60 protein-coding genes, 1 tRNA gene and 1 pseudogene (1 of these 62 only partly in view) are annotated in these 87,613 nt (G+C 47.4%); 37 read left to right on the forward strand and 25 right to left on the reverse strand.

The window, feature by feature from the left end:
• Positions 1 to 1,450, forward strand: the 3' portion of a protein-coding gene (locus JIN82_RS11895) for a M16 family metallopeptidase (protein ID WP_200311867.1). Its footprint begins 1,013 nt before the window's first position; the window shows 1,450 of its 2,463 coding nt (coding positions 1,014–2,463); its start codon lies beyond the left edge, outside the window; the stop codon is at positions 1,448 to 1,450.
• A 108-nt stretch (positions 1,451 to 1,558) separates the two neighbouring features.
• On the opposite strand, the gene JIN82_RS11900 is transcribed toward JIN82_RS11895, so the two are convergent.
• Positions 1,559 to 2,146: a YdcF family protein gene (locus tag JIN82_RS11900; RefSeq protein ID WP_200311868.1), complete on the reverse strand. Its 588-nt coding sequence runs from the start codon at positions 2,144 to 2,146 to the stop codon at positions 1,559 to 1,561.
• Positions 2,147 to 2,656: 510 nt separating this feature from the next.
• Between JIN82_RS11900 and JIN82_RS11905 the strand changes: the two genes are divergently transcribed.
• The 4 genes from JIN82_RS11905 to JIN82_RS17255 all read left to right on the forward strand — a co-directional run bounded on the left by JIN82_RS11905 (position 2,657) and on the right by JIN82_RS17255 (position 6,700).
• Positions 2,657 to 4,681, forward strand: a complete 2,025-nt coding sequence (locus JIN82_RS11905) for an ABC-F family ATP-binding cassette domain-containing protein (RefSeq protein WP_234041968.1) — start codon at positions 2,657 to 2,659, stop codon at positions 4,679 to 4,681.
• 50 nt (positions 4,682 to 4,731) lie between these two features.
• Positions 4,732 to 5,049, forward strand: a complete 318-nt coding sequence (locus tag JIN82_RS11910) for a hypothetical protein (RefSeq protein WP_200311869.1) — start codon at positions 4,732 to 4,734, stop codon at positions 5,047 to 5,049.
• A 93-nt stretch (positions 5,050 to 5,142) separates the two neighbouring features.
• Positions 5,143 to 6,156 carry a ligand-gated ion channel gene (locus JIN82_RS11915; RefSeq protein WP_200311870.1) on the forward strand — a complete coding sequence of 338 codons (1,014 nt, stop codon included), beginning with the start codon at positions 5,143 to 5,145 and terminating at the stop codon, positions 6,154 to 6,156.
• Positions 6,157 to 6,472: 316 nt separating this feature from the next.
• Entirely contained in the window at positions 6,473 to 6,700 is a 228-nt protein-coding gene (locus tag JIN82_RS17255; RefSeq protein WP_234041969.1) for a hypothetical protein, read from the forward strand.
• Positions 6,701 to 6,819: 119 nt separating this feature from the next.
• Here the strand turns inward: JIN82_RS17255 and JIN82_RS11920 are convergent, their stop codons facing one another.
• Positions 6,820 to 7,158 (reverse strand): hypothetical protein, encoded by a 339-nt coding sequence (locus JIN82_RS11920; protein WP_200311871.1) that lies wholly within the window; start codon positions 7,156 to 7,158, stop codon positions 6,820 to 6,822.
• 164 nt (positions 7,159 to 7,322) lie between these two features.
• Between JIN82_RS11920 and JIN82_RS11925 the strand changes: the two genes are divergently transcribed.
• Positions 7,323 to 9,350 carry an ATP-dependent helicase gene (locus JIN82_RS11925; RefSeq protein ID WP_200311872.1) on the forward strand — a complete coding sequence of 676 codons (2,028 nt, stop codon included), beginning with the start codon at positions 7,323 to 7,325 and terminating at the stop codon, positions 9,348 to 9,350.
• 72 nt (positions 9,351 to 9,422) lie between these two features.
• A complete protein-coding gene (locus JIN82_RS11930; protein ID WP_200311873.1) occupies positions 9,423 to 9,617 on the forward strand; it encodes a hypothetical protein in 195 nt (64 codons plus the stop codon).
• A 60-nt stretch (positions 9,618 to 9,677) separates the two neighbouring features.
• Here the strand turns inward: JIN82_RS11930 and JIN82_RS11935 are convergent, their stop codons facing one another.
• From JIN82_RS11935 to JIN82_RS11945, 3 genes are all read right to left on the reverse strand, one after another.
• A complete protein-coding gene (locus JIN82_RS11935) occupies positions 9,678 to 10,757 on the reverse strand; it encodes a hypothetical protein (RefSeq protein ID WP_200311874.1) in 1,080 nt (359 codons plus the stop codon).
• Between the two features lie 137 nt (positions 10,758 to 10,894).
• Positions 10,895 to 13,294 carry an MMPL family transporter gene (locus JIN82_RS11940; RefSeq protein ID WP_200311875.1) on the reverse strand — a complete coding sequence of 800 codons (2,400 nt, stop codon included), beginning with the start codon at positions 13,292 to 13,294 and terminating at the stop codon, positions 10,895 to 10,897.
• A 25-nt stretch (positions 13,295 to 13,319) separates the two neighbouring features.
• Positions 13,320 to 13,532 carry a hypothetical protein gene (locus JIN82_RS11945; protein WP_234041970.1) on the reverse strand — a complete coding sequence of 71 codons (213 nt, stop codon included), beginning with the start codon at positions 13,530 to 13,532 and terminating at the stop codon, positions 13,320 to 13,322.
• A 160-nt stretch (positions 13,533 to 13,692) separates the two neighbouring features.
• Between JIN82_RS11945 and crtI the strand changes: the two genes are divergently transcribed.
• Genes crtI through JIN82_RS11975 form a run of 6 tightly spaced genes read left to right on the forward strand, consistent with a single transcriptional unit; the run spans position 13,693 to position 20,859 of the window.
• Positions 13,693 to 15,270 (forward strand): phytoene desaturase family protein, encoded by a 1,578-nt coding sequence (gene crtI, locus JIN82_RS11950; RefSeq protein WP_200311877.1) that lies wholly within the window; start codon positions 13,693 to 13,695, stop codon positions 15,268 to 15,270.
• 18 nt (positions 15,271 to 15,288) lie between these two features.
• Positions 15,289 to 16,731 carry an aldehyde dehydrogenase family protein gene (locus JIN82_RS11955; RefSeq protein ID WP_200311878.1) on the forward strand — a complete coding sequence of 481 codons (1,443 nt, stop codon included), beginning with the start codon at positions 15,289 to 15,291 and terminating at the stop codon, positions 16,729 to 16,731.
• A 7-nt stretch (positions 16,732 to 16,738) separates the two neighbouring features.
• Complete coding sequence (locus tag JIN82_RS11960) at positions 16,739 to 18,271, forward strand: phytoene desaturase family protein (protein WP_200311879.1); 1,533 nt, start codon at positions 16,739 to 16,741, stop codon at positions 18,269 to 18,271.
• Positions 18,272 to 18,295: 24 nt separating this feature from the next.
• Positions 18,296 to 19,078, forward strand: coding sequence for a lysophospholipid acyltransferase family protein (locus JIN82_RS11965; RefSeq protein ID WP_200311880.1), 783 nt, complete (start codon positions 18,296 to 18,298; stop codon positions 19,076 to 19,078).
• Positions 19,075 to 20,199, forward strand: a complete 1,125-nt coding sequence (locus JIN82_RS11970; RefSeq protein ID WP_200311881.1) for a glycosyltransferase family 2 protein — start codon at positions 19,075 to 19,077, stop codon at positions 20,197 to 20,199. The genes JIN82_RS11965 and JIN82_RS11970 overlap by 4 nt, the downstream gene beginning before the upstream one ends.
• Before the next feature lie 6 nt (positions 20,200 to 20,205).
• Positions 20,206 to 20,859 carry a LolA family protein gene (locus tag JIN82_RS11975; protein WP_200311882.1) on the forward strand — a complete coding sequence of 218 codons (654 nt, stop codon included), beginning with the start codon at positions 20,206 to 20,208 and terminating at the stop codon, positions 20,857 to 20,859.
• Positions 20,860 to 20,863: 4 nt separating this feature from the next.
• Here JIN82_RS11975 and JIN82_RS11980 read toward each other — a convergent pair whose 3' ends face one another.
• The 5 genes from JIN82_RS11980 to JIN82_RS12000 form a co-directional block, all read right to left on the reverse strand.
• Positions 20,864 to 21,142 (reverse strand): hypothetical protein, encoded by a 279-nt coding sequence (locus tag JIN82_RS11980; RefSeq protein WP_200311883.1) that lies wholly within the window; start codon positions 21,140 to 21,142, stop codon positions 20,864 to 20,866.
• A gap of 12 nt (positions 21,143 to 21,154) precedes the next feature.
• Entirely contained in the window at positions 21,155 to 22,138 is a 984-nt protein-coding gene (locus JIN82_RS11985) for an AAA family ATPase (RefSeq protein ID WP_200311884.1), read from the reverse strand.
• 37 nt (positions 22,139 to 22,175) lie between these two features.
• The gene (locus JIN82_RS11990; protein WP_200311885.1) at positions 22,176 to 23,177 is read right to left on the reverse strand and encodes a beta-ketoacyl-ACP synthase III; all 1,002 of its coding nucleotides are present in this window, start codon (positions 23,175 to 23,177) and stop codon (positions 22,176 to 22,178) included.
• Positions 23,178 to 23,398: 221 nt separating this feature from the next.
• Positions 23,399 to 24,145, reverse strand: coding sequence for a hypothetical protein (locus JIN82_RS11995; protein ID WP_200311886.1), 747 nt, complete (start codon positions 24,143 to 24,145; stop codon positions 23,399 to 23,401).
• A gap of 38 nt (positions 24,146 to 24,183) precedes the next feature.
• Entirely contained in the window at positions 24,184 to 27,765 is a 3,582-nt protein-coding gene (locus tag JIN82_RS12000; protein WP_200311887.1) for a hypothetical protein, read from the reverse strand.
• Positions 27,766 to 28,308: 543 nt separating this feature from the next.
• Between JIN82_RS12000 and JIN82_RS17605 the strand changes: the two genes are divergently transcribed.
• Both JIN82_RS17605 and JIN82_RS12010 read left to right on the forward strand, forming a co-directional pair.
• Positions 28,309 to 30,120: a DUF389 domain-containing protein gene (locus tag JIN82_RS17605; RefSeq protein WP_200311888.1), complete on the forward strand. Its 1,812-nt coding sequence runs from the start codon at positions 28,309 to 28,311 to the stop codon at positions 30,118 to 30,120.
• Positions 30,121 to 30,356: 236 nt separating this feature from the next.
• Positions 30,357 to 33,893: an SUMF1/EgtB/PvdO family nonheme iron enzyme gene (locus tag JIN82_RS12010; RefSeq protein ID WP_234041971.1), complete on the forward strand. Its 3,537-nt coding sequence runs from the start codon at positions 30,357 to 30,359 to the stop codon at positions 33,891 to 33,893.
• A gap of 104 nt (positions 33,894 to 33,997) precedes the next feature.
• Here JIN82_RS12010 and JIN82_RS12015 read toward each other — a convergent pair whose 3' ends face one another.
• Positions 33,998 to 34,483: a hypothetical protein gene (locus JIN82_RS12015; RefSeq protein WP_200311890.1), complete on the reverse strand. Its 486-nt coding sequence runs from the start codon at positions 34,481 to 34,483 to the stop codon at positions 33,998 to 34,000.
• A 275-nt stretch (positions 34,484 to 34,758) separates the two neighbouring features.
• Between JIN82_RS12015 and JIN82_RS12020 the strand changes: the two genes are divergently transcribed.
• Positions 34,759 to 38,241, forward strand: coding sequence for an SUMF1/EgtB/PvdO family nonheme iron enzyme (locus JIN82_RS12020; RefSeq protein ID WP_234041972.1), 3,483 nt, complete (start codon positions 34,759 to 34,761; stop codon positions 38,239 to 38,241).
• Between the two features lie 1,202 nt (positions 38,242 to 39,443).
• Here the strand turns inward: JIN82_RS12020 and rho are convergent.
• Positions 39,444 to 41,306, reverse strand: a complete 1,863-nt coding sequence (rho, locus tag JIN82_RS17515) for a transcription termination factor Rho (RefSeq protein WP_325099507.1) — start codon at positions 41,304 to 41,306, stop codon at positions 39,444 to 39,446.
• Between the two features lie 775 nt (positions 41,307 to 42,081).
• Here rho and JIN82_RS12030 point away from each other — a divergent pair.
• From JIN82_RS12030 to JIN82_RS12045, 4 genes are all read left to right on the forward strand, one after another.
• Positions 42,082 to 43,206 (forward strand): DNA-directed RNA polymerase subunit alpha, encoded by a 1,125-nt coding sequence (locus tag JIN82_RS12030; protein ID WP_200311893.1) that lies wholly within the window; start codon positions 42,082 to 42,084, stop codon positions 43,204 to 43,206.
• 32 nt (positions 43,207 to 43,238) lie between these two features.
• On the forward strand, positions 43,239 to 43,664 hold the full coding sequence (gene rplQ, locus JIN82_RS12035; RefSeq protein ID WP_200311894.1) for a 50S ribosomal protein L17: 426 nt from the start codon (positions 43,239 to 43,241) through the stop codon (positions 43,662 to 43,664).
• A 321-nt stretch (positions 43,665 to 43,985) separates the two neighbouring features.
• On the forward strand, positions 43,986 to 45,749 hold the full coding sequence (locus JIN82_RS12040) for an alanine/glycine:cation symporter family protein (RefSeq protein WP_200311895.1): 1,764 nt from the start codon (positions 43,986 to 43,988) through the stop codon (positions 45,747 to 45,749).
• Between the two features lie 130 nt (positions 45,750 to 45,879).
• A complete protein-coding gene (locus tag JIN82_RS12045) occupies positions 45,880 to 47,727 on the forward strand; it encodes a DNA topoisomerase IV subunit B (RefSeq protein ID WP_200311896.1) in 1,848 nt (615 codons plus the stop codon).
• A 577-nt stretch (positions 47,728 to 48,304) separates the two neighbouring features.
• Here JIN82_RS12045 and JIN82_RS12050 read toward each other — a convergent pair.
• From JIN82_RS12050 to JIN82_RS12060, 3 genes are all read right to left on the reverse strand, one after another.
• Positions 48,305 to 49,396, reverse strand: a complete 1,092-nt coding sequence (locus JIN82_RS12050; RefSeq protein ID WP_200311897.1) for an endonuclease/exonuclease/phosphatase family protein — start codon at positions 49,394 to 49,396, stop codon at positions 48,305 to 48,307.
• 24 nt (positions 49,397 to 49,420) lie between these two features.
• Positions 49,421 to 49,672 carry a Sec-independent protein translocase subunit TatA/TatB gene (locus JIN82_RS12055; protein ID WP_200311898.1) on the reverse strand — a complete coding sequence of 84 codons (252 nt, stop codon included), beginning with the start codon at positions 49,670 to 49,672 and terminating at the stop codon, positions 49,421 to 49,423.
• Positions 49,673 to 49,833: 161 nt separating this feature from the next.
• Entirely contained in the window at positions 49,834 to 50,151 is a 318-nt protein-coding gene (locus JIN82_RS12060; RefSeq protein WP_234041973.1) for a Sec-independent protein translocase subunit TatA/TatB, read from the reverse strand.
• Positions 50,152 to 50,275: 124 nt separating this feature from the next.
• Between JIN82_RS12060 and JIN82_RS17665 the strand changes: the two are divergent.
• The 4 genes and pseudogenes from JIN82_RS17665 to JIN82_RS12085 form a co-directional block, all read left to right on the forward strand.
• Positions 50,276 to 50,694: pseudogene (locus JIN82_RS17665) on the forward strand (permease); the annotation flags it as partial.
• A 283-nt stretch (positions 50,695 to 50,977) separates the two neighbouring features.
• Positions 50,978 to 52,366 (forward strand): hypothetical protein, encoded by a 1,389-nt coding sequence (locus JIN82_RS12075; protein ID WP_200311902.1) that lies wholly within the window; start codon positions 50,978 to 50,980, stop codon positions 52,364 to 52,366.
• Between the two features lie 8 nt (positions 52,367 to 52,374).
• A complete protein-coding gene (locus JIN82_RS17610) occupies positions 52,375 to 53,880 on the forward strand; it encodes a sensor histidine kinase (RefSeq protein WP_325099508.1) in 1,506 nt (501 codons plus the stop codon).
• An 11-nt stretch (positions 53,881 to 53,891) separates the two neighbouring features.
• Positions 53,892 to 54,560 carry a response regulator transcription factor gene (locus JIN82_RS12085; protein WP_234041974.1) on the forward strand — a complete coding sequence of 223 codons (669 nt, stop codon included), beginning with the start codon at positions 53,892 to 53,894 and terminating at the stop codon, positions 54,558 to 54,560.
• 96 nt (positions 54,561 to 54,656) lie between these two features.
• On the opposite strand, the gene JIN82_RS12090 is transcribed toward JIN82_RS12085, so the two are convergent.
• From JIN82_RS12090 to JIN82_RS12100, 3 genes are all read right to left on the reverse strand, one after another.
• Positions 54,657 to 54,938, reverse strand: a complete 282-nt coding sequence (locus tag JIN82_RS12090; RefSeq protein ID WP_200311904.1) for a hypothetical protein — start codon at positions 54,936 to 54,938, stop codon at positions 54,657 to 54,659.
• A gap of 213 nt (positions 54,939 to 55,151) precedes the next feature.
• Entirely contained in the window at positions 55,152 to 55,661 is a 510-nt protein-coding gene (locus JIN82_RS12095) for a DUF3592 domain-containing protein (protein ID WP_200311905.1), read from the reverse strand.
• A gap of 720 nt (positions 55,662 to 56,381) precedes the next feature.
• Complete coding sequence (locus JIN82_RS12100) at positions 56,382 to 61,151, reverse strand: right-handed parallel beta-helix repeat-containing protein (protein ID WP_200311906.1); 4,770 nt, start codon at positions 61,149 to 61,151, stop codon at positions 56,382 to 56,384.
• 682 nt (positions 61,152 to 61,833) lie between these two features.
• Between JIN82_RS12100 and JIN82_RS12105 the strand changes: the two genes are divergently transcribed.
• Both JIN82_RS12105 and JIN82_RS12110 read left to right on the forward strand, forming a co-directional pair.
• Positions 61,834 to 62,532 (forward strand): PEP-CTERM sorting domain-containing protein, encoded by a 699-nt coding sequence (locus JIN82_RS12105; RefSeq protein ID WP_200311907.1) that lies wholly within the window; start codon positions 61,834 to 61,836, stop codon positions 62,530 to 62,532.
• Between the two features lie 389 nt (positions 62,533 to 62,921).
• Positions 62,922 to 63,326, forward strand: coding sequence for a hypothetical protein (locus JIN82_RS12110; RefSeq protein ID WP_200311908.1), 405 nt, complete (start codon positions 62,922 to 62,924; stop codon positions 63,324 to 63,326).
• A gap of 129 nt (positions 63,327 to 63,455) precedes the next feature.
• Here the strand turns inward: JIN82_RS12110 and JIN82_RS12115 are convergent, their stop codons facing one another.
• The 4 genes from JIN82_RS12115 to JIN82_RS12130 all read right to left on the reverse strand — a co-directional run bounded on the left by JIN82_RS12115 (position 63,456) and on the right by JIN82_RS12130 (position 70,728).
• Complete coding sequence (locus tag JIN82_RS12115) at positions 63,456 to 64,907, reverse strand: hypothetical protein (RefSeq protein WP_200311909.1); 1,452 nt, start codon at positions 64,905 to 64,907, stop codon at positions 63,456 to 63,458.
• A gap of 342 nt (positions 64,908 to 65,249) precedes the next feature.
• A complete protein-coding gene (cysS, locus tag JIN82_RS12120) occupies positions 65,250 to 66,644 on the reverse strand; it encodes a cysteine--tRNA ligase (protein WP_200311910.1) in 1,395 nt (464 codons plus the stop codon).
• 169 nt (positions 66,645 to 66,813) lie between these two features.
• Positions 66,814 to 69,285: an alpha-N-acetylglucosaminidase gene (locus JIN82_RS12125; RefSeq protein ID WP_200311911.1), complete on the reverse strand. Its 2,472-nt coding sequence runs from the start codon at positions 69,283 to 69,285 to the stop codon at positions 66,814 to 66,816.
• Between the two features lie 147 nt (positions 69,286 to 69,432).
• Complete coding sequence (locus JIN82_RS12130) at positions 69,433 to 70,728, reverse strand: mechanosensitive ion channel family protein (protein WP_200311912.1); 1,296 nt, start codon at positions 70,726 to 70,728, stop codon at positions 69,433 to 69,435.
• Positions 70,729 to 70,808: 80 nt separating this feature from the next.
• On the opposite strand from JIN82_RS12130, the gene JIN82_RS12135 reads away from it, so the two are divergent.
• The 6 genes from JIN82_RS12135 (at position 70,809) to dgt (ending at position 78,997) form a co-directional block, all read left to right on the forward strand.
• A complete protein-coding gene (locus JIN82_RS12135) occupies positions 70,809 to 71,543 on the forward strand; it encodes a hypothetical protein (protein WP_200311913.1) in 735 nt (244 codons plus the stop codon).
• A gap of 94 nt (positions 71,544 to 71,637) precedes the next feature.
• Positions 71,638 to 73,767 carry a RecQ family ATP-dependent DNA helicase gene (locus JIN82_RS12140; protein WP_200311949.1) on the forward strand — a complete coding sequence of 710 codons (2,130 nt, stop codon included), beginning with the start codon at positions 71,638 to 71,640 and terminating at the stop codon, positions 73,765 to 73,767.
• Positions 73,768 to 73,834: 67 nt separating this feature from the next.
• Positions 73,835 to 74,908 carry an anthranilate phosphoribosyltransferase gene (gene trpD / locus JIN82_RS12145; RefSeq protein WP_234041975.1) on the forward strand — a complete coding sequence of 358 codons (1,074 nt, stop codon included), beginning with the start codon at positions 73,835 to 73,837 and terminating at the stop codon, positions 74,906 to 74,908.
• A 104-nt stretch (positions 74,909 to 75,012) separates the two neighbouring features.
• Complete coding sequence (locus JIN82_RS12150) at positions 75,013 to 76,128, forward strand: LOG family protein (protein WP_200311914.1); 1,116 nt, start codon at positions 75,013 to 75,015, stop codon at positions 76,126 to 76,128.
• 155 nt (positions 76,129 to 76,283) lie between these two features.
• Positions 76,284 to 77,705 carry a dihydrolipoyl dehydrogenase family protein gene (locus tag JIN82_RS12155; RefSeq protein WP_200311915.1) on the forward strand — a complete coding sequence of 474 codons (1,422 nt, stop codon included), beginning with the start codon at positions 76,284 to 76,286 and terminating at the stop codon, positions 77,703 to 77,705.
• 8 nt (positions 77,706 to 77,713) lie between these two features.
• Positions 77,714 to 78,997 (forward strand): dGTP triphosphohydrolase, encoded by a 1,284-nt coding sequence (dgt, locus tag JIN82_RS12160; RefSeq protein WP_200311916.1) that lies wholly within the window; start codon positions 77,714 to 77,716, stop codon positions 78,995 to 78,997.
• Between the two features lie 5 nt (positions 78,998 to 79,002).
• Here the strand turns inward: dgt and JIN82_RS12165 are convergent, their stop codons facing one another.
• Positions 79,003 to 79,992 (reverse strand): hypothetical protein, encoded by a 990-nt coding sequence (locus tag JIN82_RS12165; RefSeq protein WP_200311917.1) that lies wholly within the window; start codon positions 79,990 to 79,992, stop codon positions 79,003 to 79,005.
• 441 nt (positions 79,993 to 80,433) lie between these two features.
• On the opposite strand from JIN82_RS12165, the gene JIN82_RS12170 reads away from it, so the two are divergent.
• The 5 genes from JIN82_RS12170 (at position 80,434) to JIN82_RS12190 (ending at position 85,901) form a co-directional block, all read left to right on the forward strand.
• Positions 80,434 to 80,523: transfer RNA gene (locus JIN82_RS12170), tRNA-Ser, on the forward strand.
• Between the two features lie 554 nt (positions 80,524 to 81,077).
• Positions 81,078 to 82,217, forward strand: coding sequence for a transposase (locus JIN82_RS12175; protein ID WP_200311918.1), 1,140 nt, complete (start codon positions 81,078 to 81,080; stop codon positions 82,215 to 82,217).
• Positions 82,218 to 82,598: 381 nt separating this feature from the next.
• Positions 82,599 to 83,738 (forward strand): transposase, encoded by a 1,140-nt coding sequence (locus JIN82_RS12180; RefSeq protein ID WP_200311919.1) that lies wholly within the window; start codon positions 82,599 to 82,601, stop codon positions 83,736 to 83,738.
• Between the two features lie 762 nt (positions 83,739 to 84,500).
• Positions 84,501 to 85,148 (forward strand): hypothetical protein, encoded by a 648-nt coding sequence (locus tag JIN82_RS12185; protein WP_234041976.1) that lies wholly within the window; start codon positions 84,501 to 84,503, stop codon positions 85,146 to 85,148.
• 48 nt (positions 85,149 to 85,196) lie between these two features.
• Positions 85,197 to 85,901 carry a hypothetical protein gene (locus JIN82_RS12190; RefSeq protein ID WP_200311921.1) on the forward strand — a complete coding sequence of 235 codons (705 nt, stop codon included), beginning with the start codon at positions 85,197 to 85,199 and terminating at the stop codon, positions 85,899 to 85,901.
• A gap of 149 nt (positions 85,902 to 86,050) precedes the next feature.
• Here JIN82_RS12190 and thiD read toward each other — a convergent pair whose 3' ends face one another.
• Together thiD and JIN82_RS17270 are read right to left on the reverse strand one after the other, a co-directional pair.
• Positions 86,051 to 86,869: a bifunctional hydroxymethylpyrimidine kinase/phosphomethylpyrimidine kinase gene (gene thiD / locus JIN82_RS12195; RefSeq protein WP_234041977.1), complete on the reverse strand. Its 819-nt coding sequence runs from the start codon at positions 86,867 to 86,869 to the stop codon at positions 86,051 to 86,053.
• A gap of 563 nt (positions 86,870 to 87,432) precedes the next feature.
• On the reverse strand, positions 87,433 to 87,613 hold a 181-nt coding region (locus JIN82_RS17270), incomplete at its 5' end, for a hypothetical protein (RefSeq protein WP_234041978.1).

An 87,613-nucleotide genomic window follows, 5' to 3' on the forward strand; every position in this document is an offset into this window, starting at 1 on the left:
TAGCACACTAACCACAGCTTCGGGTCGCTCTTCAGATCTAGCATCTAACTGGCATGAGGCTCGCAGCCTAGATTTCACTCGTGATTATGTAAAATCTCTATCCGAGGTGACGGCTGGTGACCTGCGCAGAGTCGCTGAGAAATATTTAGTAGCTAGCAATTGCACAGAGGTTTCATTGGATCCACTTGGAGCAGAAGAAAACCTAGGTGCTGATAAAAAAGTGGTCGAACGAGGAGCTATTGAGACAGTTAGCTTAGACAATGGTTTACGTCTCATTTTGTGTCAGGATGCTAGAGTGCCACAAGTTTACATGACCTATGCATGCCAGGCTGGTTTGCTTACCGAGATAGAAGCAAATGCAGGGATCAATGCATTGTTAGCTACAGTGATGACTAAGGGAACGGTAAGCCGATCTGCTGAAGAAATCGCCCTAACGATGGATTCTATGGGAGCGAGCTACAGCATTAGTGCGGGTAATAATACGACAATGGCCTCGGCAAAGTGTCTCAGCCCGGACCTAGGTAAAACTCTAGGTTTGTTAGCTGATATGATAATCAATCCAGCCTTGCCTAGTGCGGCAATCGAGCGGGAAAAAGAAACTCAGTTAGCAGCGCTACGTGAGCAGGCTAACGATCCTATGAGCTCAGCTTTCCGCGAGGCCAGAGCGAAGCTCTTTGGGGCAACTGGTTACGGACTACATAGTTTGGGCACTGAATCATCAATTATTGATTTGGATCGTATGTCTTTAAGCGCTCATCACAGCCTTTATTTCCGCGCAGAGAATTCAGTGATCTCTATTTTTGGAGATATTGATAGAGATGAGGCGATTGCTCAGGTGGTAGAGCATTTTGCAGCGATGCCTAGCGGGAAAATGCCAGAACTCGACCTGCAACCTGTACGCGAAGGTGGCGAAGTTGGTATTACGCTAGATAAACAGCAAGCTGTGTTAGTGATCGCTTATCCTGGCGTAGGCGTAGGCTCTACGCATGCTGATGCTCTTGAGCTGATTCATGAATATTGCAGTGATATGGCTGGGCCATTGTTCACTCGTATTCGTGAGGAGTTAGGTTTGGCCTATTACGTTTCTGCTACTCAATTTCATGGTGTTCACGCTGGTATGTTTGCATTCTATATGGGCACGTCACCAGATCAAATCGAGCTGGCTAGGACTGAGCTTTGTGAGCAAATCAACTTGATTGCAGAGCAGGGGATTCCTGACGATGAGTTGGAAAATGTGAAGACAACATGGTTGGCTTCTAACGCTCTAGCAAATCAGAAAAACTCTAGCATTGGCAGAGGCTGTGCGATTGATTCACTGCTCGGGCTCGGTGTGGATTACCACCAAGAAAAGCCAGCTAGAATCAAGGCGATCACTGCTGAACAAATTCGTCAAACGGCGCAGCATATCTTTGCTGAAACAACTCCAGTAAGTGTCACTGTAATGCCGTAATCACACTTTAATCATCGGCTCCTGCCTGTCGGGAGCCGGTTGGGTTTCTTACTTTTCTAAGGTAAGTGTCTAGCTGGTGCAGCTCTTCTGCGTCAGCTGGAAAACTTCTTACTCAGTTGTTGCTAGGGCAGTTTGAGTTTCAGTGTGATTTGTCAGCCAGCATTTTAAGTAAGCTGGAATTTCACGTAAGATGGCAATGATGTCATTCCAGCCAAAGCAGTGAGCGTGGGCTGATGAAGGTGAATCTATACCGCCTTGTCTGAGAGCAAGTTTACAGCGCGGGACGTGGTAGTACTGGCTAATAACAAAGATGCCGTTGAGGCCAGTATCGTCTAGAATAGCGATAGCATTTTTAATACTAGTCTGGGTGTCTGCGCTACTGTTATCCACGAGGATGACGTGGTTAGGGATACCATTGCTAATGAGGTAGTCCCGCATAATATCGCCTTGTAGCTCGTTATCACCTGTTGATGTCCCACTAACTAGAATGTATTTATAGAGACGCTTTTCATAACCATCAATCGCGCGGTCCAGTCTAGCAGTTAGCCTTTTCTGAGGATGCCCCTCGGTGAAGTGTTTGCTACCAATGACAAGGGCCACATCAGCTGGTTTGAGCTGATCTTTAAGTCCGGAGCGGATGAGAATGACGGAGCCAACAGTTAAAAGTACTAGGCTGATAGCAGTTAATATTAACATGTATCTGATTCCTAGTTTGAGATGTTTACTGGTTGGCATGGATTGTATGGGCGTCGCTGGTAGCGAGTGATAGATGATAGGTGTCGGTTCTGATGAATGATTTTGCAGCTGAGCGATTACAGTTCAGCAGCTATTACCTGAGCTTGAATCAGGTATTCACCATGCTAGCGATCTCAGTGTGAGGTTTTATTCACAAATCGAGAGCATTGGGGAATCACCAGTGTTTATAGAACCCTGACACTAATTACATACGCTTCTGAAGGGGGAAAATATGATGCTGCAGCAATAGTTCGTGGACTTAGAGATGAACGATTGTGCCAGCTAGGATATTTTTCCAATGAGTCGTTTGGTTGATAACTTGTTTATAATCAGTGATCGTGATTCGGTGGAGAATTTTCCAGCTTGTGAAGTCATGGCGACGCAGCACGAAAATTTCTGAGTTATGCTAGCTGGCCAGAAATGCGCAACTGTACGTGTATTGACTCTTGAATAAATCGCGACTTTCTGGGCATGTTTCCGCGCATGCTGTCTGTGCAAAACCTGCGAGTTGAATTTGGCCCACGTGTTCTGTTTAAGGATCTATCTTTTACGGTCCTAGAAAAGGAGCGCATTGCATTTGCTGGCCACAATGGCGCCGGCAAGTCTACGCTGATGAAATGTGTAGCTGGTATTATTGAGCAAAGCGCTGGTAACATCGTCAAACCTAAGCATTGTCAGGTTGGTTATCTGCCGCAGGAAGGAATCCATATCTCAGGCATCACATTGTGGGATGAAACTGAGGGGGCATTTGCCGAGGCCAAGGAGATGCAGAAGCAGATCGATGAATTGTCTGAATCCCTCTACGAGCTAGACCCTCGCTCGGCGCCATACTCTGATTGTTTAGATAAAATTGGTGAGCTGGAATTGCAGATGGATCATTTTGACATTGGCCGCATCAAACCACGTATTGAGTCTGTGCTCACTGGTCTTGGTTTTAAACGCAGTGATTTCGAGCGTGATTGTAGTGAATTTTCAGGTGGCTGGCAGATGCGAATTGCGCTAGCGAAGTTGCTTCTCCAACAGCCAGACGTATTATTGCTCGATGAGCCAACTAACCACCTAGATATCACCTCGCAGCGGTGGATGGAGCAGTATCTAATCAACTATCCAGGCGCGATCTTGATCATTTCCCACGATCTATCATTACTTGATGTGCTGACGACTCGCACCATCGCCTTCCACCACGGACGCGCTGAAGAATACGCTGGAAACTACAGCTTCTACATGAAGGAATCTGTGCTGCGTAAGGAAATTCTAGCTAAGCAATACAAGGCGCAACAGCGTGAGATCGAAAAAGCCGAACAGTTTATTAACCGTTTCCGCGCCACCGCATCTAAGGCGACCCTCGTGCAGTCAAAGATCAAGCAGTTAGCTAAGATTGAGCGCATCGAGCTAGAAGAAGAAGACTCGGTGATGAATTTCAAATTCCCAGAACCTCCACTATCCGGTCATATGGTAGCTCAACTAGAGAAAGTGGATAAATCGTACGGGAAGTTAGAAATTTTCAATGGCTTCGATTTTGAAGTTTGTCGCGGTGAACATATCGCTATCGTTGGCCCTAACGGGGCAGGTAAATCAACTTTCTGTAGAATGATCACTGGGCAAGAAGAGCCAGATGCTGGTGTGCATCAGTTGGGGCATAAGGTCGCGGCGTCATTCTTCTCGCAAAACCACGCAGACGAGTTAGATCCAGATAAGACAGTTGAAGAGACTGTAGCTGAGGTGGCTTCTCGTGAGAATGCTCCTTTTGTCAGAAACCTGCTAGGTTGCTTCCTATTCCGTGGTGATGATGTTTTCAAGCGCGTTGGCGTGCTCTCTGGTGGTGAACGTTCACGAGTTGCTCTAGTGCGCATGTTAGTTCGCCCAGCTAACTTTCTTATTCTCGATGAGCCGACTAACCACTTGGACGTACAGAGTCAGGAAGTTCTGCAAAATGCGCTGAAAGACTATCCAGGAGCAGTATTGATTGTTTCGCACAACCGCGCATTCCTAGATCCTATTTGTAATAAAACACTGGAGTTCAGCCCTGGCCGTGAGCCGCGCTGGTATCCTGGTAATGTGTCTTATTACATCGAAAAGCTTGAGCTGGAAATGGCCCAAGCAAAAGCTGCCGCAGCGGGCGGAACGACGCAGCCAGTAGCCCAACTCAGTGGCATAACAGCAAAAGCCAAAGCGGAGAAAACTGCTACAGCTGCCAATACTGGCTCACGCAAAGAGCAGCGACGCTTGGAAGCGGAGAAACGTCAGAAGCGCAATAAAGTGCTTAAGCCATTACAGAGTGAGTTAGAGTCAGTCGAAGCTAGCATTGCTGAGTTCGAGGCAGCTCAGGCAAAGCTCACTGAGCATATGTCTAGCCCGCAGGTAGCTAATGATTCAGATAAAATGATGGAGGCAACACATGCCTACCAAAACCTTAGTGAGAAGTTAGAAAATGCATTTTCTAGCTGGGGTGAGCTCAGTGATAAGATCGAGCAGCTGGAAGCAGAATTGGATTAGCTAGCGGAATAGTTAGTTGACGCCTGTAAGCTTCTATCCATAATTTAGTTATGGATGAATACCCTGTAAGCCCATTTGTTGATGCCCTTCAATCAGTATTTGGGCGGGTCTTCTTATTGTTTGTATTAGTAGCGGGAGGCTGCGGTATTGGTTCTGCCTATGCTGATGCTAGCTGGGAGATGCTTGGTTACGGCGTGGCCAGTTTTCCATTTATTTTGCTAGGTTCAGTTTTCACCGCAGATGCTTTTTTTGCTCTGCCCGTGATTGTAGTTTTTAGTTTTTTCTTTGTCCGCTTTGAGTGGCATTTGCTCAGTTTGCTAGTGCCATTTTTCCTCGCTACGTATGCCGGTGCGGCGGTGCTGCTGTAGCTTTATTCTGATAGTTCCTCAGCTTCTTGCTGAGGAAACTTGCCAAATAGCCCAAATGGGTGTTAGCTGGTAGTTGGTTTCAATGTATTCATCATGAAGAAATTACCAACTATTCATCGATTGTGGATCGGGCTGTTATTTCTAGCTGTAGCGGCTTCCTTGCCGGCAGCTGTGGAGAGTAATACTAGCCGACCTAACCCAGACGCTGGACCTACGGAGGTAGAAATGCAGTTCCTGTTGCTAGATATTGATAATGTTGATAGTGCCAACCAGACCTTCACAATTAACTTTTTTTATGCCGCAAAGTGGCATGACCCTCGATTAGTTCACGATAACAAAGAGGCCTTGTTAGTCCAGCTGAAGGATATCTGGCATCCTTCATTACAAATCACAAACCAACAGCGCTTGATTAGAACATTGCCTGAGATGGCAGAAGTTCATCCGGATGGCACTGTGAGCATGCGCCAGCGCGTATGGGGAAAGCTAGCTCAGCCATTTGATCTAGAGGACTTTCCTTTTGATCACCAGATTTTCACGATCACGATGATTGCGGTAGGTGAGAAAAAGGGCAGTGTGAAGTTAGTGAAAACCAAAGATGGAATAGCATCGATGTCGAATAAGTTTTCTCTGCCCGATTGGAAAATCATTTCATTAGATTCACAGGTTGAATACCGCTCTTTGTTTGAAGGATTTCCCGAGGCTGACCTGTTTGTCGTGCGCATCGAAGCAAGCCGCTATTATGAATACTATTTAGTGAAGGTGATTTTGCCACTAGTACTGATTGTGATGATGTCGTGGATTGTTTTCTGGATAGACCCTTCTCAGGCTGGTCCACAGATTGGTGTGGCCACAACCTCGATGTTAACATTGATCGCCTATCGATTCGCCATAGCTAAAGATATGCCAGTGGTGCCCTACCTAACTAGAATTGATATTTTCATTCTGGGCTCAACTCTGGCAGTTTTTGTCACCCTTAATGAAGCGGTAATTACAGCCGCGTTGACACATAACAAAAAGTCTCAGCTGGCCCACCGGATTGACTATATTTTCCGCTTCATTATGCCGCCAGTGTTTGTCACTATCATGTATATTGCTCTTGTTAGGTAGTCATCTTGAGTTGACCGTAATCAGCCTCAGCTAGGAAAATAATATTTTTCTTATGTATTTTTAGAAGTTGGCGCGGCCTTTGCTGTAGTGGAGATGATTACACGATCTGAGCAGCAATTGGCAATGTCCCAGCTGAACAATGAGTGGCATCTTGTTGATGGCGAATCTGTCACGCGAGTATGCTGTGTTTTGTTCTCAGCCAATGCTTAGCTCTAAGTGTGTATGAACTTAGTTAGTTGCCCCTTTTGTCGATGCCTATCGACTGAGTTACTAACTAGGGTAAGCACTCAATTTACAACCACTAACAAATATAGCGATGCTCTCTAAAACAGCCAAACTAGCACTTAGGGTAAACGAAGCGAATCCTAATCACCATTTATGGAACAACCGTGGCATCTGGTGGTGTCACATCACTGTACATAAGGCGGATTCTACCTCAGAGAGATTACGTTTCTCTCTGAAGACGAGAGCTTTGGAAAAAGCTCGTGACCGTCGAGACAGAATCATCCGCGATATCTCCATGCATTATAGCGTAGCTGCCTAGCCAGTTAGGTCGCTTAGTGCGATCCAATAAATTCAATTTTTCATAGCTGATAGAATAGCATTCATGCACCCAAGGGTGCATGGATGATGGCTCCTTCTATCTAAAATGAGAGGTGTCTATCAGGGTTCTACTCTGAACACCTTACGGTGAACGGCTCGCAGCCATTCATCACTGCCATAGTCAGGTCCGTGGCCACCTGCATTGACGTAGGATTTCTCACCTACGGCTTTCATCCACTCTGGTGATGCTGGTGCTGGCCCTGTGCCGATAGATGGATTTACACCTGTGAGCAGGCCTACTTGTTGGAACCATTCAGTGGAGCTTAGGCTCGGGATAGCTGGTTTTACTTCGACGACTGGCGGCTGGCTGATTGGTTCAGATGGTGGCTCAACGCAGGCGGTTATCAGGCTACACAGTACAGCTGTGCTAGTGAGTATGGAAAGGCTCGTCGTTTTCATATCATGTGTGGAATAATTTCCATGTTATACTACGAATCTAGATCTACGTTCCTTTCTAGCAATAAAGAAATGCAGGTTAAGTTAGATTCTGCCGCATGCGGGTGAATGTGTCTCGCAAAAAAGCTGCGGCTTGACGAATTGCCCTAGGCAGATGAGTCTACGGCATGGCGCGTGACTACCAAATGAACCGATCCACTCCGCTGGCAAATGCCTCAGGTATCAACTATGCCGCGGAGCTCAACGAGCAACAATTACTGGCTGTGACTTCTCGTCCTGGACCAGCATTGGTCATTGCTGGAGCTGGCTCGGGAAAAACGCGCACGCTGACTCACCGCGTGGCGTATCTGCTCGATCAAGGTGCTCAGCCAGGCAGTATTTTGCTGCTAACATTCACCAATAAAGCCGCCCGCGAGATGATGGAGCGCGTCAGCCAACTGGTTCCACAAGACTTGTCAGCCCTGTGGACGGGCACCTTCCACTCGATAGGTAGTCGTATTCTGCGCCGTCATGCAGATGAGCTTGGGTTTACGCGTTCGTTTTCCATCCTCGATCGCGATGATCAAAAGGCGATGCTGAAAACAGTATTGGCGGATCTAAAGATTGAGGTCAAAGGTAAGGGGTTTCCTAAACCTGATTTGTTGGCGACGATGTTTAGCATGGTGGTGAATACCGAGGTCTCGCTCGATGATATCATTGAGGAGAGTTATGAATACTTTGCCCACAAGCTGGAGGATATTCGGCAGGTGCAGCTTGGCTATGAGGCTAAAAAATTGGCCACCAATTCGATGGATTTTGATGATCTATTGGTGCGAACTTTGAACTTACTTCAGGATAATGAAGAACTTCGTGGTCTCTATCAGCGAAAGTTTAAGCATGTGCTAGTGGATGAGTATCAGGATACCAATAGTGTGCAGAGCAAGTTAATTAACTTGTTAGTTTCTAAGCATAAGAGCCTGATGGTGGTCGGTGATGATGCTCAATCTATCTATTCGTGGCGCGGGGCGGATATGCGCAACATCCTCGCTTTTGAGGAGCATTATCCAGATGCTAAAGTGTACAAAATTGAAACTAATTACCGCTCAGTTCCAGAAATTCTAGAAATATCTAACGCCGCGATTAGAGCGAACACAGAACAGTACGAAAAAGAGCTGCGTGCCGTTCGTGAAGGCGGACAAATGACACCAGCTCTTGTGCCGATTGAGAATACTTCGATGCAGGCGCAGTTTGTTTGCGAGCGCATTCAAGATCTAATCGATGGTGATGGAATTAAACCGAACGAGATTGCCGTTCTTTATCGTGCACACTATCAGAGCATGGAGTTACAGATGGAGCTGGCCCACCGTGGGTTCCAATTTGAAATCACTAGCGGCTTGAGGTTCTTTGAACAAGCGCACGTCAAAGATGTAGCTGCCTATATTCGTTTTGTTTGTAACCTCAAAGATGAAGTTAGTTTTCAGCGCATGGTTCTCATGTTGCCTGGTGTCGGCGCTAAAACTGCTGAGCGGCTATGGCGCGACTGGGCGGCTACCGAATTCGCCGTTCGTGATAAATTACCAGCCTCATTCTCCGAGCTTTTGCTGAAGTTTAAAGTTCCAGCAAAAGCCAAATCTGACTGGGAGCAGATGGCTTACATTTTGGATGAACTCGCACCTGCTGGAAAGTTAGCTAGCCCAAGTCAGATGATCTATGCTGTTTTCGAAGGGAGCTACGACGAATATCTTAAGGCGACATTTGATAATTACGATAGTCGCCGCAAAGACATTGAGACATTGATGGAGTATAGCGAGAAGTTCGAAGACGTTGTCGACTTCCTCTCACAGCTATCTCTGATGTCATCGGTGGATGGTGACCCGGCTCAGCAGAAACAACAAAATCAAAAAGATGAACCAGCGATCTTGCTTTCATCTATCCATCAGGCCAAAGGGCTCGAATGGAAAGTCGTTTTCCTCATTGGGCTAGCTGATGGCATGTTCCCAACTGGGCGCGTGCTCGATGCTGGGGATAATGAAAGTTTTGAAGAGGAAAGGCGGCTATTTTATGTCGCTCTAACGCGTGCTAAAGATCAAATTTACATGGTCTATCCAATGACAAACCCGCGCAGCTACACTGGTGATTACGTGCTTAGTCCTTCACGATTTATTGATGACATTCCCGAAGAGATGTTGGAGGAATGGAATGTCTCGGTTTGGTAAAGATCATCTGCCTAGCTGGATATCACGATGATGATTGCCCTAGCTGGCGGAATTTGCTTTGATGGTATAGTTATGAATGAATTACAAAAGAAGTTAGTCGATCTAGGCCTGAGTGAAGAAATGAGCCAGCAGGCGATTGATACCGTGCTTGGTTATATCAAAACCAAAGTACCTGATAATTTAGAGCCGCTGCTTGATGCCGCAGCTAAAGGGGAAATGCCTGAAGGGGACGACCTGCTAGGCGCTGTGAAAAACCTTTTTGGTTAGCACATAAATACAAGATTCTAAAGATGGGCGGATGATATTCTCATCCGCCCATTTTCTTAGTTAGAATGTGAAGTTAGCACTGAAGCCCACAAATGGATTGACCATGTAGGTTTGCTTTAGTTTGGCTGAGTTACCTGGATAACTGCTCGTATCATATATATTTTGTCCGTCACTTGAAGTCGGGTTATTAAATTCATACATGTCATTTCGAACTCGAATACCTGCTTGGGCTCCGAGCTCAAATCGTTCATTGACCGCGTAGACCACACTCACTTTGTATTCTGCTAGAAATGCAAAATCATAAGTGCTGTCAGTAGTTGTGAAATTTTGCATGGTTCCAGCATCTTCATAACTATTCTGAGACGCCTTCATATCAGCACTGGTATACAAGGCAGCTAGGTTGATCGCCGAGTCAACAGCCCACTTATCATTGATCTCATAGTAATGTTTCCAGTTTAAACTCGGGCCAATTGAGTAACCGTCTAATGACTCATCTAAGGAGCTGCCATAGCCTTGAATTAATTCATGAGAGCCATTGATATTACTAGATAGCTTACTGTCGTAGCTTGATAAATATAGAGATAAGCCCCATTGGTGGTTATTTTCCGCTCTAGCAGATAGGCCAATCTCTCCGTAGAATCGTGAATAATCGGTTGTATATTTATGTGAAATTTCCTGACTTTCTTGATAGAGAATATCAACTGCGTAGCTTGGTGAGGAGCCATCAATAGGTTGAACGGCCACAAATCCCATATAGCCATTTAGTGTACTGTTATCAATTGTCTTTCTTGCACTACCCTTACTTGAAAATGATTGGTAACCAGCATTTACGGTGAGCCAAGCAGGTGTTGTGAAGTAGCTATTATTTAGATTTACGGTCGCGTTGTGAAACTCCATATACACATTACCGTCAAATCCCCATCCTTCGGCTTCGCCTCCATCGTTAGTTGAGCCTAAATAGTTGCCGAGAGAATCGGTTATAGTTGTGCCAAAGTTGTTAGTTATGTTGTAATTGAAATAGCCGCCGCCAATACCCGCCATAATAACGACATCTGGCTTTTCTGCTTGGTTAGTCTTTTCTTGAGCTTGCGCGGCACTGCACGCAGCTATGAGCCCTAGGGTGAAGAGTGTTTTTTGCATTGTGAAATAATGGTTTGCTAGTAACGCAGGCAACACTTAGGAAAGGCAAGACTCCTGATCAAGGTGTCATTTGATAGATGTAGCTAGTTTTTTTAAACGGTTGATTTGTTATCCGTGCAACCTATCAGTTTTGTGATTCATAATTGCTTATGCAAAGATCTCCAAATACCTGGCAGGAAAAAAACAGCAAAGGCCATGCAAATGAGAATGCCAGCGGCACAGATGATACCCATGCTTTTTAGTGCTTCATTAGAAGCTAGGGATAAAGCACCGAACCCAATTGATGTTGTTAGGCTGCAGTAGATTAATGCTTTGCAGGTTCCATGCCACACTTTTTCTGGCTGGTGGCGGTAGCGGCGCAGCGAGAAAATCATGTGAATACTGTAGTCCATGCCCATCCCTAGCAGTAGGGGAACGGCGATAACATTGAGAAAATTCCAGCTGAATGGTGTCAGTTGCATGAATACATTGAGCAGTAAGGGGGGCAGGCATAGGCAGAGCAAAGCTGCTAATACATCGCGCCAATCTCTAAACACAAAAACTAACATTGATATGAGTAATATTCCCATTGGGATGAAGACACGAAGGATGTCACGTTCTATCAAAGGTAGAATTACTGGCCGCAGAACCGTCCATCCAGTTACAGTGCTGTGCTCTGTATTGATGCTTTTCAGTGGAGTTAGATGATGTGGTTGAGCAACTAAAGGGAAATCATTTGGGCTGATTTGAGAAATGGCGGTGAAGGCGCCAGCTGTATCTCTACTGATTTGGTGATTAAGCATCGTTAGCGTTTCAGCCTGGCTCGGGTAATAGGGAGTTTTGCTGTTTGCTAGATTACTGAACTTACTTAGCTGAGAGAAAAATGATCGTGTCAAAACCAGAGCTTGATTGGTAAATCCTATTTCAAGCGCTTCCTCTTCGAGTCGCTTCTGGTTAGTTAGTAGCCACTTAATACTTTGTTGGTTTGTTTGCTGGTTCTCACGGTTGGGCCAAAATGCTAGAGGTGTTGACGATCGGTCAATCAGCCCATTTTCCTCCGCATTGTGTAGTTTTTTCTCGAGCATCTGCAGCTCGCTAACCATGGCCTCGTCGTCTAGACTCTGACTAACAATATTGACGGTTTTGTTGTCCCAATTAGGAAATGATTCACGGATTAAATCCAGCTGGGTTTTGGCTTCACTTTGTGATGGATGTAAGCTGTCTAGGTCGAAGTTGAGTTTTGGAACGCCAAATTGCACTAGTGGCCAGCTAGCTAGAACGAGTAGGATCGCCATGCTACATGTCGCCATACGCGCTGGTAGGAATCTAGATTTTTTCTTGAGCTGAGCAGATTCTTTGGTGGATTTAACCACGATGGGCAAAAACCAACTAAGCATAACTGCTGCTCCGACGAGGATGCCAATGGCTACGAGTATGCCTAACTGGCGGATGCCAGGGAGACTGCTCAAGCTAAGCGCTCCAAAAACAGTAGCTGTTGTGAGAGCCGCCCAGATAATGGCTTTGCGCACGGCTATTTCTAGCTGCTTTCGGTTAGCTCCGGTAACTTGCACTTCTTGGCAAATGACCATGCCGTAGTCTACCGCGAGCCCAATTAGAATGGAGGCGAAACCTACGCTCATCATGCTGATTTCACCGAGCACGAGGCCGCCAATACCAAGGGTTAGAAAAAAGGTGATAGCTAGCATGGCGCCCAACCACATGAGTAGCCGCTTGCGGCGAAGCAAGATCCAAAAAAGGACAGTACATGCAATAATAGTTAGGCCAACCGTACCTCGCATATCGCGCTGGATACCTGCGCCAATTTCTGACGCGAACACTGGTCCGCCAGTCATGCCAATCTCTATCCAGCTTCGGTTGTCTAGCCGCCATAGCTCAGTTTGCTGGCGCACATTTTGTAGCCATTGGTCAGCTTCACGAAAACCTGAAAACTCTACCGCTGGCTTTAGAATTAACAGATGCATCTGACCGTCGGCGCTTTCATAGCCATTGTCGCTAGTATTAGCTGATGCAAAGTATTGCGTGAATGCACTGTGGTTGAATAGGTCAAATGGATCTCGAGAGGTAATCGCGATGTCATAGGCATCCATGTTAGTCGCTAAAGTTTCTAGCGATTTGCTAAGCTGCTTGCTGCTATTTGATGTCGATAATTTCTCCTCTAGCTGCTGGAACTCACCTGCACTTCCATTGACCCAAGCGTAGGCAACTAGCTCGCCAAGGGCTCCGGCTGATTGCTCCCATGCGGGACGATAACGGACTTCGCTAGCTAGCTTTTCGGTTTGATATAGCTCGGCTAGCAGTTCAGCTTGTTCGGCTAGTAACCCAGCATCTTCAGCTGAGCACCTTAGGGTAACAATGAGTTCACCACCGTCTTCTATCACGTCCTGATAGGATCTGAGGGCTTTGATCTCGGGTTCGCTGCTAGGAAAGACACCCAAGATATCAGTATCTAGCTTCAGCTGAGTAATGCCCCAGCTAGCTAGCAGAATAACAAGAATCCAACTAGCTGTGCTAGACAGTGTTTTGCGTGAGTTGGGCATGAGCTCAGAAGATGACTAGCTTAGGCTACCAAGGTGTTTTAATTTTCAGGGCGCGCAGTAGACACCATTTTCTAGCGGCTTCGATAAGGCAGAAGATGCCAGCGAGAAATAATGGTGTGCTAACTGGGTAGAATTCAAAAAAATGATGAACTAAGCCAGCTGAAAGCAGGCAGAGGGTGCCTATAAAGGCGCGGATTTTTTGTCCTCTACGGTCGATGTTGCAGGAAAAGAATGGCATTGTCATTGATTATTAAAAATGTTGGTCGACTTGTCTAGGTTTTGTGGGATAAATTATAAACTGAAGCTGAGTGGATTATTGTATCTATTGAGCTAAAATCAATCTTTATATTGACAAAATATAGACAAGTTGTAGACGTGTTGTAGTATTTCGCAAAACCATGAGTGCTCTAATGACAAGGAATAAGAAGAAAGCCGCCATCGTTGGTGCTGGTCCAGGCGGCTTAGCTACGGCTATGCTGCTGGCTCAGCGCGGTGTAAAAGTTGATGTATTTGAGCGGGCTGATGTAGTGGGGGGGCGAACTTCCATTCACAGTGGGGCGGGATTCAAATTCGACCTTGGACCAACTTTTTTTATGTATCCACGCGTTCTGCGTGAAATTTTTGATACCTGTGGATTTGATTTAGACAAAGAGCTAGACATGGTCCGGTTAGATCCACAATACCGGATTATCTTTGGAGCCGGTGGTCAGATAGACGCGACATCTAACCTTGAGAAAATGAAGGAAGAAGTCGCTCGTATTAGCCCAACAGATGCAGATGCATTAGAGCATTTCTTCAATGATAATCGCGAAAAGTTAAAGGCGTTTGAGCCAATTCTCCAGCGCCCATTTCACGGCTGGAAAGATCTAATGGATCCGGGTTTGCTTAAGCTGTTGCCACTGCTACGCCCGCAGCTCAGCTTGGATGGTGATCTGGGTCGATTTTTCAAAGATGAACGCATTCGTTTGGCTTTCAGTTTTCAGTCAAAATACCTTGGCATGTCGCCATTTAGATGTCCTAGCTTATTTTCAATCTTGTCATTCTTGGAATATGAATACGGCGTCTATCATCCCATTGGTGGCTGCGGCCAAGTAACTAAGGTGATGGCAAAACTGGCTGAGAAAATGGGGGTTAACATACACCTCAACGACGAAGTTAAGGGGTTTGATTTTGATGGGAAACGCGTAACGAAAGTACGCAGTGCCAGCGGCATGCATGCTACTGATGCTACCGTGTTGAATGCTGACTTTGCACGTAGCATGACACGCTTGGTTCCTGATAGTTTACGCAACCGTTGGTCAGACAAACAGATAGATAAGAAGCAGTTTTCTTGTTCTACCTTCATGCTCTATTTGGGGATTAAGGGGAAATATGATGATCTCAAACATCATACGATTTATATTTCTAAAGACTATAGTGATAACTTGGATCAGATAGAAAATAAGATGACTCTATCAGATGACCCGTCATTTTATGTGCAGAATGCCTGTGTCACGGATCCGAGCTTGTCGCCTGAGGGGATGAGCACTCTCTACATTCTATTGCCTGTTCCTCACCAAACTGAAAAAATCAACTGGGATGAAGAACAAGCTCGTTATCGTGAAATTGCGCTAGATCAACTTAAGAAAATTGGACTCGATGATGTGCGCGAGCGTATCGAGTACGAGTATATGGTGACGCCAAAAAACTGGGACGAAGACTACCAGATTCACCTGGGAGCCACCTTTAATCTGGCGCACACATTCAAGCAGATGTTGCATCTACGTCCACGAAACCGTTTTGAAGACCTCGATGGTGTCTACCTAACTGGAGGAGGAACCCATCCCGGTAGCGGCTTGCCGGTCATCTTTGAATCTGCGCGTATGAGTTCTAAATTAGCCTTAGATGACCTCGGCCTGAGTGAACACTCAGCTGGCTCGAGGATTAAGAATTTGTTGAAGTCTGGCCCAGTGAGAGCATCCGCGCGAACAGCTTAAATTTTCTATTGAATGACGATGTCTAGCGAATTACAACATCAATGTGTTAGTGTGCACCGGCGTGCTATGATGGCTGCTCGATCGTGGCGTAATAACTCGGTGGGCGACCGCCTTGTATTGCTGAAAAAGTTGCGACGTGAAATGGCGTTACGGGCCAGTGATATTGCTGAGTTGATCCAGCGAGAGGACCTAGCTCTCAGTCTCAGTGCTGAGCTACTGCCGACTTTAGATGCAATGAAATTTCTCGAGAATGAAGGTGAGAAATTGCTGCGTCCTCGTAGACTTGGCGTTAGGGGGCGACCACTGTGGATGGGCACGGTGGACTCTGAAGTTCACTATGAACCGCATGGTACGATTCTAATCATTGCTCCTTCTAACTACCCGTTTCTATTGTCAGCCGCATTGGCATTTCAGGCTCTGGTCGCCGGCAATGCGGTGGTGATTAAACCTGCTGAAAATGAATCTGCTAGTCTGGAGCTACTTCTGGAAATTATGGACGAGGTCGGTTTCCCGCCTGATATCATCCAGCTGCTAGCGACTAGTGTTGAGTCTAGCAAAGTGGCTGTTGAGCATGGTTTTGACAAAGTGATATTCACAGGTTCAGCTGAGACGGGGAGGAAGGTGTTAGCCTCGCAGGCGGCAAAGCTGAAACCTAGCGTGGTAGAACTTTCTGGAAATGATGCCGCGGTTATTCTTGAGGGCGCTGACATTGAACGAGTAGCTAAACTCATTGCTTACGGGCTGTGCCTGAATGATGGCTGTACCTGCATTTCTCCTCGTCGTCTTTTTGTCGCTAATTCTGTGCTGCATGATTTTGTCCATGCCCTGTCAGCTGAGCTGATAGGTGCGGAGGAAGTCATGCTGGGCGAGGCTGCAAAGCAGCGAGTTAACTTGACTATCAATCAATCTCTATCAGCTGGAGCAAGTCTAGCTGTTGGAGGTTTCTCTGAAACTGGGGCTTTTTCGCCATGTGTGCTCACTGACATAGAAGTGGCAATGCCATTTTGTTCCGAGGATCTATTTGCTCCAGTATGTGGAGTGATTGGCTACGATGATGTTAGCCAGCTAGCTGAGCTGGTTAATGCGTCACCATATGCATTGGGAGCTAGCGTTTATGGCCCAAATGAGCAAGCTATCAGATTAGCCGGAAAGTTAGATGTTGGCTGCATTACGGTCAACGACCTGATAGTGCCCACAGCTGATCCACGGGTGCCATTTGGTGGTTACAAGCAGAGTGGATTTGGCACTACTCGTGGACGAGAGGGCCTGATGGAAATGGTGCGAGCTAAGACTGTATTGATTCGTCGGGGTAAGTTTTTAGGTCAGCTAGATACACCTATCACCTCACACACTTCACTGATTGGTAATTACATTAAAATGAGCCATTGCTCCAGCTGGGCAGACCGTGTGCGCGCTAGTATGGAATTTATGAAGGCTTGGAAAAATCAAACTAAGAAATAACAAAACGATGAAATCAGAGACTAAAAATGTAGCTGTTATCGGCTCAGGGTTAGGAGGACTAACGGCGGCATGTACAGCTGCTGCGCGTGGCCACAAAGTAGTTGTCTATGACAAGAATTCCTGGGCGGGTGGTAAAGCTGCCGTATTAAATCAAGACGGCTACAGGTTTGATATGGGGCCAACCATCCTTACTTTACCTAAAGTGCTGAAGCGCGTTTTTGATGAAGCTAACAAAGAGATGAGCGACTATCTAGAGATGGTGCCGCTAGACCCTCAGTGGCGATGTTTCTATGAAGACGGCGAAGTTCTCGACCTCGTTAGTGATGTGGCGGCGATGAAAAAAGAGCTGGACCGTTTCTCTAATGAGGCTGGTGAAGCCGAGCGATACGAGGAGTTCATCAAGATTAGTGAGCAACTGCACGAGATCTCGAAGAAATTCTATTTCTGGAAGAGCGTTGGTGGTGTTGGCGATACCATGAACTTGAAAAAAATGGTCGAGGTGAAAGTACTCAAAGATCTGTTTGCCCTACGCATGGGTAAGAGTATGGCTGGTACCGTTAGAAAGTATGCCCACGATGAACGTGTGGCGCAGATGCTAGATCATTTCACCCAGTATGTTGGATCTAGCCCAATGGGCTCGCCAGCTGTGCTCTGCGGTATTGCGCACATGCAAGTAGAGGAAGGCATCTGGTACCCAATGGGGGGAACCAGAGCTGTGCCAGAGGCATTGGTTAAGCTAGCTGGTGATTTAGGTGTAGAATTTAAGCTGAATGCTGAAGTCACCAAAATCAAAGCTAAAAACGGACGCGCTTACGCAGTCGTTAGTGAGGAGCACGGTGAGGAAGCCTACGACTCTATCATATCAAATAGCGATAGTGTGCGTACTTTCAACGAGCTAGTAGATGGTGGATTGAAGAAGCCGTTTGTTGCTGATAGATACGAGCCAGCTTGTAGCGGAGTCGTGCTCTATCTAGGCCTCAATAAACGCTACGAGCACATCCAACATCATAACTTTGTTTTCTCTAGAAATGCTGAGGAAGAATTTGATGCTATCTACAAACAGGGAATTCCTGCGCCTGATCCTACTTGTTATCTTTGTGCTCCAGCAATGACTGAGCCAGCGGTGGCTCCTGATGGTGGAGAGGCGCTGTATGTGCTTGTGCACACTCCTTACTTACACGAGGGGCAAGACTGGAACGAAATGTTACCAGGCTACCGTCAGGTGATCTTGGATAAACTCAAGCGCTGTGCAGGCATGGAGGATATTGAAGAGCGCATTGTTACGGAGGCGCACCTAACTCCTCAAGATATTCACGATCGTTACCGTGTGCTTAATGGCGCGATTTATGGCCTTGCTAGTCATGGCCTGTTTGGCGGCGCATTTAAGCCAGCTAACCAATGTCCGTGGTTAGACGGTCTCTACCTATGTGGTGGAGCTGCTCACCCTGGACCAGGCATGCCAATGGTAATGATGTCAGGATGGATTGCGGCTGATTGCCTCGACAAAGATGCGGCTCCTGCGGTAGCTGCTGTAGTCTAACTCTAATTGTTTGGATTGTTAACAATGGTTCCTTCATCGACAGACTTACCTAGCATCTCTGCATGGAAATGGCGTTTTTTTCAGGTGTATATTCATCGTTACCTGAAAAAAAACTTCCATGCCGTGCGGCTGAGTAAAAAGTCGATGAAGGATTTTATTGATCAACCAGTGGTGATTTTTGCAAACCACCCGTCATGGTGGGATCCACTAGCATCCTTATTTCTAGCGAATAAATTGATGCCAAATCGTGGCCACTATACGCCAATGGATGGCGAAATGCTAGAGCGCTACAGCATCTTCAAAGGCTTGGGGTATTTTGGTCTGACTCATGGTAATCGTCAATCAGCACGCAAATTTCTAAAGATTTCTCATGCGGTGATAGAATCTGGTGGTGTCTTGTGGATGACTCCGCAAGGGCGATTTAGTGATGTGCGCGAGCGTCCAGCAGCTTTTATGTCGGGCATGGCTCATTTAGTAAAGTTACCCCAGGTGATTCGTTTCCAGCCACTGGCGATAGAATACGTTTATTGGAATGAAAAACACGCTGAAGTTTTACTGCATTTTGGCGAGGCAGTCGAACTCGCTGAAGCTCATGAGCTAGCTGAGAATCATGCGCGCATGGAAGCGGCACTCACCAAAGCGCAAGATGAGCTTGCTGTGTTAGCCAAGCAACGGTCAGCTGATCAGTTCGAGAATTTACTGTCGGGGCAAGCTGGCATGGGCGGACTTTATGGACGCTGGATGAAGTGGCGCGGCTATCAAGATGATCATATGATAGACGGCCAAACTGAGGGGAGTCGGTCATGAGTTGGGATACCATAGCTTACGTCTGTCTGGCCTGTGCGGCTTTACCTGCTGTGCAGTGTTTGATTAATAGCTTTGTTTTTCTTCCTCCTCGCGGCGCGGAAAAACCTTTACCCGCTGTTTCAGTATTGATTCCAGCTAGAAATGAGGAGGCTAATATTGCGAAATTGATAGATTCTCTACTTTCTAGCAAACATGATGATTTTGAGCTGATTGTTGGAGATGATGACTCGAGTGATCGTACGGCTGAGATAGTGACACAGTTAGCAGCTGGAGATAGTCGAGTCAGCTTACTGCCTATCGAAGGGAAGCCAGCTGGCTGGGGTGGGAAAATGTATGCCTGTGAACAGTTAGCCAAAAACGCCAGCCACGAATACCTATTGTTTCTGGATGCAGATGTGGTTGTCACAGAAGATGCCTTGGGTGATATGTTAGCGTTTTTGCTACAAGGGAAAGAGCTTGGCATGATTTCTGGAATTCCCAAACAGATCACGGGAAGCTGGCTAGAGCGTCTGCTGATTCCGTTGGTCTATTTTATATTGTTAGGATTTTTATCTATCATGCGCATGCGTTGGTTCAAGACACCAGCTTATGCTGCAGCTTGTGGGCAGGTGATATTTTGCCGCCGCAATGCCTACTTTGAAATTGGCGGGCATGAGGCGATCAAGAGTTCAGTACACGACGGCTTAGATTTACCTCGTCTTATGCGCAGAGCTGGCTGGCGCACGGATCTATGTGATATTTCAAAGTTGTGCAGCTGCCGAATGTACCACAATGCCCGTGAGACTTGGAACGGCTTGGAGAAAAATGCTCATAGGGGAATAGGCAGCCCGATGTTGATAGGTTTCTTTACCGTTCTGCTACTTACTGGGCAGGTTCTACCAGTTTTGCTGCTACCATTTACTGAGCTATTTAGTTTTTACAGCTGGCTGGCGTTGTTCGTATCAGTAGTCATTTCCTATGCTCAGCGGATCTATCAAGTGGTGGCGTTTGGCAATTGTTTAGCTGGAGCCATGCTGCATCCCTTAGGCATCGTGATATTTCTAGCTGTGCAGTGGACGTCTTTAGTTAGACGACTTCTCGGGGTGAAGTCGACTTGGAAGGGTCGTGTCATTGAAGCCTAATTACTTATGAAAGATAAAATCAAAATCTATCTAGCGTTAATTTTGCTAGTATCGTTGGTGCCAGCACGAGCGAGTGATCTAGCGCCATTAGAATCCTGGCTGGCAGCGCAGGCAAATTATAGATCTGTACAGGCTGAGTTTATTCAGACTCGCCAGCTAGCAAGTGTGCGGGATCCGCTGACAGCAAAGGGTGAAATGTGGGCGAAACACCCAGGCTATTTTCTCTGGGATATAGGTAGGCCTAGCAAAGTGCGGGTTGTACGAAATCCAGCGGGTTATACCTATTTTAATCTAGCTGAAATGAAGGCAGTTGTGATGGCCCCTGATAGTCGATATGCCAAACAGTTCGCCTTTCTCAATGCTGAGATGCCAGCTAGCCTAGCAGAGTTGCAGAAGCGCTTTAAGATTGAGAAGACCTCAATGGATGCTCAGAAGATCTTTTCGGTGACGATGTCACCAGTAGCTCGCAGGATGCGCAGCGAGCTACCGTGGGTGATGTTCCAAATTGACAGTCAAAAGAACCAGCTAGTGGCTTTTGAAATTCACCTCAAAGACAAAACAAAAATCCGCACGGTATTTACCAAATACCAATGGAATGTGAAGATTCCGGATAGTCGCTTCCAGCTGTCTACCGCAGGCTTTGAGGTGATTAGAAAATAACAGCTTAGTTTTCGAGCTTAATCAAGTGGCCTTTGGTAAGCCTACAGGTGATATCAGGACCTTTAACTGTTGGGTCCCAGCCCATTTCTGGGCCGTGCTCGATGATGTCTAATACCATGACTTCCTTGAAGAGGCGTGGCACTTTGGCGATGAGCATTTGGCCATCTGGAATTTCGTTGAGTTGGACGTGTACTTCCGAGCCTTGTTTGGTGGTACGAGTCATCCAGCGGTACTGGTGATCTAGATAGCAGACAACGTTGCCTTTGTTTGTTGGAATTGGCATGGTTAGGATAGGTTAGGGGACGACAACGCCTGAGAGAATTTTTTCTACAATAGCGTCTGTAGTGATGTCTTCAGCCTCAGCTTCGTAGCTAGGCAGAATGCGGTGGCGTAGGATGTCTGGCGCAAGGTCCTTGATATCTTGCGGGGTGACGTAGGCTCGACCGAGAGTGAAGGCACGCGCTCTAGCAGCTAGAGCCATGTTGATGGTAGCACGCGGTGAGGCACCTGCACGGACGAGGTTAGCGAGCGCTGGGTCAATCGTCTCTGGCTGGCGAGTGGCCTGCACGATGTCGACGATGTACTTACGCACTGCTGGGTCGATGTAGATTTGGTTTACCAGCTCGATACTACGGATCACTGATTTTGGATCCGCGACTTGTTTGGTTTTGTAGACTGGCGCCGAGGTGGCCATGCGGTCGAGGATGACGAGTTCTTGTTCCGCTGTTGGGTAGTCGAGTGTTACCTTGAACAAGAATCTATCTAGCTGAGCTTCTGGCAGCTGGTAGGTTCCTTCTTGGTCAATTGGGTTCTGGGTAGCGAGAACGAGAAATGGATCTGGCAGTTTGTAGGTTTTTTCGCCGAGTGTAACTTGGCGTTCCTGCATGGCTTCTAGCAGTGCTGATTGAACCTTAGCTGGCGCACGGTTAATTTCGTCAGCTAGGATGATATTGGAAAATACTGGGCCTAGCTTGGATGAGAAATTACCTTCCTGCGGGTTGTAGATCATTGTGCCTATCAGGTCACTTGGCAGTAGATCTGGAGTGAACTGAATACGGGAGAAGTCGACGTGTAGACAGCCAGCCAGCGCATTGATTGTTAGCGTTTTGGCTAGGCCTGGCACACCTTCTAGCAAGATGTGGTGCTTGCACAAGAGGCCGATAATCAGCCTGTCTACAAGTTGAGCTTGGCCGACGAGGACCTTGCCCATTTCTTCCTTAACCGCTGGGATCCAGTTGCTCAGCGCGGTGATTTCTTTTTGCAGTTGCTCCGAGTCCATAATCGTTGTGCAGAATTAGTGAGTGATAGAAATTAATTTACCAACGAATAGCAGTGGCCGCCCAAGTAAATCCAGCTCCAAATACAACTAAGATGATATTGTCGCCACGCTTGAAGGCTCCTTCACGGTGAGCTTCATCCAGAGCAATCGCTACAGCCGCAGCTGAGGTATTGCCGTATTTTTGCAGGTTCACGTAAACGCGATCGTTAGGTACTGAAAGTCGGTTAGCAATGGCATCGATGATGCGTAAGTTAGCTTGGTGTGGGATGATGAGCTGGATGTCATCGGTGTCTAAACCAGCGCGCTCGATGACTTTCTCAGCGGCATTTTTCATGGCATTGACGGCGACTTTGAAAACTTCACGTCCTTGCATTTCCATGCCGTGGAGGTTTTGGTCGACATTTTCAGGAGTGATAGGCAGAGCTGAACCGCCACCAGGAATGCGCAGCAGGCCTGTGTGAGCGCCATCGGATCCCATTTCCGTGGCGAGGATTTCGCCATCATTTTCGCCAGAACGCTTGAGTACGGCGGCTCCGGCGCCATCGCCAAAGAGGATGCAAGTATTACGATCTTTCCAGTTCACAGCGCTGGAAAGTTTTTCGGCGCCGACGATGAGAGCATTTTTATAGGCGCCATCCGAGATCAGTCGTTTGGCTACTTTCATGGCGTAGAGGAAGCCAGAGCATGCGGCTGAGATATCAAAGGCCACGGCGCCTTTTGCCCCGAGCATTTCCTGCACGTAGCAGGCTGTCGCTGGAGTTGGCGTGTCTGGGGTGATAGTGGCGACAATGATGAGCTCGATGTCTTGAGCGGCGATGCCAGATTGTTCTAACGCTTTGAGTGATGCCTTGTAAGCGAGGTGAGAGGTGAACTCGTCTTCAGCCGCGATGCGGCGCTCTTTGATGCCAGTGCGCGAGGCAATCCACTCGTCAGAGGTGTCTACGATCTTTTCCAGATCCGCATTGGTCATGACTCTTTCTGGCACGTAACTACCTGTGCCAGCAATGCATACGGGAGATTCAGTCTTATACTCACTCATGATCTTATCAGAAATTTTCACCCATCGCTGCGACGGGCGAGCACAGACTAGTCATAAAATCAGATTCTGCAACCGCGAAACTCCCGATATCATCAAGCGGCTAAATCAAGTTGGCGGGGGCGAAACATACGCTGTAATTAGCCTAGCTGTAGTTGTTGAGGCTGCCGAGCACGAGCAGCCAACTAGCAGCCTGAATAGGTGCTCTAACTATGGCTAAATATCTATCTAGAAGCGGGCTTTTGTTTTGGGCTCGCCTGCATGTCTTGGGGCATCGCTTTGTCGCGAAGGGCAGTTGTTCGTAGTTTGTTGCCACGTTTGACATCTTGGCGTGGCCAGATGAAGCAGAGCTCACGACATTTTTTGTTTGGGAATAGGCGTGAGTTGAATATCAGCTCTAATTGCTTTTTGTTTTTGACCGCAGCTTTAATTGGTAGGTTGCCTTTGAAATCAGGGGCCATTTTATAGGCCACTGGCTGAGTTGGGTTCGCCGTGATCTTCTTGGTTTTGCCTTCTTGGCCAACAATGAGGAATAGTTTGTCTGAGGTTAGGTTGATGAACTGTACAGTTCCGTTAGGGAACTTGTTGGTTGAATCGTCCAGAGTAATAACGCGGAAGCTTGGGTCGCTATCTTTGGTCTGCTTGATAGGCACAAAGACAAAGAGAAGCTGCGAACTCTTTTGCGGGATTTTTACTGATGCAATTGGGCGAGCATCTGCTGATTTGAGGTCTGTGCCCAGAGCGTAGAAATCTATTTTTTGGGTAGCACGCAGAGCATAGTTTTCAGAGCGATTGTGGCAAGAGGCTTTGATGACCACGCTTTTCTTTAGATCTGAGTTAGCGATGGCTTCGATAGAGCCAGTAACGGTAACGCATTTGAAGTTGAGCTTCTGTGCTGGGGGAGCTGCTAGGGCAAAGCCTAGCTGGGCTAGTATGAGTAGGGGAACGATTAAGAGTTTGATGGGTGACATAATCTATGTGTTCGTTGTGAAGTGAGTGATGTAGCTAGTTAAATCTCGTTTTTATTTAACCAGCGGAAGCTGACCATTTCGAAACGTCTGCCCCATTGGGTTGCCTTTGTATTAGTTAGTTCGTTAGGATCTACTTCCCATGGTTCCTGTGGGTCTGGGTTGATTGGCTGGGTAGTGCGTTGAACTACGGCCTCACACCAAGCGGTAGCGAGTATTTTGCCCTTGCTATCAACCGAGTCGCCATAGGCGCGGATGACAAAGGTATCTGAACGTGCGCTGATAGATGATCCAATGTTCTGCAGGACATCACTCTGCAGGATAAAGCTAGGCGATGAAGCCGCTATGGGAACCTCGAGGTCTGTTGGGCTGGCATCTGCTGAAGCCTCAGTATTGATTTTAATATTTTCATCTAGGCCGTTAAAGTCAGCGATTGTGAATGTGCCATAGCTTTCCAGAGCTTGGTTGATTTCTGATTTGTTAAGCGCGTGCTGGATGGTGCCAGCTAGCTGCATTTCTTTGTCGCCAGCTGGGTCACGGTTTACAAATTCGCCTAAGCCTAAGAATGGGGTGACTTCACCTTTTTTATTCAGTGATTGGGCTCGGCGTCGTTTGATTTCTGTGACGATTTCTTCAGCTAATTTTTCTACCTGTGCGTCGTCGAGTTGGGCGAAGCCGCTCCATGAACTATCAGATGATTCTGACGGTTCTTCGTAGCCTTCTCCAGCTGGGCGCGATGATCTCGAGAGTGTTGATAGGTCTTCGTTGTCAATTTCGGAGCCGGTATTATCTAGCAGTGTTTTGTTGCGGTTTCCAGCTAGCATGGCTTTCCAAGCTTCAACTGACGTTGAGTTAATATTAAAGCCTCCCTTGATAGCCAGATGGGCGGCACTAGTTTTAAAGTCTAGCAGTTCATCTGCTATTGTCTCATTATCCTGTGAAGTAGTTCGTAGGGTGACTCTAGAATTCAATAATGGAACTTCACCTTCCATGAAGTCGCTGACGACCTCATCTAATGAGCTGATAGTCTGACTTTTTGATGAGCTATAGTCACTCTCTTTGGGTGAGATTGAGGAGAAATAATATCGATCCCATAGCTCTGCGTTAGCGTAGTATGAGAGGTCATAGAATGTTTGTTTATTAGGTTTGTGGAAGGTTTTGGAGAAATCGTCTAGATCAAGGCTGGGGAAGGAATTGCCTATAGCGAGAGCTGGCTGAGCTCCAGTCATTGTGATGTTGGCGTGTTGAAATGCACCAATGGAGCTCATTGGTGCTGTTGGCACCTCGACGATACAGGTGAACTCTTCGCCTTCTGAGCCATTATCCCACCCCCAGGTGGAATGATCACCTCCGTTAGCATAAGATGATTCTAATACTGGGAATGAATCGAAGGCGAAATTATAATGGCCGTGCATCATTGGTGACATTAGTGAACGGCCAGCTGTGCCGTTATTTTCACCGTATGCGCGGTTTGAATCTGATGGAGCTAATGGGTTACCTAAAACAAAGGATGGGAAACCTACAGTAGGAGAACCTTCACTGTAGGAGTAATCTGAACTACTATGACGCCGGTGCTTAGAGGGTTTGACATAGAGATCCAATACGGAAATTGGCGTTGGTTCATCATAATAGGAGGGTGGGTGAATATTATCTGGCATGGAATCGAAGGGAGAGCTGCTACCGTGGCCTTCTATCAGCCCTGTTGTTCTTTGGTGTAACTGGCTGATGTCACCAGACCAGAGGAATGACCAATCGGAGTCAGCGGACTCTTTGATGTCTACACAGATTTTAGAGTCATCGTTCCATGTCGTGAAAAACTTAACATTCTCGGAAGCCTCGGTTACGCCAACATCGAATTTATGATCAACCTCGATGCCGAACTCGTTAGGATCAGTCATGTCGGTGATCTGACTCATCGGCATTTGATGGCCCCATGTCAAATTACGCTCAGGAGCGAATACTTTAATTTGTCCTGGTGAGTAGGAAGTTGTATCGACGACAAATTGGGTAAATAAATATTTGTTCTCGGAATATAATTGATCTTTCTCTTCAACATCTTTTAGGTGGTTTATAAGCTTTTCGTCATCCGTTTCGTCATCTACTTCATAATGAAGCATAGCGTTTTTCACAAATAGGGTAACTCGCATTTGTGGAATTTCCATCGCTACATTATATGGGTTATGTATGTGGATAATGGGCAGAATACGCAATTTGAACTTGATGGGGATTGGGCTCTCTGGATCATCTACCTCTTCTGCTGAACCTTTGACTCCTTCGATAATAGAATAGATAGTGATTCTGTTCAGGTAGGGACTGATGTTGTTTCGCAAAGCCCTTGTTGTTGGCCCCATGTGGATGGATTTGCCATTTCTAATTCGCATGGTCTCAGAGGTGGCAATATCAACTCTTCGATATTGGCTAAATGTGAGAGCTGATGGGCAACGGATCCAAGCTCCTTCTGGGTTGTCGATGAACTCCTGAAAGTTTGGTTTATTAGCTAGAGCTGTGAATTTTGGTGAGTCGAGTGAACCGATGTTATTTTTATACATTCGGTAATGATTTCTCAGAACATCGATGGTTGGGCCGTGGATATTATCTTGATGAAATAACAGCCCTTTAGGCTCTGTGGCTTCAGTGCTGACCGGTGTATCTAGATTCACATAAGCTGCGTAATCGGCAGGGGCGATGGCTTCGAACTCAGCGTCGTTCATTTCAAATAACAAGCTGAGGTCGGTTTTTAGCCCGCCGTTTTTTGTATCAGTAGCTAGCGCATACGAGTGGCTAGTGACACTGTGGAAATTCTTTTTGAAGGCATCTTTAGCCACCCCTGGGATGAGTCTGAGCGAGTTGGTGGTGATGGCGGTGTCGAGATTTTCTTCATCTTTGGCGACCTCTTCGAAGCCAGCCATGACTTCGATGGCTGCGCGTTCAGTTTGCTGGCCAGCTAGAGCGAGGTTTTCTTGAGTATTTTCTAGGTTAACGCGCGCTTTGACACCTTCATCGCCGACCCACCATGCGTAGTGACCGCTCGCTTCGTTAGTGGAAAATTCATCAGATTTATCGTAAAGAGGGACTTTTTCTGCGAGTACCGCATTTTTCGGTTCGCTAGTCGTGTCGGCAGATCCAGCACCCACCATGCTAGCCCATGCGGGATCGCTTTCTTCAGGGGCGGGGGTAGAAATTTCGCTATAAAGTAGATTTTTACTCACCGTAGCTGAAGAGGCGAGCCAGCCGAGGAAGTCGCCATCAGCGAGACCGTCGTTATCATTGTCTTGGCTAGACCATACGCCCACCCAGTGGTGTTTGCCGTAGCCTGCTGCCCCTGTGATGTCGGCTTCAGCGGTGACGCGCTGGTCTGCTCCAGCTGATTTTTGCAGCTCACCTAGAGCGATTGCTAGTGCCAAGCGCGCATTGGCTTGGGCTTCTAGTCGGGCATTGTTATGTTTAGCTGCTCTGGTTTCTACTGTGCCGAGGCTAAGCATGGCCAAGGCAACCAGAGCGAGTATTGCCATGATGGTGATGGTGGCTACCAAAGCAAAGCCCTTTTGCTTGCTAGATGGCTGGCGCATGAATGGTGCCGCTTTTCTAAGCAGCGTGTGAGGTGTCATTGGCTGTGGCTTCATAGCGAGAGATCGGGTGAGTGGCTTATTGCAAGCTATCGTACTTAAGCATCCGTTGATATCAATGTGTCGTTTGCTTGATGATTTAGCAGGAGTGATTTAGATTTGTTATTTCAAGGAACTTGTTTCAAATGTGCTATATTCGGGCGCCCGATTTGGATAATTGGACAGTCCCTACATGGGTTTACGTGGCTTGTGGATGACTATTTGCAAGCATAATAATAACAGATAAATAACTCTGTTTTCCCTTCATAGCGTGGATGTCGGTAGTATCTAATTGAGTCTGAATTATTTTAAGCATGTGCTGTGCCTAGTTAATAATATTTCATATTTTTATGTTTAGCGTGTATCAGTCCGCGGCTAAAGTTAAATGCTATCATGCCATTGTTTTTGTGGTGTCGATTAACTTTGTTAATGGTATTTTCTATAAATTTTGCACGGCTAATAAGTTTGCTTGGATGCGTTGAAATCTGAGTGATTTATGTATTTTTTTAGGTGAGAAATTCTGGGCTTTTCATTTGATGATAAAATGTTTCATTAACTGGCGTGTTAGTCATTATTCGTAGAGAATCTGAAGCGGCGGCGATGGTGCGCTGGGGAGTGAGGTTTGCCGTTGGTCGTGGCAGCCGCTTGGATATTTTGTGGATAGAGGAAGGCAAGGGGCAGGCTGATGTAGAATGGCAGTCTTGGGGCAGTGAGCTATTGGAAGCTGAACCGTATTGGAATGTTATCGCCGATGCGCTGGCTGAAGCTGGCTCTACGCAGATTCGTCTGGCGCGCCACAGTGTGGTGCGGCGTAGCAAGGCGGTCTTGCAGACAGTGAAAAAAATCCAGCCGAGTTTGTTAATTGTTGGTCGCCACGACTCAGCTAAGGACGGCAGCCCTTATGGTAAGTTAGCTAGAGATCTGCTGGAGGATGCTGACTGCGCAGTTTTGGTTTTGCGTCTTGGCTCGGAGAGCATGGAAAACCAGAAAATTCTGGTTCCATGTGCAGGTGGTCAGCATTCTAAGTTAGGTTTGAGTTTGGCATCTAGCATAGCTGGTGCTGACGCGGTGGCGCTTTTTATCGAGCCTAACGTGGATGAAGTTTCTCATGATGTTGGGTACGGCCACTTGATACGTTATGTAAATCGCGCTGGATTAAAGACGGAGGATGTTAGCAGCAAAGTGGTAGTTAGTGATTCAGTGAGCGAAGGCATTGCTGGGGAGATTAATTCTGGCGAGTACGGATTGTTATTAATTGGCGCGACTGGAGCAGGGACTATGCGCAAGAGCCTGTTTGGCACCGTGCAAGGGCGCTTGATGACTGGCGAGAGGGCAATGAGCATCGGAGTCGTTAGAGCGGCGCGCCCAGTGGGTCAGCGTGTGCGTTATTACTTTGAAGATTTTCTTAAACTGAGGATTCCTCAGCTGGGGCGAACTGAGAGGATTTCTTTGTTCAACGAAATGGAGAGCAAGTCGCGTTGGTCATTTGATTTTGCGGTATTGATGATCTTGGCGACTTCTATTGCTTCGTTAGGTTTGTTAGCTGATAGTGGCGCGGTGGTAATTGGGGCGATGTTAGTAGCGCCGCTAATGACGCCACTGCTCGGTGGTGGTCTGGCCTTGGTGCAGGGAAATATGCCGCTGTGGCAGAGGTGTCAGAAGGCTGTGGGCTTAGGATTTTTGAGCGCTTTGATCGTTGGTTTTATCTCGGGGTTATTTGCCCGCTTTGTGCAGATTGGTATCACTGGTGAGCTGGAAGCTCGCGGGGCACCAACATTGCTAGATCTTGGTGTCGCATTTATTTCAGGCATTGCGGCATCTTATTGCATGGCGCGACCGAAGCTCACTGGTGCTCTGGCAGGGGTGGCGATAGCCGCGGCTCTTGTACCGCCGATTAGCACGACTGGAATTGGGCTCGCGATGGGTGAGTTTGAGCTGGCTAAGGGGGCGGCGCTGTTATTTGGCACAAACGTGGTGGCGATTGTTTTGGGTTCAGCGTGTAATTTCTATTCAGCTGGTGTGCGCGGTCGTTCAGCTACAGACCATCTATTAAGTCGGCGGATCTTCATTGGCTTCACATTAATTGGTATTGGTTTGATGGTGCCGCTGACATCGATTTTAGCCAGCAAGGTAGCGCAGCCGCTGTCATCATCAACGATGCTGCACGATGTGCTTGATGATCACGGTTATCATTTGGTTTCTGCCCGGCGCACACGTGAAAATGGTGATTTGATGGTGGTCATTGTGGTTGAGGGCGCACAGCCCGTCGATGCCACGGTGCTCAGCCAGCTGAAAGTGATTGCTCAGGAGTATTACAAGCAAGAGGTGAGGCTGAAAGTTTCCACACGTTTGGTTCTTGAGAGTGACGTTTGAATAGCTGGTGCCGGCTGGTCGTTTGTTTTACGGGTATTTTCCCAGCATCAAAGCCCCCTAGCGCCTGTGGCTAGGGGATTTGGTGTCTCTTGAATTATTGATATCTGTCTGTTTGAAGTGATTCGTTTGTGTGACGAGTAAATCAATTTACTGTCTGGTGATAAAAAGTACTATAAATGTAGTATTTAATAAAGGCATCCAGTTTGAGACTGCTTGCCATTGAGTGACCTTGCAAAATGATGACGTTGAAAAAGAACACGGTGAAATGCTTTCTGGTATTGATGAGCATTTGTTTATGGAATTCCAGCTGGGGGCGTGGCCAGTGCGAACTGAGTGATTGGTACGTTGGCGCTGAGGGGAAAGTCACTGATTGGCTGGGTGATTTTGACAAAGCGTCTGAAAATCCTGATTGCTGGCTGGAAACTAAAGGGCAGTTCAACCGGAGCCTACGTTTTACCAATAGAAAACATCCGCAGTTTCTCATCGCCAAGCTCACCGCTGACTCAGATTACCTTCAGGGGCTGAGTGTTCCTACGTACAATACTGAAGTTCGCGTAAATGGTCAGATCATTCCTAAATACCGTGATTCAGGTTTGTTCTATCAGCTGCCGCTAAAAAAGGGCGAGAATACTTTTGAAATCAAAGTGCTGCCGATTCCGAAAAATCAAAAGCGTCCTGCTCATCAGCTGCATATGACGCGCATCGAGCTGGAATTTGTTTATCCAGAATATGAAAAATCATTAGAAGATCTGCAATTATCGATTGTCAATTTGGCCAAAGAATTCCCAAGCTACGATGCTAGCAAGTATAGCGCGCGGTTTAAAAAACTATCCAAAGGTGAAGATTGGGACGCGCTCAAGGCGCTTCGCCACGAGGCCTTAGTAGCGGATAACCCAATGGTGGACTTTGAAGAAATCATCTTCCGCCGCAGTAAGTCGACTCGTATGCCAGCTAACTGGCGTGGCAACTCAGAGTTTCTACACCGTGCGAAGCAGAAGTTTAGCTTCAACTTTAGCGACAGCATTGAAGCGATGAACGTTCGCTCAGGTGATTTGCGTGAGATCTATAAACCTAGCGATACCAAGGAAGCGTTGATGGACATCAACTTGCACTTTGACGCGGGCAAGTTCCTCTACTCAGGCATCAATACGGAGACGCAGACGTCTGAAGTTTATGAAATGAACGTCGACGGATCTGGGAAGCGCCAAATCACTACTCACCGCGATGAAATTGATAACTACAACGCGGTTTATCTACCAAATGGCAAGCTCATCTACTGCTCAACAGCTAGTTTGAACTCCGTGCCATGTGTGGGCGGTAGTGATTATGTAGGCACACTTTTCGAAATGAATGCCGATGGCTCAGGCAAACGCCAGCTGACATTTGACCAAGAAAATGCCTGGTACCCGTGGGTTAAGGAAAATGGTAAAGTGCAATATTCTCGCTGGGAATATACTGACAACTCACACTATTTCACACGCATCTTGATGGAAATGAACCCAGACGGCACCGACAACCGCTCGGTTTATGGTTCTAACTCATACTGGCCAAATACCTTATTCTACGCCAAACAAATCCCGGGCAATAGCTCGCAGTTTAGCGCAATTGTCTCTGGCCACCACGGGCCATCCCGTCAGGGTGAGCTGTGGGTCTTCGATCAATCAAAAGGATCTTTTGAGGGTGACGGCGCGATGTACCGCATCCCTGGCCGCGGTCGTACTTATGAGCCAGAAATTATCGACCAATACGTGGTAGGTAAGTGGCCAATGTTTGTGCACCCTTATCCGCTTGGAGATGGCTATTTCCTCGTCGCTGGTAAAATGACACCTGAAACTCCATGGGCTCTCTACATGGTAGATAAGTTTGATAACATGGTGCAGTTAGGCGAGAGCCGTGACCAGATGTTTGAGCCGATTCCGCTGAAGGCGCGGCCCACACCACGTGTGATTCCTGAACGTCGGAACCTCGAGGCCGATGACGCGAACCTTTACATTCAAAACATCTACGCAGGCCCAGGCCTAGAAGGAATTCCGCAAGGAGAAATCGGTGGACTGAGACTCTTCACTTACGGTTACGCATACCGCGATACTGGTAACCACGATGCGCTCGCTATCGAAGGTGGCTGGGACATGAAGCGTGTATTAGGCACCGTGCCAGTTGAGGAAGACGGCTCTGTGATGGTGAAAATTCCCCACAGCCAACCAATTTCTATCCAGCCATTAGATAAAGATGGCAATGCCATGCAGGTGATGCGTAGCTGGCTAGCAGCTCAGCCGGGCGAGACGGTTTCTTGTGTCGGCTGTCACGAACCTAGCAATACCGCACCGCTGCCAAATGTCACTTTGGCATCCAAAAAATCACCGCAGGAACTCAAGCCGTGGAGCGAGCATCCGATTCATGGATTTGGCTTCAAACGTGAAATCCAGCCAGTGCTCGACCAATACTGCGCAGGCTGTCACGACGGCTCAGACGATAAACCTAACTTTGCTGATATCACTGAGCACAAATTCCGCCGCGCCAGCTTCAGTACTTCTTACATGGCGCTGCATCCATACGTTAGACGTCCGGGGCCCGAGAGTGATTTGCACATCCTCACGCCAATGGACTTCCACGTTTCTACCAGTGAGCTCTTCCAAATCCTTGATAAAGGTCACCACGGTGTGGAACTCAGTGATGAAGCGCGTGAGAAGTTAGTTACTTGGGTAGACCTCAACGTGCCATACCACGCTACGTGGACAGAGTTTGATAGTGATCCACTAACACTGAAGTGGGCCAAGCGTACCGTTGAGTACAAGAAGAAGTTTGTTGGTATCGACGACGACATCGAGTGGATGCCACCACTTCCTACCGAGCGCCCAGAATTTATCAAACCAGCAAAACTAGAGCGCCCAGAGGCAGTGACTCATTCCAGCTGGCCGATTGATTTTAGCAATCACAAGGTGGAGAAGAAAATGATCAAGTTTGGTGAGTCTGTGCTCGAGTTTGTACGCATTCCAGCTGGCGAGTTTGTTATGGGCTCCGTCGACGGCGAGCGCGATGAATTCCCGCAGTCAGTAGTGAAAATCGACCGTCCATTCTGGATGTCTACCACTGAGGTGACCAATGCTCAGATGCGTGAATTTAAGCCAGAGCACCACAGCCGCTTTATCAACCAACAGTGGAAAGATCACATTTTCCCTGGATACCCAGCCAATGATCCACAGATGCCAGCCATCCGTGTGAACTGGAATGATGCGATGGCATTTGCTAGCTGGCTCGGTGAGCAGAGCGGTCAGACCATTAACCTCCCAACTGAAGCACAGTGGGAGTGGGCTGCTAGAGCGGGTAGTGATCAACCATTCTTCTTTGGTACAACTGGTTTCGAAAACTATGCTAACCTAGCTGACACTAACATTGGTGATCTCGCTGTTCGCGGTGTCGATCCTCAGCCAGTGCCAAAACAACATCGCACACCATTGATCGACTTTGTGCCACGCGATGAATCATTCGACGACGGTAGAATGCTGCCAGATGGTACCGGACAATATAAGGCTAACGCATTTGGTCTTCACGACATGATTGGTAACGTGGCCGAGTGGACTCGCACCAGCTACAAACCTTATCCATACAACGAGACTGACGGACGCAATGATCTATCAACAGATGATGCCAAAGTTGTTCGTGGTGGATCATGGCGCGATCGCCCGCATCGTGCGACTTCATCTTACCGCCTCAAATACGCACCATTCCAGCAGGTCTACAATGTTGGTTTCCGCGTGATTATCGAAGATTAAGCGACAGCTCTAAAACAACTGGCCGGTTTGGGTGATTAATTCCCAACCGGCCATTTTTTTGCCCAAGAAAAAATCAGCTAGAACTAACGAGCTGGCTAGATTGATTAGTTAGCCAGCGGGCTAATGATAGCTTGGCCACCTTGTGCGCCCTGTACTTGCCAGGTTCCGTAATAGCTGCCATTGCGGTAATCAGCTTTGACGGATAAGCCGTTAGGAAAGTAAAAGGTGCCACGCGGGCGGCTTTCTGGCTCGGGTGGTAGATAGGAAAAACCGCCGCTGGAATCTTTGCCGGTGGAGGTGAGTAGCCTTTGTCCTTCGAAATAAGGTAGGGCTGCCTGCATATCGATACTGGTGGTAAAACTGCCAGTGATAGGTCGCTCCGGCGACGGGGACTTTTCTCTGAAATGCATGCTGCCTGTGGCGAGCAAACTACCGCGCTCGCCAGCTTGATCGGCGGCGCTGAAAAATTGTGTTGAATATCTAGGGCCTTTGATGGGGGCGTCTGCTAGTTTTTCAGCTGGAGTTCTGGTATCCTCCTTCGGGGTACACGCGAGTAGTAGGCAGCTGGTTAGAAATAGGGTGGTTCGCATAACCTTGTTTATCAGTTTAGTATCTATGATGGCAAGCCTGCAGCATTGTTTGTCCTAGTTGCTAGCTGGATGATATAATATGTGAATTATGATATTTTCATAAATGAATAGATAATTTGGCAGGCTTGTTGGCGCAAATTTTGTCAACTTTGATAAAAAAAGTTTTCAGTACAGTACTAGTCAGCGGGATACACCCAAGCAGTCAAACAATGATTGATAAGATGAAGAGTAATTACGGAAATAAATGTATTAGATTCCTATTCCTGTTGCTGGGAATGTGTCTATTTGAGCCCTGTTGGGGGGATCAAGGGAAATGCGAGCTGAGTGATTGGTATGTTGGAAAAGAAGGGGTGATCACTGATTGGCCTGGGGATTTTGACAAAGCATCCAAATCCTCTAACTACTATTTAGAGCAAAATGGTCAATTTAACCGTGCTTTAAAGATTAAGAACCCAAAAGCGAATCAGTATCTAGTAGCCACATTAACAGCTGATAGAGATTATGATCAAGGCCTGAGCGTACCACAAGGTAATGTCAAACTGCGCCTTAACGGTAAAGTACTAACAAAGTACCAGGGATCAAAGATCTTCTACAAGATGCCTCTTAAGAAAGGTGTTAACACCTTTGAAATGATGGTGCCAGCGATGAAAACCGCGCGTAAGCATCAAGGGGTTTTCATGACTCTGGTAGATCTGGAGTTTATTTATCCAGAATATGAAAAATCATTAGAAGACCTGCGTTTGTCTGTAGCGAATCTAGCGAAAGAGTATCCAGACTATAAGACCAGCAAGTACAGCGCTCGCATGAAGAAGCTGGAGCAAGGTGAAGATTGGGATGGACTTAAAGCTCTTCGTTATGAGGCATTGGTGACAGATAACCCAATGGTTGACTTCGACGAAATCATCTTCCGTCGCAGCCAATCAGATAGACTGCCAGCTAACTGGAGGGGGAACTCAGAGTTCACTCGCCGTGACAAGCAAGTCTATAGCTTTGATTTTGGTGATAGCATTGAGCGCCTGAATCTACGCACTGGTAAGACTAAAGAAGTTTACAAACCTAAGAGCAAAAAAGAATCTCTGATGGACATCAACCTCGATTATGAGGCTGGTAAATTCTTGTATTCTGCAATCAATACGGAGACGACTACTTCTGAGATTTATGAAATGAATATCGACGGGTCAGGTAAGCGCCAGCTCACCACATTCCTCGACGAGGTCGATAACTACAATGCGGTGTATTTGCCGAGCGGCAAAATCATCTATTGCTCCACAGCCAGCTTGAACTCAGTACCATGTGTTCGCGGCAAAGATTATGTGGGCACACTCTTTGAAATGGAAGGCGACGGGTCTAAGCCGCGCATGCTAACATTTGACCAAGAAAACGTCTGGTACCCTTGGGTGAAGGAGAATGGTAAAGTGCAGTATTCTCGCTGGGAGTACACTGATAACTCTCACTACTTCACTCGTATCCTCATGGAAATGAACCCTGACGGTACTGATAACCGCTCAGTTTACGGGTCTAACTCATACTGGCCAAATACTTTATTCTACGCCAAACAGATCCCAGGTAAGACATCACAGTTTAGTGCGATTGTTTCTGGCCACCACGGTGCTGCGCGCCAAGGTGAGCTATGGGTATTTGACCAATCATTAGGTTCATTTGAAGCTGAAGGTGCGATGTACCGTATCCCTGGCCGTGGACGTACCTACGAGCCAAGAATCATCGACAAATACGTTGTTGGTAAGTGGCCAATGTTCCTGCACCCATATCCGCTAGGTGATGGTTACTTTGTGGTATCAGGAAAAATGAACCCAAATGCTAAATGGTCACTCTACTTGGTGGATAAGTTTGATAACATCATTCAGTTAGGCGAGAGCCGCGATCAGATGTTTGAGCCAATTCCTCTGAAGAAGCGCAACAAACCACCAGTGATTCCTAGCAGACGCGATCCAAATGCGGATGATGCTAACTTATACATTCAAAATATCTACGCAGGTCCAGGTCTGGAAGGTATTCCAGAAGGTGAAATCGGTGGACTGAGACTCTTTACTTACGGTTACGCCTACCGCGACACTGGTAATCACGATGCGCTGGCTATCGAAGGTGGCTGGGATATGAAGCGTGTATTAGGTACCGTTCCTGTTGAGAAAGATGGTTCTGTGATGGTGAAAATTCCTCACAGCATGCCAATTTCTATCCAGCCATTAGATAAAGATGGCAATGCTATGCAGGTGATGCGTAGCTGGCTAACTGCTCAACCAGGCGAGACAGTTTCTTGTGTCGGCTGTCACGAGCCAAGCAACACTGCGCCGCAGCCACACGCTACACTGGCATCTAAAAAAGCACCAGTATCGCTCAAACCATGGAGCGATCAGCCAATTCACGGATTTGGCTTCAAACGTGAAATCCAGCCAGTGCTCGACCAATACTGTGTCGGCTGTCACGATGGCTCAAGTGATACTCCTAACTTTGCGGACAATGTAGACCAGAAATTTGGTCGCGCATCATTCAGTGGAGCTTACATGGCGCTGCATCCATACGTTAGACGTCCAGGACCAGAGAGTGATCTGCATATCCTCACTCCAATGGATGTACACACTTCTACCAGTGAGCTCTTCCAGATTCTGGAGAAAGGTCACCACGGTGTGGAACTCAGCGATGAAGCGCTTGAGAAGTTAGTCACATGGGCTGACCTCAACGTGCCATACCACGCTACTTGGACAGAGTTTGATAGTGATCCACTAACACTGAAGTGGGCTAAGCGTACTGTTGAGTATAAGAAGCGATTCGCTAACATTGACGATGACATCGAGTGGGTGCCTGCGCTTCCTACTGAGCGTCCATCATTTGTTAAACCACCAAAACAAGAGCGTCCTGAGGCTTTGACTCATACTAACTGGCCAATCGACTTTGCTAATCACAAGGTTGAGAAGAAGACTATCAAGTTTGGTGACTCAGAGCTCGAGTTAGTTCGTGTACCAGCTGGTGAGTTTGTTATGGGATCCGTTGACGGTGAGCGTGATGAATTCCCGCAGTCTGTAGTGAAAGTGGACCGCGCATTCTGGATGTCTACTACTGAGGTAACTAACGCACAGCTGCGTGAGTTTAACCCAGAGCACAATAGCCGCCATATCAACCAGCAGTGGAAAGATCATATCTTCCCTGGCTATCCAGCTAATGATCCACAGATGCCAGCCATCCGTGTGACTTGGAATGATGCGATGGGATTTGCTAGCTGGCTCGGTGAGCAGAGCGGTCAGACAATCAACCTGCCAACAGAAGCACAGTGGGAGTGGGCTGCTAGAGCTGGTAATGATCAACCATTCTTCTTCGGTACGACTGGTTTTGAAAATTATGCCAACCTAGCTGATACTAACATTGGTGATCTAGCAGTATATGGTATTGATCCACAGCCGCTGCCAAAAGAAAGACGCACACCACTCAATGACTTCGTTCCTCGCGACGAGTCATTTGATGACGGCAGAATGATACCTGACGGTACAGGCCAGTATAAGGCTAACGCCTTTGGTCTCTACGACATGATTGGTAACGTTGCTGAGTGGACACGTACTAGTTACAAGTCGTATCCATACAACGAGGCTGACGGCCGCAACGATCTATCAAAGGGTGACGCTAAAGTTGTTCGTGGTGGTTCATGGCGTGATCGTCCGCACCGCGCGACTTCATCTTACCGTCTGAAATACGCACCATACCAAAAAGTTTATAACGTTGGTTTCCGCGTAATCATCGAAGATTAATTGTCGATTCTATATCGATAGACCAGCGGGGCGCATCGCGCGCCCGCTGGTCACTATCAGCCGCAGGGGTTTCCTGCAGCTGATTTTTTTGTTTGTTAGTTGAGGTTTTTTTTCAGCTAGCTGGCTGGAATGTGGCGCTAGGACCGTTAGTTCCAGCTGAGTTGTGTGGTTTCAGGTACACGGTGGTCCATTCTGCCTTCGGCAGATGATTGTCTGCTGGGGGTGACCACGGGTTGCACTCGCTGGGCTCGTTGACCCGCGGCTAAAGTCTTTAAACCCTTCGGGTTTGGGTCGGCAGGTTTTGTAGCCGGTCTGAATTTGTGCCGGTGTGAATTTGTCTGTCTTGCTATTTACTATTTGTTGCTCTAGCGCCGTTAGTTCCAGCTGAGTTGTGTGGTTTCAGACGTACGGTGGTCCATTCTGCCTTCGGCAGATGGTTGTCTGCTTGGCTTGACCACGGGTTGCACTCGCTGGGCTCGTTGACCCGCGGCTAAAGTCTTTAAACCCTTCGGGTTTGGGTCGGCAGGTTTTGTAGCGGGTGTGAATTTGTCTGTCTGGCTGGGATGTTTAAACCCTTCGGGTTTGGCTCGGCAGGTTTTGTAGCCGGTGTGAATTTGTCTCTGTAGCCGGTGTGAATTTTTCGGTGTTAATTTGTCTGTCTTGCTATTTATTATTTGTTGCTCTAGCGTCGTTAGTTCCAGCTGAGTTGTGTGGTTTCAGACGCACGGTGGTCCATTCTGCCTTCGGCAGATGATTGTCTGCTTGGCTTGACCACGGGTTGCACTCGCTGGGCTCGTTGACCCGCGGCTAAAGTCTTTAAACCCTTCGGGTTTGGCTCGGCAGGTTTTGTAGCCGGTCTGAATTTGTCTGTCTTGCTATTCGGCTAAAGGGGAGAGAGCTAAACGTGACTGCGCTGAAATGTTCTGTCGCAAGTTGTCTGTCTAGCTGGCTGGGATGTTTTTAGCTGGCTGGAATGTTGTCTGTCTAGCTGGCTGTCTCTAGCTGGCTGGGATGTGGTGCGGTGAGGGCGCAAAAAAGCCGACTTATGAATAAGTCGGCTTGGTAATGTGAAATGGTTTGATTGTCGTGGCTGGCTGTTTTGAGCTAGCTGGCAAAGCTTGTGAGTTAGTGGTTGGTGTCGTTAGGGTTTCATCGTATAGGAATTCACTCTTCTCTCTTCACCATTCACTCTTCCCTCCCCGTTAGCCTTTGATTTCCATGAGCATTTGCGCGTTGTTGTTGAAGCGCTTGAGGAAGAAGATCAGGCGCTCCATGGCCTCCTCAGGACGGTGACCTGATAGGCCGCGGCGGATGAGGTGGATTTTGTGCAGCAGGTGCTCGGGAAGAAGTAGCTCTTCGCGGCGGGTACCGGATTTGAAGATATCTACAGCTGGGTAGATGTATTGCTCGGCGATGCGGCGGTCGAGCACGATTTCCATGTTGCCGGTGCCTTTGAATTCTTGGAAAATGGCTTCGTCTGCGCGTGAGTTGGTCTGCACGAGGGCGGTGGCTAGAATTGTTAGCGAGCCAGCACCACGAGTATTACGCGCGGCGGCAAATAGGCGGCGTGGCATTTCTAGCGCGCCGGCGACGATGCCTCCGCTTTGATATCCACGGTTTTGCTGTTGTTGGCGTCCGCGCTGGAATTTCCCTTTGCCTTGTTGTGGTTTGTTGCCTGAGCTGAGGTTATTATTATATGCGCGGGCTAGGCGGGTGATGGAGTCCATCAGCACGAGTACGTCTTTATTTCCTTCAACGAGGCGCTTGGCGCGTTCGATGCAGAGTTCGGCTAGGCGGCAGTGGCTGCGTGCGCCGTCGTCATTGGAGCTGGCGTAGATTTCGGCATTTGGCAAGACACGGCGAAACTCGGTGACCTCTTCTGGGCGCTCGTCGATGAGCAGGATGATGAGGTGAATGGATTCGTCGTATTTTTCGCGAATCGCTTCTGCCATGTGTAAAAGCATGGTGGTTTTGCCTGAGCGAGGTGGCGAGACGATGAGTCCGCGCTGGCCTTTGCCGACGGGTGAGACGATGTCTAAGACGCGGGTGGTGAAGCGCTCAGCGGTGGTCTCAAATGGGATGCGTTTGTCTGGGTTGATTGCTTTGAGTTCATCAAAGTGAGGCAGCTTGAATGCGTCAGCTGGCTCGATGTCGTTGATGGAGTAGATCTCAGTGAGCTGAGGTCCGCGGTTGCCTTCTTGTGAGGCCCCCTTGATCCATGCGCCGAGACGTAGCCCGTGTTTGCGAATGGTTTCTGGAGTGACAAAGACGTCACCGCGATCTTGTGAGAAGTTCTTTTCTGGAACGCGCAGGAATCCAAATCCTTTAGGCGCAATTTCTAGCATGCCTTCGACATCGGTCTTTGGGCCGTCGAGTACTGGCTGTTTGCGTTCTCTGCGCTCGTGGTTGCGCTCGTTTCTGTCGTGGCGGCCTTTGCCGTCGCGTTTGTTGTGGCGCTGGTTTTTCTGCTGGCGGCCACCGCGGTTACCATCTTGGCGGTCGTTGCCTTGCTGGCGGTCGTTGCCTTGCTGGTTGTTTTGGTTGCGGCGGTTTTGCACACGTCCACCACCTGGTACACGTCCTTTGCGTTGTTGTTGATTGGAGTCGCGTTGCGGTTGTTGATTTGAATCTGACGGTTTGCGGTTTTGCTCGCGTCTTGGTGATTCTTTTTGCGCCTGGCGATTCTCTTTTGCTGGCTCAGCTGGTTGAGCGGGTGATTCCTGTTGAGCTGGAGCTGGTTGGGCAGCTTGTTGCGCTGGCGCTGGTGCTTGAGCTGGCTCGTCGATGACGGCTGTTTGTTTGGCCGCTGCGAGTGGGAGCTCAGTTTGTTCAGCTGGCGCTGGCTCGTTGGCGACTGGCGCTGGGCTAGCTGGCTGGACATCCTCTTTTACGGCGGCTTTTTTGGCAGCTTTTTTAGCGGTGGTCTTTTTAGCAGCTTTTTTCGCGGTCTTTTTGGCTGCCTTTTTCGCGGTTGCTTTTTTGGCAGTTTTTTTCGCGGTTGCCTTTTTAGCGGCTTTTTTGGCCGATTTCTTGGCAGCTTTTTTGGCCGTTTTTTTACTGGTCACTTTGGAAGTGGCAGGTTTTTCGGATTCAGCTGGCTGATCACTCTCTAAACTAGTTGAGGAGTCTGTGCTCATAAAATATCAATTTTAGGAAAAATGGGAAAATTGTTGTGCGCTGGGTTTTTAGTCAGTCGCGGCCACGTCGATCTATATGTCTCTATAGTGTGAGTGGGTGATTTTTGTTTTTATTATAAATCGGTATGGGCGGTCTCGGCATCGCTGGCGCGGAGCGGCTGGCTCGGGCTGGATTGGTAAAGCTGACTATGGTCGGGCAATAGTGGCGCTGGGAGTACTGGCTGGATAGCAGGCATACGATGAGAGCGTGATTTGATCGAACGGGCACTAGGTTGTGTGCATATCGCAAATAAAATAACCACTCAATGGTCATGAGAGTCGCGATCGAAGTAGCCAAATTGCTCGATGCAGCTGAGCTGGTCGCAGCGAACCACTAGTTCTTTATTCACTAAGAATGTAATGAGAGGGTAGTGGTGGATACGAATGGGGCTAATTCCCGATGGCTGCAGCAAATTTGCTTGTGCAAAATCTGGCGGCCATGTCGTTCAGATAGGTTAAATATGCAGAGTGTGGAGCTCTCTGGCAATCACTTTTTTACATTAGTATGAATGAAAGCAATAATTGCCGCAAAAAAACGGTTGCAAACTGATGACAATTCGACTTAATTCGCCGCCCGCGAGTCCCGAAACCAGCCGTTGGTCCTCCTTATTTGACTTTGTCAAAGAGTGCTCGCAGGAGGGAAACCCGGCAAACAGAACATATTATGTCTGAAGAAATCGAAAATAACGTAGAATCACAAGACGATTCAAAGTCATTCAAGCTTGACCGCTTTGAGCTGCCAAACCGCCTCACTAAGGTAGAGGAAACTGAAACCGACCTATTTACTCAGTTCATCGCTGAGCCATTTGAAGGCGGATACGGCCACACTATTGGTAACTCACTGCGCCGCGTTCTGCTGTCATCTCTCGAAGGTGCAGCCATCACATCTGTACGCATTGCTGGCGTACAACACGAATTTTCTAGTCTTCCAGGAGTTGTGGAAGACGTTACTGACATCATCCTCAACCTCAAGAAGGTAAAGTTTAAGCACCACGGCAAAGAGTCACGTGTACTTACTATCAAGGTTGAAAAAGAAGGTGCTGTCACAGCTGGCGACATTAACGAAGATAACCTCTACGAGGTCGTTAATAAGGACCAGATCATTTGCCACCTCGACCGCAAGGTTAAGTTCGATTGCGAACTTGAAATCAAAGTTGGTCGTGGATTTTCTACCGGTGACGAGAACAAGCGCCCTGACATGCCAATTGGTGTGATCGCGATTGATTCTATCTACTCACCAGTAGTTCGCGTAAAGTACGCGGTTGAGAATACCCGTGTGGGTCAGATGACTGATTACGACAAGCTCGTACTCGACATCAACACAGACGGCCGTGTTTCTCCATCAGACGCTCTTCTACAAGCCTCAGCTATCCTTCGTCACCACCTCGACGTATTCGTTAACTACGACGAAAACCTCGTGGACTTTGAAGAAGCACCAGCTGAGCAAAGCGAAGAAAATGCTGCGCTTAAGAAGCTGCTCAACATGAGCGTTAACGAAATCGAGCTTTCCGTGCGTGCGGCAAACTGCCTCAACAACGCCAACATCACTACTGTTGGCCAGTTGGCAACAAAAACTGAAGCAGAAATGCTTAAGTATCGTAACTTCGGTAAGAAGTCACTCAATGAGATTAAGGATAAGCTCGTCGAGCTTGGCCTTGGCCTCGGCATGAATATCGATCCTTCACTTCTTACTGGTGCAATGCCGACCGTTGGTCGCCAAGGCATGATGGCAGAAGAGGAAGCACCAGTTGGCCTTGCTGACTTGATCGCACAGAACCTCAACGACTAATCCTTTATTAACTCTTAAGAAAATTATTTCCCATGAGACACAGAAGTAAAACTGCTAAGCTCCAGCGTGACGCTGCACACCGTCGCTCACTTTTGGCAAACCTTACATGCAGCCTCATCGAGCATGGCCGCATCCGCACTACTCTCGCAAAAGCTAAGGCACTTCGCCCAGTTGCAGAGAAGATGGTAACATTTGGTAAGCGTGGTGATCTTCACGCACGCCGTCAAGCAATCGCATTCCTTCGTCAGAAGGAGCACGTGAAGCACCTTTTTGGCGCTATCGCTGCTGCTAATGCTGACCGTCCAGGTGGCTACTGCCGCATCACTAAGCTTGGCGCACGTACTAGCGACGCTGCACCTATGGCCTACATCGAGTGGGTTGAAGCTGAAGCGATTGCTGCTGCATCTGCTCCTCAGTCTGAAGAGCCAGTTGCTGAAGCTGCTGCTAGCGAAGAGTAATCTAAGCAATATTATCTTTCAAAAGCACGTCCCGTCACGGAGCGTGCTTTTTTTTGTTCCTAGATATTAGCCAGCCCGCATTTGCAGAGCTGGTAGCTAGCTGGCTGGAATCGTGTGCCTGAGCACGCTGGCAGCTTGTAGATGGGCGGTTAACTGGCGCGCTGACGTAACTTGCGAGGGTTTGTATTAGCCTATTCACGAGTGGGTTGAGTACAAAGGATTGGCTGAAACGGTCGATTGACGCTCTTTATACTTGAGCTGGCGGCTTGCTTTGCTCAGCTTTTGATTTGTCGTTTCCAGAAAACGGCAAGATCCTTGATTATGAATGCCATTGCCTCTCTACGCCGACTCTTTGCCTACTTAATGATATTCCCGATGATGATAGGGGTGGCGACAGCTGGGGAGGAGCAGCCAGTTGGGTTTGCCGATAAGCTGGATGCACATCTAAGTACCTTTGTAACTTACTTGTACGATGTGGTATTTGTTAAAGTACCTATCTGGGGTGAGCATAAGGTGCCTGTGGTTTTGATCTTTTTGGTCGTCACGGGTGTGTTTATGACGATCTATTTCAAGTTTCTCAACGTGAGAGCTTTTGGTTTGGCCATCCGTACGGCGCGTGGAAAATACACACCAAAAGATGCTCCCGGTCAGATTACCCATTTCCAAGCGCTCACTGCAGCGCTCTCGGCTACTGTTGGTTTAGGTAATATTTCAGGTGTTGCGATTGCGGTCGGCATTGGTGGCCCCGGCGCTACTTTCTGGATGATCATGATGGCTTTGTGCGGCATGACGACTAAGTTCTGTGAGTGTACGTTGGGTGTGAAATATCGCAAAATCGACGCGCAAGGAAAAGTACACGGTGGTGGTATGTACTACCTCAGCCAAGGACTTAAAGAGCGCGGATTAGGCAAGCTAGGTGCTGTTCTGGCTGTGTTCTTTGCCATCATGTGCATTGGTTCAGCAATTGGTGCCGGCAACATGTATCAAGTCAACCAGGCAACTACGCAGATGTCGCAAGAGTTTGGTTTGTTTATCGAAGATATTCACTTCTTGGGCATGGATCTGCCTGGTTCCTTGGTTTTTGGTACCATCATCGCAGTGATTGCAGGTAGCGTGATTATTGGTGGTATTGTTTGGATTGCACGCGTGACTTCTATTCTGGTACCGTTGATGTGTGGTGCTTACGTGATTGGCGCATTAATTATTATTTTCGGTAACCTAGAGATGGTGCCTGGCGCATTTAAGTCAATCTTAGTAGGCGCATTCAGTTCGGCAGCTTTGGGCGGTGGATTTATTGGTGCCTTAATTCAAGGGGTAACTCGTGGAGCCTTCTCCAACGAAGCTGGATTTGGTTCCGCTCCAATTGCTCACTCAGCAGTGAAAACTAAAAAACCAGCTAGTGAGGGGCTGGTAGCTTTGATTGAGCCATTTACCGATACGGTGGTTGTTTGTACCATGACGGCATTGGTATTGGTGATCACTGGTGCGTGGAATGTAGACGCATTAACCAATAAAGATGAAGTCGCCTTATTTAAAGGTCCCGAAGCCAAGGTTATGGTTATCGATGACCTTGAGCAGGGCTCTGAGCTGTCGTTTGTGAAAGCAAAGGTGAATGCCGATGGTAACTATTCGGAAGTCTATAAAGATAGTAATCCTGAAGAGACCTACTGGGTGGCCAACGCTGACATTGACGTTGTTGAAGGCATTCGCCGTACATCATATGCGTTCCAGCAGGAGCTTCCTTGGTTCCCTGGCCTACTTGGTGTTGCCGTTCTATTGTTTGCGTTCTCCACTATGATTTCGTGGTCGTACTACGGTGAACAGGCGGTGATTTACCTATGTGGCCGTCGTATTCCTGGGGTAGTTCTCGCTTATAAGCTTATGTTCTGTGTCTTCTCCGTCATTGGTGCGGTGGCTTCACTGACGAATGTTCTAGCCATTTCAGATGCCATGTTCTTTGCCATGATGGTGCCAAACGTCTTTGCCTTATTCATTCTGCTGCCAGTAGTGAAGCGTGAACTGAAAGATTTCCAACAGCATGCAGCTGATATCGATTCCGGCGCTAAGTCAGTGGAAGACGATTAATCGATTCTAGCTGAAACTTGGCATTGTCAGTTAGGTATATTTAAGCCAAGTTAATTATCTCTCTCGACCTGTTCGCGTCACCCACGGTGAACAGGGCGAGATTTTTGTACCAAAATTTTTCACACTATCTATGGCCGCAAAGTATACCGAAGACGACATTAAGAGCTTAGATTGGAAACAGCACATCCGCATGCGCCCTGGCATGTACATTGGCAAGCTGGGTGACGGGTCACACGCTGAAGATGGCATCTACATTTTGCTCAAAGAGGCGATGGACAACTCGGTTGACGAGTTTGTCATGGGCCACGGCGTTCGCATTGAGGTCAATATCGATGAAGCTGGGCGCGTGGAAGTCCGTGACTACGGTCGTGGTATTCCGCTGGGCAAGCTGATGGACTGTGCCGCCAAGATCAATACCGGTGCCAAATACGATAGTGAAGCATTCAAAAAGTCAGTTGGCCTCAATGGGGTTGGTATCAAGGCGGTGAATGCGCTTTCACAGTTTTTTGAAATCCAAGCGTGGCGCGAAGGTAAAACCAAAGCCATCGAGTTTAGCAAAGGTGAAGTGGTCACTGAGATGAAACGCGCTCGCGCTGACGACGGCCCAGATGGCACGCGTCTCGCTTTCGACGTGGATACGTCAATTTTCCCTGAGCAGACACGCTTCCGTGCTGGGTTTGTGGAGAAAATGTGCCGTTATTATTCCTACCTGAATCCAGGATTGGAAATCGTCTTCAACGGTCGCAAGTTCAAATCAAAAAATGGCCTGCTCGACCTTCTCAAAGAAGAGATGGACGGCGGTGCGCTCTACGATCCTATCCACCTATCAGGCAAGGACATCGAGATTGCTTTCACCCACACAGCTGATAGCAGCGAAGATTATTATTCATTTGTTAATGGCCAGAATACTCACCAAGGCGGTACGCATTTGGCGGCATTTCGTGAGGCCATTGTGCAAGCAGTACGTGGGTTTTATAAAAAACAATATAACCCGTCGGACATCCGCTCAGGCATCGCTTCGGCAATTCTAGTGCGCATCGAGGAACCAGTTTTTGAGAGCCAGACAAAAACCAAGCTGGGCAGCATGACGGTATCGCCTGAGGGCGAAACCATTCGCACATTTGTGGTCAATTTCCTCAAAGAACACCTCGATAACTACCTGCACAAAAACCCTAAAACGGCGGAAGCTCTGCAAAAGAGAATCCTTGCCGCTGAGCGCGAACGCAAAGAACTCACTGGCGTCAAAAAGCTGGCTAGAGAACGCGCCCGCAAAGCTAAAGTTCACAATAAAAAACTTCGAGATTGCCGCGTCCACTTCAGCTCGAAGAAAAAGCGCCGCGAGGAAACTACAGTTTTCATTACCGAGGGGAACTCAGCCAGTGGCTCAATCACCAAGAGCCGCGATGTAGAAACCCAAGCGGTATTCTCGCTGCGCGGAAAACCGCTCAATTCGTATGCCATGAAACGTAAAGTGGTTTATGAAAATGAGGAATTTAACCTGCTTCAGCACGCGCTCGACATCGAAGAAGGATTGGAAAACCTGCGCTACAACAAAGTAGTGATCGCGACCGATGCCGACGTTGATGGCATGCACATCCGCCTGCTTCTGCTAACATTTTTCCTGCAGTTCTTCCCTGAGCTGATCCGCAATGGCCACCTGTATATCCTACAGACGCCATTGTTCCGTGTGCGTAATAAAAAGCAGACAATTTATTGTTACAGCGAAGACGAGCGTGTAGCTGCCATGAAAAAAATTGGCAAAAACCCAGAGATTACCCGATTCAAAGGTCTCGGTGAAATCTCAGCTGACGAGTTTGCTTTCATGATCGGGCCAGACATGCGTCTCGACCCAGTTCTCATGGAAGAAGGCAAAGGTGTCAAAGAAATGCTCGCCTTCTACATGGGCCGCAATACGCCAGAACGCCAACAATACATCATCGAAAACCTACGCGTCGACATCGACGACGCCGAGGTTTAGGGGGGCGAGTGATCAGTGATCAGTGATCAGTGTTCAGTGTTCAGTGTTCAGTGTTCGGGCTTCGCTATCAGTTAAGCCTTCATAGGCATAAGGCACTGACGGCGATGATTCTAGCTGGGCTTCATACGCTGGAGCACTGATGGTGGCAATTCTAGCTGGGCTTCATACGCTGGAGCACTGATGGTGGCAATTCTAGCTGGGCTTCATAGGCGCGGGGCTTTGACGGCGATAATCTAGCTGGGCTTCATAGGCACGGGGCACTGAAGGCGATAATTCTAGCTGGTCTTCATAGGTATGGGGCGCTGAAGGCGGCAAAGAACAAAGCCCAGGGCTTCAGCCCTGGGGAAGGCAGGTGTCAGCCACGCGCCCTGAAAGGGCGCTAGAAAACTTCATTTGGCGTGTGGCAACATTTTCAGTTTTAACCACTAGCAAGCATTATTTTTTAGCTGGCTTTGGTTCCTAACTGGCTGTGCTTTCATCTGGCTCTGTTATGACAATTTCCAGCTGAAAATATATCTTGTTAGAAATTGCCTCACGCTGGCACCATATCATGCTAACCATCTAATCACCTGACCGGCTACTTGTTTTTCATGACTAACAAAAGCGGCCGGTGATCGCTGGCAAAATACCAACTCTTAGGAGAGAGAATCTGACTATGCTTACAGCTGAAATGTTTCTGCAGCTTGGCGCTGAGCAGGAAATAATCCAGCCGCGAGTAGTGGTCCTGTAGTTTCCAATAATGTGTCCACCTCTGGCCGTCGGCATCGCTGATAGATAATGGTGTGAGCTGGCTGGATTTCTCCCCCGAACTGCACAAGGCATGCACGGCGGCTGAGTTTCTATGGTCGTTGAGGTCACCGTGAACGACTAACTGAATGTCTGGGTTTTGCTTAAATTGTGCGTCAATATAGGTTCTAGCGAGCTCGGCTTCATGGCGGCGCAGCGCAGCTTGATCTGCATAATCAACTGGGCGCATCGACTTCAGATGTAGGCCAAGAAAGTGCACCGGCCCGCTCTCAAAATGAATGGAGGCATGCAGTAGTCCACGCGACATTTCAAACCGTCGACCATCTAGCTGGAAACTGGTTTTCTGATCGTAATGGTGCGGGTGGATGGGAAATCTTGACAACATGGCGAGGTGGCGCACGGGATCGCGCCCGCAGTGCATGTGGCTAAATGGCATCGGCTGGCCACGTTTGGCTAGCTCCAGCTGCAGACGTTTGAGATCTTTCTCGCTCCCCATTTCACACACACTGAGAACATGCGGCTGGGCGCCGGCAATGATATCGGCAATCAGCTCAATCTGTGCAGCGGATTTCACCGGAATCTCTTGCTCGCGGCTGGCATCACTTTCCTCGCACAGAAAGTGGCGCAAGTTGTAGCTGAGCACCCGTAGGCCATCGGCGGGAAATATTTCCTCACCGGCTATCTCAGCTGATTGCTGGGCATCATTTGTAGACGCTGGACCAGCTGGCGCGGGAGTTTCCTGCTCGGCGCTTGGCCAGCTCGGTGTGGATTTCTCCTCGCATGACGACTGGCTCAGGGTGAGCAAAAGCACTGCCAGTGGCCAAAAAAAGACCCCGAGCTGCAAATGCATGACTCGAGGTATAATGGCGCCGCAATTACTGCGGCGGTTGGTGATGTTGAGCTTGGCGTGGGGAACTGCCATTGGCCAATTTATTTCAGCTGGTGATTAAGCGTCTTCGCTATCAGATTTCTTAGCTGCAGGCTGCGCAGGTTTGGCAACCGGTGTTTTTTTTGTCTCAGTTTCAGCACTGGTGATTTCGTGCTCAAATTCTTCTTTAGCACGCTTGAATTCGCCCATGCTTTTGCCGATTCCGCGGGCAAGCTCAGGCAGCTTCTTCGCGCCAAAGAGAAGAAGAATGAGGATGAACAAGATGACCATTTCTTGTCCGCCGAGAGGTCCGAATGCGAGAGTGTTCATAGCTTTGACCGCAAACTAAGGGCGCAAGGCGACTAATGCAAACGTTATCTTTGCGAAATAAACCGCAATTTATGCAGAGATTCAGCCCTGCTTAGCTGGCTGGAGGTCTCATTTTAGCAATGAAACTCCAGCTAGAAGTCTCTTACTCAGCAGCTAAGGAGCTACGCTTTGTCCTCAGTTTCCACTGATGGATTAGCTGATGTAGTTTCCGCTGGAGCATCGGCGGATTTGGCTACCGGGCGGTGCGCAGGTTTTGCTGGCGCAGCTAGCTCAGCATCCTGAGAGCGTGTCATTTCGTGCTCAAATTCCTCCTTCGCACGGCGAAATTCGCCCATGCTCTTGCCAATGCTGCGCGCGAGGCTAGGCAGCTTTTTAGGCCCAAAAAAGAGCAAAACGATGAGAAAAATGACGACCATTTCTTGGGCGCCAAGTGAGCCGATAAATGCGAGTGAGTTCATGATAATAAAAAAAAGATTCATAAGGCCTACGTGGCCTTATAAGTTTAAACGTTACGACGAGATGGAATTGTTCCAGAATTCTTGAATTCACCTTCTTTTTTTTGCTCACGATTAACTCTCCATCTGTCAGCACACTATAGCTGAGTTTGCTAGCCCATTGTTAAACACAACTATTATTGGCCTGTTTGCCATTACCTTTGGTCTCAAAGTGACCGTATTTTATATAGCCATCTCCATGGGCTCATTGATCTACGGATTTATGCCAATCGGATTTGTTTCGCAGGTAGCCAATGAAGATAACCTTTTTGCCATTCCGGTAGCGGCTGGATTGTCATCCCACTCTATATCCACGCTGAAGCGGTCAATCCATTGAGCTCAGCTCTAGCAGCTAAAGGCATGGGCTTAGGAGCGGTCATGGCATTGATTATTGGCAGCGCGGGAGCCAGCTTGACGGAAGTGATTCTGCTGCGCTCTATTTTCAAAAATACCATGATCATTGCCTTCCTTGTAGTGATACTTGGCATGGCTGTTAGTGCGGGCTACCTCTACTCCCTGTTATTTTAGGACAAAGCCTACAGCCATCGGCAAGGCCGCTAGTAGGGGACTGCGCAAAATATAGCAGCTGGAGAATCACGAAATAGCCAGCTGGGAATCGTAGCTTTCCAGCTGGCTTGTTATTTATTTTAAGTTGGTTACATGGAAGGTTTTCCTCGTGTAGTGTGATTCTTTTATATTCTGTTTTTTTATATTAGTCAGAGTCATTTGTTTCAGTGTAAAAATAATTTTACAAACATTGGTGGGTCATTTGACATCTGACTGCTAGTTTTGAGCTAGATTTCGATCAGCTATGAAAATGACCTATTTAATAAGCCTTGTTCTCTTCACTGCCTCAGCAGCTGGGGCGTTCGCTCAAAATGAGAAAAATCCATTCAAAGAGAGGAACGCAAAAACCGCTGAGGAAGCAAAAAGTCGGCCAGTGAATATCATTAGTTTGTTTGAGTATATAGAGGTTCCCAAGCAGAAGTTAGATCATCTGTTGATCAACTCAGGAGAGCTTGAAATCACTAGAGAGCAGGCGCAAAAGTGGGTAGATGCAGGGGAATCCAAAGTGATTCGGTCGTCGTTGACGATCTCTTTAAACACAGAGAAGGGGCGTAACGAAAGTTTGGTAGAGGTGTATAGGCCCACTAAATACAACTCGGTGGGTGTCGGTGCATGGCCAGTACCAGCCTCGTTTGTGAAGCAGAATTTGGGATTCAGTGAGGATTTTGAGTTACATATCAATGAGGACGGCAAAGGGATCGAGTCACGTATTGTGGTGGACTATTCAGTTCTTAAAGAAGGGCCAGCCATTCACCCTTTGGTCACAAAGACGAGAGAACCAGAGGATGTATTGATGGCTTCATTGAGTCACTCATCGTTCACCTTCGCCAATCTATCGATGAAATTTGGGGAGAGCTATTTGATTGGTCGACTGGAGGATGTCCACTCAGAAGGAATGTCGTGCCTCGTGTTTTACAAAGCTGCAAAGTGGCAGGTTCCCTTGCTCGATAGTGAATTAAGAAAAGGGGGGAGTGATGTTCAGCAATATACGATGCATGCCCATTTTGTTACCGTTAATCAATATGGTTGGAGTGAGATTGTCAGCGATACTCCTCTGAGTGAATTAGCTGAAAGTAGCTGGGAGAAAGTATTGAGATTGGCTAAGGTAGGAGAGGCTGAATTTGATGGTTCTCTGGTCATGCGTAGTGCCCACAATCATCGGGCTAAGGCGACGAATGTGACGCAAATACCTTTTTCTCTACAGTTTGCACAGTCGATTAATAAAGGGGGGGCGAGCATACCGCCTTTGAGTGTGGAATCTGCTCTGGTGACAGTTGGCCCAGGTGGTGAAATGAATAATAAAGAGCTCACCTTGATGGCTAATCACCAGCAGGAGGAGGGGCTGAGTTTAGAGTTTTACTGTGATTTTGAGCAGGATGGGGCGTATCTTAAATACTTTTCAGCTCCAAAAAAATCATCACTGGCTGGATATAGTGTGCACCATCGTGTTCGTGATGGAGAGACGTGGATCCCTGACGCTGAGACACCCCGTATTAAAAGCTCAACGATTCATTCTGCATTTATGCTCACTCCAAACCAGATGACGCTTGCTGGGGTACTGGGGGGAACAGATAAGGACGGTAAGCCGGATCCTAAAAAACTGACTCTGTTATTCGTTGAGGCGAAGTTATAATGGGTGGAGTGATTCAACAGAAGGCAGCCTCGCGACGAGTCTTGATCGTTGCGGTGGTTCTAGCGGGTATTGTGATTACTGTTGGTTTTGGTTTGGCTCGGAGGGTCGATCTAGTGAGCACTGATCAAGGTGAACAATGGCTTGAAGATGAGCACCGTTATTTGATTGCTCAGATCGACCTATTGGAAATCCAGTGGGAGCAGGCGCTTGAGGAGGCGGCTGACTTTGAGCTTGAAGCGAGTAAACGCGAGAGAGGTGAGGCGGCTAGAGAGGTGCTCGGTCTCAGGCAGGTGAGTTATTTTGGAAAAAGGGGGGAAGCTCACGAGTTGGTTGAGTTTCCGCTACAAGGCCCCGCACCTTTGGAGCCGTCGTTGTTGTCTGGTGAGTTGGTTTTAACAAACGAAGAAGTGTTTTCTTCACATAACCCTATCTGGATAGATGACGCTGGACGTCCCTTGATGTATCGAAAGGCGGATGCTCACGGCTCTGCTGTGGTTTTTATTTTGAATAAAAAGATCGCACGGGGTGTTGTGTTAGGAGAGTTGAAGTCCTTGATGAGAACCGTGCCGCGGGTGGTACCTGCTGGTGGTTTACTGGAGTTTTCTGGTGATTCAGGGAAGGTGTGGTTGTCGAGAGGTGATGCTGATTGCAAGTCTCGCCCAGCTGATGAGACCTTGCGTCATTACTCTCGTTTTGGCGAATGGCCGATTCGCTATTGGCGGCCACGTAAGGAGGTCGTTAGCTATGAAGCCAGCGTGCTAGGAGGCATGAGTTTGGTCGCGTTATTGATTCTAGTTGGCGGCTACTGGGCCGACCGAGAGCAGGCACGAGCACTGAAGCTAGCCGCTCAGCGGGTGAGCTTTGTTAATTCGGTCTCACATGAGTTCCGAACGCCATTGACCAATATCTTGCTCACGACTGAGCTGGCTCAAGAGGATAGTCGTGAGCCAAAGGCAGAGCGTCGACTGGCCTTAATTTTGGATGAGGGGCGCCGACTATCACGGATGGTTGATAATGTGCTGAGCTATGCGCGAGCGGAGCGGGGGAAGCTGCAGCTAGGGCAAGTCCGAGAAGTAAAGTTGGCGGAATTTTTGGAGAGTTGCTTGCAGCAATTTGAGATATTGTTTGCTCGCAAAGGGATCACCTGTGAGTTGGATGTTTCAGGCGACGAGCGAGTTGAAATTGAGGTCGATTTTCTTTCCCAGATTGTACTGAATCTTCTTTCAAACATTGAGAAGTACGCTGGGGATGGAGCCGTCGCAAAAGTAGAGGCGGTGGCAGGGAAAACCCTCCGAATTACAGTTTCGGATAATGGAGTTGGAATTCCAGCTGAATTAAAATTCCGCATTTTCGATGCCTTTGAGCGCGGAGGAGATTCTGTGACATCGACCTCATCGGGTACAGGCTTAGGCTTAGCGATCAGTAGAGAGCTCGCAAGATCGATGGGCGGAGATTTGCAGCTGAAGAATTCAACAAATGGTGCTGTCTTCCTCTTGGAGATCCCCTTATTTTAAAACAAATATTGATGATGAGAATATTGTTAGCCGAAGATGACCCTGTGACGCGTGAGAATGTCAGTGAAATCATGAGCAGTGAAGGCTATGAGGTCTTAGCTGCTGAGAATGGCGCAGAGGCTGTTGAACTCTGGAATAGTAACGCGGTGGACTTGGTCTTGTTGGACATCATGATGCCCAACAAATCTGGCTACGACGTGTGTCGCCACATCCGTAAAACGGATCCGGCAGTGTCCGTGATGTTTGTGTCTGCAAAAACCGAGGAGCTTGATGTGGTGTTGGGTCTTGAACTAGGGGCTGATGATTTTCTCCGCAAGCCATTTGGCAAACATGAGCTGTTGGCTAGGGTGCGCGCATTGTTACGTCGTGGCTCGTCAGAATCAGAATCGCTGAAGTTCCATTTCGCGGGCTGGACGGTCTGGGTGAAAGAACTGCGAGCTAGGCGAGGTGAGGTTGAAATCGATTTAACCCCTAGGGAGGTTAGAATTTTGGATTTGCTACTAAAGCGTGCCGGCGAGGTAATCAGTCGTGATGAACTACTTAATCAATGCTGGGGGATGGATTATTTTCCTGAATCAAGAACGCTTGACCAGCACATTTCCAACTTACGTAAAAAGGTCGGCATCGAAACGATTGAGACGGTAAGAGGTGCTGGTTATCGTATTTTAGGCTCTCGGTAGCTAGGCGGTATTTGTATAAAAACAAAGGAGGCTCAGAGGAGATTGCTCTGTGCTTCTTTAATTTTTAAGCACGAGCTGTCCAGCTGTCCTGTTAGCTCACTGGTAGTTCCAGCCGCAATTCGAGCACTTCGACTGTTCAGCCTTCATCACGGTGCCACAGGATAGGCAATCAGTATCAGCTCCTGAGCCATCACCCTCGTTGAGGAACCATTCGATTCGCCCACAGGCCAGACATTGATAGGTGTCAGCTGAGCGATTCAGCCAGTCGACGCCCATGAAGCTCGCCATCGCGGTATTCAGTTGGGCGGAGCTTTTCGTGAATTCTAAACTCTGACAGTGAGGGCAGGTAAGTTGTTTTCCCGCGATGGTAAAATTCATAAAGTGATAATCTAACTAACAATCTAGGCATGCAAGCGCATTTATGAGTATAAAATGACTGACTTTTATTTTCTATTTGTGTTGTCAGTACTAGCTAGAGCTTCTTCAGCAAATCACATTTCAACTACTATAGCTTACTAGATTTCGCAAAATTGTTATTAGTTTTAGCTATGAGCTGATAAGTAAACCTTACGCCTGTTAGTTGTGCGCTGTTTAGCGACGGCTATATGTTGTGATGCGGAGTGGACCTATACGCATGAGGGTTTGTTTCTTTGTGAGGTTCGATAAGATAGAGCCTATATTCGTGTACCACAGGAGGAGAATAAATAGAGAGCCAACACCAGAAAATACTAGGCCGAAGCACAGTACGGACCAAGTAGACTGTTGAACACCTGGCTCTAAGATCGCGTCATCGGCGTTGTCTGGATCGTAGTACACTGCCACAGTCATACCGTATGGGTAGCGGCTGAGATTTTTACGTGCATCAGTTAGATCACTGCCGCTCACACTTACGAAGCTCACCGCATCACAAGATCTACGCACGCCATCAACACTATACTCATAGACAATATTGGCGCTGTACATCGTAGTCTTCTGACCAGTTTCACTATCATAACTGTCATCTCGACTCAGTTCGGATGTGATGATAGTTCCTTGCGTACTTGGCCAAGATTCACTATCTTTAGCTTTCAGCAATGTCCATAGTCCGAGAATCATAATCATAATTCCCGTTACTAAAAATACAGAACAGAAGGCTATAGAATATTTTTTTGCGCTCATTTGGTGAATTAAATATTATGTCTAGCTGTAAATGTTAGTTTTTTCTGTTTGATTAGACTTAACTCATCTGCTGTGATTTTAGTCGGGCCAAGCAATCATAGTTAGGGGTGATGTAACTGAGATGCTCTTTACATATTATGATCTATCACTATTTATGGATTGACATGTAGTTGTTATGTTAGGATGGCTACCATGCCCTAAAGTGAGAGAAGTGCGGCGGCTGACTAAGATAATTAGTCTGTGAATTTGTGTAACCAGTCAACGAAATAGATGTCAAATGTAGCAGTGGTCACTAGCTGCACTTTCACATGTTAAATGATGATATGCGCTTTATTGTTTATAGTTAAGTAAGTGACTCGAAGAGATAGTTTTTCTAACATTTGAGGTAGATAGCAGCTAGCTGATAGCTATACCCTAGTCTGAATAGATTCATATCAGCTTGAACTGCAAGCGAAACGCCCTAACGCTTGCAGCATCAAGAGCAATACAATGATACTCCTAGTCTGGCGCAGAGGTCCACCAGAACAAAGCCTGATAGATTGAGCCTAGGATGGCAATAAATGTAGCTAACCAAAGGCTGAGCTGAAACACAAATTTCAGCCAGCACTGACGGCCCCAGTATCAAGTTACTAGAAGAAAACCAAGGATCCCATTAACATTTGGTTATTCAGCAGGCGACAGTGTGGAGCGTCGATAGAAGCATCTCCCATTAGAAGAGGTGTCTTCTAGCAAGATAACTTTTACCGCCTTTTGATTTCCAATATTTTCGGAGCTCACTACGTCATAATCCACCCCCTCAACCATCTCCGTCCAAGTCTGCAAATCTGTTGATTTCTGCAGAATCGTTTGTGCATCAGTCGCCAAATCACCATCAAGCACATGGTATTCTATTTCATTTGAATCAATTTTAAGCGCTTGAGCATAAGTTGAGTAGATTGCGACTGGGTCAATACCGAGAAGGTAATCAGCATAATTAGACTGGCCATTACCATTATCATCTTCGTCGGCTATCAGATTTGGATATACGAGTGAGAAACTCGACTTAACGCCCCCCTCATAGGCGCCTATATCAATCACGCTATCAAAACGATTATTCCCGATCAGATCTACATTCGTATCGTTCAAGCTATGCCCAGCAACATTGTCACCTTGATCTATAGCCGGAGATCCAGCTAACAGCCTGTAGTCACCCCACAAACTTGGCTCTGTTGGGTACTCAATAGATCTCACAAACATCGGATTAGCGGCGACCGAATCTAATAACTCTAAATAACCTAAAGAGTAGCCATAGCCCGAACTGTTCGTATACACACAATTAGTTAGAATGCTTTCATAGTCCTCGGTCCCATCAATGTGGAAGTCATAGGGGCCATAGTAATTGGCAAAATTATGAGCCAAGATACTGTTAGCTACGCTCATGTTATTGAATAATTTGTATATGGCTCCTCCAAAATAACCACAGCTATTACCCGCCAGAGTACAATTTACCAAATTAGCTTTTTCTCCTCTCTCAATAAATAGTGCTCCGCCATATTCTAGCGAGTGGTTTCCTGACAATAAACAATTAACCAAAGTAAGCCTAGAGTATGATGAGGAAATTGCCCCTCCAGTATATGCAGAATTCCCCTGAAATGAAGAATTGGTGAATACTAGGTTTGCCTTATTAGATAAAACAGCGCCACCAAACTTCTCTATTCGGTTTACTCCATTAGCATGCCCTGATTGTAAATGGACCCCATCGACAATGACATCTTCGGATAAGTCTAGTCCCTGCATGATATGATAGGTATTTTCCTCTCGACCTGTAGTCCCAACATCGTCGTCCAAGAGGTCACCTGATAGAATTGATGAGTAAGTAGATAGATCTCGTGCAGAAAAAGAGCCATCTCCACCTCCAGTAGGAAAACCTCCATATATCGATATCCCTGATACTAACTTATAGCTTGCGGAGCGAGCATCAACCTGTCTCGTTCTGACACTAGGCCGGTAGGTGCCCTCAGCTAGCCAGATTTCGTCTCCTGAACGCGCCAGATCAATCGCATATTGTAGATATGGGGTGGCCGACGCCCATGAATCATACGGGTACCCAGTTGAGGTAGCATTTACATCCACATAGATAATACGAGTTTGATAAAATGGTACGGAGAGCTCAATTGGATTCAGTCCAGCATCGATAGGCGTTCCAGCTATGTCTATAATGTCAGCGTCATCTGAGATCGATATAGACATCTTGCCAATACCTGAGATTCCGCTAATCACGGCTTCGTATAGGGCTCCTTCGCCAGATATTGCCACTGATTGATAACTCAATTCAGCTCCAGTTTTGATAGACAGGTCATGAGCTGAATCAAACTGACTAATTTCATCCTCAAAGGTGAACTGGACGGTCAACTCATCGGCATTTGCGATACTGCCTTCAGCCAACTCAATGGAGCGAATTGTAGGGCCTATATATTCATGTGCTCCTAGGTCTAATGTACCAGGGTTATTGACTACATGAGTTGCATCATATTCTCTACCGGCTATTTGGAGTTCTGGCGCATGAGCGTAGTCTGTATATGAAGTCATCAACGCGCGGTCAATGGCTGCGGAGTCGCTAGCTAACTTAAGGTTGCCTGCAAGTGAAGGCACTGAATCTAGTTCGATGGCAGCGATAAAACCTGGATCGGTGTCCAGATTTCCCCCCTTGTCTTCACCTAAGCTTAGATTCCAGGAAGTCGATCCGCCAGAGTAAGCAACAATAGAATCGGAAAACGAAGTTGTAGAATTAACATTCAGGCAGCATAATGTTGGATGAGTATCAATAATTTCGCTTTCATTATTCCAAAGAACCGAATTTAAAATCTCACAATCTGAACTGTTATTATCGATCATTGACCTTCTAACACTATTGCCGGAGAAGGTACAATTAACCACCTTGCTGGAAGCTTCTGAATGGAGAATGAAACTAGATGAATAATCATTTCCAGAAAACTCACAATTAATCATCTCTGCAGAACTATCATAGATTAAGATCGCCCCCAAGGAGCTCGTTCCACGGTTTCCTCTGAAGTTCGAGTTATATATTTGGCAAGTACCACCACTCGCATATACCAGTGCCATGTTTCCACTTTCCGTGTAAGAAACATCTTGATAGGGGATAACTGACTTCGCTGCATTCGACAAAAAATCACACCTATCTATCATTAAATCGGAATCCACAGATCTTATTACAGAGCTAATTCCCTTTAAGCCATAGTTTTCAGCCATTATACAATTACTGATTTTTAACTCCGATCCGATGACATGGATAATAGGACTACCAATTGCGTCTTTAAATTGAATTCCATCTAACTGCGTAGACGATGTATTGCCGAAACTTGTTAATAAGGTGCTTATATTATCGTCAACATGAGCCAACGCCTCCTCATTATTCTGTGGGTAATAATTAACTCCAATAACATCATTTTGTTCAAGATCACCCGAGATAACGGATGGATAAAGAACTGGATCACGAAGCGCTGCATCATCTGAAGCATTTTTCGGATAACCACCAAAAATCTTCACCCCTGATTTCATCTCAAATGGTTTTGCATCATATCCACCTGCTTCATCAAAAGCGATAGGTAAGTAAATACCCTCAGCAACATGAATTTCATCTCCAGCCCGCGCTATCTCTATAGCCTGATGTAAAGACTGAGTTGCTGTCTGCCAGCTAGAATAGGGCGCTTCAGGATCGTGAGCATGTGCACTCACCTTAATCACCTTAGGTACAAAAATGTCAGACGTGAAAATTGGCTCAGCAAGCAGGTGCTCCATTGATCTTCCCCATGAATCAACTATATCTAATGGAGTCGCAAATTTCAGAACAATTGATCCATCTATATCTCCCGGACTCACTGCAAAAGAAATTCTATAGCGACCATTCTCTTCATCTAAAGTTATGGGGCTAACAATGGAACCGTCATTAAGCTCTAGCGAAAGGTCAGACTCACTATCAAAGCCCTGTATTTCATCAGAAAACGTAAGCTCCAGAACATAACTTTGCAAATCATCTGATAGAACTCTAGTCAGCGAATTGATTTCAGTTAATCTCACCGGAGTATTTTGATACTCATAAGCGCCTCGGTCTAGGTAATCGATATTACTTCCAGAGTCATCTACACCTGTATTACTGACCTCCAACACGTCAGAAAGACGTAAATCACCACGCACATCATTCGGCTGGTTCGAATTTGTTATAAACTCAGAATAGTCTGCAGAATCGACCGCCGGAGACTGCTGCTGCAAACTCAAATTTGAATGCAGAAAACGATGTGTACTATCTGTGATTGGAGCCACAAACATGGGATCAACATCCACATTTCCCCCAATATCAATGCCAAGCGTAGATTCCCATGCGCCACTACCTCCGGAATTTTCTACAATGCAATTCCTGTATGAGGCAGATGAAGAAGTCGCACCGTATTCAAGGAATTCAATAGAACCATTTGACCAAAATATGCTATTTGAGAAAATCACGTCTCCACTTGTATCAAGCTCCAGTACCGGACGATCTGGAGACTTATAGCCATTACCGCTTACAGTGACGTTTGTAGCAGTTAGATTAGCTTCGCCGGCTAGCAAAATCGCACTACTATTTCCTGCTAACACACTGTTTACCATTGTGGCTGCTGTGTCATAAGCGCGGAATGCCCGGCCATCATTATCGGAGCATATTGTTGATGAGATAGAAACTTCTCCACCTGTGCAATAGATAGAGGCGCCGTTATTTTCACTGAAATTATTGCTAATATTACTATTTTCGATCTGCAAGATAGAATCAACAGCATAAATAGCTGAACCATAAATGGCACCGTTCCCCTCAAGAGTACAATTATGCAGACTCAAGTTAGATCCGCTGACGTAAACAGGTCCCGCACTTGGGCTTATCAGATAATACAATGGGTTAGCTGGGTTATAATCCGCGTAGGAATTACTAAAAAAGATACCATCTAACACACTTGGTGATTGCCCATCAATGAAAGCTATCAGAGAATACGTATTCTCTTCTTTTCCAGTATAGTCAGTATCATTTTGAGCTAAATCTCCAGAAATTAAAGTTTTGTACAACTTTGGAGAGCGAGCATCAGCGGTTCCATCACCACCACCTTGTGGAAAACCACCCAAAATGGTAATTCCCTCAGGCAGCATAAAAACAACCGATCTAGGGTCAGGATAATGATTATCGCGAGGTAGTTCACTCGGCAAATAGATCCCCTCAGCGACCCAAATTTCATCTCCAGCAGAACTATCATCTAATGCGTCCTGAAGATCTTTATAGGCTTCCTGCCAGCTCGTACCATCAACTCCAGCAGCCACTGAAGCGTCAACATAGATCGTCTTAGCCTGGCTAGCGCCTAAAGCTACAAATAAGAAGGAAATAATAATGTAAGGCAGATAGCTAGGTTTCATATTTAAACGTTGATTTCTGGCAGAGACAACCCAGTACAGATGTTTAACTTTTCTGGCAAGTTAGAAATTAACTAGTTTCCTAAGCAGATCATTGATTTCGTTACCATTGCTTATGCATGATAGATAGTTTTAACGCTACACGACAAAGAGTGCGCTTTGTCATAGCCCAAGCTATGTCGCGAATGACTCAGGATATTAGTTGAGCTGAGTCAGCTGAAATTTTTCTAGCTGGATTTCTCTAGTCCTATCTGGTCGGCGATTTTCTCGCTAACTACTCTGTTCCTGACGATCTGCATCGCATTGCAATATCTGGCTGACGATGGATCAGCTAGTGATGATGTTACCGCGGTCGACTGGCTTTCTTACCGCCTAAGATGTCACTGATTTTATGATTTTGACCAATTTTCAGCTAAGATAAGTCAATGAAGTTAAGTCAATGGGGGCTTATTTTTATCATAAATTTTGCACGAGCTAATACGCTGAAAGTCAGATGTCTAGGGGGGGGATTGATACGAGGCTAACGATTGTGTTTGTTGAATTGAAAATACGTTTAACTGTTATGTTTGTGATGATGTGTATTACATATTTAACCTGAGGTTAAGTTTATGTGCCACAATCCTAGTGTGACAGACACTTAGAGAGTTATGGGCATAGGACTTACCATAATGAAAAACCCAATAATATGAGAATTAGACAAACTATTCTATGCTCTGCATTCATTTGCACTGCCCCGCTATTGCAGGCCGCTACAGTTACATTTGATAGTGATTTATTTTTGGCTCAGTTAGCTGCCGACGACAGAGCCGATTTCGCCAGCTATTCGTTCACACAAACTACAGCAGACGCCACCTTCGAGCTCACCGCCACCGCTCTAGATTCAGTGGAAAGCAACGCCTATGTCGGCAGGATGAATGGCGGTGCGCTATCTGTCTCGACAGAATTAGGGCTAAACGATGGACGCATTCGAGTGAACCAAGGATTCCTGATAGAGATCGCCATCACAGATGGCGCAGAAAATATCGAATCCATCAGCTTCGCGTCAGCTGGATTGTTATGGACCTCTAGCTCGTCCGACGTCAGAGCCTATAGCTTTACGGATCACAACGCTGAAAGTTCAGGGACCTTAACGGGGCCCTATACGGGAAACCTAGTCACTGCTGCGATGCTCACCTCTGTCAATGCTAGTATTGACTTAACATCCACCACATCTGATTTAGCTAGCTGGAGTCTAACCATTGATAACGAGAACACTAGTGTGTCTGCGCTGGATTCGGTGAATTTCGAATACACGTTAGCTGCACCCATCCCAGAACCCTCTACTGCAGGCCTCGCTGCTCTAGCGTTGATTGGTGGGGTATCACTGAGAAGAAGGAAAATGTAACTGTCTAACTTTCATTGTTACTAGCAAAGGCTGCCCAAAGGGCAGCTTTTATTAGCTCCCCAATACTTCCTCAATACGAATAGGCAAAGAAACTGATGTGGCCAAGATGTTGAGAGAAATCACAGCCGGGAGGGCGTTAATGATCTCTGATGTTAAACCTGCCTGATCATATCGGCTGGCTCAAATTCCTACTGGCTGCTTGCTGATAGACCACTTTCATTTGCTGTGGTCTGAATGGAACCGATCATATTATCATATATGGTCCAGCTGGCAATGCCTTCACCTTGAATTGCGCTCATGGCTAGGATGTGTCAGATAGATGTTTTGGTTGGCGGATTTGGCATGCTAGCTGCTTGATCCTTAGTTGAATCAAACCCAATTGATTAAACATGAAAATCCACTTTGATAAAGTTGTATCGTTTCCTAACCACAGTCTGTCTCACAAGCGCATTAAGCTGCTTTTATCGGTCTTGCCGAGTGAACTGAAGGCGCAATTTAACGAAATTCATGTAGGCAACCAGCTGGCGGAAAAGAGCAAATTTGATAGACCTGCCGTGCTCATGCCAGCTGCGCGCAAGCTGAAGGTGCTAGACCGTGGGGTGAATGAATTCCAGCTGGTTGAAGAGATTTTAGTTGAACTTGTGCAGGCGGCTGCCGAGTTAGATGGTGAACAACATCATGTGCTCAAGGCGCATGCCGACCACCACCTAGACCTCAAGCAGGTCAAACAAATCCATTCCATCATCGAGCCCTATCTGCAGGCCTATGCGCTCAAGCGCATTAGCGCAGCTTGATGATTAGATCATTTCTCTGTAAACTCATGGTACAAAAAAAGCCCGACGAGTGAATCGTCGGGCTTTTCTGTGATTTTGCTTAGTTGATTTGTTAGCTGGCAGCTAGCTATAGGCACAGTCGTAGACCGTTTAGTCGCTACCGCTGCGCCAATAGATCACTTGGGCTTCGACTCCAAATTGTTCCGTTTGGTAGCTCGCCCAGAGGTCAATTTTTGAGAGTTGTGAGAATGCTTGTTTGTAGCTGATTTGAGGTCCATTTTCGGTGAGTTGATAGAGCCAATTATCATCAGCTGGCATCGAGGGCGCTGGCACATTAGCATCCATTATTGAAAACTTCGTTAGTTCGTTAGGATAAGCTCCATTTCGTATTCTGTATAGCTCTAGCGAAATGACAGTTCTTAGTAGTTTGTTCTGGTTCTTGATGTTGATGAGCTGGTAAATGCGATGTTTACATAGATCGCAGCTTACAAAGTAGGGCTTATCTTCCTCGTCACATGGCTGGAGCAAATGCTGGTTGTTAGCCAAATCCAGCAATGGTTCATCATTTTCTATGGCATGGATAATTTTTTCTAACTTACCAACTTTGATAATTTTATCTATTGGTTGGTCATCGCTTTTTTTGAAGTAGTCCATCCAGCTGCGATGCTGGTAGAACTTGTCAATGCGCGTAGCTAGCAGCATTTGCTCTCTCCTGAGTGCTCCGGTGACGCCTACGTGAATTTCATGATCAGTAAAAACTTGAGAACTGAGAGTATCTAATGACTCAGCTGATAGCGGTACTAGATTACTAGCATTGAGACGATGCCAAAATAAATCTAGCCGGCTGTCCTGACAGTTTCTAGCTAGGAGCAGCGCTACTCGGGAACTATCCTCAATGAGGATTTTGTTTAATTGGTGAAGACGGTGCATGGCATTGAGAAAACCAGCTTCGTTATCAACCTCTAGAGCTAGCAGGCCAGTGAGTTTGAAATAGAGGATGATTGAGTTGATGCCATATATTTTACCACGGGAGTACTTCGTTCCAGCGCTGGCTAAGTGGTCAGTGGTCTCTCCATTGATAAGATTTCCTGCTGCTAGGTCTTTAATGAAATTATCTCTAGATTGATATTCAGCTCGCAAGCTTTGCTCAGTTGGCGGGAGCTGATCTAATTTTTTGCTAATCGCAGCTATAGCCTCAGCTGAAGATGAATTCATTGCCGCTGGTCGATAACTCTTGAACGGCAAAATCGCTCCCTGTACTGCATGTTGGTAGCTAGGAAATTGAACTTTAATGAGGCTCGATGATCCTGAAGCCATGTAGACTTCGAGGCTTTGGCTACTACATTTTTTGTAATTCCAGCTAGTAATTTTTCTAGGCCATGAGCCTGTGTTGATAAGCTGAGGTGTCGGTTTTCTATCAATATAACTCGCAGTAGGAATCTTTTTTTTGATTTCTAACCATTGATTGCGCGTTTGCCTGATTTCATATTGGTGGTAGCCGACGTAGCTTAATAATGCGACTAAAGAAGAAAAGTAGGCAGCTAAGACTAACTTGAATACAAAACGAATTGGTGGCTGCGAAGCTGTATGTTTAACTGTCATTATGCTTGTTTAATCAGTTTTAGCTGTGATCTAACTTTTATAGATTGATGGGGACTGCCCAGTTGTTCAATGAGTAATTTCATTGAGCTCAGCGAGTTCGTTTGGATATATGATGAGATAAATGGCTAGCAGGGATTGTTTTACATGGCTCATGGCCTATTTGGGGTTAGGTGTTGTGCGGGGCAGCTAGCTCTGCATGTCATGGCTTATTGATAGAACTTATCTGAATGGAATTATCTTAGATCGCGAATTTTTCTATAAACTCATGGTACAAAAAAAGCCCGACGAGTGAATCGTCGGGCTTTTCTTTGATTTTTTTTAGTTAGCTTGTTAGCTGGATGTTTATTTCTGCTCTAGCTCGTAGCCGTCTGGTGCATCTTTGATGATCCAGCCGAGGGCGGCGAGTTCGTCGCGCAGGCGGTCGGCGTCGCCCCAGTTTTTGTTTACTTTGGCTTGGTAGCGTTGCTCGGCGAGCTCGCGGATGTCAGCTGGCACGTCGGCGGCAGCTTCTTCCTCGATCTCTGGTAGAGCGAGGCCGAGTGCGTTGATGAGTTTGTTAAAGGCAGCTAGCTGGCTGGCAGCTTGTTGACCGTCTAACTTCTGCGCTTGCTTGAGGCCAGTGAAGATGTGACCGAGAGCGGCAGGGGTGTTGAGGTCTTTATTGAGTGCGTCCCATGCTGGCTGGAATAGGGCGAAGTCGTTAGTTTCTTCTGGCTGGTTAGATCCAGCTGATTCAGCGAGTGCAGCGGCTCCTTTAGCGAGTTTTTGCAATGCCTCGCGCGCGGCGTGCAGTGAGTCGAGGGTGAAGTTGAGCTGCTTGCGGTAGTGTCCGGAGATGAGCACGTAGCGTACTTCTGCGGCGCTGTAGCCTTTTTCTTCGAGGTCAGTTAGGGTGTACAGGTTGCCGAGTGATTTAGACATTTTTCCACCATCTACCATGAGGTGGGTGATGTGGAACCAATGAGCGGCGAAGTCACCACCGCATGAGCATTTGCTTTGGGCGATTTCGTTTTCGTGGTGAGGGAAGACGAGGTCGACGCCACCTGAGTGGAGGTCAAAATTTTCGCCGAGGTATTCTTTGATCATGGCTGAGCACTCGAGGTGCCAGCCTGGGCGTCCTTGTCCCCATGGTGATTCCCAGTAGTTGTCGCCGTCTTCGTCTTTGCGGGCTTTCCACAGGACAAAATCCGCCACGCTGTCTTTTTCGTATTCGTCGGAGTCGGCGCGTTGGTTTTGTGTTTTGCCGAGCTCGAGCTCACGGGTATCGAGGTGGCTGAGTTTGCCGTACTCAGGGTATGAGGCGACACGGAAATAGACAGACCCATCATCGGATGCGTAGGCGTGGCCTTTTTCTATCAGCTGCTCAATCATGGCCACTTGATGGGGGATGTGCTCAACGGCGCTAGGCTCGATGTGCGGTGTTTGGCAGTTGAGCGCGGTGCAGTCGGCGTGGAATTTTTCCAGCCAGAAATCGGTGAATTCTTTGAGTGATTTGCCAGCGGCGATGGAGTCGCGGATGGTTTTGTCGTCGACGTCGGTGATGTTGCGCACGTGCAGAGTTTTCATGCCACCGGCTTCGAGAGTGCGGCGGAAAACGTCGTGCAGCACGAATGTGCGGAAGTTGCCGATGTGTGCTGGGCCATAGACGGTAGGGCCGCAGCAGTAAAATCGATAGCTTTCACCATCGAGTGGTTGAAGTTCGCGAACTTGGCGGGATTGCGTATCGAATAAATTCATGCAGCAGGTGTGTCAGGGCGGCTGAAAAATGCAAGCATGGAGTGGCGCAGATGCTGCGACTGGCGTTCAAGTTTGGCGGACGGAGGAAAAACAAAAGACAGCTGGAAATGAGTCCAGCTGTCTTTAGCATTACCTGCTCACGATGGAGCTGAGGTGTGATAGATGATGACTACTTCTTTCTGTTCTTTCTGTTTTTTGGGTCGTTGTCAAATTTCTGACCGAAGACTTTTCTGTATTTTTCTGTCTTACTACGGTAGCTTGGGTCGGTGTATACTTTTTCGATAACTGGCCAGTACTTAGCTAACATGGCAGCTGATGCCTCGGCTCCGTTGTCGAATCGACCATCATATTTGTAGTCTTCGGTATTGGTACGGGTGATCCAGTTTACTTCCCACTCAGTCAAATCAGCCAAGAACGAAGTCGCGCGTAGCGCTTGTCTGCCTTGGGAAATCTCGATATTGGTGTCGTAGTAAACTTCGTCGGTTTTGAGTGTTTCTGCTAGGTAGTTATGCAGTTTTTCCCAACGACCATGGTAGTAGGTGCCAAGAAGTCCCTGCCACTCACGCCATGCGTAATCCCATGCACGTTCCATTTCTAATGGCCCCCAGCGAGTGAGCAGCATACGGGCATTTTCCTCAAATTTGTCAGACTCAGCTTGGTTGGTGCCCCAGCTGCGAGCGTCAGTGATCCAGTCTTCCAGTCGATGATCTGGCATGGTGTCAGAAACGGCATCCATGTCTTTGATACACTGAAGGAATTGCGCTGAGGCTTTGTTGAATGCATCGATGTCACGCGCGTCGTATGCTTCTCTAACTTGAATGTGGAGTTCGATCATTAGGTTAGAAAGCACCTGACGGCACATGTCGGCGACATCAATTTGATAGGCATCGACGCCCTTAAATGTATCGACTGGCTCAAGCAGTTTTTTCCAACCCTGAGCGAATAGATAGGGATCGTAAAGAACCTGGATCATGCACTGAGGAGTGGTCTTACGCACATCCAAGGCTGGACGAGCAGCGGCTAGGGAATCACGCTCTAGGCCAACTGAGGTGGATGAATAAATGGTGTCGATAAAGATTTTCCAAGCGTCCAGAGTGGCTGCATTTTCTTTGCCGTAGCGGGCGGTGATAGATTTTTCTAGCCATTTGGAAACTGGCACAGGCTCAGTTTTCCACATCATGTCGAAGTAGTAGTTATAGTAGACTGGGTTGTGCTGTGATCCTTCGTTGAAGAACCCCATACCAGCTGAGCCAGCCTCACCTTTGATGACTCGTTCATGTTTGCCTTCTAACTTTTCGATGGAACCGTGCAGTGATGTGCGGCCACCAAAGCTATGCAGCACACCTGTAACTACTTCCCATGGTTTGTCTGTCTGGTAGTTTCCTCTTAGGTCGAGAAGAACAAATTTTTCAGCTGGGACATCTTCTAGCAGGTCAGTTTTTAGCCCCCATGATTGTTTGGCCCAGATGGCATTGGGCACAACGCTTTCAATAAGTTTGTAGATGGCTACACCAGTAGCATTCATATAAGCTGACCCCTTAACAGGAGGTGCGCCTTCGTGGAATGGATCTGCGCCGTAGTATTTACCTTCGCCAAATAGACGGGTCATTTCTTGCATGAAATCGGTACCCATTTCGACGAACAAGGGGTCTAGCGGGTCGAGTTCACTGGTGAAGCTTTTGCGTCCGCCCCACTCTGGTTTGTCGTGAATGTTAGCATCTGGGCGTTTTTGCTTGAGTGCCTTTGGAACGTGGCCAGAGAATCCCTGCATGATTGGCTCCATGCCTAAGGAGCGCTGGAATGTAATGATTTTTTGTCCGAGCTCAACGTGTGTCTCGAGCCATGGTTTAGAAATCGGGCCACCGAGGCCTTCGATATTTTGCATCCACTGCCAAGCGAGGTGTGATGGGCCAGAGATGAATGCGCGAGCTTCAGCGTCGGTGAAATCATATTTGAGTAATACATTGTACCAAGCTGTTTCGATACCAGTAATGCTGAGAGGCATGTTGATGCCTTTGAGTGCTTGTAGATCTAACTCCTGCTGCCAGCGGTCCCAATTCCACCATGGCATGGTATATGAAAAAGTGCAGTAGTTGTACATGGCGCGATGTTTGGCCGCAGTTACTTGTCTAACTTTTTCAGGTGGTAGCTTGAGTGTGGCAGGAATATTGACATTACTTCCTAACCAAGAAACGTCGCTGTTACAGTAATCTTGTAGGTAGCGGTTGAAGCCAGCGGTGATTGATAGACCTTTGTTACCTCTGATGACGAGCACACCATTGTTATTATCCAGCTCGAAAACATCGAGGTCTCCAGCTGCTGGGATGATCTCAACTTGATATTTTCCCTTCATCGCAGGGGCGACGCGATCGATGACCGCCTGAGCTGCTGCCATTTGCCCTTTGGCTGAGGCATCAACATCTTGATACGCTTGGCCAATTGCTTTGGCGGCGGCCTCTGCCTGCGCATGTGTGATTGTAGATACGCCAGCTGATAGAAGCAAGCCGACGGTAACTACCTTAGCGGCTACTTTAGTAAGGTAGCCAGCTAAGAAATTGCCCCCAGCTGTGGGGGCCATGCTCGAGCTAGTAGGTGTGAGACTTCTATCTGAAGAAGTATCATACAAGGAATTTAAAGACATAATCTCTAATACTAAGCAGAAAGATATCTTTTTTCGATTGATAGTCAGATAGATACGAGGGTTAACTCTTTCGATTATTATTTAACTTAGCTGGTTTTGTTTGGCTGATTTTTTCGCGTCATATTCGCCAGCCTGTTAGTTGTTCACTTACTCGATTTCACGGTTAGCAAAAGCCATCATCGAGTAATCACTAGGGCTTTGGAAAATCCTCAACTTGAAGAGGTGGGCGGAGGAGATGAGGTGGTCGAAGATATCACTCTGGATACCCTCGTATTCTACCCAGCGGTTGTCGTTAGTGAAAATGTAGATTTCAATGGGCAGACCTTTGTCGCTGGGTTGTAGCTGGCGGATGAGAATCGTTTCGTCGTTGCTGATTTTGGGATGATTTCTAACGTAGGCCTGAATGTAGGCGCGGAAGGTGCCAATATTAGTAAGGGCACGAGCATTGAGCGTATTGTCAGCCGTTGCTTTATCCTCGTTCCATTTGGCGATGTCAGCTTCTTTTGCTTCGATGTATTCTTTGAGCAGGGTGATTTTTTTCATCTCAGCGGTTTGCTCCGCATTGAGGAAATGCACGCTATTCATGTCGAGGTTGATAGAGCGCTTGATGCGACGCACGCCGCTCTGGCTCATGCCTCGCCAGTTTTTAAAACTATCAGAGATGAGTGCGTAGGTAGGCACGGTGGTGATCGTTTTGTCAAAGTTGCGCACTTTTACAGTCGTTAGGGCTACCTCTAGCACATCACCATCAGCGCCGTATTTGGGCATTTCTATCCAGTCACCTTTAGCGACCATGCGGTTGCCTGCTAGCTGGACACCAGCGACGAGCCCGAGGATGGAGTCTTTGAAAATCAACATCAAGACTGCGGTCATGGCCCCCAGACCACTGAAGATGATGACGGGTGATTCGTTCAGACTAACGGAGACCATGAAGATAATACCGCTGATGAAGAGCAAGATCTTGATCACCTGGATGAATCCCTTGATAGGTAGTTCGCGGGATATCTTATACCTTTGATAGATACGCTCAATAATGTTGAGTATTGAGTTAGAACTGAGCAAGCCAAGGGCTATAATTACTAGCAGGGCTAAGTTCTGGATGATTTTACCAAACTCGACTCCTATGTTGTCGTCTCTGAGAGCGAATGGTGCGAGGTGCCAGACGATGAGGGTAGGCACTAACATAGACAGCCACAGCATCAATTTGCTATTCAGCATCTCATCGTCCCAAGTATTTTTGGTATGGTGTACTATCTTTGTAGTCACGCGAATGACGACGCGCTGGGTGATCAGATAGGCTAGCAGGGCAACAAGAATAACGCCTGCAAAGACGACAGCGTCGACAATGAATAGCTCACTTTGTTTGGCCGCTTCGGCTACGCCATTTGCTGAGATGGATTTAGAATTATAGATCCATTCATAAATCTTATCATGTAGTGTCATGACATTGAATTGCCATAGCTGAGTGTCCGCGGCAAGGTGATTGATGTTGAACTTGCTGCTCATTATGTTTTTTTACCTTCATGTTTACGCGTTTTGTGATGGTGGCTACTTTGGCTCTATGTGCATTGGCTCTGTCATGTATCGAAGCTGACGAGTCCATCGTCATCTCAGCTAACGGTAGTGGTGAAATCGTCTGCCATTACGAAGTGCCAGCTCAGGTGTTAGCTGCTGAACAAGTGGCTGAAATTGAATCTGCGCTAGCGGCATCTGGCGGTGACAGTGAAATCGTCCAGCTAGCTGGATTCTCCAGCGAAGTCGTGGACGGAATGCGTTCTATCAAGTTCAAGCTGGTGTGTGATGATTTACAGAAGCTCAATGGCTGGAATGCTGCAGGGGAGGCGCAAAGCTCGTCTAGCGAGCTGAGCGAGAGCGAGTTTCTGGTGCGCTCATTAGTAGGGGAGATTCAAGTTGAACGTGAGGGCTTAGATTTAATTTATCATCGAGAGGTAGACCTGTGGCCATGGCTCGAGCAAACTGCTGGAGCCCAGGCGTGGCTGCTATCTGGCGCCCAGCTGAAATTTAGCATGCAGTTGCCTATGGCTGTTAGTGAGAGTGACGCGCACCATCTCTCAGCTGACGGGCGACATTTGCAGTGGGTTTTTACGCTTGGCCAATACCAAAACAAGCCGATGCAGATGTCATTGCGTGCACCCATCGTTGAAAAACGCAACCTCTTGTTAGCTACTTCAGCTGGTGTGGTGGTTTTATTGATGCTTAGCGTGTTAGTGAAAAAATGGCGAAGACGTTCAGCCTAATCGCTCGATTATGTCTACCATTCAGAATTTGGCTAAATCAGCCATTCGTGGCTTCGGGCTTGCAAGTGTGGGCATTGACTTATTTGATAAGCCCATGAGCAGTACTGAGCACCGCGAGCCTTTGCAGGTTTTGAAGCATTATTTTGGCTTCGAGGGATTTGTGGGCACTCAGGACGAGGTGGTTAAGCAGATTTTGCAACGCAAAGATGGACTTGTGGTGATGCCGACTGGTGGCGGTAAATCATTGTGCTACCAACTGCCTGCACTTTGTCTGGATGGTGTAGCCCTAGTGGTGTCGCCATTGATTGCGCTGATGAAAGATCAGGTTGACGCACTGGTGGCGCGAGGAATTCCAGCCACCATGATCAACTCCACGCTCAGCTGGGCCGAGCAAAAAGAGAGGCTCAATAAGATGAGCGCTGGCGACTACAAGCTCGTTTATGTCGCTCCAGAGCGTTTCCGCGCTGAGTCATTTATGTCCGCACTTGAGCGGGTGAATATTTCATTGTTAGCTGTTGATGAGGCTCACTGTCTCAGCCAGTGGGGGCACGATTTTCGCCCCGACTACATGCGGCTGGGTAATGTTTTGGAATCGCTGGGTCGACCACAGTGTATCGCGCTAACAGCGACGGCTACCAAAGTAGTGCGCGATGATATTCTTAAGGTGTTAGCATTGCGCGATCCATTTGAAATGATCAGTGGGTTTTCTCGACCTAACTTGTCCCTGAATATCAACTCGGTAGATAAGGTGTCGCAGAAGTTTACCCGGCTGCGCAAGGTGATCAAAGAGCACAAAACGGGCATCGTTTATTGTGCCACTCGCAAGCGAGTTGAAGAAGTTTCAGAAATGCTAACTGACTGGGGGATGTCATGCATTGCCTACCACGGCGGTATGAGCGACCAAGAACGTGAGACCACCCAGAATGTATTTATTAACAAAAAGGCAGATGTCGCCGTAGCGACTAACGCCTTTGGCATGGGCATTGATAGATCGGACGTGCGCTTTGTCGTTCACTTTGAAATCCCCGGTAGTGTGGAGGCCTACTATCAGGAAGCTGGGCGTGCAGGCCGAGACGGTGAGGCATCCTACTGTGAGTTGTTATTTAACTATGCCGATACGCGCACGCAGGAGTTTTTCATCGAAGGAGTTAATCCCAGCTACAAAACCATCTGTGACGTCTATCAGTACATGTTAAACCACGCTGATAAAGACTACCAGCTAGTGGAAACATTAGATCAAATCAAAGAAGGGGCGGGGGTGAAAAATGGTATCGCCGTGGGTTCAGCTCTCGGTGTGCTCATTCGCCACCGCTATGTAGAACGCTACGATGTGCCTGGCCAGCGCGCCAAAGGAACGCGCTTGCTGCAACCGCAAGTGCTCACCAGCCAGCTGGCGATTGATAAAAATGCTCTCGAGGAGAAATCTCGCCGCGATCGTGAGAAACTCGATGCGATGGTTAGGCTTTGTTATTCTCACAACTGCCGCCAGCAATGGATTCTCGATTATTTTGGTGATCCAAGTGGCGAACGCTGCGGCGACTGTGATCAATGTCGCGGTGAATCGTCTGGCGATCTGCGAGCTCCGGTAGGTGAAGAAGTTACTATCGTTAGGAAAGCACTCAGCGGTGTAGCGCGAATGAGCCGCCGTACTAATGAGGGCTGGGAAGGTAGATTTGGTCGTGGTCGTATTGTGCAGATGCTAATGGGAAGTAGATCTCAGGATATTTTGCGACTGAAGTTAGATACACTAACGACTTATGGAATTTTGCAATCATTAGGCACTGCTTACGTTAATGGCCTATTTCGAAGCCTGCATGATGGCGGGCTGATTTATACGCAGAAAGGTGAATACCCATTGATCGCGCTGACGCCCTTAGGCGATAAAGTGATGCGTGGTGAGGCGGATTTCCAGCTGTGCTGGCCAGATGAAAAAGGTCTCGCTGAGAAAAATTCTAGCTCGAGCGCTGGTGTTCAGCTGGAGGAGTTAGGTTTTGATCCCGTTCTATTTGATAAACTCAAGATGCTGCGCAACGCGCTGGCTAAGAGCCAAGGAGTGAAAGCCTATGAGGTGTTCAGTAATAAAACCTTAGAACAGTTCACAAGGTTGCGACCTAAGACGATTGCTCAGGGGGAGCAGGTGCGTGGTGTTGGCGGATTTAAAGCTGAGCGGTACTTGCAGCACTTTGTGCAAGCGATTGCCGACTACGAGCGCGAGTACCTATAGCTGATTTTGGCGTCAATTTTCTGCCTCAATAGATGATTAAAACTGGCATTTATCCCACTATAGGGGCATGATGTTCTTCGTTATGGACGCCATTATCCAGCACCTAGAGGCCAAGCAAGATCTGAGTGAACGAGAAGTTTATGTAGCTGCAGAGATGCTGCTAGATGATTCTATTTCTGATGAAAAGAAAGCGCACTTTCTGCAAGCTCTTTCCGAAAAGGGTGAGACATCTAGCGAAATTACCTATTTTGTGCAGGCATTCCTAGAGCGTGCCGTTGACCCGAAGGTGAACGAATTGCAACTTGATGGCCCGACAATTGATATTGTTGGAACTGGTGGTGATAAGTTAGATTTATTCAATGTTTCTACCACTAGCATGTTTGTAATTGCTGCAGGCGGTGCGGTGGTATTGAAACATGGCAACCGCGGCGTGACCTCAAAGAGCGGCACGGCTGATGTGTTGGAAACTTTGGGCATTCAGCTAGGTTCCAGCCCTGAAGTATTTCGCCGCTGTGTCCAGGAAGCTGGTGTAGGATTTTTATTTGCGCCAGCATGCCATCCAGCCTTCAAGGCGGTGGTGGGTGTTCGCAAGTTGTTAGCTGAGAAAGGTGTACGCACGATATTTAACCTGATAGGGCCATTGCTCAATCCAGCTCGGCCGAGCTGTCAACTTGTAGGCGTGGCAGCATCTGAGTACGCACCTATTTTTGCAGAAATCCTCCAACGGCTGGGGCGCGAAAGTGCATGGGTCGTTTGTGGATCCACAGAAGATGGACGCGCAGTGGATGAAATGAGCACTATGGGCAAGACCATCATTTGCAAGTCTGGAGTATACGAAGAGATCCTCGATGAGGAGGTGAAACCACAGGATTTTGGTTTCAACTTGGCTGCTGTGGATGAACTCAAAGGCGGCACCCCTGAGGAAAATGCACAGATTTTAGAGGATGTGTTAGCTGGTAAAGATACCGGACCAAAGCGTGACATCGTATTGCTTAATGCGGGAGCTGGATTAGCTTGTGCTGGTCTAGCAGATAACCTTGGCGATGGCATTAAACTCGCCGGTGAGTTGATAGATTCAGGCCAAGCAATAGCAAAATTGCGCAAGCTTCAGGCGATCTCTAGCGAGCTGGCTGGAGAATAATCAAACTGTGGTTTAATCATTGCCGTTTGATTTCAGCTGAGCCATCAGCCAGATTAATGAGTGATGGCTTGTTTGTGATTGCCATCATTAGACAAAGAAAAATTATGAGCCCACACGTAAAACCAAGTAAAGTACCTAACGAAAGAGACTTCGCCGGTGGCATGATATCATCGATTTCATGTTCCTTTGTTGGATCCACGGGAGAAATGCAGCTGGACGAAGAAATCAAAGAGATGGCTGCTGGAATCTCTGGTGTGTCTGATCTTTGCCTGTTGCAGGAAATGATGATCTCTTCGGTTCGTACGGCGCGTGGCGCAGTGACAGAGGGAGATTTCAAAACCATGAACCGCGCTCTCAAAGAGATGCGCTACGCCAATGAGGTTTTCTATCCATTCCGTAGTACCCGCAAGGTTGGAGTTTTTGGTTCTGCTAGAACGCAGCCACACGAGCCAGAGTATCAGGCTGCAGTAGATTTTTCACGCAAGATGCGCGATGCTAACTTTATGACCATCACTGGAGCTGGCCCCGGCATCATGGCGGCGGGCAATGAAGGTGCTGGACGAGAAGATTCTTTTGGTCTGAATATCAGCCTGCCATTTGAGGCGACTGCCAATTCCTATATTGCAGGTGACGAGAAATTGATAGACTTCAATTATTTCTTCACGCGTAAGTTATCTTTTGTCAAAGAGAGCGACGCGGTAGCTGCTTTCCCTGGTGGATTTGGTACTATGGATGAGATCTTTGAGACGCTCACGCTGATGCAGACGGGGAAAGTGCGGATCTATCCACTAGTGTTGGTAGATGCACCAGGAGGCACCTATTGGAAGTTCTGGTTACAGTTTGTGCAGGAGCATTTGCATCGCTTGAATCTCATTTCTGATAGCGACTTTTCTTTGTTCAAGGTAACGGACAATGTCGATGAAGCTGTTGAGGAAATCACTAACTTCTATCGTAACTTCCATTCATACCGCTACGTTGGTGACCATTTGGTGATTCGTCTTCTCAAGCCGCTAACTAAGGCAGCGATCAACAAGCTGCAGAAGGATTTCAAAGATGTGATCAAAAGTGGCAAAATCAAATTGAGCGAAGCTTTGCCTGAAGAAGCTAACGAACCACGTCTAGCTGAACTGCCAAGGCTGGTATTCAGACACGGACATCGCGATTTTGGACGTCTCAGAGAGATGATCAATGCGATCAACGCTGCAGAGGTTGGTAGTTAGCCTCGTGCATCCAACTGGCTGATAGGTCGGTTGGGGAATTCTAATTTTCATAACCAGATCTAGCTAGCATAGCTGGATCTGGTTATTTTTTGTAGCTGTTCAATGCGTTTAGAAATGTGATTGCTGATTGCTCAGACCATGTTTATAGATAGCGTATGTCTGAGTTTGATTTTGTTGTTTTGGGTGGAGGAAGTGCTGGTTATGCCGCAGCGAGAACGGCCCACGAGTTAGGTCTATCGGTAGCTGTGGTGGATGGCGCTGATGAGTTGGGCGGGCTATGTATTCTGCGCGGGTGTATGCCTAGCAAGACATTAATTCAGTCAGCTAACAGAGCATTGTCGATTCGCCGAGCTGGCGAATTTGGTCTGCGGGCACATGGATTCGAAGTTCATCCAGAGGAGATCCGTGACAGAAAGCGCGAGCTGATAGACGATTTTGCCGGCTACCGTCAAGGTCAGCTAGCTGATGGGCGTTTTGAGCTGATTCGCGGTTACGGCCAGTATTTATCGCCCACTCAGATTATCGTCAACCAGCGCGAAGGTGGCGAGCGTATCATCGAAGCTAAGACCAGTATCATTGCGACTGGCTCAAAGGTCTCGGAAGTACCAATCGAAGGGTTGGCTGAGTTAGGTTATTGGACGAGTGATGATATTTTAGATACCGATACTTTGCCGCAGTCGATTATTGTGCTCGGTGGTGGCGCGATTGCCCTAGAAATGGCTCACTACCTCGAAGGTGTTGGTCGCGATGTATTTGTCATTCAACGCTCGGATCAACTTCTATCAGGCAGTGATAGAGATGTAGCTAAAGCCTTGGAAGGTGCGCTGAACGAACGTGAGAAGATGGATGTTTTCACGGCGACGAAGATCGTGCGCGCAGAATCCGCAGATGGTGGCTTGAAGAAGTTAGTTTTTGAACATAAAGGTGAGCTCTGTGAAATTGTTGCTGAGGAGATTTTGTATGCTTTGGGGCGTGAACCAGCGACGGCTAAGTTAGATCTGGTGCAGGCTAATATTGAGACTGATAGAGGCTATGTGAAAACCCAGCCTGACCAGCAGACTTCACAGCCAAACATATTTGCCGCAGGGGATGTGTGCGGGCCACTAGAAGTGGTGCATATCGCCATCGAACAAGGCGAAGCAGCTGCCTACAACGCTGCACGCTATTTGGGCAAAGTGGACGGGCGAATCAAGACGATGGATTACCGACTGAAGCTATTTGGTGTGTTTACCGAGCCACAAGTAGCGCAAGTGGGCATGACGGAAAATGAAGCGATAGACAAGGGGATAGAGACCGTAGTGGCGACCTATCCATTTGACGATCACGGCAAGTCGATGACGATGGGCGAGACACATGGATTTGTTAAGCTGATAGGTGATAAACATACTGGCGAGATTCTCGGTGGTTCGGTGGTTGGCCCCGAAGCTACCGAGTTGATCCACGAGATTGTTGTTGCCATGCATTTCCATGCCAAAGCGGCTGATTTGATGACCATTCCACATTACCACCCGACACTCAGCGAAATTTGGACTTATCCAGCTGAAGACATTGCCGATCTGGTAGAGGAAGCTAAGTAGTTAGCCATATGAAAAATAATTTCTATCAATCTTTTGATTACGAAAGGCAAGCGTCTTGGGGCAATAGCGACGACTATCGCACACCGTTCCAGATTGACCGTGATCGCGTATTGCACTCGCTAGCATTTCGCAAGCTGCAGAACAAAACTCAAGTATTTTGGAGCGGCGAGTATGATTTCTATCGCACGCGGCTAACTCATTCACTAGAGGTGGCGCAAATTGGTCGCTCTATCAGCTATTGGTTGAAATCATCCAGCCCGCTGCTGAGAGATGACTTTTTCATTGATGCCGATCTGGTGGAAGCCATCTGTCTATCTCATGACTTGGGGCATCCACCATTTGGCCACGCTGGTGAGAAAGGGCTGAATTATTTCATGCGTGACCACGGTGGTTTTGAAGGTAATGCGCAGACTTTACGTCTATTAAATGACAGGCTGTTTGCTGAAAAGAGAGACGGCATGAATCCATCTCGTGGGTTTCTCGATGGCGTACTGAAATATAAATCACTGCGCTGCGAGTTGCAAAAATCAACTGGCGCAAATCCAGACAACCATTTCATCTACGACAAACAAGCTGGCCAGTTAGACTGGGCGATGGGGGAGATGGATTTCCCGCTCGAGCTGGCACCAGGTGAGCAGCGGGATAGCTTTAAGTCATTAGAGTGTCAGATCATGGACTGGGCTGATGATACTGCCTACTCGCTGCACGATTTGGTAGATAGCCTGCGCGCTGGCCATCTCAACCGCGAGAAGATTGAGCAGTGGGGGAGCCAGCAGGATGAGCACTCACAGCAGATTTTGCAGCCATTGCTAGAGGCGATGCAGCGTGGACGCGTGGAGTCATTTGTTGCCCGCAGAATTGGTGAATATATCAAAGCTTGCCAGCTAGTGGAAGATAGTAACTTTATGAGCCAGTCTAGTAATCGATACCGTTTCCGACTGCAGGTGGACGAGAACGTCCAGCTTGAGAGCAAGGTATTCAAAGCGTTGGCCTATCAGGTAGTCTTTATGAGTCCAGCTATCAAGCAGCTAGAGTATAAAGGAAACTACATGCTAGAGAAACTTTGGAACTTGCTAGAGGAACGCTACGTCAAAGGCAATAGCATTTGCGGGCAGGATTATGCCTTGCTGCCGAGCTCAGTGGCTGAGGAAATCGAGCAATCTGCCGAGCCTGACCAGCGCGCACGGCTAGTCTGTGACTATCTAGCAAGCCTCACCGACGGTGCATGCGCGCGTATGTACCAGCGACTGTTTGTGCCAGATTCTGGATCTATCAATGACCTGATGCTGTAGGTGAGTTAGAGATCGGAATCGTTGCTGGCACTTTGGCTTTCTGGCCCATTCACCAATGACTGGAACTCTTTGATCCAGGCGTCGGCTTTTTCGTGTTTGAGGTTGGCCTTAACTAGCGAAAGCATGTTTTTCGCAGAGGTCATCTCGTCGCCCGAAGTAAAACAATCGACTTCCATTTCCCACATCAACTCGGGTTTGATTTCAACAAATGGTCTCTGGAAGTTAGGTTTGATAGAGCTAGATGGTGTTGGCTTGCCGTCTTTTGGTGGCTTTGCCTTGGTATTCCAAATTTGATGTTTTGCCTCTTCCATACGGATGCGGCTTGCCCATGCCTGGCGCAGACGTGTGGAGTTGCTTGTATCGCGGTATTGCGGCAGAATGACGAGGTCAAACACCTCATCAATCCTAGCTGGAGAAGTTGGCCAATTGTCGGGTTTCATTTCTTTCAGCATGAGAGCATTGACGATCACTGAGTTCATCACATTGCGCTCCATGATGTCGTGGTAGCCGTACATGAGGCGCGAGTCGTCCATGATGCCCTGAAGGTATTTGAGTGTCTTTGGCGCCATTTCAGAGTATTCACCTTCCTGTTGGGTTGCTTCAATAGTTAGCAATAGCCAAGCGATCTGGTGGCGAATCGCGCGGCGAAATCCACTAGCAGAATGTTGCACCGCATTTTTGCGTCGCCACTCGCGGAAGTCCTGCGACTTCTCGTCTTTTTTGACGAAGTGAACCTGCTCGTAACACTGGATGAATAGTTCGTAGGCCTTGGCATCCGAGCTAGCCGCTTCTAGCAGACGACGGTGTGCCGCAGAATATTGCCCCAAGATGTATTTGTCAGATTGCTCCTGAATGAGGCGCAGTTGCTCCATCAGTGCAATTTTGTCTACTTCCTTCAGTGGCTCAGCTTCGCCATTGGCTAGATTTACTGAACCCAGAACGCCAGCGGTGATGGCCATCGTCGTGATAAATGGAAAAGAGCGGTCAAATTTCATCTCGGCTACTATACGTTGAAATGTCTGATAACATTACACTTTTCTTGCTTCAGCTGTTACAGCCGCTTAGCCAAAATCGCGCATTTCTTGCTGCTCTAGGCACCAGCGGGCAAAGGATTCTGTACTTGTTAGTGATTTCTTTTCACTAGCTGGCTGATCATTGGCGCGCTAGGCAGAAAAAATATGTATCTGGCTGGAGAGTTGCGCATAGTTTACCGTCATCGACGGGAAAATTTTCCCAAAGACATAGATTAATCATCCAGACTGTAGTTTGTATTTCTAAATAATTTGTAATCAGCTGGTTGACTGGTCATTTTACTTAGCTTAGGCCGACGGCTGCTGGTCGCCAGAGTGATTTTTTTCAAGAAAGTGTCATCACTAGCTTGACGAATGCCTCCATATATGGTTTTTCTCTGCGCGTCGACGACGACCGCACTGATTGGACCGGTGGCTGAGTGGTCGAAAGCGCTCCCCTGCTAAGGGAGTATACCGGAGACGGTATCGAGGGTTCGAATCCCTCCCGGTCCGCCATTTGCAAAAATGCCCGCTGCTACTTCAAGCAGTGGGTTTTTTTGTGCCTGCTACCCAGCAGTGGATCACACAAGGATGAAGTATAGTCGGCTGCAGAATCACTGCCGTGACGAGCTGTCCTGGCATCGTGAGCAGGCGAGGGGCCAGCACGGTGAATGGTAAGCTTGGCATTGTGGGCATAGAGAGCTGAAGCTGGGCGAGCACAGGGTAAATGTGATTCTAGTTGTCTAAATGCGCACAAAGGCGCCTGCAGAACTAGTGGAGGAAGTTCATCACGATAGCTGACGTTACCGTGCACCTAGCCTCGATCTCAGGGGGGGATTGGCTGGTTTAACTGTGTTCTATGTTCTGCGGCTTTGTCCCATCATTAGACAGACAAACTCAGTTGAGCTCAGCTAGCTTATACAATGTTCATCATTAGACAGACAAACTCAGTTGATTAGACTGCAGTTGATTAGACAGACAAAGTCAGCTGAGTTTCAGGTCCATCATTAGACAGACAAACTGAAAGAGCTTTTTTGCAATCTGCTGAACTTGAGTTACCTGTATGGATTATGGCTACAGCTAGATATCTCTCTCCTTATCGAAAACATCGCTCGGCGGTTTATCATTGCATTTCGCGTGTGGTAGACCGCCGATTTATTTTGGGTGATGCGGAGCGTGAGCTATTTGTTGGGCTCATGCGTAATTGTGAGACCTTCTACGGGGTTAAAATTCTCAGCTATTGTGTGATGTCGAATCATTTTCATCTGCTAGTCGAAGTGCCCAAGGAAGGTGAGGAGGAAATTAGCGATGATGAGTTTTTACGACGCGTGAAGGCGCTGTATTCGCCCAGCTATTACGCCGAGGTGAAGCAGATATTTTATAACTTGCTAGAGACTGCTAGCCAAGATGCTGAGGGGAATCCCAGCCGGGTGGCGGCGGATAATTTCAAGCGACAATATACCAGCCGGATGCACGATTTGGGCAACTTCATGAAGAGCCTGAAGCAGCGGTTCAGTCGCTGGTACAATAGGCATAACAACCGAGACGGCTACCTGTGGAGCGGCCGGTACACCAGCGTGCTCGTGCAAGCCGGTTATGTAGCTAGAATCATGTCGACCTACATCGATCTTAATCCCGTTAGAGCGGGCATAGTGGAGAAACCAGAGGACTATCGATGGTGTAGTTATGGAGCCGCTCTAGCTGGAGATAAACGCGCTCGCCGTGGGCTATGTCGTGTGCTCTGGCTGAAAGATGAAATGCCTAACTCAGCGGCAGAAAACCAGCCTTGGGATGAAGAAAATGCCCGCCATTACTGGACGGATGGCTGCGCTGAACGTTACCGCGTGCTGTTATATACCGATGCTGAGCAGACATTCAAAGACATCATGACTCGCGATGGTCAATGGGTAAAATCTCAAGTTAGAAAGGGAGTCAGGAAAGACGAAATTGAGAAGGTGGCAGAAGCTAACGGCCAGGTGAACATGGCCTATCTGCTGCGACACAAAGTCCGCCACTTCAGCGCTGGCATGGCGATAGGGAGTCAATCATTTCTCAATGAGGTGTTCCAACAGACGAAGGAATGGTTTGGTGAAAAACGTAAATCCGGGGCTCGTAAGATGAAGTCAAAGTACTGGACCCAATCGCCCAAAGAGGTCTGCGCCATGCGCGATCTCCAGCAGGAACCGCCTCCGCCAAACGAGCTGGAGTGAGCCCGCTGGCCCGGATTTTCAGGCTCCATTTGATAAATCCGATTGGCCCAACAAACCCATCACAAGAAAAGCAGTTCTATTAGCCTGTTGCTGGAGAGCTGTGTTTTTGTTGGTAGCAAAGCCAGCTAGAAAAAGGCTGGAATTAGCTTAGCTAGCTAATTTAGTAACGCATTAAAGCCCAGTTGGCCAGAAATCTAGCTAGCTGAAATGTTAAATCTGCATTTGGGGTCAAAATTCAGCGATTTGAGCTAACAAAATGATGTGATTGCGATGCTAAACCTGTCTTATGATATGTTTCGATCATTAAACAGCGATCATTAGACAGACAAACTGAAAGAGATTTTTTGGCAATATTCCCAACTTGAGTTATCTGTATGGATTATGGCTACAGCTAGATACCTCTCCCCTTATCGAAAGCACCGCTCGGCGGTTTACCATTGCATTTCGCGTGTGGTGGATCGGCGATTTATTTTGGGTGATACTGAGCGTGAGCTATTTGTTGGACTCATGCGTAATTGTGAGACCTTCTATGGCGTCAAAATTCTCAGCTATTGTGTGATGTCGAACCACTTTCATCTGCTGGTTGAAGTGCCTAAGGAAGGTGAGGTGGAAATTAGCGATGATGAGTTTTTACGACGCGTGAAAGCGCTGTATTCAGCCAGCTACTACGCCGAGGTGAAGCAGATATTTAACAATTTGCTAGAGACAGCTAGCCAAGATGCTGAGGGGAATCCCAGCCGGGTGGCGGCGGATAATTTCAAGCGCCAATATACCAGCCGGATGCACGATTTGGGCAACTTCATGAAGAGCCTGAAGCAGCGGTTCAGTCGCTGGTACAATAGGCATAACAACCGCGACGGCTACCTGTGGAGCGGTCGATATACCAGCGTGCTCGTGCAAGCTGGATACGTAGCTAGAATCATGTCGACCTACATTGATCTTAATCCCGTTAGGGCGGGCATGGTGGAAAAACCAGAGGACTATCGGTGGTGTAGTTACGGCGCTGCACTAGCTGGAGATAAACGCGCTCGCCGTGGGCTATGTCGTGTGCTCTGGCTGAAAGATGAAATGCCTAACTCAGCGGCAGAAAACCAGCCTTGGGATGAAGAAAATGCCCGCCATTACTGGACGGATGGCTGCGCCGAGCGCTACCGCGTGCTGCTCTATACCGATGCTGAGCAGACATTCAAAGACATCATGACCCGCGATGGCCAGTGGGTGAAAGCGCAAGTTAGAAAGGGAATCAGGAAAGACGAAATTGAGAAAGTAGCAGAAGCTAACGGCCAGGTGAACATGGCCTATCTGCTGCGACACAAAGTCCGCCACTTCAGCGATGGCATGGCGATAGGGAGTCAATCATTTCTCAATGAGGTGTTCCAACAGACGAAGGAATGGTTCGGTGAAAAACGTAAATCTGGCGCTCGTAAGATGAAGTCAAAGCACTGGAGCCAATCACCCAAAGAGGTCTGCGCCATGCGCGATCTCCAGCAGGAACCGCCACTGCCAAACGAACTGGAGTGAGCCAGCTAGCTGGATTTCTCAGCCTCATTTGATAAATCCGACTGGCCCAACAAATCGACATTAAGAAAAGCAGTTCTATCAGCCTGTTGCTGGAAAACTGCGTTTTTGTTGGTAGCAAAGCCAGCTAGAAACTGACTGAAATGGCGTTCAATGATCCCATTTATAAAATTTAGTAACGTATTGAAGCCCAGTTGGCCAGAAATCTAGCTAGCTGAAATGTTAAATCTGCATTTGGGGTTAAAATTCAGCGATTTGAGCTAACAAAATGATGTGATTGAATATTGAATTTCCTGCTAGTCCAATGTACAATCTGTCTTGTGATGTTACTGGCCCAACAAACTAATCACAAGAAAAACAGTTCTATCAGCCTGCTGCTGGAGAGCTGTGTTTTTGTTGGAAGCAATACCAGCTAGAAACTGGCTGAAATGGCCTTGAATTCAGCCAATTTGGTCAGTTTCGTTATGCACTGAAGGTCAATAGCCAGAAATCTAGCCAGCTGGAATGTTAAATCCTGATTTGCTATTAAAATTCAGTGATTTTAGCTAACAAAATCATGCAGTTAGGGTTTGCGTTTCCTGCTAGGCCAATGCTAAACCTGTCTTGTGATATTATTGCGGTGACGCGAAGCCTCATTTGAGCTAACAAAATGATATGATTGATGATTGAAGATTGAACTTTCTGTTATCCGATGCTTAACTTGTCTTATCATATATGTTTGGGCAGAGTAAAACATTACGCATATTAGCGAGCATGCTATTTCTTGTGGCTTCTTTAGAAGCTGCCGCCAGTGAAGCAGTCGAGGAAGCTACGGCGCATGGTGAGTATTTATTCAACTCGCTCAAAAAAGTTTTCCCTCATCACTTTAAACGTAAAAGTGATGAGGGGAATATGGTGATCTTGGATGAAAACTCTGAGTCTGGCCAGTTTATCATACGGCGTTTATCTCAAAGATATAATGGTTTACAAGTGTGCTGGTTTAATAGAGATGCCAGTGATGCAAATGGCGATTCGGCAGTATGTTATCATTCAGAAGAAGGCTTACTAGAAATTAAATTTTCCGAGAAATTCAAAGATAGAGAATCTTCTGGAACGCTGTTTTGGCTGACTCTATTATACAGATTGAATATGGCAGATCTGTATGAAGCTAGAGTTGAGATCAAAAAAAATGATCAGTATTCGTTTGATAAAAAACTAGAGCTGATCGTTCGTAATGAATACGATGCAAAGATGGAAAGCCAGAGGCAGTACAGGTTTATTGAGAGTTCCTTCTGTGAGAATAACAATATTAGCTATAAAGACAGGAAGCTATTCAGATACGAGGACGATTTCGAAGGTTATTATGCGTGGCTTAAAGTACTTGATGATGAGGAGGATAATTTAGAGCGTGTTCGACGTTGGCTAAAACACTAAGAGGTGTTAGCAGACGATGTAGATGAAAGGTAAATTGCATATAATGACATGAAGTACTTGTGTTTTTCCTTAATAGTTCTGTGTTTATTTCAAGTGAACGGTCTATGTGAAGAGCTTGATCTTAGCCAAGAGCATGGAGAGTATTTATTCAAAACTCTGAAATTGGAGTACCCTCACCACTTTGAGATTCTGAATAAAAGTGGTGAGCTCGTTGAGCTTAAATCGGACTCAAAACTTGGCGCTTACCTGATTAGCCGACTAGGGCAAAAATATGCAGGAGCTAGAATAGCATGGTTGAATAGGCCGCCACGGCAGGGCTTCAAAGCGTCAATGCAGAGAGATCCTCGACTCGGTATCAAAGAGCTCAAATTGGGAGAGCATTACAAAGATGAAAATTCTAAACCAAATGTATTTTGGAGGACAATTCTCTTTGAGATGAATAATGCTAGTCAGACTGAAGCTTTTCAGAAATTGAAGCTAACAACAGATTGTAATATTGATGACTATATTAAGAAGGGTGTTAGGGTGGAGTATCGTACTGCGCTATTGACGCATGCTCAATACGATAGGTATTGGAAAGATTTTTGTGCAAAGAACAATATCTTATTCGAAGAGGCTTATTACTTTCCTCCAGGAAAGACTTTTGATCAGTGTTATGAGAATATGCAAAAATCAGAAGCAGGAATGCAGTTTCTTAAAGCCTATGAAGAGCAGTACATTAAGAAGCAAGCCTGGCTAAAAAATAAGAAATGAAAAGACTGATCTAGCCCTCAAATTTCGTACAGCAAGTCACCTTCAGATTAATTTAATCTAGAGACAGGTAAATCTCATTACTGAGGTTTGCCGAGAGCTGATTGAAGAGCCCTAAAATTCAAGCCAGCTGGGGGATTTGGTTAGCTGGATTATTGGAAGTTGAGCGAGGTGATTTTTTGGTTTTGGTGTGTCCAATGGTGCGCTTTGCTGATGGCTTCGTGAATGTATTGTTTGGCGGCGGCGATGGCGTCTGGGAGTGATTTGTCGAGCGCTAGGTTGGCGGTGATGGCTGCTGATAGGGTACAGCCGGTGCCGTGAATGCCATCGGTTTCAAGATCAATGTTAGGCATGGAGAATGGCATGATCTGAGTCTCTGGCGGTGCGAGTTTGAGGTAGTCAGTGCGCAGGTTGCAGTCGCTCAGGTGACCGGCTTTGATGAGGCAGGCGGTATTAAATTTCTCACTGATGGCGGTGGCGGCTGCCTGCATTTGTTCTACGGTGTCGACTTGCATATCGGCCAATGCGGCGGCCTCTGGCATGTTCGGTGTGATTAGAGTGGCGTGGTGAAGCAGGTCACGTTTCATGGCCTTGATAGCATCATCTTCTAGCAGCTGGGCGCCAGATGAGGCGATCATGACGGGATCAACGACGAGCGGGATGTTGCGCTCGCGGACGATTTCGTTGATGGCTAGGATGTGGGCCTTGGAGTAGAGCATGCCGGTTTTGATAGCGGCGACTGGGTAGCTATCTAGCAGCAGGTTGACCTGGTCTTGGACCATGATGGTGGAGACGGGGTCGATGCGGCGCACGGTGAGTGGAGTTTCAGAGACGACGCAGGTGACAGCGCAGAGGCCGTGCACACCGAAGTGCTGCATGGCTTTGAGGTCGGCTTGTAGGCCGGCGCCAGCTGAACAATCTGAGCCGGCGATGGTTAGGGCAACTGGATTCATGATGATAGAGTCGCGCATTCTGGTGAAATTGCACGCAGATTTATGGACGATTTTTTGCGCGTTAAATGGTGGGACGATTGGGGCTAGGGTTAAGCTTGCTAGTCTAGAATGCACTTAGGTAATGACATATATCATCTATTGTTGTGTCGTTTGGCGACTGGTTTTCATCTGATAGCTGGCTAGATAACACTAGCTGCCTAGCCTTCTCTCGCTCCTTTGGGGCTTCCTGGCTTATGTGCGCGCTCACCCTGACCTGCGTTAGGCCTTCAGCCTTGCCTTGGTTAGGGCTGTAGTTTCTCGGTCCTTCGGACCTTTTCCGAAAATAGTGACATCTCGATGAGGATAGAAAACCTGCTTAAGGAAGAACCGTTCTAGCTAGTCTTGGCTGGCTAGCGGGTCATTGGCTATTGCTGAGCATTGTCTGGTCATTTTGATTCCACTTGCACTGCGGCAAATATTTCACCTAGCTGGGTGACTAGGTGGGGCACTTGAGTTTGTCTGTCTGGCTATTGTGCGCTACCTAGCTTTCTCTCGCCCCGTTGGGGCTTCCTGACTGATGGGCGCGCTCACCCTGACCTGCGTTAGGCCTTCAGCCTTGCCTTGGTCAGGGCTGTAGTTTCTCGGTCCTTCGGACCTTTTCCTAAAATAGTGACATCTCGATGAGGATAGAAAACCTGCTTAAGGAAGAACCGTTCTTGCGAGTCTTGGCTGGCTAGCGGGTCATTGTCTATTGCAGGGTATTGTCTGGCCATTTGGTTCCAC

Origin of the sequence: Persicirhabdus sediminis, from assembly GCF_016595495.1 — a bacterium.
GTDB lineage: Bacteria > Verrucomicrobiota > Verrucomicrobiia > Verrucomicrobiales > Akkermansiaceae > Persicirhabdus > Persicirhabdus sediminis.

Bases quoted from the DNA above. Each gene is read 5' to 3' on its own strand.
- JIN82_RS12100 (WP_200311906.1), bottom strand. From the start codon at position 61,151: ATGAAACCTAGCTATCTGCCTTACATTATTATTTCCTTCTTATTTGTA.
- JIN82_RS12015 (WP_200311890.1), bottom strand. From the start codon at position 34,483: ATGCGAACCACCCTATTTCTAACCAGCTGCCTACTACTCGCGTGTACC.
- JIN82_RS12040 (WP_200311895.1), top strand. From the start codon at position 43,986: ATGAATGCCATTGCCTCTCTACGCCGACTCTTTGCCTACTTAATGATA.
- JIN82_RS12030 (WP_200311893.1), top strand. From the start codon at position 42,082: ATGTCTGAAGAAATCGAAAATAACGTAGAATCACAAGACGATTCAAAG.
- JIN82_RS11970 (WP_200311881.1), top strand. From the start codon at position 19,075: ATGAGTTGGGATACCATAGCTTACGTCTGTCTGGCCTGTGCGGCTTTA.
- JIN82_RS12085 (WP_234041974.1), top strand. From the start codon at position 53,892: ATGATGAGAATATTGTTAGCCGAAGATGACCCTGTGACGCGTGAGAAT.
- JIN82_RS12060 (WP_234041973.1), bottom strand. From the start codon at position 50,151: ATGAATCTTTTTTTTATTATCATGAACTCACTCGCATTTATCGGCTCA.
- JIN82_RS11925 (WP_200311872.1), top strand. From the start codon at position 7,323: ATGGCGCGTGACTACCAAATGAACCGATCCACTCCGCTGGCAAATGCC.
- trpD (WP_234041975.1), top strand. From the start codon at position 73,835: ATGATGTTCTTCGTTATGGACGCCATTATCCAGCACCTAGAGGCCAAG.
- JIN82_RS11985 (WP_200311884.1), bottom strand. From the start codon at position 22,138: ATGGACTCGGAGCAACTGCAAAAAGAAATCACCGCGCTGAGCAACTGG.
- JIN82_RS12020 (WP_234041972.1), top strand. From the start codon at position 34,759: ATGTGTCTATTTGAGCCCTGTTGGGGGGATCAAGGGAAATGCGAGCTG.
- JIN82_RS12055 (WP_200311898.1), bottom strand. From the start codon at position 49,672: ATGAACACTCTCGCATTCGGACCTCTCGGCGGACAAGAAATGGTCATC.
- JIN82_RS12135 (WP_200311913.1), top strand. From the start codon at position 70,809: ATGTTTACGCGTTTTGTGATGGTGGCTACTTTGGCTCTATGTGCATTG.
- JIN82_RS11955 (WP_200311878.1), top strand. From the start codon at position 15,289: ATGTCTAGCGAATTACAACATCAATGTGTTAGTGTGCACCGGCGTGCT.
- JIN82_RS12130 (WP_200311912.1), bottom strand. From the start codon at position 70,728: ATGACACTACATGATAAGATTTATGAATGGATCTATAATTCTAAATCC.
- JIN82_RS11905 (WP_234041968.1), top strand. From the start codon at position 2,657: ATGTTTCCGCGCATGCTGTCTGTGCAAAACCTGCGAGTTGAATTTGGC.
- JIN82_RS12175 (WP_200311918.1), top strand. From the start codon at position 81,078: ATGGCTACAGCTAGATATCTCTCTCCTTATCGAAAACATCGCTCGGCG.
- JIN82_RS12125 (WP_200311911.1), bottom strand. From the start codon at position 69,285: ATGTCTTTAAATTCCTTGTATGATACTTCTTCAGATAGAAGTCTCACA.
- JIN82_RS11975 (WP_200311882.1), top strand. From the start codon at position 20,206: ATGAAAGATAAAATCAAAATCTATCTAGCGTTAATTTTGCTAGTATCG.
- JIN82_RS11945 (WP_234041970.1), bottom strand. From the start codon at position 13,532: ATGCCATTCTTTTCCTGCAACATCGACCGTAGAGGACAAAAAATCCGC.
- JIN82_RS12140 (WP_200311949.1), top strand. From the start codon at position 71,638: ATGAGCAGTACTGAGCACCGCGAGCCTTTGCAGGTTTTGAAGCATTAT.
- dgt (WP_200311916.1), top strand. From the start codon at position 77,714: ATGAAAAATAATTTCTATCAATCTTTTGATTACGAAAGGCAAGCGTCT.
- JIN82_RS12110 (WP_200311908.1), top strand. From the start codon at position 62,922: ATGAAAATCCACTTTGATAAAGTTGTATCGTTTCCTAACCACAGTCTG.
- JIN82_RS12165 (WP_200311917.1), bottom strand. From the start codon at position 79,992: ATGAAATTTGACCGCTCTTTTCCATTTATCACGACGATGGCCATCACC.
- JIN82_RS11940 (WP_200311875.1), bottom strand. From the start codon at position 13,294: ATGCCCAACTCACGCAAAACACTGTCTAGCACAGCTAGTTGGATTCTT.
- JIN82_RS11965 (WP_200311880.1), top strand. From the start codon at position 18,296: ATGGTTCCTTCATCGACAGACTTACCTAGCATCTCTGCATGGAAATGG.
- JIN82_RS11920 (WP_200311871.1), bottom strand. From the start codon at position 7,158: ATGAAAACGACGAGCCTTTCCATACTCACTAGCACAGCTGTACTGTGT.
- JIN82_RS11980 (WP_200311883.1), bottom strand. From the start codon at position 21,142: ATGCCAATTCCAACAAACAAAGGCAACGTTGTCTGCTATCTAGATCAC.
- JIN82_RS11930 (WP_200311873.1), top strand. From the start codon at position 9,423: ATGAATGAATTACAAAAGAAGTTAGTCGATCTAGGCCTGAGTGAAGAA.
- JIN82_RS12045 (WP_200311896.1), top strand. From the start codon at position 45,880: ATGGCCGCAAAGTATACCGAAGACGACATTAAGAGCTTAGATTGGAAA.
- JIN82_RS12115 (WP_200311909.1), bottom strand. From the start codon at position 64,907: ATGACAGTTAAACATACAGCTTCGCAGCCACCAATTCGTTTTGTATTC.
- JIN82_RS12150 (WP_200311914.1), top strand. From the start codon at position 75,013: ATGAGCCCACACGTAAAACCAAGTAAAGTACCTAACGAAAGAGACTTC.
- JIN82_RS12095 (WP_200311905.1), bottom strand. From the start codon at position 55,661: ATGATTATGATTCTCGGACTATGGACATTGCTGAAAGCTAAAGATAGT.
- cysS (WP_200311910.1), bottom strand. From the start codon at position 66,644: ATGAATTTATTCGATACGCAATCCCGCCAAGTTCGCGAACTTCAACCA.
- JIN82_RS11915 (WP_200311870.1), top strand. From the start codon at position 5,143: ATGAAGAAATTACCAACTATTCATCGATTGTGGATCGGGCTGTTATTT.
- JIN82_RS11910 (WP_200311869.1), top strand. From the start codon at position 4,732: ATGGATGAATACCCTGTAAGCCCATTTGTTGATGCCCTTCAATCAGTA.
- JIN82_RS12050 (WP_200311897.1), bottom strand. From the start codon at position 49,396: ATGGCAGTTCCCCACGCCAAGCTCAACATCACCAACCGCCGCAGTAAT.
- thiD (WP_234041977.1), bottom strand. From the start codon at position 86,869: ATGCGCGACTCTATCATCATGAATCCAGTTGCCCTAACCATCGCCGGC.
- JIN82_RS11935 (WP_200311874.1), bottom strand. From the start codon at position 10,757: ATGCAAAAAACACTCTTCACCCTAGGGCTCATAGCTGCGTGCAGTGCC.
- JIN82_RS12155 (WP_200311915.1), top strand. From the start codon at position 76,284: ATGTCTGAGTTTGATTTTGTTGTTTTGGGTGGAGGAAGTGCTGGTTAT.
- JIN82_RS11995 (WP_200311886.1), bottom strand. From the start codon at position 24,145: ATGTCACCCATCAAACTCTTAATCGTTCCCCTACTCATACTAGCCCAG.
- JIN82_RS12000 (WP_200311887.1), bottom strand. From the start codon at position 27,765: ATGAAGCCACAGCCAATGACACCTCACACGCTGCTTAGAAAAGCGGCA.
- crtI (WP_200311877.1), top strand. From the start codon at position 13,693: ATGAGTGCTCTAATGACAAGGAATAAGAAGAAAGCCGCCATCGTTGGT.
- JIN82_RS11960 (WP_200311879.1), top strand. From the start codon at position 16,739: ATGAAATCAGAGACTAAAAATGTAGCTGTTATCGGCTCAGGGTTAGGA.
- JIN82_RS12075 (WP_200311902.1), top strand. From the start codon at position 50,978: ATGAAAATGACCTATTTAATAAGCCTTGTTCTCTTCACTGCCTCAGCA.
- JIN82_RS12105 (WP_200311907.1), top strand. From the start codon at position 61,834: ATGAGAATTAGACAAACTATTCTATGCTCTGCATTCATTTGCACTGCC.
- JIN82_RS12090 (WP_200311904.1), bottom strand. From the start codon at position 54,938: ATGAATTTTACCATCGCGGGAAAACAACTTACCTGCCCTCACTGTCAG.
- JIN82_RS11900 (WP_200311868.1), bottom strand. From the start codon at position 2,146: ATGTTAATATTAACTGCTATCAGCCTAGTACTTTTAACTGTTGGCTCC.
- JIN82_RS12010 (WP_234041971.1), top strand. From the start codon at position 30,357: ATGATGACGTTGAAAAAGAACACGGTGAAATGCTTTCTGGTATTGATG.
- JIN82_RS17255 (WP_234041969.1), top strand. From the start codon at position 6,473: ATGCTCTCTAAAACAGCCAAACTAGCACTTAGGGTAAACGAAGCGAAT.
- rplQ (WP_200311894.1), top strand. From the start codon at position 43,239: ATGAGACACAGAAGTAAAACTGCTAAGCTCCAGCGTGACGCTGCACAC.
- JIN82_RS12180 (WP_200311919.1), top strand. From the start codon at position 82,599: ATGGCTACAGCTAGATACCTCTCCCCTTATCGAAAGCACCGCTCGGCG.
- JIN82_RS11990 (WP_200311885.1), bottom strand. From the start codon at position 23,177: ATGAGTGAGTATAAGACTGAATCTCCCGTATGCATTGCTGGCACAGGT.
- JIN82_RS12190 (WP_200311921.1), top strand. From the start codon at position 85,197: ATGAAGTACTTGTGTTTTTCCTTAATAGTTCTGTGTTTATTTCAAGTG.